This window comes from Acinetobacter sp. WCHAc060006 (genome assembly GCF_004209135.1).
GTDB classification, from domain to species: domain Bacteria; phylum Pseudomonadota; class Gammaproteobacteria; order Pseudomonadales; family Moraxellaceae; genus Acinetobacter; species Acinetobacter cumulans.
The window spans coordinates 1-92379 of the sequence record NZ_SGSS01000013.1 but is presented as its reverse complement, the minus strand read 5'-3'; the positions used below and the strand labels follow the sequence as shown (position 1 = coordinate 92379).

The 92379-nt window shown below is 39.9% G+C and carries 79 protein-coding genes, 2 tRNA genes and 1 pseudogene; 42 read left to right on the top strand and 40 right to left on the bottom strand.

Annotation, left to right across the window (positions count from 1 at the left end):
* The first annotated feature begins 133 nt into the window (after positions 1-133).
* The 9 genes from ruvA (at position 134) to pal (ending at position 8443) form a co-directional block, all read left to right on the top strand.
* Positions 134-736 (top strand): Holliday junction branch migration protein RuvA, encoded by a 603-nt coding sequence (ruvA, locus tag EXE29_RS09645; protein WP_117007496.1) that lies wholly within the window; start codon positions 134-136, stop codon positions 734-736.
* 224 nt (positions 737-960) lie between these two features.
* A complete protein-coding gene (gene ruvB / locus EXE29_RS09640) occupies positions 961-1968 on the top strand; it encodes a Holliday junction branch migration DNA helicase RuvB (protein WP_117007495.1) in 1008 nt (335 codons plus the stop codon).
* Positions 1969-2484: 516 nt separating this feature from the next.
* Complete coding sequence (locus EXE29_RS09635) at positions 2485-2871, top strand: hypothetical protein (protein ID WP_120364527.1); 387 nt, start codon at positions 2485-2487, stop codon at positions 2869-2871.
* Between the two features lie 432 nt (positions 2872-3303).
* Complete coding sequence (gene ybgC, locus EXE29_RS09630; protein ID WP_106985648.1) at positions 3304-3711, top strand: tol-pal system-associated acyl-CoA thioesterase; 408 nt, start codon at positions 3304-3306, stop codon at positions 3709-3711.
* A gap of 25 nt (positions 3712-3736) precedes the next feature.
* Positions 3737-4435: a protein TolQ gene (gene tolQ, locus EXE29_RS09625; protein WP_106985649.1), complete on the top strand. Its 699-nt coding sequence runs from the start codon at positions 3737-3739 to the stop codon at positions 4433-4435.
* Positions 4436-4885, top strand: a complete 450-nt coding sequence (gene tolR, locus EXE29_RS09620) for a protein TolR (RefSeq protein ID WP_106985650.1) — start codon at positions 4436-4438, stop codon at positions 4883-4885.
* A 3-nt stretch (positions 4886-4888) separates the two neighbouring features.
* Positions 4889-6205, top strand: coding sequence for a cell envelope integrity protein TolA (gene tolA, locus EXE29_RS09615; RefSeq protein ID WP_120364526.1), 1317 nt, complete (start codon positions 4889-4891; stop codon positions 6203-6205).
* Positions 6206-6555: 350 nt separating this feature from the next.
* On the top strand, positions 6556-7839 hold the full coding sequence (tolB, locus tag EXE29_RS09610) for a Tol-Pal system beta propeller repeat protein TolB (protein ID WP_165382492.1): 1284 nt from the start codon (positions 6556-6558) through the stop codon (positions 7837-7839).
* A 34-nt stretch (positions 7840-7873) separates the two neighbouring features.
* On the top strand, positions 7874-8443 hold the full coding sequence (gene pal / locus EXE29_RS09605) for a peptidoglycan-associated lipoprotein Pal (RefSeq protein ID WP_106985653.1): 570 nt from the start codon (positions 7874-7876) through the stop codon (positions 8441-8443).
* A gap of 110 nt (positions 8444-8553) precedes the next feature.
* Here pal and EXE29_RS09600 read toward each other — a convergent pair whose 3' ends face one another.
* Positions 8554-8742, bottom strand: coding sequence for an NF038105 family protein (locus EXE29_RS09600; RefSeq protein ID WP_106985654.1), 189 nt, complete (start codon positions 8740-8742; stop codon positions 8554-8556).
* 10 nt (positions 8743-8752) lie between these two features.
* Positions 8753-8896, bottom strand: a complete 144-nt coding sequence (locus EXE29_RS17495; RefSeq protein WP_165382490.1) for a hypothetical protein — start codon at positions 8894-8896, stop codon at positions 8753-8755.
* 31 nt (positions 8897-8927) lie between these two features.
* Here EXE29_RS17495 and EXE29_RS09595 point away from each other — a divergent pair, with 31 nt between their 5' ends.
* The 5 genes from EXE29_RS09595 (at position 8928) to EXE29_RS09575 (ending at position 12222) form a co-directional block, all read left to right on the top strand.
* Entirely contained in the window at positions 8928-9902 is a 975-nt protein-coding gene (locus EXE29_RS09595; protein WP_106985655.1) for a class 1 fructose-bisphosphatase, read from the top strand.
* A gap of 59 nt (positions 9903-9961) precedes the next feature.
* Positions 9962-10738 (top strand): TrmH family RNA methyltransferase, encoded by a 777-nt coding sequence (locus EXE29_RS09590; RefSeq protein WP_106985656.1) that lies wholly within the window; start codon positions 9962-9964, stop codon positions 10736-10738.
* Positions 10739-10896: 158 nt separating this feature from the next.
* Positions 10897-11511 (top strand): RNA polymerase sigma factor, encoded by a 615-nt coding sequence (locus EXE29_RS09585; RefSeq protein WP_106985657.1) that lies wholly within the window; start codon positions 10897-10899, stop codon positions 11509-11511.
* On the top strand, positions 11508-11828 hold the full coding sequence (locus tag EXE29_RS09580; RefSeq protein ID WP_120364525.1) for a hypothetical protein: 321 nt from the start codon (positions 11508-11510) through the stop codon (positions 11826-11828). The genes EXE29_RS09585 and EXE29_RS09580 overlap by 4 nt, the downstream gene beginning before the upstream one ends.
* Complete coding sequence (locus tag EXE29_RS09575; protein WP_106985659.1) at positions 11818-12222, top strand: DUF3106 domain-containing protein; 405 nt, start codon at positions 11818-11820, stop codon at positions 12220-12222. The genes EXE29_RS09580 and EXE29_RS09575 overlap by 11 nt, the downstream gene beginning before the upstream one ends.
* 227 nt (positions 12223-12449) lie before the next feature.
* Here the strand turns inward: EXE29_RS09575 and EXE29_RS09570 are convergent, their stop codons facing one another.
* The 4 genes from EXE29_RS09570 to cxpE form a co-directional block, all read right to left on the bottom strand.
* Positions 12450-14885 carry a CSLREA domain-containing protein gene (locus EXE29_RS09570; RefSeq protein ID WP_120364524.1) on the bottom strand — a complete coding sequence of 812 codons (2436 nt, stop codon included), beginning with the start codon at positions 14883-14885 and terminating at the stop codon, positions 12450-12452.
* Positions 14886-14898: 13 nt separating this feature from the next.
* The gene (rbtA, locus tag EXE29_RS09565) at positions 14899-16698 is read right to left on the bottom strand and encodes a rhombotarget A (protein WP_117007491.1); all 1800 of its coding nucleotides are present in this window, start codon (positions 16696-16698) and stop codon (positions 14899-14901) included.
* Between the two features lie 116 nt (positions 16699-16814).
* Positions 16815-17519, bottom strand: a complete 705-nt coding sequence (gene hda / locus EXE29_RS09560) for a DnaA regulatory inactivator Hda (protein ID WP_106985661.1) — start codon at positions 17517-17519, stop codon at positions 16815-16817.
* 14 nt (positions 17520-17533) lie between these two features.
* Positions 17534-18754 carry a chloramphenicol efflux transporter CxpE gene (cxpE, locus tag EXE29_RS09555; RefSeq protein ID WP_117007490.1) on the bottom strand — a complete coding sequence of 407 codons (1221 nt, stop codon included), beginning with the start codon at positions 18752-18754 and terminating at the stop codon, positions 17534-17536.
* A 134-nt stretch (positions 18755-18888) separates the two neighbouring features.
* On the opposite strand from cxpE, the gene purM reads away from it, so the two are divergent.
* Both purM and purN read left to right on the top strand, forming a co-directional pair.
* Positions 18889-19959: a phosphoribosylformylglycinamidine cyclo-ligase gene (gene purM, locus EXE29_RS09550; RefSeq protein WP_120364523.1), complete on the top strand. Its 1071-nt coding sequence runs from the start codon at positions 18889-18891 to the stop codon at positions 19957-19959.
* A 9-nt stretch (positions 19960-19968) separates the two neighbouring features.
* Positions 19969-20598, top strand: a complete 630-nt coding sequence (gene purN / locus EXE29_RS09545; protein ID WP_120364522.1) for a phosphoribosylglycinamide formyltransferase — start codon at positions 19969-19971, stop codon at positions 20596-20598.
* A gap of 67 nt (positions 20599-20665) precedes the next feature.
* Here the strand turns inward: purN and EXE29_RS09540 are convergent, their stop codons facing one another.
* Together EXE29_RS09540 and sppA are read right to left on the bottom strand one after the other, a co-directional pair.
* Complete coding sequence (locus EXE29_RS09540; protein WP_120364521.1) at positions 20666-21466, bottom strand: alpha/beta hydrolase; 801 nt, start codon at positions 21464-21466, stop codon at positions 20666-20668.
* The gene (gene sppA / locus EXE29_RS09535; RefSeq protein ID WP_120364520.1) at positions 21463-22500 is read right to left on the bottom strand and encodes a signal peptide peptidase SppA; all 1038 of its coding nucleotides are present in this window, start codon (positions 22498-22500) and stop codon (positions 21463-21465) included. The genes EXE29_RS09540 and sppA overlap by 4 nt, the downstream gene beginning before the upstream one ends.
* A gap of 127 nt (positions 22501-22627) precedes the next feature.
* Between sppA and EXE29_RS09530 the strand changes: the two genes are divergently transcribed.
* Positions 22628-23614 carry a lysophospholipid acyltransferase family protein gene (locus EXE29_RS09530; protein ID WP_120364519.1) on the top strand — a complete coding sequence of 329 codons (987 nt, stop codon included), beginning with the start codon at positions 22628-22630 and terminating at the stop codon, positions 23612-23614.
* 20 nt (positions 23615-23634) lie between these two features.
* On the opposite strand, the gene EXE29_RS09525 is transcribed toward EXE29_RS09530, so the two are convergent.
* The 3 genes from EXE29_RS09525 to EXE29_RS09515 form a co-directional block, all read right to left on the bottom strand.
* A complete protein-coding gene (locus EXE29_RS09525) occupies positions 23635-26058 on the bottom strand; it encodes a DNA internalization-related competence protein ComEC/Rec2 (protein ID WP_117007486.1) in 2424 nt (807 codons plus the stop codon).
* Positions 26059-26174: 116 nt separating this feature from the next.
* Positions 26175-26858 (bottom strand): lipoprotein-releasing ABC transporter ATP-binding protein LolD, encoded by a 684-nt coding sequence (gene lolD / locus EXE29_RS09520; protein WP_106985669.1) that lies wholly within the window; start codon positions 26856-26858, stop codon positions 26175-26177.
* Positions 26851-28086 (bottom strand): lipoprotein-releasing ABC transporter permease subunit, encoded by a 1236-nt coding sequence (locus tag EXE29_RS09515; RefSeq protein ID WP_117007485.1) that lies wholly within the window; start codon positions 28084-28086, stop codon positions 26851-26853. Before EXE29_RS09515 ends, lolD begins: the two co-directional genes overlap by 8 nt.
* Positions 28087-28113: 27 nt before the next feature.
* Between EXE29_RS09515 and EXE29_RS09510 the strand changes: the two genes are divergently transcribed.
* A complete protein-coding gene (locus tag EXE29_RS09510) occupies positions 28114-28683 on the top strand; it encodes a PilZ domain-containing protein (protein WP_106985671.1) in 570 nt (189 codons plus the stop codon).
* 5 nt (positions 28684-28688) lie between these two features.
* On the opposite strand, the gene EXE29_RS09505 is transcribed toward EXE29_RS09510, so the two are convergent.
* Positions 28689-29594, bottom strand: coding sequence for a DMT family transporter (locus tag EXE29_RS09505; RefSeq protein ID WP_117007484.1), 906 nt, complete (start codon positions 29592-29594; stop codon positions 28689-28691).
* Between the two features lie 5 nt (positions 29595-29599).
* Complete coding sequence (locus tag EXE29_RS09500) at positions 29600-30070, bottom strand: YaiI/YqxD family protein (protein ID WP_106985673.1); 471 nt, start codon at positions 30068-30070, stop codon at positions 29600-29602.
* A 303-nt stretch (positions 30071-30373) separates the two neighbouring features.
* Here EXE29_RS09500 and EXE29_RS09495 point away from each other — a divergent pair, with 303 nt between their 5' ends.
* On the top strand, positions 30374-31303 hold the full coding sequence (locus tag EXE29_RS09495; RefSeq protein ID WP_106985674.1) for a hypothetical protein: 930 nt from the start codon (positions 30374-30376) through the stop codon (positions 31301-31303).
* 666 nt (positions 31304-31969) lie between these two features.
* Here EXE29_RS09495 and serC read toward each other — a convergent pair.
* Complete coding sequence (serC, locus tag EXE29_RS09490; protein ID WP_106985675.1) at positions 31970-33049, bottom strand: 3-phosphoserine/phosphohydroxythreonine transaminase; 1080 nt, start codon at positions 33047-33049, stop codon at positions 31970-31972.
* A gap of 546 nt (positions 33050-33595) precedes the next feature.
* On the opposite strand from serC, the gene EXE29_RS09485 reads away from it, so the two are divergent.
* The 5 genes from EXE29_RS09485 (at position 33596) to gltP (ending at position 39993) form a co-directional block, all read left to right on the top strand.
* Entirely contained in the window at positions 33596-35014 is a 1419-nt protein-coding gene (locus tag EXE29_RS09485) for a TolC family protein (protein ID WP_228198767.1), read from the top strand.
* Positions 35015-35032: 18 nt separating this feature from the next.
* The gene (locus EXE29_RS09480; RefSeq protein ID WP_120364518.1) at positions 35033-36223 is read left to right on the top strand and encodes an HlyD family secretion protein; all 1191 of its coding nucleotides are present in this window, start codon (positions 35033-35035) and stop codon (positions 36221-36223) included.
* A 2-nt stretch (positions 36224-36225) separates the two neighbouring features.
* Positions 36226-37356 carry an ABC transporter permease gene (locus EXE29_RS09475; RefSeq protein WP_120364517.1) on the top strand — a complete coding sequence of 377 codons (1131 nt, stop codon included), beginning with the start codon at positions 36226-36228 and terminating at the stop codon, positions 37354-37356.
* Positions 37353-38453: an ABC transporter permease gene (locus EXE29_RS09470; RefSeq protein WP_120364516.1), complete on the top strand. Its 1101-nt coding sequence runs from the start codon at positions 37353-37355 to the stop codon at positions 38451-38453. The genes EXE29_RS09475 and EXE29_RS09470 overlap by 4 nt, the downstream gene beginning before the upstream one ends.
* A gap of 244 nt (positions 38454-38697) precedes the next feature.
* Complete coding sequence (gene gltP, locus EXE29_RS09465; protein ID WP_120364515.1) at positions 38698-39993, top strand: glutamate/aspartate:proton symporter GltP; 1296 nt, start codon at positions 38698-38700, stop codon at positions 39991-39993.
* Between the two features lie 381 nt (positions 39994-40374).
* Here gltP and EXE29_RS09460 read toward each other — a convergent pair whose 3' ends face one another.
* From EXE29_RS09460 to EXE29_RS09440, 5 genes are all read right to left on the bottom strand, one after another.
* On the bottom strand, positions 40375-40809 hold the full coding sequence (locus EXE29_RS09460; RefSeq protein WP_120364513.1) for a DUF3887 domain-containing protein: 435 nt from the start codon (positions 40807-40809) through the stop codon (positions 40375-40377).
* Positions 40810-40919: 110 nt separating this feature from the next.
* Positions 40920-43898, bottom strand: coding sequence for a DNA gyrase subunit A (gene gyrA, locus EXE29_RS09455; protein WP_120364512.1), 2979 nt, complete (start codon positions 43896-43898; stop codon positions 40920-40922).
* A gap of 558 nt (positions 43899-44456) precedes the next feature.
* A complete protein-coding gene (locus EXE29_RS09450; protein ID WP_106985684.1) occupies positions 44457-45389 on the bottom strand; it encodes an FAD-binding protein in 933 nt (310 codons plus the stop codon).
* Between the two features lie 17 nt (positions 45390-45406).
* Complete coding sequence (locus tag EXE29_RS09445; RefSeq protein WP_106985685.1) at positions 45407-46159, bottom strand: electron transfer flavoprotein subunit beta/FixA family protein; 753 nt, start codon at positions 46157-46159, stop codon at positions 45407-45409.
* Positions 46160-46708: 549 nt separating this feature from the next.
* Positions 46709-47314, bottom strand: coding sequence for a LysE family translocator (locus EXE29_RS09440; protein ID WP_120364511.1), 606 nt, complete (start codon positions 47312-47314; stop codon positions 46709-46711).
* 112 nt (positions 47315-47426) lie between these two features.
* Here EXE29_RS09440 and EXE29_RS09435 point away from each other — a divergent pair, with 112 nt between their 5' ends.
* Positions 47427-47921, top strand: coding sequence for an Lrp/AsnC family transcriptional regulator (locus EXE29_RS09435; RefSeq protein ID WP_106985687.1), 495 nt, complete (start codon positions 47427-47429; stop codon positions 47919-47921).
* A gap of 110 nt (positions 47922-48031) precedes the next feature.
* Here the strand turns inward: EXE29_RS09435 and EXE29_RS09430 are convergent, their stop codons facing one another.
* On the bottom strand, positions 48032-48412 hold the full coding sequence (locus tag EXE29_RS09430; protein WP_120364510.1) for a hypothetical protein: 381 nt from the start codon (positions 48410-48412) through the stop codon (positions 48032-48034).
* Between the two features lie 480 nt (positions 48413-48892).
* On the opposite strand from EXE29_RS09430, the gene EXE29_RS09425 reads away from it, so the two are divergent.
* Complete coding sequence (locus tag EXE29_RS09425; RefSeq protein ID WP_120364509.1) at positions 48893-50569, top strand: amidase; 1677 nt, start codon at positions 48893-48895, stop codon at positions 50567-50569.
* A gap of 73 nt (positions 50570-50642) precedes the next feature.
* Here EXE29_RS09425 and xerA read toward each other — a convergent pair whose 3' ends face one another.
* The 6 genes from xerA to EXE29_RS09395 all read right to left on the bottom strand — a co-directional run bounded on the left by xerA (position 50643) and on the right by EXE29_RS09395 (position 56428).
* Positions 50643-51569 (bottom strand): site-specific tyrosine recombinase/integron integrase, encoded by a 927-nt coding sequence (gene xerA, locus EXE29_RS09420; protein WP_120364508.1) that lies wholly within the window; start codon positions 51567-51569, stop codon positions 50643-50645.
* 3 nt (positions 51570-51572) lie between these two features.
* A complete protein-coding gene (locus tag EXE29_RS09415) occupies positions 51573-52193 on the bottom strand; it encodes an alpha/beta fold hydrolase (protein WP_120364507.1) in 621 nt (206 codons plus the stop codon).
* Positions 52194-52309: 116 nt separating this feature from the next.
* The gene (dapF, locus tag EXE29_RS09410; RefSeq protein WP_120364506.1) at positions 52310-53155 is read right to left on the bottom strand and encodes a diaminopimelate epimerase; all 846 of its coding nucleotides are present in this window, start codon (positions 53153-53155) and stop codon (positions 52310-52312) included.
* A gap of 13 nt (positions 53156-53168) precedes the next feature.
* Positions 53169-54413, bottom strand: coding sequence for a diaminopimelate decarboxylase (gene lysA, locus EXE29_RS09405; RefSeq protein ID WP_120364505.1), 1245 nt, complete (start codon positions 54411-54413; stop codon positions 53169-53171).
* 65 nt (positions 54414-54478) lie between these two features.
* Positions 54479-54664, bottom strand: a complete 186-nt coding sequence (gene lptM, locus EXE29_RS09400) for an LPS translocon maturation chaperone LptM (protein ID WP_117007538.1) — start codon at positions 54662-54664, stop codon at positions 54479-54481.
* Positions 54665-55024: 360 nt separating this feature from the next.
* Positions 55025-56428: an amino acid permease gene (locus EXE29_RS09395; protein WP_117006518.1), complete on the bottom strand. Its 1404-nt coding sequence runs from the start codon at positions 56426-56428 to the stop codon at positions 55025-55027.
* Positions 56429-56744: 316 nt separating this feature from the next.
* Between EXE29_RS09395 and EXE29_RS09390 the strand changes: the two genes are divergently transcribed.
* On the top strand, positions 56745-58100 hold the full coding sequence (locus EXE29_RS09390; protein WP_106986439.1) for an alanine/glycine:cation symporter family protein: 1356 nt from the start codon (positions 56745-56747) through the stop codon (positions 58098-58100).
* 88 nt (positions 58101-58188) lie between these two features.
* Here the strand turns inward: EXE29_RS09390 and EXE29_RS09385 are convergent, their stop codons facing one another.
* Entirely contained in the window at positions 58189-58623 is a 435-nt protein-coding gene (locus EXE29_RS09385) for a hypothetical protein (RefSeq protein ID WP_106986414.1), read from the bottom strand.
* A 185-nt stretch (positions 58624-58808) separates the two neighbouring features.
* On the opposite strand from EXE29_RS09385, the gene radA reads away from it, so the two are divergent.
* The 3 genes from radA to EXE29_RS09370 all read left to right on the top strand — a co-directional run bounded on the left by radA (position 58809) and on the right by EXE29_RS09370 (position 61965).
* The gene (gene radA, locus EXE29_RS09380) at positions 58809-60200 is read left to right on the top strand and encodes a DNA repair protein RadA (RefSeq protein WP_120364504.1); all 1392 of its coding nucleotides are present in this window, start codon (positions 58809-58811) and stop codon (positions 60198-60200) included.
* Positions 60201-60322: 122 nt separating this feature from the next.
* A complete protein-coding gene (locus tag EXE29_RS09375) occupies positions 60323-61327 on the top strand; it encodes a Tim44 domain-containing protein (RefSeq protein ID WP_120364503.1) in 1005 nt (334 codons plus the stop codon).
* A 107-nt stretch (positions 61328-61434) separates the two neighbouring features.
* The gene (locus EXE29_RS09370) at positions 61435-61965 is read left to right on the top strand and encodes a tetratricopeptide repeat protein (RefSeq protein ID WP_106986417.1); all 531 of its coding nucleotides are present in this window, start codon (positions 61435-61437) and stop codon (positions 61963-61965) included.
* Positions 61966-62011: 46 nt separating this feature from the next.
* Here the strand turns inward: EXE29_RS09370 and EXE29_RS09365 are convergent, their stop codons facing one another.
* The gene (locus EXE29_RS09365) at positions 62012-62518 is read right to left on the bottom strand and encodes a cysteine peptidase family C39 domain-containing protein (protein WP_120364502.1); all 507 of its coding nucleotides are present in this window, start codon (positions 62516-62518) and stop codon (positions 62012-62014) included.
* Positions 62519-62582: 64 nt separating this feature from the next.
* Positions 62583-63530, bottom strand: coding sequence for a DUF4424 family protein (locus EXE29_RS09360; RefSeq protein ID WP_120364501.1), 948 nt, complete (start codon positions 63528-63530; stop codon positions 62583-62585).
* A gap of 271 nt (positions 63531-63801) precedes the next feature.
* Here EXE29_RS09360 and ahcY point away from each other — a divergent pair, with 271 nt between their 5' ends.
* The 7 genes from ahcY (at position 63802) to EXE29_RS17745 (ending at position 74349) form a co-directional block, all read left to right on the top strand.
* Positions 63802-65184 (top strand): adenosylhomocysteinase, encoded by a 1383-nt coding sequence (gene ahcY / locus EXE29_RS09355; RefSeq protein ID WP_120364500.1) that lies wholly within the window; start codon positions 63802-63804, stop codon positions 65182-65184.
* 192 nt (positions 65185-65376) lie between these two features.
* On the top strand, positions 65377-66213 hold the full coding sequence (metF, locus tag EXE29_RS09350) for a methylenetetrahydrofolate reductase [NAD(P)H] (protein ID WP_106986420.1): 837 nt from the start codon (positions 65377-65379) through the stop codon (positions 66211-66213).
* Positions 66214-66319: 106 nt separating this feature from the next.
* Positions 66320-67045, top strand: coding sequence for a 16S rRNA (uracil(1498)-N(3))-methyltransferase (locus tag EXE29_RS09345; protein ID WP_120364499.1), 726 nt, complete (start codon positions 66320-66322; stop codon positions 67043-67045).
* A 158-nt stretch (positions 67046-67203) separates the two neighbouring features.
* Entirely contained in the window at positions 67204-70068 is a 2865-nt protein-coding gene (locus EXE29_RS09340) for a putative bifunctional diguanylate cyclase/phosphodiesterase (protein ID WP_120364498.1), read from the top strand.
* Positions 70069-70211: 143 nt separating this feature from the next.
* Positions 70212-72491, top strand: coding sequence for an NADP-dependent malic enzyme (locus EXE29_RS09335; RefSeq protein WP_106986423.1), 2280 nt, complete (start codon positions 70212-70214; stop codon positions 72489-72491).
* An 81-nt stretch (positions 72492-72572) separates the two neighbouring features.
* Positions 72573-73808, top strand: coding sequence for a multifunctional CCA addition/repair protein (locus EXE29_RS09330; protein ID WP_117006512.1), 1236 nt, complete (start codon positions 72573-72575; stop codon positions 73806-73808).
* Between the two features lie 331 nt (positions 73809-74139).
* Positions 74140-74349: a GNAT family N-acetyltransferase gene (locus EXE29_RS17745; protein WP_228198766.1), complete on the top strand. Its 210-nt coding sequence runs from the start codon at positions 74140-74142 to the stop codon at positions 74347-74349.
* Positions 74350-74387: 38 nt separating this feature from the next.
* Here EXE29_RS17745 and epmA read toward each other — a convergent pair whose 3' ends face one another.
* The 5 genes from epmA to EXE29_RS09300 form a co-directional block, all read right to left on the bottom strand.
* Complete coding sequence (gene epmA, locus EXE29_RS09320) at positions 74388-75365, bottom strand: EF-P lysine aminoacylase EpmA (protein WP_106986426.1); 978 nt, start codon at positions 75363-75365, stop codon at positions 74388-74390.
* Entirely contained in the window at positions 75362-76429 is a 1068-nt protein-coding gene (locus tag EXE29_RS09315; RefSeq protein WP_120364497.1) for a 4-phosphoerythronate dehydrogenase, read from the bottom strand. The genes epmA and EXE29_RS09315 overlap by 4 nt, the downstream gene beginning before the upstream one ends.
* A gap of 185 nt (positions 76430-76614) precedes the next feature.
* A complete protein-coding gene (locus EXE29_RS09310) occupies positions 76615-77367 on the bottom strand; it encodes a class II aldolase/adducin family protein (RefSeq protein WP_120364496.1) in 753 nt (250 codons plus the stop codon).
* Positions 77368-77666: 299 nt separating this feature from the next.
* Positions 77667-77757, bottom strand: a tRNA-Ser gene (locus tag EXE29_RS09305).
* 320 nt (positions 77758-78077) lie between these two features.
* Positions 78078-78168, bottom strand: a tRNA-Ser gene (locus EXE29_RS09300).
* A gap of 271 nt (positions 78169-78439) precedes the next feature.
* On the opposite strand from EXE29_RS09300, the gene greB reads away from it, so the two are divergent.
* Positions 78440-78919, top strand: a complete 480-nt coding sequence (greB, locus tag EXE29_RS09295; RefSeq protein ID WP_117006510.1) for a transcription elongation factor GreB — start codon at positions 78440-78442, stop codon at positions 78917-78919.
* Between the two features lie 68 nt (positions 78920-78987).
* Here greB and EXE29_RS09290 read toward each other — a convergent pair whose 3' ends face one another.
* Positions 78988-79905: a LysR family transcriptional regulator gene (locus EXE29_RS09290; protein ID WP_106986430.1), complete on the bottom strand. Its 918-nt coding sequence runs from the start codon at positions 79903-79905 to the stop codon at positions 78988-78990.
* Positions 79906-81071: 1166 nt separating this feature from the next.
* Here EXE29_RS09290 and EXE29_RS09280 point away from each other — a divergent pair.
* Positions 81072-82184 carry an MltF family protein gene (locus EXE29_RS09280; protein WP_106986431.1) on the top strand — a complete coding sequence of 371 codons (1113 nt, stop codon included), beginning with the start codon at positions 81072-81074 and terminating at the stop codon, positions 82182-82184.
* A 96-nt stretch (positions 82185-82280) separates the two neighbouring features.
* On the opposite strand, the gene EXE29_RS09275 is transcribed toward EXE29_RS09280, so the two are convergent.
* Both EXE29_RS09275 and ttcA read right to left on the bottom strand, forming a co-directional pair.
* On the bottom strand, positions 82281-82664 hold the full coding sequence (locus EXE29_RS09275; protein ID WP_106986432.1) for an SCP2 sterol-binding domain-containing protein: 384 nt from the start codon (positions 82662-82664) through the stop codon (positions 82281-82283).
* 223 nt (positions 82665-82887) lie between these two features.
* Entirely contained in the window at positions 82888-83817 is a 930-nt protein-coding gene (gene ttcA, locus EXE29_RS09270; RefSeq protein WP_106986433.1) for a tRNA 2-thiocytidine(32) synthetase TtcA, read from the bottom strand.
* 501 nt (positions 83818-84318) lie between these two features.
* Here ttcA and EXE29_RS09265 point away from each other — a divergent pair.
* Both EXE29_RS09265 and htpX read left to right on the top strand, forming a co-directional pair.
* Positions 84319-85194: a lytic transglycosylase domain-containing protein gene (locus tag EXE29_RS09265; protein WP_106986434.1), complete on the top strand. Its 876-nt coding sequence runs from the start codon at positions 84319-84321 to the stop codon at positions 85192-85194.
* 134 nt (positions 85195-85328) lie between these two features.
* Positions 85329-86234: a protease HtpX gene (gene htpX / locus EXE29_RS09260; protein ID WP_106986435.1), complete on the top strand. Its 906-nt coding sequence runs from the start codon at positions 85329-85331 to the stop codon at positions 86232-86234.
* A gap of 82 nt (positions 86235-86316) precedes the next feature.
* Here the strand turns inward: htpX and EXE29_RS09255 are convergent, their stop codons facing one another.
* A complete protein-coding gene (locus tag EXE29_RS09255) occupies positions 86317-86913 on the bottom strand; it encodes a DUF4112 domain-containing protein (protein WP_120364495.1) in 597 nt (198 codons plus the stop codon).
* 61 nt (positions 86914-86974) lie between these two features.
* Positions 86975-88315: a magnesium transporter gene (gene mgtE / locus EXE29_RS09250; protein ID WP_228198763.1), complete on the bottom strand. Its 1341-nt coding sequence runs from the start codon at positions 88313-88315 to the stop codon at positions 86975-86977.
* Between the two features lie 547 nt (positions 88316-88862).
* Between mgtE and EXE29_RS09245 the strand changes: the two genes are divergently transcribed.
* The gene (locus EXE29_RS09245) at positions 88863-91964 is read left to right on the top strand and encodes a multidrug efflux RND transporter permease subunit (protein ID WP_120364493.1); all 3102 of its coding nucleotides are present in this window, start codon (positions 88863-88865) and stop codon (positions 91962-91964) included.
* 90 nt (positions 91965-92054) lie between these two features.
* On the opposite strand, the pseudogene EXE29_RS09240 reads toward EXE29_RS09245, so the two are convergent.
* Positions 92055-92379: pseudogene (locus tag EXE29_RS09240) on the bottom strand (hypothetical protein); the annotation flags it as partial.

Here is a 92379-nt window from a genome sequence, read left to right as displayed (position 1 = left end):
GTTCGAATGAACTTAAACAAACATTTAATTTGAGTTTGTTATTTAGGGCCAAACAAATTGTTTATAACAATGAGCAATATTATGCATAATATTGCTCACTCAATTTACACTTTTCGTTTAAGAAGATAACTACATGATCGGATGCCTGATTGGTGAAGTGCTGGCGCTTGAAGCCCCAACTGTACTTTTAAATGTAAATGGCGTTGGCTACGAAGTTGACACCCCGCTTTCAACATTTTGCCAATTGCAAAAAGGACAAAAAGTCACTTTATGGACTCACTTGGCTGTACGCGAAGATGCTCAGCTGCTTTATGGCTTTGCCAATGCGCAAGAAAAAACCATTTTCCGCACACTGATTAAAGTGAATGGTGTCGGCCCTAAAATGGCACTTGGCATACTATCCACCTTAAGTGTCGAAATGCTAATTCATACCGTTGAAAATGGCGATGTGAAAACACTGGTGAAAGTACCAGGTGTAGGCGCCAAAACAGCTGAACGTTTGATGATTGAACTGCGTGACCGTTTTAAAGCCATGTCAGCTGTATCTGTTCCAAATAACTCGACCAGCCCGCAAATTCAATTTACGGGCAACTCCGCTGTGGCTGAGGCAGAAGCTGCTTTACAATCTTTAGGCTATAAACCTGCCGAAGCACAAAAATTAGTGAATGCGGCTAAAGGTGACTTTACTGAAGCCAGCGATATTATTCGAGCGGCATTAAAGTCGATGAATAAATAACTCATTAAAAAACACATCCCGACCTATCATTTGATATGTGCTGGCGACATGGATGTCGCCGTTAAACTGTGCTAAAAGAATGTAGCATCAGTTTAACAAATGGGTTTTGTCACTTTTGCCCAGTCAAAAGTGAAAATCGCCTATACAATAGGTATAAATAGTCCAAAAGTTATTTAAGGCAGTGCTCACATTGACCTTGAGTTTTAGAGATTAATTACATCAATATGCAAGACCGTCTCATCAGTGGCTCCGAAAAACCCGAAGACCACTTCGACCGCGCCATTCGCCCAACATCCCTCGAAGACTACATCGGACAACCCGTCGTACGCGAACAAATGGAAATCTTCATCGGGGCTGCCCGTGGTCGTGCTGAAGCACTCGATCACACCTTAATTTTTGGCCCACCAGGTTTGGGTAAAACCACACTGGCCAATATTATTGCCCGCGAAATGGGTGGTAATCTAAAGTCCACTTCAGGCCCTGTATTGGAGCGTGCAGGCGATTTAGCCGCGATGCTGACCAATCTTGAAGAAGGCGATGTGCTGTTTATTGATGAAATTCACCGTCTTTCACCAGTCATTGAAGAAATTTTGTATCCCGCAATGGAAGACTACCAGCTGGATATTATGATTGGCGAAGGCCCTGCTGCCCGCTCCATCAAACTAGATTTACCTCCATTTACGCTGGTGGCAGCAACCACTCGTGCAGGATTGCTCACCTCGCCACTGCGTGACCGTTTTGGTATTGTGCAACGCTTAGAGTTTTACTCTGTCGAAGACTTAACACATATTGTTAGCCGTTCAGCCAATCTCATGGATGTGCCCATGACCGCTGAAGGCGCTCAAGAAATTGCCCGCCGTTCACGAGGCACACCACGTATTGCCAACCGCCTATTGCGTCGTGTACGTGACTATGCACAGGTCAAAGGCACTGGCGAAGTCACTCAAGATATGGCACAGCGCGCATTAGATATGCTCAAAGTTGATAAAGATGGATTAGATATACTGGACCGTCGCTATTTATCTATGCTTCTAGAGCGTTTTGACGGTGGGCCTGCTGGCGTTGAAGCACTCGCCGCCGCCATGGCTGAAGACTCTGGCACACTTGAAGATGTCATTGAGCCATACTTAATTCAGCAAGGCTATGTGATGCGTACAGCACGCGGTCGCATCGCAACCAATATGGCTTATTTACAATTTGGAATGACTCCACCAGAACCCAAAGATAAATAAGGCCTAGACCACAAGATAAAAAAGCAACTTCGGTTGCTTTTTTATCTTTCAATTGAGTGAATAATGCAGTGAAAACCTAAAAAAACGTCTTCAAATTTGGGTTGAAATCAACATCCTTACAGCTCATAACATGCCATATAAATATGAGCGCTTAGTTAAAAAAGATACTTGGTTTTTTATTTTTAAAATCATAATCATAATTTATACAAATGAATAAAATCGTCTTCCTCAGTCGCAGAAATCACATTCCAACTACATTTTAAACAATAAAACAACAATTCATTCATCAAAAGATCTTGTTTAAAACATAATGCTTAGTTAATTTTATAAATGTGATGCATTTAACACTATTTTTGTAAAATGTAAGTTAAACAATAAAACAGCGGAACATAAAAATAAAATCTAAACCCTTATAGCCAGATCAAAAGAAGTACAAAAGTTTTATTGCTGTTCTATGTCAGCGTACATAGACAGCAATAAAACACTTAAATTACTTAATACTAAAGGGAAACGGTCATGAAAAATTTTATTTTATTTGCGTGCGCATCTTGCATAGCAACAGTTGCTTTAGCAGATTCATCTTGGCAATGTGCCAATTCAATTGCTGAAATATCTTGTGCTAAACAAGGATATTGTCAAATTCCTCAGAACCTAAACAATACATTTAGCATTACCATTAAAAATAACAACCAAATTGCCGTATGTGCGCAAAATAACTGTTGGCGTGGTTCTAGCCAAGCCGTACAAAATGGCAACCAAACCACCTATGCCATTAAGCAATTTAGTTGGACTACCCTTGATCAACCCAATAGTGAATACCTACTCGCTGTAGATCAAAATACACAGCACTTATCAATACAAGGTGCAGGTAAAAAATATAATCTACAATGTGTGAATGCCTAACCCCATACACCTAGAGGAATGAGAAGGAAATTATATGCACCACATCAGGCTGTGAGCGCTAGCACATCGAACAAAAAGAATACCATGTGCTAGCGATCTTCCAGTTGCTCATTTGAGTTTGAATTGAACTACTCAATAATAATTCTAAGCTATTAAAAATTTATGCCTGCTCCTACTGCATGCAATGACTGGTCTTTCTAACTTTTAAAACACCAAATACTCTTATAGAAGTCGAATGCTGATCAAATAAGCTACAGCCTTGCAGAGCAATCTAGATTTGAAATCTTGTGCCATTGGACTAAGCAGTCATAGTGCTAAAATTTTCGCTCACAACGCTTAACCTTTAGCTAAGTAAAAGTCAATTTAAAGACCTTAATCTTAAGCTCAATCACAGCAATCATTTTAAAATAGATCCAAAAACGGAATAAACACATGGCGAATAAATTCGAGTTCAATATTCGTGTCTATATTGAAGATACTGATGCAGGTGGCATCGTCTACCACGCCAATCATATTCGCTTTATGGAACGCACTCGCACCGAATGGCTTCGCGCATCAGGCATTAGTCATTATTGGCATCAAAAAGACTATAATTTTGTCGTACATAAAATTAGTGTGAAATATGCACGCCCTATACTTATGGATGACTTAATTACCGTAACTGCTTCTGTGGTTTCATGTAAAGCTACGTCATTTGTATTGCAACAAAATATTTATCGTGGTGAAATTATGCTTGCATCGGGTGAGGTCGAATTGGCATGTATTAATGCAGATATGCGACCAACCCGACTTCCTGAAGAAATTCGTGATCTAATTCTAAAAGAATTGGAACAAGATTAAAAAAATTACTTGGCTTAATGTAACTATGGCAACACAACTAGAATCTTCTCTGCACGTCACTGATCTAATTTTACAGGCGAGCCCTGTTGTACAGCTGGTGATGCTTCTCCTTCTATTCGCATCACTGTATAGCTGGTATCTGATTGCCAAATTGCATTTAAGCTATAAAAAAGCCCAGACCGATGATGAACATTTCCAAAAAATCTTTTGGTCTGGTGCTGAACTAAATACGCTATATAACAATGCCCAACTCAACTCTAAGCGTGTTGGCCTCGAAGACATTTTCTATCAAGGTTTAGGCGAGTTTTTAAAACTTAAAAAGCGTCAAGCAAGTTTGCCACAAAGCATTGAAAGCACCGAACGTATTTTGCGTGTTGGTTTAAGCCGTGATCAAAGCTATTTAGAACAAGGCCTTGGTGCTTTAGCCAGCATTGGTTCTGTTGCGCCTTATGTGGGTTTATTTGGTACTGTTTGGGGCATTATGAATGCATTCATTGGTCTTGCAGATGTCGACCAAGTGACTTTGGCAACGGTTGCGCCAGGTATTGCAGAAGCCTTAATTGCAACAGCCATCGGTTTATTTGCCGCAATTCCTGCTGTACTTGCATTCAACCATTTTACTGCTAAAGGTGAAGCAATTTATTCAGATCGTGCCTTATTTTCTGAAGAAATGGTGGCTTTATTACAACGCCAATCTTTGGGTTCTGATCAGGAACAAAAATAAATGGCTATTCAACGTTCTGGACGCTTTGAGCGTATTAAAAAGCCCCTAAAAAGTGATATGAATGTGGTTCCCTACATTGATGTCATGTTGGTGCTTTTGGTTATTTTCATGGTCACTGCACCCATGATTACCACCGGTGTAAAAGTCGACTTACCACAGGCCAATAGCAGTCCTATTCAATCTGAAGACCGCCCTGCCATTGTTACTTTAGAAGCTGACGGCACAATTAAACTTGAAGATAAAACCCATAAAAATGATGTACTCAGTTTGGCTGAGCTGACTGTGGCATTAACAGATGCTCAAAGTCAGGCAAAAGCTGAGCAAAAGCAATTGAGCGTACTCATAAATGGTAGCGAATCTCGCCCTTATGGCGAAGTCATTAAACTTATGTCCGCATTACAAGATGCAGGATTATCTCAAGTTGGATTACTGACCGAGCCATTAAAATAATTTATGAAAGATTTTAAGAAGCCTCCGTTTAAGCAAAAAAAAATTGCCATTGGTTTTACGCTCGGCGTACATATAGTGGCAGTTGTTGGTTTGCTTTATCTCGGCATGAGTAAACCACCTGAACCCCCTAAACAAATTAAAACGGTTCTGATCAAACCAGAAGATTTAAAGCCTGTTACACGTGAAGAAACAGCCTTTGATGAAACTGCACATGAAAATATTGCTCCTGAGATCACACAAACTGCTGAGCCGAGTCAAGAGCCTGCACCGGTTGTTCCAACAGCCCCACCACCACAAACAATACCAACGCCTGCAGTAGATACTAAAAAGCTAGATGCTCAAAAAGCTGCGCAGCAAGCTAAGTTAGCCGAAGAAGCTGAACGCAAAGCGGCAGATGATGCGAAACGTGCAGAACAAAAACGTTTAGATCAAGAAGCGAATCAGCAAAAAGCGAAAGCCGAGGCTAAGGCAAAAGCTGAAGCACAAGCACAAGCCGAAGCAGATATTAAACGCAAAGCTGAATTAGAAAAGGCAGCGCAAGATGCCAAACGCCAAGCGGATTTGAATGCTAAACGTCAAGCTGAAAATGCAAAATTAAAAGCAGATGAGGCAAAACGTAAAGCTGAAGCAGACGCGAAGGCTAAAGCTAACGCGAAAGCCAAGGCAGATGCCGACGCCAGAGCGAAAGCAAATGCTGAAGCGAATAAACGTAAAGCTGATGCTGATGCCAAAGCTAAAGCGGATGCAAAAGTAAAAGCAGATGCAGACGCCAAAGCGAAAGCAAATGCGGAAGCCAATAAACGTAAAGCTGACGCGGATGCGAAAGCAAGAGCCGACGCTAAGGCCAAAGCAGATGCAGATGCCAAAGCGAAAGCAAATGCGGAGGCCAACAAGCGTAAAGCAGAAGCTGATGCGAAGGCTAAAGCTAAGGCAGATGCAAAAGCCAAAGCAGATGCAGAAGCGCGTGAACGTGCTGCCGAAGAAGCCAAAGCCTCGTCTGCACGTAAAGCTGCTGAAGAAGCTGCTGAGAAAAAAGCGGAAGCGAAAAAAATTGCATCGTCTGCAAAACGTGATTTTGAAAATAAAATCCGTCGCGTATGGGACACACCTTCTGGTTCAGCAGGTAAAACTGCAACTGCACGAATTAGCTTAACCGAAAGTGGTTCAGTTCGTTCCGTGGTTGTCACAGCCAGCGATCCTGATATGAAAGCGAGTATTGAAGCTGCAGTTCGTGCCGCTGCTCCCTATCCAATGCCATCAGATCCTGATGCAAGACGCGAAGCCATGACTTTAACGTCTACGTTTAGGTCTGCAAATTAAATACAAGCTATTCAACATCTTTAAAATCCCTGCACATCTGTGAGGGATTTTTTGCAAGTGCTTCAAATAAATCACTAGACTAATATGCTCAATAAAATGCAATTAATAACCCTAAAAATTCAAAATAATTCCACATTCCGCAGTTAATTTATATGCATGGAAAATACTTTCATAAAAAATTCACTGCCTAATGAACACTGCAACACAACAAGCTGATAATATTTGGACAGTTTTTCACACTCCAATAACAGATTAATCATAATGTGATGCTTTTAATATTTTTAAAACATGCCATTATGTGACACATTCACAGTAACAAAAATTTATAGATTTAGAGTATTCAGCGAATGATGGAAATGACGCGTAAACATCTGCTTTGCTTAGCCGTTTTGACTGCATTTAGTCCTGTTTTAATCACTCAATCCCATGCACAGTTGCATTTGGAAATTACCAAAGCACCTGAAGAAGCCCCAAAGATTGCCATTATTCCTTTTGCCAATGATCAAAACATTTATCCAATTGTCGAAAATGATTTAAATCGTTCAGGCAAATTTAGCAGTGCATCGAAGAACCTTCCTGCAACAGCGGCACTAAATGCACCCAATGCAGAAGCTTGGCAAGCAGCGGGTATTCCGTATGTTGTGACAGGTAACCTAAAACAAACTGCGGACGGTTCATACGAGATTCAATATCAGCTCTATGATGTTGAAAAAAAACAGTACTTACTCAATGAACTTTTGAATGTGCCTGCTTCTCGTACACGCCAAGCAGCACACATGATTAGTGATGCAATTTACGAAGCACTCACTGGCATTAAAGGTGATTTTACTGGCCGTATTGCTTATGTATTACGTAATCCTGCTACACCAGAACAACGTTATACCCTACAAATAGCAGATACAGATGGCGAACAACCACGTACCGTATTAACCTCGCGTGATCCTATCTTATCGCCTGCTTGGACACCGAATGCAAAAAAAATCGCTTACGTTTCATTTGAAACCAAACGACCTGCAATTTACATTCAAGATTTAGCGACTGGCAGTCGCGAAAAAGTTGCAAGTTTCCGCGGTTTAAATGGAGCACCAAGTTTCTCACCTGATGGTAAAAGCATGTTGTTTACAGCATCTATGCACGGCAACCCAGAAATTTATCAAATGGACTTGGAAACCCGCCAACTACAGCGTATGACCAATGACAGTGCAATTGATACTGAAGCACGCTATGCCCCAGACGGGAAATCTTTTATTTTTACCTCTGACCGCGGTGGCTCACCACAGATTTATCGTTATAGCTTTGCCGATGGCAGCAGTAAACGATTAACTTTCCGTGGTGCATTTAACGCTCGTGGCACCCTGAGTGCTGATGGTAAAAAACTGGCATTGGTACATCGTCCAAGTGGTAGTAACTACAAAGTCGCAGTACAAAATATTGACTCGGGTGTAACCAATATCTTAACGCCGACCAGCTTAGATGAATCACCAAGTTTTTCTCCAAATGGACAAATGGTGGTCTACGCAACACGTGAAGCCAATCGTGGCCTTCTATCAATCATGTCACTTGATGGTCGTTTCCGTATGAACTTACCAAGTGAACAAGGTGAAGTTCGTGAACCCGCATGGGCACCAAAATAATATTTACTTTTAAAAACTTTATGGAGATATAAATATGCAAGCAATTAAACTTTTTGTTTTACCTTTATTGGCTACCGCTGTTGTGATGACTGGCTGTGCAAGTCGAAAACCAGTGAATGTTGCTGAAGCAGGTCAAAATCCATCAACTTCTACAACTGTAAACACTGAAGGTCTTAGCGAAGACGCAGCTTTAAATGCGCAGAACCTTGCTGGTGCATCTTCAAAAGGTGTTACGGCTGCCAACAAAGCATTTTTAGCAAAACGCGTTGTGCACTTTGATTACGATAGCAGCGAATTAAGTAATGATGATATCCAAACATTACAAGCACATGCGCAATTTCTAATGGCCAATGCAAACTCACGTGTTGCTTTAACAGGCCATACAGATGAACGTGGTACGCGTGAATACAATATGGCACTTGGTGAACGTCGTGCAAAAGCAGTCGAAAGCTTCCTTGTAACAACAGGCGTAAATGCCAACCAACTCGAAGCAGTAAGCTACGGTAAGGAAATGCCGATTAATGCGGGCCATGATGAAAATGCATGGAAAGAAAACCGTCGCGTAGAAATCAACTACGAAGCTGTTCCTCCATTACTTAAATAAGTCGCACATTTGCTCAAGTAAATCATTTTACTCAAGCAATAAAAAAAGCCCTCATTCATGGAGGGCTTTTTTTATTGCTTAATGTTTGAAGGAAATGCTACCAGAATATGTTATTCAGCTGATTCAGCAGGCTCTTCTGAACTTTGCATAGACTCAATAAGATCATGCTTATTAAATTTTTTATATTCAGGCTTAGCGTCGTAACCACTCCAAGCTTCCTTAACCTTTTCTGCAGAAATTTCATCCAATGAAATTCCTTCTGTAGGTGATGGAGTCGCATCAAATTTTTGAATCGTCATTGTTGTGCTCCTATGTATTAAAAATCAATCCCCATTCCTTCAACATAGCATGTTCTTCTAGACTTGCAAGCGCAAAATCACGGCAAATAGTCGAGTTTAATTGTTCTTTTAACTCATTCTCATCTAAAATACGCACATATTCAATTCCGATCATTTTGACCGCTTTATTTTGGAGCCATCCAGTTATGTCACGTTTAAGCTTATCCCAATTTTTACAACAACAAAGTGGAAATTTAACGCCTGCTTTAGCTCAAGTTATTGAAACTATTGGTAATACGTGCAAAGACATCGACGTACTCCTTCAAAAAGGTGCTTTAGCTGGTGTATTAGGTAGTGCTCAACACGAAAACGTGCAAGGCGAAGAGCAAAAGAAACTCGACGTTATTTCAAATGACTATCTTATCGATGCTTTAAAAGTTCATCCACATGTTGGCGGCTTAGCTTCTGAAGAACTTGATGAGTTTACACCAGCACAAGAAAATGGTGATTACCTTGTGTTATTTGACCCACTTGATGGTTCAAGCAACATCGATATCAATATGTGTGTAGGTACAATTTTTTCAATTTTGCCAGCTAAAAATGCGGTAACGCAAGCTGAAGACTTTATGCAAGCAGGCCGTGAGCAAGCAGCTGCAGGTTATGTCCTCTATGGTCCATCGACCATGATGGCATTAACAGTCGGCGCTGGTGTTGTATTCTTTACTTTTGATCCAGAAACTAAAGAATTTTTATTAACTGCTGATGCAATTCAAGTAGCCGCAGATACCAAAGAATATGCAATCAATGCATCAAATGCACGTCATTGGGAAGCACCTGTACAACGTTATATCGATGAACTACTTGCAGGTAAAACTGGCCCACGTGAAAAAGACTTCAACATGCGTTGGGTTGCATGCATGGTTGGCGATATTCACCGCATCTTATGCCGTAGCGGTATCTTCATGTACCCATACGACTTAAAAGATCCGAAAAAAGCTGGTCGTTTACGTTTAATGTATGAAGCGAACCCAATGAGCATGCTTATGGAGCAAGCTGGTGGCGCATCAACTACAGGTCGCGTACGTATTCTTGATATTCAACCGACTGAATTACACCAACGTGTTCCTGTCATTATCGGTTCTAAAAACGAAGTTGATTTAGTCACAAGCTACCACAACTAAAACCTTATTTTTCTATAGACCCATAGTACCTTGTACTATGGGTTTTGAGTCTCCCCAATATGTCTATTGTATTTTTAGAATCTAAAGATAATGCCAAAATTAAACACCTCCGTGGTTTAATTGAGCAAAGTAGCTACCGAAAAAAACAAGGTCAAACCGTACTTGAAGGTACACATCTTGGTTTAGCGTGGGTTGAACAAAAACGTCGTATCAACTCGATTTTCACCACAGAAAAGTACCTCGAACATCCAGATATCTGCGATATTTTAGATGAATATGATGGCTCAGTTTTTGTCATTGCCGAAAGCTTGTATCGAGACCTCAGCACTTTAGGTACAACCTTGCCCTTCTTAGCGATTGTTGACCTGCCAAGTTCTAGCCAAGCATTACAATTTGATTTAGACACGCTTATTTTAGAAAACGTACAAGATCCTGGTAATGTTGGCACCTTGTTACGTTCAGCTGCTGCTGCGGGTATTCAGCAAGTTGTATGTACTAAAGGTTCAGCATCACTTTGGTCGCCTCGCGTGCTCCGTGCAGGCATGGGTGCTCATTTTTCAATTAAAACCTTTGAAAACATTCAACTCGAAGATATTTTAGAACGCTTTGAAATTCCAGTTTATGTGACCAGCTCACACCGCTCAACCAGTTTATATGATCAAGACTTAAAACAGCCTAGCGTTTGGGTTTTAGGCAATGAAGGTCAAGGCGTAAGCGAATATGCACTTGCGCATGCAAAAGCTGTAAGCATCCCACAACCAGGTGGTCAAGAATCATTAAATGTTGCAATCGCAGGTTCTGTTTGCTTCTTTGAAATGGTTCGCCAACGTATTTAATCGTTATTTTATTTTAAATCGGCTAGCCGATTTAAAAAAATAGATTACACTAGAAAAATAACAAGTATTTTTGTCAACCAAACCATTATTTTCAACGTTATATGTAGTATGAATTTGGAAATAATGGTGGGTATCCAATGACAGGATTTTCCATCTCTATGGATTTAGCGCCTAAACAGTCAGACAGTACACCAGCTAGTGTTCTTAAGAGCACGGCTGAGTCTCGTCTAAAAAACTTCATGCATGAAGTGACTGGTCGCGCCCTTGTCATGATCGAAAGTGCAACACAAGGTCAACAAGGTATTGCAATGGACTTGGTTCAAGAAGCCTTTATTTCATTACATAAGTCCTATGCAGAAAAATCCACAGAAGAATGGTATCCATTGTTCTACACCATTTTAAATAACAAATTACAGGATTGGCGTCGTAAAGAAGCGCGTCGTGCACAGCCCTTCTCTTTTTTCAGAAAAGTTTCATTAGATGATGACGAATTTGAAGTACAAGATGTGGTTGACGAATCGACCCCAAATCCCTCTGATTTTTTAACTCAAGCAGTGACTGCAGAAGAAATTCAAGAAGCCATTGCTCAATTGCCTGTGCGTCAACAACAAGCATTTATGCTCCGCGCATGGGAAGGCTTTGACACGCATACCACTGCAGAAATTATGAATTGCACCGAAGGCAGTGTTAAAACGCATTATCACCGTGCAATTCAGGGCCTTCGCGCCTCATTAGCACATTTAAATCCCAATTTGGGAGGGTCATCCGAATGAAGCAAGATGATTTTGTAAAAAACGTGAGCCAAAAGCTTGATCGGCTTGCACAGCAACATCAACATAAAGCACAAGTGATGAATAACGTGCTTGACCAAATCCATGAGCGAGAAACATCTCGTTATGGCTTATGGAAAATGTCTAGCTTCGCACTCGCCGCAGCTATTGCTGGTTTTATTGTATTACCTAATTCAGTCACTTTGGATGAAAAACCTGATACTCAAGTTATTTCTACACCTAAACTTTCACCTCAAATGGTTGAAGATTTAGAAATGTTAATGGTTTTGGGTGAGGATAAATCTTCTCATGGTAGCTAAAAAGTTAGCATTGGCATTTTGTGCGTTCAGTTTCCTGCAAACTAGCTTTGCGGGCTTTGAACGTTTTTGGATTTTTTCAAAAGATGCCAATACTCAAGTCAGTGATACCTGGGACTCTTTGTCTGATGCTGAACAACTGGCACTGATTAAACGTTATCAGTCATTGAAAGAAATTCCATCTGAGCAAAGTACCAACTTACAACAACGTATGGATTGGTTTAATCAGCTGCCTGATGCAGATAAGCAACGTATGCGCGAAACTTGGCAAAAAATGAGTACTCAAGAACGTAAAGACTTGGCTCACCGCTTACAACGTGCTGCACCTGATGACCGTGCTAGTATTCGCGAAGAATACATCAATAAATATTTAAAGGTTGAAAATCTTAGCCATTAATGATGCATGACAAGCTTAAAAAGCTCATTAAAATGCCAGCATAATCGCTGGCATTTTTGCATAAATTGCAACATTAAATCCGTAAGTACAAACTACTTTTAAATAATGCGATAAAACTTCAACATAACTACTTTGTCAAATAGGTACAAAAAAGCCAGTACATGAGTACTGGCTTTTTATATAAAGGGCTAGCCATAAAATAATACATAGCTAACCAAGACTACAGATTATGCTTTTGATTTACGACGGAATACTGCTAAGCCCATTAACGCAAATACACCCAACACGCCCATAGAGCCTCCACCACCACTCGATGAAGTATTGGTGTTTTTAGCTGCATTTTTAAGTGTAATGGTAGCTTGATTTGATTCCGTACCTTCAGAATCAAATACTGAATATTTCACAGGATAATCAAACTGACTGAGATTATTTTTCACAGAAAATTCAATATTGCCACCATAGCATGTCTCACGTGCATAAGCTTCAGGACATGGCCCACTAAATTCAGCTTTAAAGTTTAAACCTGCAGGAATCGTGTCAAATTTAATTGCTGTGTTCTGACCTAACGCATTTTGGAACCAGACTTTTTTACCAGCAGGTACTGTATTTTCAGGCCCATCACCGTGATCATGATCATTTTCCAACGGATTTACATTGACTGTTAAATTATTATTACTGCCAATTGCATATTCATCAGATACAGCCACTGGCGCAATGTTGTTAAATGTAGACTTTAAAATGCCTGAAGATGTAACTGTTGGATTTTCTTTATCCGTTAGCGTATATGTGCAATAACCAATTACACCTGGAGCACTCACCGCACCACTACTACGGTATAAAACAATTTGTTTTAAACCAGCATTCCACTCACAAATCAAATCAGAATCAGCACCAGTATTAACAACCGTAGGCACACCATTATTTATCAATAGATCTGTGCCTAAGCCAAGTGTTTTAACACTGACGTTATAATGATCTGCATCCAAGCGTTTAACAATTTGATTCCCTGAAGCATCCGTTGATTTTTCACTTGCCAATGCCAACTTGAATGGATCGAAATAAATCGCGCGATATTTCAAATTCGCTTTTAAGCTATTTAAATATGGCTCCATTTCAGATAAATCATCTTGGTTCGCAATTTTGTATTGTTTAAAGTTTGGATCTTCAATGTCTTTTTTCAGTTGATCAACAATTTTTTCATAGCTATCAACCAAGGTCACCAAAGATGTATTTTTTAAGTCTTGTACATCTGCAGCGGTTAAGTTCATTACTTCAACTGAACCAATTTCACACAGGTTACGTTGATCCGGTGTTAACAATAACGTCGCATCAATAACACGCTGAATACCCCGCTGATCCGCTGAAACGGTACTAAAGGTATTACAGTTAATAGAAGAGACATCAAATAAGTCATAGCCCGTTGAATATCGCTTAGGATAATACAATGGTAAGAAAACGTTATATGCAGATGCTGGCATTAAATTCGACAAAATATTCGACATCGCTGTATTACTGACATCGACATTTTTATAGTCATCTACTGCTTCATCTAATGCAGACTTTGGTAAATCACATTTTGATGCGCTCAGTTCTAAAGCATTGTTAAAAGCAATGAAGCTTAATTCATCATCAGGTTTTGCATTATTTATAAAACGACATGATTTAGAGTTAGCAATATTTTTACCATTATATGCAAAGACATTAAAGCCTAATTGCTTAGTACCATTTTTGTCATAATACAGACCCGTATATGCATCATTTTCTACAATAGTATTATTCGCAAGAACGATATTTGAGTACTGACTTAATAAGTTATTTCCTTCTGATATCGCCTTAATCACGCTACCATTGTTTGGATTTGCAATATTTTGCGCAATGGTATTGGTCGATATCGTAGCAGAGACATTTCCACAAAAGTCTAAAATACTTTGGTTATCCGTCGCGCCATTTTTAATAATACTGCTTTGCAATAAGCTAAGAACAGGCTTGCTATCACTCATATTGCTGACGCAATCCATGGCCAATACGCTACCTTTCGTAGCTTTATTGCCTTGTAATAATGTACTGTTAATCGTTAAAGTTCTTTCACCATTTTGTGCCAAAGCATAGATTGCACCACCAGCCTGTACGGCAGTTGAATCTAGAATTGCACTTCGGTTTAAAGACAAATTACCGCCAGAAAAAATTGCACCCCCCAAATCAGCTTTACCATTTTTCAATGCGACATCGGTCAAGTCTAAATTGGCAAAAGTTTGCGCTGTATTGAAGATACGATGTGTGCCATCTCCAACAATAAAGGTTTTTAAATCCTCATAAGCAGGATAAGCATCTGTAAGCACATTGCGTTGATCGTAGTTATAGCGTGTCGCACCTCGAATATCGACTGCTGACTCTGGCTTTAATTCTCCACGAGTCAACTTGTATGTACCTTCCTTCAACTGAATAACATCAGCTTGTGTAGAATTGGTATCACCTGCGCTACAACCACCAAACGCGGCATTTTTATGCGCCGCAAAAATGGCTTCACGTAAAGAACAGTTATCTAAGTTTTCACCATTCTCATCTTCAAATGTGTTGACTTCAATGGTTTTTTCTTCTGCTGCCATCAATGACATCGCAGAAAGAACCATGAGCGCTAACAATCCTTTTTTATAATTTTTCATGGCAATTCCCTTCTTATTTTTTTAGACGGCGTAAACCAATCAATCCAAACAAGCCCATTAATCCATAAAGGCCAAATGCGCCACCGGAGGTTTTTACAGACTTACTATCAATATCGTTGTCTGGTTCTTGATAAATACGGACTTCCGCAGAAATATACTTATTTGCTGGGTTATAACGTGTTGAAGACGTTACGACTTGAAGCTCAAAAATATCAGCGCCATGCCAAGCACCATTTGGAATATATTCTAAATCGCCATTCAAATTGAGCGTTGTTTTTCCTTTAGATACCGTTTGAGTCTGTTTGATGACTAAGCATCCATCTTGCCAAGCTGCACCTGTTGGGTTTTTACCAACAACAGCATCACATTGTTCTTTTGGAATTAAATCGCTATCCCCCAAGTATTGAAGGATATTAAATTTAGCGGTTTGGCCTGGTTTAATGTCATCACCAATACGTGGAATACTGGTTGGAACAATAATTTCAATTGCACCACGGTCGCACCACAAATTATTTGTTTCACGACTCTTATCACGCTGGTCCGTACTTTCACACGCTACGAATTGCTTATTTCCATTCGCTTCAGTTTGGCCTTTATTCAAGATAGGGCCAGAAAAAATATCGGCAAAGCTCACTAAAATACGTGGACGCAAATAACCCAAAAATGCATTGTTAGGAACGCTATATGGACACAATAATGAAGTTGTATCATCATTTAGATTCTTACAAACACCTTCGTCTTCACCCGCAATTAAATCATTTTTTGCCCATACCGTATTATTATTTTCAACAGCCGCCGTTGGACATTCAGCAGTCAGTAAGTTGTTATAAATAACGCTTTTATCGGTACTTTGATCTACAACTTTACAGTTCATTGAGCCACTGGCAGTACCATTGCCCAACAAGATACTATTTGCAAGATATCCCTGTCCGTCTTGAACATCTAGCAAAACACCACCACCATTTTTAATAATAGTGAGGTTATTTAAACCAATGCCATCTTTAAGATTCAGTGCAAAACCTGAATTTTTAAAAAATGTTGAATTGGTAATTAAATGATCACGTGCTGGAAAAACTAATGAACTTGCATTCGCCAATGGATTTTCGGTATAAATCGTCACATCGCCCGTATTTCCTTTAAATACAGAAGAAGCGATCCAGAAATTTGGCGCAACACTATAAATCGCCGCTCCGTTATTGGCTTGGTTATTTTCGAAGAGCACATTATAAGTTTGAACGACGCTGCCTAAAGAGGCACTTTCACTTGAAAAACCAACATTATAAATAGCACCGCCTTTATCTGCACGGCCACCTTTTAATGCACTACTTTGCAGTGTTAATTTCTCATTATTATAAATAATACCGCCTAAACTTGCACAAGCACTGTTTCCACAACCTTGAAAAGAAACTTCTTGGAAGTTGACTGTAATCAAAGCTTTATTGCCATCATCAATATGGAAAATTTGATCTTGGCCATCCATTTGAATCGTGGCATTGTTTAAGCCAACCGCGACTGATTGATTTTCAGTACTATCATAGGTGGTTTTAAGGGTCAAACCTGCTTTTATATCAATACGGCTTTTTAATTTATATGTTGCTTGTTTTTCAAGCAAAATAATTGAGACGGCACTCTCGCCACCACAGCCGTGATAGCCTTCTTTTGGCATGCCTGCATTAATATATTGAATTGCTTCACGTAGAGAACAAACACTATCATCTACATCATTATCATCAGTCGTTGTTACTGCAATTTCAGCACTATAGGCGTGCCCTGCAAAACACAGTAAACCCATGACTATGCTCCGTTTGAGCATCACATTCTCCTTGATTTTTTTTTATCTTTTTATATTTCGCTGTTCGTTCCTGACAGCTACATACTATTTTTGTGTACTTTGTCACAGCTAGAGCAATTACTCAAGTTTTTTATCGATTAACGGTATTCATCAATCAGTGCATAAATTTGACGTAAATTTGCATGGCTAATTTTCAGCTTTTCACCTTTAAGTAGTTGAATTAACTGCTCAAGCGTTTGTAATAATACCGAGGTTTGATGCGGGCCATGTAAAAGTAAATAATCTATGATTTGCGGGTCAATATGTATTCCTCGACGGTTCAACACTGAAGTGACCAAAGCCTGTCGATCTGCATATAAACTACCATTTGGCACCTTTACACTCACCGCTTGTGTTAAACGCGACTGTAAATCAGGTAATTCTAGTTTGAGCTCAATGGGTGCAAAGCGGGATGAAAACACCAACTGCCCACCGCCTTCATTATTATAATTGATTAAATGAAATACTGCTTTTTGCCAATGTGGTACACCGCTAATCGCTTCAATGTCATCTAGTGCCACCAGATCATAACGATCGAGCGATGTAATCGCTTCTGTCGGGGCATCTAACAGTTCTAACAACGAAACTTGTATCGCGGTTTTACCAATTTCCAGATATGAATCGCAAATCGCCGAGAGTAAATGGCTCTTTCCAGACCCTGCTCCCCCATAAACATAAAAGCGATTCATGAGACCTGCATGTAGCTGTCGAACCGCATCAATGACATGCCCCCAGCTCGGCCCTGAAAAATCACTGATTCGGGCATCAAGTTGGGGTTCTATATCTAATTGCAATTGACGCATTTATTAAGCAGGCCTTATCTATCTTTATTTTCTGGTTTTTCAATCTTACTCGAATTTTCAGCGTCTTGCAGTGTATTTAGCGCGCTGTCTTTCAATTCAATATCAATATTGGCTTGTTCGGTTTCAATGCTAATTGAACCTGCACCATGAGTATTCACATGTGCGTTTGCACCAACATATATTGTACTACGTTCATAAGTCTCATGCGCATGGCGCAATAACACCACAATAACCGCAGCAACAGGTAATGCAATCAACATGCCCAAGAAACCAGCCAACTGTGCACCAGCCAAAACAGCAAAAACTACTGCAACAGGTGATAACCCAATTTTATCGCCTAAAAGGAAAGGTTGTAGAATATAGCCTTCTACAGCCTGACCAATTAAAAATACAACCAGCACCAGTACCAACTGCATCCAATCCATACCAAATTGGAAGAAAGTTGCAATGACAGCAGCAATAATACCTACCGCAAAACCTAAGTAAGGAATAATACTGGCTAGGCCTGCAATCATGCCGATAATTAAACCGACTTCCAAACCAATAACTTGTAGCCCGACTGCATATACCACGCCAAGCAAAAACATCACCAAGAACTGACCTTTTACAAATGCACCTAATACACTGTGACATTCACCTACAATTGTCATGGTGCTAGCTTCATATTGGCGAGGAATTAAACGACGCATACGCTCAAGCATCGGCTCCCAATCCAGTAAAAAATAAAAAGCAATCACTGGAATAAGTACAACCGTACCGCCAATTTGGATAAAGTTCAGACCAGACTGTGCAACCTTCATCAACATCGCTTGAATGCTGTCTGCACTATAATTTGTTTGGATATATTCCATGATTGCCGCCGACATCTGCTCGGTGTCAATTTCCATTGGCACAAGATTAAATGTATGAGACAGCCATGGCAGAAAGGTATAATTAATCCAATGAATATTTGCAGGAATATTTGTTTTTGCATACATTAATTGTTGCCAAATGAGAGGTACCAAGTACCAAATGGCAATCGTTAATGCGACACCAATACCGACAAATACTACGCTGATTGATATCCAGCGAGGTAAGCCAATTCGATGTAGTTTATTCACCAAAGGACTAAACAAATAGGCGATTAAAAAAGCACCTACAAAAGGAATCACCACAGGTTTGAGTAAATAAATAACCCAAAGAATAAGTGCAATGCCAGCCAGAATAAAAATGCGGCGCAAGGTGCGATCGCCCATAAAACTCACCTTTATGTCAGTGTAATCGTTATAAAAGAGAAATATTTTAATAAAGATAGCATTTTAGCGCATAAATAACATAAGAGTTTCGTTTATTCAGGTTATAATCGCCGCGCGAATGCGGAGACTTCATTATGAGCAACTCAACTTCTACCCCAAACACTGGTTTAAGCTACAAAGATGCAGGTGTCGACATTGAAGCGGGCGACGCGTTAGTCGATCGTATCAAATCAGTCGCTAAGCGCACAAAACGTCCTGAAGTAATGGGCGGTCTAGGTGGCTTTGGCGCACTTTGTAAAATTCCTAAAGGTTATGAAGAACCTGTCCTCGTATCCGGCACAGATGGTGTTGGTACTAAATTACGTTTAGCATTGAATTTGAACCGTCATGACACAATTGGTCAAGATTTGGTTGCAATGTGCGTAAACGATCTTTTGGTTTGTGGTGCTGAACCATTATTCTTCCTCGATTACTATGCAACAGGTCACTTAAATGTAGACGTTGCGGCTAATGTCGTAACAGGTATTGGCGCAGGTTGTGAACTTGCAGGCTGTGCGCTTGTAGGTGGCGAAACTGCTGAAATGCCAGGCATGTATGAAGGTGAAGATTATGACCTTGCAGGCTTCTGCGTAGGTGTAGTTGAGCAAAGCAAAATTATTGATGGCTCTAAAGTTAAAGCGGGTGACGTTTTAGTTGGTGTTGCATCAAGTGGCGCGCACTCAAACGGTTATTCACTTCTTCGTAAAATTTTAGATGTGAAAAACGTTGATATGACTCAAATCGTTGATGGTCGTCCACTTGCTGATACAGCGATGGAACCAACACGCATTTATGTCAAACCAATTCTTCAGTTATTAAAAGAAGTTGATGTACACGCAATGGCGCACATCACAGGTGGCGGTTTACCAGGTAACCTACCTCGCGTACTTCCAAATGGTGCTCAAGCTGTAGTCAATGAAGCATCTTGGGAATGGCCAGAATTGTTCAAACTTCTTCAAAAAGAAGGTGGTGTTGAACAATTTGAAATGTACCGCACATTTAACTGTGGCGTAGGTATGGTATTGGTTGTTGATGCTGCAGATGCAGAAAAAACAGTTGAATTGCTCAATAGTCTTGGCGAAAAAGCATTCGCAATGGGTCATATTGCAGACAATGCTGAATCTATTGAAGGCGCTGACGAAAAAATCCGTGTGATTTTTGCATAAGCACTTCCAATGATTAAAATTGCTGTTCTTGTTTCAGGAAGTGGCTCTAACCTTCAAGCCTTAATCGATGCAAATCTATCTGGGCAAATTGTTGGAGTCATTTCAAATAAACCTGAAGCATTTGCACTACAACGTGCAAAAAATGCAAACATTGCAACTGCAGTGATTGAGCATAAACAATTTCCAAATCGTGAAGCCTTTGATGATGTGATGCATCAGCAACTACTCGACTGGGATGTTGATTTAGTCATTCTTGCAGGCTTCATGCGGATTTTAAGTGCCAAATTTGTGCATGCTTGGGAAGGGAAAATGATCAACATTCACCCTTCTCTATTGCCTCATTACAAAGGCATGCATACGCATCAACGTGTACTCAATACAGGTGATGCCCTACATGGTTGTACAGTTCATTACGTGACTGCAGAACTCGATGCTGGCCAAGCGCTTGCACAAGCGGTGCTTAAAGTGAATACGCATGATACTGCTGACAGCTTAGCAAACCGCGTACATGTTTTAGAACACATCATTTACCCACAAGTAGCTGAATGGATTTGCACTGGCACCATTCAACACACTGAAAATGGTGTACTGTTCCGTGGTCATCCAATGACTGAAGCAGTTCAATTCTGCAAATTTTAAGCCGTATATCAGATATAAAAAAACGCATCCTAGGATGCGTTTTTTATTGTGCTGAACCTTAGTTCTGCTAATTTTTTGTTGCAAGCAACTGCTTAAGCAAATTCGCAACTTCGACAGGTTGCTCTAATGGAAACATGTGCCCGCCTTCGGTCATACGTAGTGGTATGTCAAATTTTTTGCTCACCTGTTGCGGGAACTTATGTTGCAAAAACGGACTGCCTTTAGGCACCAGCAACTGTGCAGGAACTTTGGTCTTTGACTGTGGTAGCCAATACCAAGACGGATTCGTGTTGAACATTTTGACTTCATCATATTTGCTAATGGTCAGTTCTACACCACCGCGAATATGGTCTTCAGTCAGAGCATAGTCAATATAGTGTTGAAAACACTCTGGATCGAAATCTTTATAAAAGCCTTTCGTCACTAAAGATGTAAATGCTTGCTCACGAGATTCCCAATGATCACGACGATTTTTTGACAGTCCTGCAGGTGACAACTTATCCAACATTTTAAGCTTCAAAGTTTTCACTACATGTAACATGAATGATGCAGTGCCAGTCACAAATGGCGGATCCATCAAAATAAGTTGTGAAAACAATTCTGGACGTTGCTGCGCTGCTTTAAAAGTTAGTACCGCACCTAAAGAGTGACCAAGACCAATGACTGGGCGCCCTTTGGCTTGTCTTACAATACTATCAATCAGTTGTTGTGTCAGACCCTGCCAATGATTATCAATAGGATAACGGCGATCTGGGCCAATAAGTGGCACATAAATCACGTCAAAGTCATCTTCAAGTGCTTGAAAAAACTTGGTGTACACTTGTGCAGGTACACCATTGGCATGTGCAAAATGAATAATCGGCTTCATTGTAATTTTGCACTACCTTCAGTCTGTACTTGCTGACTTAGAGACGTTGCAAAACCTTGTCCAAATGAAGCCCCCATATGACCTAAAATTGAATCGAATGGGCTATATTCAACAGTATAATTCACAGTTTTATCAGTTTTTAATTCACGTTTTAAACTTTGAATACTGCCAGTTCGGTCTGCAATACCCAATTTGACTGCTTGTTCACCAGTCCAGAATAAACCAGAGAAAATCGCAGGATCTGTAGATTTTAGTTTTTTACCACGACCTTGTTTAACCGCATTAATAAAGTGGTCATGGACATTATCCAATACACCTTGTACATGTGCTTTTTGTGCAGGATCTACAGGTTGAGTCATCGACAGTAAGGCTTTGTTTTCACCCGAAGTCATGGTGCGATCTTCTACACCTAACTTTTGCATCAATTGATTGACGCCATAATTTGGCATAATCACACCAATTGAGCCAACTAAACTTGATGGGTTTACAATAATTTCATCTGCTGCCGAAGCAATATAATATGCACCAGAAGCACCAGTATCACCAATCACAGCATAAAGTTTTTTATCTTTGTGCTGTTGTTTTAAATACTGAATTTCTTGCCAAATTTCGTCAGATTGAACAGGTGAACCACCTGGTGAGTTAATATTTAACACCACAGCTTTGCTCTGTTTATTTTCAAAAGCACGCTTTAATGAACGAATGGTATCTGTGCTATTTACACTTTGTTTATCCGCTGCAATCGTTCCAACAATATCCACAACTGCAATGTGTGAACTTGAAGCTGCTACATCACTTGATGTTGAACTAGCAGTGCTACAGCCCTTACCTAAAGCAACCAATACAAAAAGGATGTAAGCAAAGGTCAAAAATTTAAAGAAAATCCCCCAGCGACGTGTGCGACGTTGCTCTTCAACTGACGCTAAAACCGCTTTTTCTAAGATTTTCCATTCATTGCCAGTTGGCTGATGGACGTTATTTGTTGATGTTGTCTTCTGAATTTCACTTTCAGGCTTTGGTGGCCAATCGGACATAAAAAATCCAATATTCAATTATAATGTTGTCCCATTATATACATGTAAATGGTGAAAACTGTCTATACCACGCAATTTCGCCTATAATTAATTTAATTTTTCTGCTTTTGAAATAATCCAATAAAACATGAATGATCAAAGCCCTCATAACGCCACCCACCGTGCATTGAGTTTTATCAGTCGTATGCCGATTCAGTTCTCGCGTTTTTTTGCTCGTGGATTAGCGGCATTGGTCAATACTTTCAAAATTTCAAAGACTTCTGCCACAATTCGCTTAAATTTAAATATTGCACTGCCAGAACTCGATCAGACAACACGTGAAAAAATTACAGAACAAGCGATTCGTAATGAGTTAAGTTCATATTTTGAATTTTTTAGCATTTGGGGTTCATCTGCTGAGAAAAATTTAGCGCGTATAAATAAAGTATATGGCGAAGAGTTTTTTCACGAAACTTTAGCTGAAAATAAAGGCTTAGTTTTGGTGGTCCCACATTTTGGTACTTGGGAAGTAATGAACGCTTGGTTTGCCCAACACAGCAAAATGACCATCATGTACAAACCCGTCAAAAATGAAACTGCGGACCAGTTTGTGCGTAATGCACGTAGCCGAGAGCAAGCCACACTTGTCCCTACAGATGAATCTGGTGTGCGCCAAATTTTCAAAGCGCTCAAACAAGGCGGTATGACCGTCATATTACCTGATCATACCCCTAATGTTGGCGGTGACATGATTGAGTATTTTGGTTTACCCCTGGCAACCAGCAATCTGAGTGCTAAACTGATTCAAAAAACCAAATGTGGTGCTTTATTTGTCTATGCAATGCGTAATGAAGATGGGCTTTTTGATATACACATCGAAAAATTAGATTCACGTATTTATGAAGGTACGGCAAATGATGGCTCAGGTGTAATTTTCTCAGCTCTAGAAAATCTGATTCGCCGTTATCCAGAACATTATCATTGGAGTTATAAACGCTTTAAGGCCAATCCTGCTTTAGAAGATATTTATAACATAGCACCTGAACAAGCGATTGAAATTGTGCAAACATTGCGTTCAGAGACTGCACACTTAAAACACGTGGATTACACTGCGCAAAATACCGTAAAGGCATAACACTTCAACAAATTTCGAGCTCAATGATTTAACCATTGCCATTGATCTCGAAATGCGATGAGCTGTATTCGACCATCTTTGGCTTTAAATTCTATACTGCCTTTTTCGGCTGTACTCAACAGCGGGATATTTAAAGCCTTCAGTCTTGCCAGAGTTTCTTTACTCGGGTGTCCATAGCGGTTCCACTTTCCAGCCGATGCAATAGCCAATTTAGGCTGATAGTGCTGTAAAAAATCAAATGATGAACTGTGTCGACTGCCATGATGGCCCAAGACCAACACATCGACTTGTAAATTTGGATAAGCTTTTAATAACTCATATTCCGTTTGCCAGCCTGCATCCCCCATCAATAAATAGGATTGATAAGGCATTGCATGGTTCATTCGAATGTACAGCACACATGAGTTTTCATTACGCTCAGCCCCTGCTCTCACCGCTTGTATATTATTGGGTGAAAGGACTTCTATCTGTACATTTTCCCATTGCCAAACTTGTCCCTGTTGACAGTATTCAAATTGTGTTGCATTAGGCACAGCTACATGCTCACTGGCATATAAGCTTTTAATTGCCAGTTGATCTTGTATAGAAAAATAGGCCCCACTATGATCTTGATCTAAATGCGTCAACACCAATTGATCTATGCTTGATAGTCCTTGCCTCGACAGAAAAGGCAAAATAATATTCTTACCAATACTAAATTTCTGCTCATCATAATAACCACCTGTATCGACCATCATGCTGTGCCGACCTTCACGCACCAAAATAGACTGACCTTGCCCTACATCTAATACCGTGAGTTGAAAAGGTTGCGGTGTATAGGACTTCAAGCAAATCGCAACTAAACCTAATAACAACCACGCTTTCGGTACAATGCCATCTGGAAGATAAAAAATAAAAATACATAGGCTCAGAAGTAAAATCGTCGCAGGATTAAAAGTAATATTTAATAATTGTGGATTAAATACATGGTCAATTACATTCAATAGGCTCAAAAGTAGCGTTAGACAAAAATCATTGAATTGAAAAATCACCGATGCAATGCCCGGCGCAAAAAAATTAACGAACGCCGCCAGCACATCTAAAGGTACAACCACCAAACCTAAGCTTGGAATTGCCAATAAATTACTTAAAGGTGCAATCCAAGCCACCTGCTTAAAAAACAGTGCCATCATGGGAAAAAGTGCTATAAAAATTTTCCATTGTGATGTGATCAGCACATGAAGGGATAAGCGCAGTTTGACCCACCAAGCCGTATTGGCTTCAAGCGATTGCTGTTGTAGCCAAAGTGTTTGATAAATTCTGAGTAAAATAAAACATGCGCCATAAGACAACCAAAACGCTGCCGATAAAATACTAAAAGGATCAAATAACAATAAAAGCGTTGCACTATAAACCAATAACTTAAGGGCATAGACTCTTAAGCGTAAAACCAACATGCCACTGGCAACGACCGTCATAATAAAAGTTCGCATTGCAGGAATTTCAAAACCCACAAAAGCACAGTACACAAATACACAGCCCATAAATGGCCAAATTAAAATAAATTGGCGTGGTATTTTTAAATACAACCGCGGTGCAAATTTGCGTATGCAACGCGTGATGATCCAACAGATCAACATGGCAAAAATTAAGACATGGGGCCCAGATATGGCCAACAAATGACTGATGCCAAAACGTTGAAATTGATCTACGGTCGCTTCATCTAATAAGCTTTTATCTCCTGTTAATAAGGCCAGTAACAATCCTTTATGTGCTAAGGGCAAATGAAAGATTTTGACTCTAAACGCCAGCCTTTGTTTTTCAGTCCACAGACGAAACTGAGGGATTAACTTTTGCTGTTGATACAAAATATCGCTATAACCCAATGCTTTAATTTGAGCTTCATTTAGCGCTATGGCACGTTTAACTCTAAAAGTGGCCTGAATATTTTGCTGGAGTAACCATTGTTCTTGATCAAATACACCAGCAGTTGCATAAGTGTGCGCAGGCTTTAACTGGCCTTCGAGTTGATAATAATGACCTAATTCCAACTCTAAATCTGAAGATGAAACCGTCTTGGTTTTAGGCAAATAAAGTAAATACTGCAAAGGTTGCCGAGCGGCATTTAACACCATAACGCGTTGTTGAATACTGTGTTCACTATATTGATTTAAAGCATGCACATAAACCAATATGCTGGTATTTTCAGGCTGATGTACTGTGTAATGTAACCGTTGCTTAAGTTGTTGATTGGCGTACGCAAAGCCCAAATAAGCACCTAAACACAAAATCAATGCCGTACTTAATGTTTTGAATACAATGCCTTTTTGAGCAATAAATTTACTACTGATGATAATGAATACAAAGCTCAGTAAAGCCAATACTGTGCTCATCTGCGCATCAAATCCTGTTGTTCCCATCCACGCTGTGCCAAAAATCCAGCCCAAGCAAAAACAAAGCAACATATTTTTTATTCTAATATTTTATGATTGCTGGCAATAATAAAGCCCACCGAGGTGAGCTTCAATTCATAGCGGAATATTCCAATAATATGCTTATAGACCAAGCACTCAAATGATACTCAGTGATCGACCCAAACACCATCTTGCATGTGCAAAACAGCATCTGCGGATTTTGCCAATTGCTCGTCATGCGTCACAATCAGCATCGCCATATTAAATTCTTGACGTAACTCCGAAAGTAACTCAAAAATTTTCACCGCAGTTTTACGGTCAAGGTTACCCGTTGGCTCATCTGCCATCATCAGTTTGGGTTTAGTCACTAAAGCGCGAGCCAAAGCCACACGCTGACGCTCACCACCTGATAATTCGCCTGGTTTATGGGTTAAACGATGAGACAATCCCACACGTTCAAGCAAATACTCAGCTTGTTGGTTTACTTCTTTAAAATTTGTCCCTTTGCGAAGCATCAATGGCATCGCTACATTTTCTAAAGCGCTAAATTCAGGCAATAAATGATGAAATTGATAAACAAAGCCTAAATGCTCATTACGGATATAACCGCGCTCAGCCTCACCCAAATTGTCAAAACGGCGTCCCTGTACAAATACCTGCCCCGTTGTTGGGCGATCTAGGCCACCCAAAACATGAAGCAATGTACTTTTACCTGAGCCACTCGAACCCACAATCGAAATAAACTCGCCTGTTTTAACCTGAAGCGACAAATTACGAATCACATCAACAGTTGTTTTACCATCGGTAAATGACTTACTGATATTTTGCGCATCTAAAACTACATTACTCATAACGCAATGCCTCCGCAGGTTGAATTTTAGCTGCACGCATTGCAGGGTAAATCGTTGCCAAGAAACTCAACAACAATGACAACACCACGATTAAACACACATCTTGCCATCTTAAATATGATGGTAAATAGTTAATAAAGTAGGCATCAAACATGTGTAAGCCTAATGCTGTATTTAACCAACCAACAAAACCACTAATCCCTGAAGCTGCAATAATTCCCAAAATTGCACCAGACACCGTACCAATCACCCCAATAATGGTGCCTTGAACCATAAAGATTCGTGTAATTGTCCGCGGTGAAGCACCTAAGGTACGTAAAATTGCAATATCTGATTTTTTATCCGTAACAACCATCACCAAAGAAGAAACAATATTAAACGCAGCAACCAAGACTATTAGGAACAAAAGCAGACTGACCATGGCTTTTTCCATTTGAATCGCACTAAACAAATTCCCGTGGGTATACGTCCAATCCGAAGCATAGAAGTTTGCAGGTAACTCACGCACAATTTCTTGTGAAACTTGTGGCGCCATAAAAATGTCGTCCAACTTCATTCGTATGCCTTGCGCACCATCTGGTAAGCGCAATAAAGTAGATGCGTCATTTAAGGCAATATAGCCCATCATAGAATCGACTTCTGCACCAATACTAAAAATCCCCACCACTTTAAAACGCTTAAAGCGAGGTACAACCCCTGCAGGCGACGGCGTTGCTTCAGGCAATACCAAGGTAATACTATCATTTAAGCCCAAACCTAAAGCGTCAGTCATTTGCTTACCCAGCACAATACCAAACTCACCTTGTTTAAGGTTATCTAGGCTACCAGCGATCATGTGATCTTGGATAATTGAGACTTTTTTCTCATACTTTGGTTCAATACCATTGACCATAATACCAGCAACTTGGCCTTGTGCTGTCAGCATTCCCTGCAATTGTGTAAAAGGTGCAACACCTTGAACATGGGAATGATGCTCAATTTTCTTTGCAAGATCGGGCCAATTTGTTAAAATTTGTGTTGATGAAACAGTGGCTTGAGGTATCATTCCCAAAACACGGTTTTTCAACTCACGGTCAAACCCATTCATTACGGAAAGGACCGTAATGAGCACAGCCACACCTAACGTGAGGCCGATCATAGAAACCAAAGCAATAAAAGAAATGAAGTGGTTACTGCGCCGTGCGCGAGTGTACCTCAACCCAATATATAGCGAGATCGGTTTAAACATAACCATCTAGTCCGAGGTAATTTAATTATGGAAAATGTACAGCATCAAAGCGGTTTAACGGAACGTCGCGTAATGTCTCGTATCGATGCTGCCTTGCGCATTAACTATCAGATCATTTCTGATGAGGTTGCGCTAAATGATCCTTACGATCCTAATTTTATCTTGCCGCGCTATTTTCTACTACTTGCAGAGTTAGATCAATTTGATCATGCGCTCAACTACGAATTAGAACAATTAGCTGAAAAAGATCAACAAATTTCTCGAATATTATCCTTATTCAACCAAAAGTTAAACCTGATTACGGGCTCTTTATACGACGCAATTGTACAAAGCATGTTACCAGTACCTGAGCATGTGAATTTTTCAGAAACAGGTTTAAGCTTTTTTAGCGACCGTCCAATCATGGAAGGCACCTATTTACACATGACGCTTAGTCATCCTGAAAATTTCTTTCATATTGCAGCGACAGCGCATGTAGTTTATAGCCGTCAGGAAGAAAATGGAAAATATCGTACGGGTGCATACTTTATTACTTTACACCCGCAAGACCGTGTAAAAATTGCAGAATGTGTAGAACTCACACAAAGTAAAAACTGAGGTCTTTATTTTTTCAGGTTGTGGGCGAGCGTTCGATTCGCCCTAAAATCTTTATAAAAATAAACACATAACCCAAAAAGTAAAACTGCAGTACCGCACAATACCAACAATGTTAATTTTTCATGGTTGAATACTGCCCCCACCACAATCGCTAACATGGGCGTCATCACTGTGGTTAAAGACAATGTCGTCGCTTTAATATTTTGCACCAATTTAAAATAGCAGAACATTGCAATCAGCGACGCCATAATCACAGCATATAACAAGGCCAACACTGACTTAGTGGAAGGCATCTGGGTGGGTAAATCTACCCAAATAAAAGGCACCATACATAATGCAATGAGCGAAGAAATTAAAATAGAGCCCGTTGCTTGGGCTATTGGATTCAGAGGCGCATTGACTTTTTTTACCCAAAATATAGATGCACAATAAATCAGCACACTCATAAGCATGAGTAATATACCTATAGGCTGTACATGCTGACCACTACCACCCATACAGATAATTCCAAGGCCACATACTGCAATACACATACCTAACCATTGCAGACGATGCAAATGCATACGAAAAACAAAATGACCAATCAACCCAGTAATAATGGGAGCTAAACCAAACATTAAGGCAATAATGCCTGAGCTTAAATAACTGGTTGCCATATACGTAAAAATTTGCGAGCCAATAAAACTACATGAACCAGCAATATAACTATGTATGGACTGTGCGTCATAAGGCAATGCTTGGCGCATAAGGAGCAATAACACACCAGCTAAAGGCAAAGCTAAGAAAAAACGTAGTGCTAAAGCCCAATATAGGTTGATATCTTCCACACTCCATACAATCGCCAAGGGCGTTGTGGCCCAAATGATGATCAATAGCACATAGGTGGACATGAGATTGAGTTTTGAAGGCATGGGGCTTATACCGAGGTCTTACGCTTTTGTTTCATAATGGTCTGGTCTAAACTACTTGAAAACTCACGCTTATCTCGCTCTGAAATCGGTGGTGGCCCACCTGTTTGCACCCCTGCACCACGTAAGGTGTCCATAAAATCACGTAGATGAAGGCGGGCTTTCACATTGGCTATTGTGTAAATTTCACCACGTGGATGAATAGCAATCCCACCTTTTTCAATCACTTGCGCTGCCAGTGGAATATCTTGCGTCATCACAATATCGTTTTCTTTCATCCGATCGATAATTTCTTTATCGGCCGCATCCGCACCACTCATGACCTGAATAGAATTAATCCGTACCGATGGTGTAATGCCCACGTTTTGATTGGCAACAAAAGTGACTTCGAGTTGATAACGGTCTGATGCGCGAATAATGACATCTCTAAGAATGCGAGGTAATGCATCGGCATCTACCCAAAGTTTAAATGGCAACAAAAAATGCTTCCAACACAAAATACAAAGGGCTAGTGTAGCAAAGAAGCATGACAACTCGATGCCAAAGCTCTACGATTTACCACATAGAATTCAAATCAATCTACTTATTTACATATATAAAATGAATGAAAGAATCTACAAAATGGCAGTTATTGCCAATCCATTGGGCCATAGTTGAGAGGTTTTTTGGCATATTCTTAAAAAATTGCACTATTTCATTGCGATTTTTTCATGTCTTGACTTGAAAATTGAAAATAACCCTCGATTTAATATATAGATAACAACCCAGCATCAATTGTGTATATGAAAAATCAAAATAGACCAGAAATTATCACCATTGAAGACCAAAACTTCGGTAGTCATATTGAACATTGGTCCCTGCTGACAGATCAACCTGCCTCAGACGTACCAAAATGGTTAGGCCAAGCGCTTGATCAACCCATTATGCCTATGGGGCTTTGTACTGCTGAATGTGATATGGATGCGACGACATGGCTCATTCAAGGGCCAAATAAAGCATCTGTGCAACTCTCCCAAGTGATTGCTGTAGAAAACAATAAACCCAAAGCAGTAAAAACCGCATTTCCATGCTTTGATAGCCCGTATAAAGTTACGGCCAAAGTCGAACGGATTATTCGTTGCACAACCAACACACAAGCGGTCTTACAACTCAATGTTGGTGGCAATAGCGTGGTCTATGCTTTTGATAATTTATATAGCGTAAATTCTGCACACTATGACAAAGCACAAAATTATGCAGTACAGTTAAATGCATGGGCATATCAATTAGAAGCCGTTGCTGAACAAGAGCAATTGGTGGTTGATGATCCTGCTTCAATTAAACATCACCGTGCTTTAAATGACATTTTGGCACAGCATAATGGTGTGGCGCCAGAAAACTTACAAGACTTGCTCGATGCTTGGGAGCCTCAATCTGAAGATGACAAAGCGCCTGTTACTGTTAACTTTTCTAAAATGGTTGCTTACCTATACGGCGAAACACTCGGTCAAGAAGATGAAGCATGGTTCCAAGGCAGTATTGTAGGTAAAACTGAAATGCAATTTATGCAACAAAGCTATACGCTCTATGATGTTACGCTCATTCATGAGGAAAACCAGCCTGCAGTATTGATGCGTATTGCCACCCGTGATGCGAATTTTAAAGATTTTCAAATTGGTCAATTTATTCGTGGTAACGTTTGGCTACAAGCGAATATTTATAGCAAAGCTTAGTCCTCAGTAACGACTTCGCTTCAAAAGTAAAAAACAATCATCCCTGCACATGCAGGGATTTTTATTTAATTAAAATCAATTATTTAAAGATATTCCATTGATTTTATTTCATTAATTTTTAAGCAACATGCTGGTCATAAAACTTTAATTAAATAGAATTACCCACAGTTTTAGATTTATTAATGCTTTTTAAATTCATTTTAAAATACACTTATCCACAATTTTAAATTCAAAAACTATCTTAAATAAATCACAAAAAATATACCGATATAATCATAAAATGCCTGCAAGAAATAGAAATAGCCTTAAAAATACGTTGCTTAATGTAGATGCTCATCCTTGGACTAATAAAATAAAAGCATTGTGTTATTTAATTGAGATTAGTACTTTATTTAATCAATTATTTGTGCTAAAAATGCAATCTTGAAATAGGAATTAACGATAAATAGATCGGAAAATAAATATCTATGAAAATCGTGCAAGAAGAAAATATTCAGAGCGTCGAACACCAACTGAATTCTCGATACCAAGTCGATGGAATGTCATGTCTATTTTTTGCATTAGGCATGTTGATGTGCGCATATATTTTGCATACATTTATTCTTTAATTTCCAAACAAATACAAAAAAAGCCCATCAATTTGATGGGCTTTTTTCGCTACAGAAATTATGCATTACGTTTTGCAAAATCATCCATAAAGTCAACCAAAGCTTGTACGCCTTCAAGCGGTACAGCATTGTAAATGCTCGCACGCATACCACCTACTGAACGGTGACCCGCCAAATTAAGTAAGTGATGTTCTTCAGCTTCTTTCAAGAACTGTTTTTCAAGCTCAGGCTTAGCCAAAGTAAATGGTACATTCATAATTGAACGGTTTTCTTTAGCAATTGGATTTGCATAAAAGTCGCTTGAATCAATATAGCTATAAAGCAGTTCAGCTTTTGCAAGATTGGCTTTATGAATGGCTTCTACACCACCTTGTGCAAGTAACCATTCAAAAACTAAACCTGATAAGTACCATGCATAAGTTGATGGCGTATTCACCATAGAATCATTTTTTGCTTGTGCAGAATATTTCAAAATACTTGGAATTTCAGCTTTTGCTTGATCTAACAAATCATCACGAACAATAACGATTGTTAAGCCAGCTGGGCCAATATTCTTTTGCGCACCAGCGTAAATTAGACCGAACTTGCTGACATCAATTGGTGCAGACAAAATACTTGAAGATAAATCCGCAACCAAAGGTTTATCAGTTTCTGGAATATTCGCGAATTGAATACCACCAATCGTTTCATTGTCTGCATAGTGTACATAAGCAGCATCTGCAGATAAATTCCATTCACTTTGGTCTTTAATTGCAAGCTTACCGTCTACAGTTGTACCCGCTTCAACAACATTAATGTCGCCATAGCGCTGTGCTTCTTTGAGTGCTTTTTCAGACCAAATCCCTGTATGGATATAATCAGCTTTGCTGTTTTTACCCAATAGATTCAGTGGAATTGCAGAAAACTGCAATGATGCACCACCTTGTAAGAACAATACTTTGTAGTTCTCTGGAATATTCATGAGCTTGCGTAAGTCTGCTTCTGCTTTTTCAGCAACAGCAACATAGTCCGCACTACGGTGGCTCATTTCCATGATCGAAAGACCCTTGCCTTGCCAATCGAGCATCTCAGCTTGAGCTTTTTCTAAAACGGCAGTAGGTAATGCAGCAGGACCAGCACAGAAGTTGTACGCGCGCATGATTTTTCCTTTCAAAGTGAAACACAATAAAATGATGGCATTTAACCACAGATAGCCTGTGCTTGCAGTAAATTAAGTTGAAAAAATTTCAATGCTGTCGGACATTTAAAGCTAAAACTTCAATAAGGCGCTGATCTTTTTGTGAGTTTTACTAATAATATTTCCTAACCTACACATACAAGATCATTCAATTTTTTTGCTGGATTGAATTTCATTCGATCTATTACCTAAATGCCTACCCCAATTTAAACCGACTGAGATCACCTTCATGTGTGAGCTATGCCTTTTCAATTGCGCAAAATTTTCCTTAAGCTTCATACTGTTTTGCGTCCAATTTTCAGCTTATACTCAAGCTAAATAAAGTATATATTTCAAACAGAATTAAAAAATTGATATGCATGCGGTGCGAATTAAGCTGTTCTTTGTTTTATACTGCAGTTGAAAATACGGAGAATCGATTGAATGTTAAAATATTTCGTACATTTCAATAGTGCAGATTTATGCCTCAATACAATGATAAAAATGAATAGCGCAACAAAATGTACAATGCTAGTTTGCACGTTGCTGGCAAGTCCATTCTGCACAGCACAAAGTATGAGTTTTCAACAAGCCGAGATTGATTTACTCAACAACTCCTACAGTAATCAAGCCAATTTAGCATTACAACAAGCCTCACAACTAGAAGCTGAAGCCATTAAAGGCATTGGCTTACCCCGCGTGGATCTTAACGTACGTGCATACGCTTTTCATAATGAATTAGACGTGCCTTTAGGGGCCGTTAAAAATAACCTTGAGCAGTCGCTCACGAATGGTTTAAATGCCAAAATTGATGAGTTTAATTTAGGTGCAATTGCAGACCCACTCAAAGAAAGCTTAAAACAACCTATCCATGACGGTGTTGGTTTAATTCCAGATTCGTCACAGGTTGTATTGGATGATCAAGTGATTCGTCCTTCTGTCTCTGTCATGATGCCTCTTTACACAGGTGGCTTAACCCAGAGTGCCAAAGACGTTGCTAAAATCAAAGCACAGCGCAGTGAATTAACCACGCAGCAACAACAAGACACACAGCGTTTTGAGTTAATCCAAGCCTATTTTAATGCTCAACTACAAAAACAATTATTGGCCAGTAGCCAATCCAATCTCAGCGCGATGCAACTCCACTACCAAAATGCACTTAAATTAGAACGCCAAGGCTTTATCAGTAAAGGTCAGCGCATGCAATTTGAAGTGGCTCAAAATAATGCAACACGTTCTGTCAATAATAGCCAAGCACAGTACCAAGCCAGCTTATTTAAGCTGAATAATCTTTTACACCATAGCCAAATTAACGATTTAACCACGCCACTGTTTATTAACACCCAACCGCAACGTGCGCTACAACAGTGGCTAGATAGTTTTGCAAATGAATCCACACTCATACAAAAAATGCAGATGGACACTGCACTAGCCAATGCCAATGTAAAAGTTCAACAGGCAAGCAAAAAGCCGAATGTATTTGCCTTTGGTGAATACAGCCTAGACAGCAATCAAAACTGGATTGTGGGTGTCGGTGCCAAATACAATCTTTTTTCAGGTATCGATAAAAACAAAAATGTGCAAGCTGCCGAATTACAACGTTATGCCTCTGAACTATTAACTGCACGAACCAAGCAAGAAATTGAAAATACAATTTTTAGCGCATTTAGCGAGGCACAAACTGCACAGCAAAGTGATGTGCTGCTACAACAAAATATAAAGGCAGCTCAAGAGAACCTACGCATACAGCAATTATCATTCAAAGAAGATATGGGTACTGCGACCCAAGTGATTGATGCACAAAATACACTGAACGGCTTAAAAGCCGAAACAGCATTGAATGCTTTTAAATATGTCATGTCATTGGCAACATTATTACAAAGCCACGGCTCGATACAGCAGTTTCAAAGCTTTATCAATCAACCCAATACACACTACATTCGTTAAATTCACATGGGGAATCGTATGAATCAGGATCCAAATTCAAAAGAGACCACAGAAGAGCTCCCAAGCCCTGAAACGAATGCTAAAAGTGATGTAACAGCAAACAGCACGCTCGATCATTCAGATTCAACTCAAAATCGTCATTCCGTAGCTCAATCTGCACCCACGTCAGCTGAAAATCAGAAACAAGAGCAGACAGAACCTACAAATATGCAAAAAAAACCCGTTTCGAGCATCGTGAAGCTGATTGCAATTGTGCTACTGATTTGTGTATTAGGACTGATTGCTTTTGGACTCTGGAAAAGTTATCAACCCAAAGAGGTAGAACTACAAGGTCGAGTTGAGGCAGAAACCATTCATATCGCGACTAAAGTGCCGAGCCGAATTGAAGAAATTTATGTGCATGAAGGGCAAAAAGTACATAAAAACCAAGAATTGGTACGACTATATAGCCCAGAAGTTGATGCTAAAAAACAACAAGCACTTGCCAGCTTACAATCTGCTTTAGCTTTACAGTCCACCACAGATCGCGGCTCACAAGACGAAAATATTGCCAGCTTATACGCCAATTGGCAGTCGTTAAAAGCTCAACAAGAATTAGCACAAACCACCTATACCCGCGGTGCTCATTTGTTTCAAGAAGGTGTTATCTCTCGTCAACGTCGTGATGAAATGCAGGCAGCCGCGCGCTCTTCTGCACAAATGACTGAGGCCGCTTATCAGCAATATGCCCGTGCACAACGTGGCAGTACGCCCCAACAGAAATCTACTGCCGACGCACAAGTCGACATTGCCAATGCTGCAGTTGCTGAAGCCAATGCGCTTGAAGCTGAAACTAAATTGCTCTCACCAGTAAATGGAACCATTTCCAAAACCTATGCCAAACCGTCTGAGTTAGTGGCAATCGGTGTGCCTGTGGCCAGTATTATTTTAGATGATGACATTTCAATTAGTTTAAATGTTCGTGAAGATCAATACCGTTCGGTCTATCAGGCTCAAACCATGCAAGGCTATGTTCCTGCCTTAGATAAAACAGCAAACTTTAAAGTAAAAAATATTGATGCCGAAGGTGAATTCGCCACCATCAAAACGACGCGTCAAACAGGCGGTTATGATATTCGAAGCTTTAAAGTGCATTTAGTGCCTGAGCAGGCAATGCCCGAGTTAAAAGTGGGGATGAGTGTCTTATTTAAAGTTAAAGAGGCACCATAAGTATGTGGGCAGGGATCAGCCGTGAATGTCGCTACTTATTAAAACACAAATGGGATTTGTGTTTGGTCAGCCTTGCCCCCCTGTTTGTGATTGTTCTATTTAGCTGTATGTTTGCCCAAGGTAAACCGTCTCATTTACCCATTGCAATATTAGACCAAGACCACGGTGCCTTAAGTCAAAACATTGAACGCTATTTGGCACTCAATGAAACACTACACATTCAAACAGTCAGTCAAAACCAAGCTGAAATAGAACGTCTATTAAACCAAAATAATATTTGGGGCTATGTGTTGATCCCTTCGGGTGCAGAACAGCGCTTTGTACAAGCCAAAGATGCTGAAATTAGCATTATGTATAACCAAAGCTATTTTAGCGTAGGCAATACTATTTCTTCTGCCATGCTGGTAAGTACCTTACAAGCACTCGCTAACTTTGCAGGACAAAATTATTTAGAACAAAAAATTCCTTATTTGGAAGCTCCTACACCAAATGTCAAAATATCTGCACTTTACAATCCAGGCTTAAATTATGAGTTCTATTTAGAACCTTATATGATTCCGGCAATATTGCATTTGTTGCTCTGTTGCTGTGTGGCCTTTGCTGTTGGGCAAGAGTTTAAGTTTAATCGCGCTCAAGATTGGTTAAAACCGCAAGGTTTGTTTTACGCCCTCCTCTCTAAGAATTTAACCTATGTCGCAATTTTTAGTGTGTGGACTTGGCTCTGGATGTTTTGGCTGATTGATGTACGAGGTTGGTTTATTGCTGGCCATTTGTGGTTGATTCTGCTGGCTCAAATTGTATTTTATAGTGCCTATGCCTTTTTAAGCAGTGCCTTGGTCTTAGCCACAGGTAATTTAAGTAAAACCTTCGGCGTGATTGCCGTTTATGGTGGCTCATCCTTAAGCTTTGCGGGCGTGACTTTACCTTTAAATAATGCCCCTCTATTTACCAAGTTTTGGGCACATATTATTCCCTACACCCCTTATGCCAAATTACAAACTGAACAATGGGTGATTGGTAGCCCTTTAAGCTCCTCAGTACAGCCCTTATTGGTATTGTTGGTCTATGCGCTCGTATATGGTGCGCTGGCCTATCTATTTTTAAAGAAACAAGCACGAGGGCTTAAACCATGAATAGCCTGCTGTATTATTTCTGCAAAACCTTTAAGGATATTTTTGCCAATTCATCTATTTTAACTACACTGATTTTATCAGTCGTGCTATATAGCTTTTTCTATCCAACAGCCTATCAGGCACAGCAAGCGCAATCCATTCCAATTGTGATTGTAGATGAAGAGCAAAGTGCCATGACGTCAGCGATTATTGGTCAAGTTGCTCAAAGTCCAAATGTTGAAATTAAAGCCGTGACTGCAAATTTTTTAGATGCCGAGAACATGGTTCGGCATCAGCAGGCTGATGGTATTTTATTATTGCCCGAAAACCTCAGCCAAAGTATACGACGCGGCGAAGAAGGTGGGATTGGACTATATTTAAGTGCGGTTAATTTTTTAAAAACCAAACAAATTGGCCTAGGTTTGGCCAGTTCAATTGAAAACTCATTGAAGGAATACACAGAAAAATTTGGCAATATTTCGCATTTCTCCCCCGCTCTTTCTGTTCATCAAGTGCCATTGTTTAATACCTTATCTGGTTACGGTAGCTATATCTTCCCAGCAGTTGCGCCTTTAATTATTCATCAAACGATATTACTGGGTCTGTGCATGCTCATTGCAGGCTACCGTGAACAAGGCTGGACTGCCCAGCCTAAAGAACTCGTTGCCATTTTCCTTGCAATATTATTCATTGGCTGTTTGGGATGTTTTTATTTATTTGGTTTTACCTTCTGGCTTTATGACTACCCACGCGGGGGAAACTTTTGGGGTATGTTACTTGCTGTACCTATCTATGTAGGATGCATTATTTCTTTAAGCATGCTCTTAGCTTCATTTTTAGATATGCCTGAACGCGCTGGACACCTCATTGTATTTACATCTATTCCGCTCTTTCTATTAACAGGTACAGCTTGGCCATTGGCCGCGATGCCTGAATGGATGCAATCTTTCTCAATGCTTCTACCTTCTACCCAAGGGATACAAATGTTCATCCAACTCAACCAAATGGGTGTAGAAACTAGTCTTGTCGTACCTAAATTAATTTATTTAAGCTGTTTTATGGCCATTTGCTTCACCATTGCTTATTTCAGACTAACCGCTAGAGCTAAATTGCATTGATTCTTCGTTTTCATCTACTTTATAAATAAAATATAACTTAAAAATCGATTTCATAACTAAAACTGTCCCAAATATAACCAAATAGAATAGCAATGATTAAATTTTGTTGGCCGATTCACCACAATCGATTCACAATAAAGTTCTCCCAATCCGCTTTTTCTCGCCATGAATACTCTGTTTTTTAATACGGGTATGAGGACCTTTTGCGGATTTTATTTCTAGATAACTTTTTTCAGAGCTGAGTATGAAAAAAATTAAGATGAGCCTTGCGTGGCAAATCGTTATTGCGCTGATTTTAGGTATACTTGTAGGCTCATTCCTTCACTATTCTCCTGAATATCGTGATGCCCTAGTGAACAATGTGTTAACACCATTGGGCTCTATTTTCATTACCCTAATTAAAATGATTGTGATTCCACTTGTGGTTTCAATGTTAATTTTGGGTATTGCAAACACGAGCCAAGGGGCTAGCCTTGGTAAGCTTGGCTTCAGAACGATTCTGTATTTTGAAATTATTACCACAATTGCAATTTTGGTTGGTTTAGTTGCAGCTAATATTTTCCAACCTGGTGCAGGCATCGATATGTCTAGCCTCACCCAAGTGGATATTTCTAAATACCAAGAAACGACCCATGCAGTTAGTGAGCAATCACATGGTATCGTGCAAACTGTATTATCGCTGATTCCACCAAACTTCTTCGCAGCTCTCACTAGCGGTCAAATGCTACCGATTATTTTCTTCTCGGTGATGTTTGGTATTGGTTTAGGTGCTTTAGATCAAGAAACAAAACAACCTTTACTTAATGTATTGAATGCCGTTTCTGAAACCATGTTCAAAGTAACGCACATGATTATGAAGTTTGCACCGCTGGGTGTATTCGGTCTGATCGCTGCAACTGTTGCGAACTTTGGTTTTAGTTCTTTATTGCCTTTAGTAAAATTGGCATTATTGGTTTATGGTGCAATTTTATTCTTTGCTTTTGTAGTTTTAGGGTTGGTTGCCAAAATTTGTGGTTTCAGCATCTGGACCATTATTAAAATCTTGAAAGACGAGCTCATTCTTGCATATTCAACAGCAAGTTCTGAAACTGTATTACCTCGTATCATGGAAAAAATGGAAGCTTACGGTGCGCCAAAACCGATTACTAGCTTCGTGATTCCAATTGGTTATTCATTCAACCTTGATGGTTCAACACTATATCAAAGTATTGCCGCAATCTTTATTGCGCAGCTGTACGGTATCGATCTTTCAATTGGCCAACAAATTATTCTAGTACTTACACTCATGATCACCTCTAAAGGCATCGCAGGTGTTCCTGGCGTATCTTTCGTGGTACTTCTTGCAACATTGGGTAGTGTAGGTATTCCTTTGGAAGGCTTAGCATTTATTGCTGGTATTGACCGTATTTTAGATATGGCACGCACTGCATTAAACGTAATTGGTAACGCACTTGCGGTACTGGTTATTAGTCGCTGGGAAGGCCAATTTGACACTGAAAAACAAAAAAATTATCACGAGACGATGAGTCAGCGCGGATAATACTTTTTTCAGATCAAATCAAAATGGACGTCTCGGCGTCCATTTTTTATGGCTTCAATTTTATATTTATGCTCGCTGTGGCTGATGCTGATACCCTGCTGATTAAGCGCTTAAACAAACATTACACAGACCAAGCTATCTATAAGCTATATAGCCTAGATCGGCACATAGGCTCTTCCTACCCTGTTTTAAGCTATTGGAATAGTTTCTTCCCTAAGCAGAATAAATACGGGTTAATATTAATTCTACGTAGGTCATACGCTGAACTTTTGACTCGCTTTATATTTTTGCTAAAGAACGCATTTATGTAAAAAATTAATGATAAAAAAGGACGCTTAAGCATCCCTTTTTTTAAATTAAATTCAGTAATAGCCAGTCAAATTATTTCGTCGATTCACCAAAAACTGACAGATTCAAATTACGAATTTTGCTACTTCCAGCGGGTTTATCGAAACTCACATCGTACTGTACTAGGTTTTTATTGCTGTAACCATATTCATAGGTCACCGTGTATAAAGATGGCTTATCTGTTGATGTTTCAATGTGCTTAGAAACAATATTTTTACGTGTGTACTCTTGCTTTGGAATCGTGCGCGTAAACTTACGTAGCTCTTTTTCATTTTGCATAAACTTGGCTTTCAGTTCAGGCTCGAAATATGGATATAGTTTTTCAAGGTTACCTTCACGTAATTGATCGTATACGGCTTGCGCAACTTGAGCTTGTTCCGCACTTGGATCAGCTATGGCATTTTGTCCAATTTGACCACAACCCGACATCACTATTGCACAACCGAGTAAAACTATTTTTGCCTTCATATCCACGCTTTTCCACATTTCAGGTCTGTAGTATATACATCATTATGACCATATTATTTAAGTTTAGAAATAAAAAAGGACGCCGTAGCGCCCTCTTTTAAGATCATGACTTAGTCTTCTTCAGGCTCATTTAAATCGTCTGATTCAGTTTCAGTTTGATCCATAATAGTTGAGTCATCTACCAATTGTTCTGCATCAATCGCTGAAACTTCTTCTAAAATTTCATCTTCTTCTACAGCTTCAATAGCTTCAACACCCACCAATGTTTCGTTGTCACCCAAACGGATTAAGCGAACACCTTGTGCGTTACGACCTGTTTGTGCAACTTCAGAGGCACGTGTACGAACCAATGTGCCACCATCAGAAATCAACATCAATTCTTTCGATGCATCAATCGCAACAGCACCCACTAACTCACCATTACGGTCAGAAGTTTTAATGGCAATAACACCCTTACCACCACGTTTCTTGGTTGGGAAGTCATCTACAGGAGTACGTTTACCATAACCATTTGCAGAGGCACAAAGCACTTCGCCAGTTTCTGGTACAACCACAAGCGATACAATACGGCTCAAGAAGTTAGCATCTGAATCTTCATCATCAGAATCTACATCTACTTCTTCTGCTTCTTCAGATTGCGCAGCGCCAATCGTTACACGCATACCGCGTACACCTTTGGCTGAACGGCCCATGGCACGAACATCAGTTTCAGCAAAACGAATCGCCTTACCTTCATTCGAGAACAACATAATTTGCTGTTCGCCATCCGTAATCGCTACACCAATTAAGGTATCACCTTCGACCAACTCAAGCGCACGTAAACCATTTGAACGTACATTTGAGAACTGGTCTAATTCAACGCGTTTAATCGTACCAAATTCAGTTGCCATAAATACGTAGAAGTTTTTACGCAAGTTTTCAGCAAGTTCTGCAAATTCAGCAACAATTTCATCGTCCAAATCAGTTGTAGAAAGCTCTACACCTAATTCTTTCAATTGAACACGCAATGCATCCGTTAGGTCATCACCATCTGCAATCTCTGCAAAAGCAGCTTCTAGTGCATCGTAGTGATTCGCAATAATTTCATTTTGCTGCAATTGTGCTTTATTTGCTTTCACAAACGTGCGGAAATCAGCTAAACGCTCTTTGAATTTCTTCGGCGCATCAATCACAGGAAGAATCGCTGTAATTGTCTCATTGTCATCCAGTGGCAATAAATTCACCATTGGACGGCCTTTGGCACCGCGAGATGCTTGAGGCACTTCAAACACACGTAAACGGTAAACCTTACCTACGTTCGTGAAGCAAAGCACTGTTGCATGGCTTGATGTCACAATCAGATGCTGAATGTAGTCATCTTCTTTCATTGAAGTTGCAGACTTACCACGACCACCACGACGCTGTGCAGCATAATCAGATAATGGCTGTGTTTTTGCATAACCTGATTGAGAAACAGTCAGTACCATTTGCTCTTCAGGAATTAAATCTTCACGAGAGAAGTCAATACGTGACTCTACAATCTCAGTACGACGCGCATCGCCATACTGTTGCAAAATCAGCGCAAGCTCTTCTTTAATCACATTCATCAATAAATTGAAATCATTTAAAATTGCAGTGTATTCAGCAATTTGAGAAAGAATTTCAGAATATTCAGCTTGTAATTTATCTTGCTCTAGACCAGTTAAACGATGTAAACGAAGCTCTAGAATCGCACCCACTTGCGTTGGAGATAAGCGATAAATATCGCCAGTCAACCCAAATGGACGGCTTGGATCTTCACCTTCAATTTCGTCTGGACGTACAGATACTGCACCTGCTTTTTCAAGCAATGCAACAACACCGCCACCTGCCCATTCACCCGCTTGCAAGCGCTCACGTGCTTCAGCAGGGTTCGCAGAGGTTTTAATGGTTTCAATAATTGCGTCAATGTTAGCAAGCGCAACAGTTAAACCTTCTAAGATATGACCACGTTCACGCGCTTTGCGTAGTTCGTACATGGTACGACGTGTAACCACTTCTTGGCGGTGACGAATAAAGGCTGCAATAATATCTTTTAGATTCATCAACTTTGGCTGGCCATTGTCTAAGCAAACCATGTTGATGCTAAATGAGTTCTCAAGCTGTGTGTTTTGGAATAGGTTATTCACCACAACTTCAGCGTTTTCACCACGCTTTAAGTCAATGGCAATACGCATACCGTCTTTGTCTGACTCATCACGAAGTTCAGAAATACCTTCCAGTTTTTTCTCTTTAACCAACTCAGCAATACGTTCAATCGTTTTCGCTTTGTTGACCTGATAAGGAATTTCTGTAAATACGATGGTATTACGACTCGTTTTTGCATCTTCTTCAATGTGGTATTTACCACGAATATGCAAACGGCCTTTACCTGTACGGTAAGCATCAACAATACCTGATTTACCGTAGATGATGCCACCCGTAGGGAAATCTGGACCAGAGATATGCTCCATCAAACCTTCAATTGAGATTTGCGGGTCGTTGGCATAAGCCAAACATGCATTAATCACTTCCGTCATATTGTGTGGCGCCATATTGGTCGCCATACCTACTGCAATACCCGCTACACCATTAATGAGTAGATTAGGTACACGAGTAGGCATTACTTGAGGAATACGTTCAGAACCGTCGTAGTTATCTTCCCATTCAACGGTATCTTTTTCTAAGTCAGCCAAAAGCTCATGCGTTAATTTACGCATACGAACTTCGGTATAACGCATTGCAGCGGCACTGTCACCATCGACAGAACCAAAGTTACCTTGGCCATCGACCAATTGGTAGCGCAAACTAAAGTCTTGTGCCATACGAACAATTGTTTCGTATACAGCAAAATCACCATGCGGGTGATATTTACCGATCACGTCACCAACAACACGGGCAGACTTTTTGTATGCTTTGTTGTAATCATTGCCCAATTCGTGCATTGCGAACAGCACACGACGATGAACTGGTTTTAGACCATCACGTACATCAGGCAATGCACGAGATACAATCACGCTCATCGCATAATCGAGATATGAACTTTTCAGCTCATCCTCAATGGCAATCGGTCTAATTTCCGATACGCTCATGCATACTCCTTGTTATACAAGCAGAATTCTGCCCGCATTTATATATCGTAAAATCAGCTAAAAATTGGTTCAAAAAAACCGAACCAATATTAAAAATTCAGTCGGCCATTATAGCACAAATAGCATCGTTTTTGCGTCAAAGATTACGATCTATAACTATGATTTTTTGTGTGTATTTTCAGCATTTTCACAAATATTTAACAGCTGTATTTTAATCACTTCATACACCTTTAATTATTCTGTAATCGCCTCTTCAACGGCTTATTCTTTTTAAATCTTCTACATGCATTTAGCGTGAACTAGATCACCTTAAGGCTAGCATACGCCGAAGTAACATCATTAAGCTATGCGCTCTATTTGGACGCTATACCAGATTACTTTTACTAGGCATGACAAAGGGGTAATTAAATACCCTCAGCATGCGTATTTTCTCATCTATGCACCATTTAAAGCTTTCGCCTTATTTCTACATTATAGAAAATTTACACAAATCTAAGCTCAATAAAAAACGCCCTTATGCATGATGCATAAGAGCGTTTTTTGAACTAAGTTCAGAAATTAGATTTTAGATACTAATTCTGGAACTACAGTGTTCAAATCACCTACTAACCAGTAGTCAGCTACTGCGTTAATTGGCGCTTCTTCATCTTTGTTGATCGCAACGATCACTTTAGATTCTTTCATACCTGCCAAGTGCTGAATCGCACCAGAGATACCTACAGCGATATACAATTCAGGCGCAACGATTTTACCTGTTTGACCTACTTGCATGTCGTTTGGAACGAAACCAGCGTCAACCGCAGCACGTGAAGCACCTTGAGCAGCGCCTAGCTTGTCAGCTAATGGGTCAAGTACAGCGTGATAGTTTTCACCTGAACCAACACCGCGACCACCAGATACAACAATACGAGCAGCTGTTAATTCTGGACGTTCTGATTTCACGATTTCTTCAGAAACGAACTTAGAAATGCCAGCATCGCCAGTTGAAGCAGCAGCTTCAACTGCAGCAGAACCGCCTTCAGCAGCAACAGCATCAAATGCAGTACCACGAACAGTTGCAACTACAACTGATTCACCAGATTCTACAGTTGCAATCGCGTTGCCTGCATAGATAGGACGTTTGAAAGTTTTAGGACCTTCAACAGCAATGATGTCAGTGATCATGCTTACGTCAAGAAGCGCAGCCGCACGTGGAAGTACGTTTTTGCCCGTTGTCGTAGAAGCAGCAAGGATGTGAGAATAACCCGCACCGATTGAAGCAACTAATTTAGCAACGTTTTCAGCCAATTGATTAGCATAAGCTGCGTCATCAGCAAGTAATACTTTGCTTACACCCGCAACTTTAGCTGCTTGGTCTGCAACTGCTTGCGCGCCAGAACCAGCTACCAATACAGTGATATCACCACCGATTTTTTGCGCTGCAGCAACAACGTTTAAAGTTGCACCGTTAAGTGCTTTGTTGTCGTGCTCAGCGATAACTAAAATACTCATGATTTTATCCTTCTGTATTAGATCACTTTCGCTTCGTTTTTCAATTTTTCTACAAGCTCATCTACAGATTTCACTTGTACGCCAGCTTTACGTTCAGCAGGAGCTTCAACTTTAACAGTTTTAAGCTTAGTTGCTGGAGAAACGCCATAATCAGCTGGTGACTTAGTATCAAGCGGTTTTTTACGCGCTTTCATGATGTTTGGAAGAGCCGCATAACGTGGTTCATTCAAACGTAAGTCAGTTGTGATGATTGCTGGAAGAGAAAGCTCAACAGTTTGTAAACCACCGTCGATTTCACGAGTCACTTGTACTTTGTCGCCTTCAACTTTAACTTCTGAAGCAAAAGTACCTTGACCTGCGCCAAGTAAAGCACCCAACATTTGACCAACTTGGTTAGAGTCGTCATCAATTGCTTGTTTACCAAGAAGAATCAATTGAGGTTGTTCAGCGTCTACTACGCCTTTAAGAATTTTTGCAACTTCAAGCGCACCTAGTTGGCTATCATCAGCTTCAACTAGAATACCGCGGTCAGCACCAAGAGCCATAGAAGAACGAATTTGTTCTTGAGCTTCTTTAGGACCAATAGAAACAACAACGATTTCTGAAACAGTTCCTTTTTCTTTTAAACGAACCGCTTCTTCCACTGCGATTTCACAGAATGGGTTGATAGACATTTTAACGTTAGTAAGGTCAACCCCACTATTGTCCGGTTTAACGCGAACTTTAACGTTGGCATCAACCACACGTTTTACAGCAACAAGAGCCTTCATGTAATCCTCGGCTGTTTTAGCAAATGTAAATGTTATGAAAAGTTATAATAACTCTTCACTTAAAATTTTTTAGGTGCCCTATCTTGCAATGTGTATGGCATTTCGGTCAAGTCACAATTATCGAAAGACCTGTAAAAATGCGTAAATTTCCTTGAACTAATGGTTCACATTTTTATATCGCACTTGAATTGGACTGTTTTTCATAAAGTTTTTGTTATTTTTTAACCATTGATTTATATTATGTTTTTACCTGATTTACATCATCAAAAGTTTTGATCGATCTGTTTTTAGATGTTTATCCACTCAATATGGCTCGCTTAAATGCGCAGATTGCTTGTAATCGGGATTATGTCATTTAAGACAGAATAGTTTTTCATCTTATTTTTTATACAATCTAACAATAAATCAGATGTCCTATTTTTTAGCTTCCATTCTTGTGGCTGTGACTCAAAACCCAAAATACATCATGATTCAAATCATAAAAAAAAGCCCGTTTAGATAAAACGAGCTTCTTTAAAGTACTTAACTGGTTCTAGTGCTTATGTATTTTTAATTTGAAATTAGCCAAATTGCTGCCAATCCCAATAGACCGCCAGATGTACCATCAATCCATTTTTGTTTGCGTTCATCAATATGGGTTTTTGCGCTAATTTTTGCAAAAACCAAACTCAAGGCGCAGTACACGATAAAGATCAACCCAATAAATACCAATGAAAGTAATAGGCCTTGAGCAACTGTATTGCCTGCTTTATCTATAAACTGAGGCAGAATTGCAAAATAAATCAACATGCCTTTGGGATTAAGCAATGCCGTAAAAAAGCCCTTCTTAATCGGTGAACTAGTGCTTTTATTTTCAATATGGATCGCATTTTTACTAAAGACCGACTTTAACAAGGTCACAGCCAGATAAATTAAGTAAGCAATCCCCAGCCAACGAATAGTTTCAAACAAAATTGGGAACGATACAATAATAGCTGCTAAGCCTAATGCGACCAAAATGGAATGCACCAAATAGCCCGAGCAAATCCCTAGAGTTGCCATCATGCCTGCTTTTGCATCCTTACCCATCACTTGAGACAGAACAAATAGCATATCTGGCCCTGGTGTAAAAATTAGCGGTGTAACCGTTAAAGCAAAGAGTACTAATACAGACATTTTCCTTTTCCTATCGCTGTACTGATGGAAAAAATAGTATCTTCGAATTGCGCTAAAATATGATTTCAAATATTCTAATAAATTACTTATTTTTAGAATTATATTCTATTTTATGAAAATTTCTTCCAAGTCTATTCTAGTAAAGCTGGATCGTATTGATAAAAATATCATTCACTCGCTTCAAAGTAATGGTCGCATGCAAAACAATGAATTGGCCAAAGCCATTGGGCTTTCACCTTCATCTTGCTTAAGACGTGTAAAGTTATTAGAAGAAGCTGGCGTAATTCAAAGCTATACCACAGTGGTAGACCCACAGCGGATTGGTTTTCAATTGTTATTATTTTCTCGAATTTGGTTGGTTGGCCAAGATGCCGAAACAATCGATTTATTTATCGAAGCAATGAAAGAGCTACCCCAAGTCATGGAGTGCTATATTATTTTAGGTGAGTGCGATGCCATGCTAAAAGTCGTGGTGCCAGACTTAGAAAGTTACCGTAAGTTTCAATCAACGCATTTGACCAAAAAAAATGGCATTACCAGCGTAAAAACGGATGTTCCAAGTCAAATCGTGAAACAGAGCTACCAATTACCTTTAGAAGATTTATAAGTCTTAAAAGATTTATCCGTCTGCCCATGTCTTATTTACGTGAGTCATCATTCAACATAAAAGAGATCAACAATCAGGATGAATTGATGATCTCTCTTTCGCTTGTCTCATTACTCTTTATCTGCAGACTGATTGTCTAAAAAGTCTCGATGAATATGGCTTAAATTAATAAGCTCGTGGTCTTTTAAATTAAAAATCTGCCAAACAGCAATTGCATCTTCTTTTAGGTCTACAGCAACAGTCGGTTTGGTATAAATTTGCCATTGTAGATCTGAAATCCAAACATAATATTGTTGGCTTGCCTCATGATAAGCCAAAACTTTACCTTCAGCATTAATGCCTTGTACCTTCGCACCTTCGGGCAATGCCGCTTCTATTTTAGGCAAGCTAATTTCAACAAAATGTTTAATTTGTCGTAAACCATAGCCGATAAAGATATCTTTCTGCGCTGGGCTAAGCTGGTTATATTTTTCTTGAAGATTGGAAATCATTGTTTCTGCCTAGTTTTTAAATCAAATTCTTTATATTGCATGGGTGCTTAAGAAATGCATTTTCTATATGATTTTCATTGAGTTCGCCATACGATTGCGACGATGTTTTATCCATCTCTATTCATCTAGCAGTTATACGCTATTTTTATACTTGAAAAAGTGACTATTTATTATTCTACATTAGTACAAAAGATCAATTTAAGTCATTTTAAAGTAGAAAACAAACATAACAAATTGAATTTAAATACATAAATAATTATATACAGCGCTTAAAAATTTAATATAGAAACGAAAAATTCAAAAATTGCTGTGAATCTTCTATTTTTATGTCACTTTTAAAGCATTAAATTCTCGATAAATGCTGATACTTTTTATTCTAAAATTTTAAATCAAACACTAAAAACAAGAATAATCAAAACCATACATGGCACAAGCATTGCATTAGAAAGTCTACAAACATACATTTCTGGGGTAGGCTTCATGTTGGGTTTTAAAAAAACAATTTTACTAATCTCTCTTTCAGGTTTTCTAACCGCATGTAATGACTCAAAAGATAGCAATTCAGCTTCTGAAACAATCCAGCCAGTACCCTTTAATCCTGTTGAAGCCAGTATTGCTGATGTGCATCAATCGATTCAAACCAAAGGTGCAACGTGCGTTCAAATCGTGCAAAGCTATTTGGATCGTATTCAGGCCTATGACAAACAAGGACCAACATTAAACAGCATCATTTCTGTTAATCCTACAGCACTGAAAGATGCCAAAGACTTAGATGATTACTATGCCAGTACAGGTAAACTGAAAGGTGCTTTACACTGTGTGACAGTATTGCCTAAAGACAACATTGATGCCATCAACATGGCCAATACAGCTGGTTCTAAAGCACTGATTGATAATTTCCCACAAGACGATGCATACATTATTAAAAATATTAAAGATCATGGTGGCATTATTTTAGGTAAAGCCAATTTAGATGAGTTTGCCTTTGGGTTTGGTGGTAGCTCTAGCCATAAAAATGGTGGACAGACCAAAAATGCTTACGATCTGAGCAAAGGCCCAGGGGGTTCATCCGCAGGTACAGGTGCTGCCATTAATGCAAGCTTAGCCCTGATTGGTATTGGAACAGATACAGGTGGCTCAATTCGTATTCCATCATCATTACAAGGCCTTGTTGGTTTGCGTCCTTCACTACGTCTAGTTAGTCAAGATGGCATCATTCCTCTTGCACCAACACAAGATACGGCTGGCCCGATGTGTCGTAAAGCCGTCGACTGTGCCATTTTAATGGATAGCATGACGGGTTTTGATCATTCAGCATCTTCAAATCAACGCAATGATTTTGACCGTTTAGCACCATTATTAAGCACTGAAAGCGAATATAAAACCTTGTTTTCAGTACCAACAAGCTACGTGCCTACAGCAGATAATAACTTACAAGGAAAACGTATTGGCTTAGTCCGTGCACTATATGCTCAGCCGAATAATGCGGGCGTATTCACTGAGGACGGCCAATTAATTAATCAAGCAATGGATCAAGCAGTTGCCAAATTAACCGCAGCGGGTGCCATTGTTGAGGAAGTAACAATAGATGATTTATCTACGATTCTTAGCACTTATTCAAGTTTGTCTTCTTATGAGTTTAAAATTTCACTTACTGACTATTTAAAAACCACACGAAGTATTTTTCAGTCTTATACCGATTTGCAAAACAGTGGCTTAATGATTTCAAGTTTTAATAACTATGACCGTGACAGTACGGCGCAATCATTTATTGAGGGTTATCACCTGAACACCGTCGTACGTGCGCCACATGTCCGTAGTAGTTTAAATAAAGCCTTAGATCATACCGATGCAACTGGACAACTTACAGGGACCAGCTATGATGCGCTTGCTTATCCAACCATGCATGCTTTGGCGCCAAATTTAGGCCGTAGCCCATCGGCGGGGACCAATAATCGCCTGAGCCCATTTAGTGGCTTCCCTGCACTTTCAATGCCTGCAGCACAAGTGGTTGCGAGTACCAGCCAATATCCAATGAACGTCAATATTGAATTTATTGCACGTGAATTTGATGAGCCTACACTATTTAAAATAGCAACAGCATTTGAACAAATTAACCCAGTACGCCAAACACCCGTACATACGCCTGCTTTATAAATATTGGGCGGACTCATCTGCCTTATAACAAGCACAAAATAAAAAGAAGGCCATGCCTTCTTTTTATTTTGTCTTACTTTTTCAATTGTGCTCTGGGGTGCGCCTGATCATAAACTTGTGCCAAATGATCAAAATCCACATGGGTATAAATTTGAGTTGTGGTTAAATTACTATGCCCCAACATTTCTTGTACGGCGCGTAAATCTCGACTATTCGACAGCATATGACTGGCAAAACAATGTCTTAACAAATGCGGATGGAGATCAATATTCACCCCTGCACGTTGCGCTTGTAGCTTCACGCGATTTTCAATTTGACGCGCACCAAGTGGGTTTCCCTTTTGGGTAATAAAAACATTTGCTTCTGGGACAAAGTCCCCATGCCACAGCGGATAAATTTGTAGCCACTGCATGACGGCATCTTTGGCTTTCACTCCAAAAGGAACTACACGCGTTTTATTTCCCTTACCTGTAATGCGCAGTAACTGTCGATTAAAATCAACATCCTTAATTCTTAAAGACTGTACTTCTGCTAAGCGTAATCCACTGGAATACAAAAGCTCTAAAATTGCTTTATCTCTGAGCCACATCTGCTGTTGTGCTTCTGAAGCTGGTGCAGGCTGATCTAAAATTTGATTGACCGTTTCTATGTCGATTAAACCGGGCAATGGACGAGACTGTCGTTTGAGCTGAAAATCATCTGCTGGGTTAAAGGCCATATATTCCCCCTGCTCAGCCCACTTCATAAACTGGCGTACAGCCGATAATATGCGTTGTAAACTACTCGAACTCAGTTGTTGATGTTCAACTTTAGAACCTAAAAACTCACGTAAATCTGCACTTTCAATATCATTTAAGTTGAGGTTTCGCGTCGCACAAAATGCCAAAAAATCACTGACATCGCGTTCATAAGCTTGCAAAGTATGTTCCGATTGATTTTGGATTTTTCGTTCCTTTAACCACATAGATAGCAATACTTGTGGCTCAAATCCTTCTAACATACTTCAGCACTCCCACTGAGCTAAATAATGAGCAATAAACGTCGCGGTTTGATCTGGATATTTTTCTGCAAATAGATGATCACCACCTTCTACAATGTGAAGTTCCGCTTTGGCAAAGGCGGACTGTAAATAAGTGCCCACCGCGATAGGGCTCACGGGGTCCTGATCTCCCCACAACAATAAGACAGGCTGTAAAATAGTCTGTAATTGTGGGCTGTAATCAATACTTGCTGTACAGAACCAATCAGGATAGTTTAAATATTGTTGTTGATAGGCACTACGCCTATCTTGCGCCTGAAAAGGCGCTAAGTTCACTGCACCGGAGGTTGCCAGTAAAACTAAGCCTTTCACCAAGTGCGGTTTTTGCAATGCTGCTTGCACTGCAAAAATCCCCCCCATTGACTGCGCAATAACAATGCATTCCTGCTCAATTTGTTCTAATACGTATTGAGTCAAACTTGCAAAATCATAGACATCTGCATGCGAAGGTTGCATGCCGAATGAAGGGTATGCAATCACTCTTTGAGATGTAAAATTACCAAATGTGCGCTTAGCCAGCCTTTGCTGGACAGGTTGCCAAAAAGCTGTGCTACCCGATGCGCCTGGTAAAAAGATCAGTTGCATAGTTTTAATTGATGAAAAATATCTGATTAGAAACAGCATAGCTGATTTTTACCCATAAAAAAGCACCTTCATTTGAAAGTGCTTTTTTCGTTTTCCATATTTAGCCTTGTTTTGGCTTAAGCTTGGAAATAACGCAAATCTAAACGGCCTTCGTAAACGGTCGCAGTCGGACCTGTCATCCAAACTACATCGCCTTCTTTCCATTCAATTTGTAGCTTACCGCCAGCCAATTCAATTTCGACTTTGCTTGAAAGTAAACCACGGCGCATACCCGATACAGCAGCTGCACATGCACCTGTACCACAAGCTAAAGTTTCACCTACACCACGTTCAAACACACGCAAACGCGCATGCTTTTCATCAATGATTTGCATAAAACCAGCATTTACACGTTGCGGAAAACGCTCATGAGATTCAACTTGTGGGCCAATACGTGGCACATCAGCTGTAATCACATCAGAAACTATGGTCACCGCATGCGGATTACCCATATTCACCACATCAATTGTCAACTTTTCATCGTTGGCTAATGCAATGTCATACAGATTTTCAGGCTCTTCTGCCAAAAATGGAATTTCTTGTGGCAAGAATTTTGGATAGCCCATATTAACGCGAACCCAACCATTTTCACCCAATTCAGGTTCAACAATACCTGCTTTGGTTTGTACCTTAATTTTGGTTTTTGTGGTCAATTGGCGCTCGTGTACAAAACGCGCAAAACAACGTACCCCATTACCACATTGCTCTACTTCAGAACCATCTGCGTTAAAGATACGGTATTTAAAATCTGCATTTGGTACATCTGGTGGTTCTACAATCAACAATTGATCAAAACCAATACCAAAGTGACGATCCGCTAAACGCTGAATCGTTAAGGCATCTAGATAAACACGTTGGCTAATTAAATCTAAAACCAGAAAGTCATTGCCCAAGCCATGCATTTTGGTAAATTCTACTAACATCTCGAATCACTCCTTAAGGCAAAAGACGTTCACGTTCCCATAACGATTCTATTGTTTCGCGTTCACGAACTAAGTGTGATTGCGCACCATCGACCATCACTTCAGCTGCACGACCACGGCTATTGTAGTTCGAACTCATCACAAAACCGTATGCGCCTGCGCCCAATACTGCGAGCACATCATTTTCTTGAATGGCTAATTCGCGCTCTTTACCTAAGAAATCGCCAGTTTCACAAATTGCACCCACCACATCCCAAGTTTTTGTTTCAGCTTGAGGATTTGGTGTAACTGCTTGAATGTCCATCCATGCTTCATAAAGCGCAGGACGGATTAAGTCATTCATTGCAGCGTCAATAATGGCAAAATTGCGGTGATTGGTTGGTTTAAGCAAATCAACTTTGGTTAATAATGTACCTGCATTGGCAGAAATACTACGACCCGGTTCCATATAGACTTTCATACCAAGCTTTTCTAAAGCAGGTTTCATGGCATTGGCATATTCTTCTACAGAAGGTGGCGTTTCATCTTTATACGTCACGCCCAAGCCACCGCCAATATCGATATGCTGAAGATGAATACCTAAAGTTTTTAAATGATCAATCATGATCATGATGCGGTCTAAAGCATCAACAAATGGCTGCGTTTCAGTTAACTGCGAACCAATATGACAATCAATACCCACAACATCTAAATTCGGTAATGAAGCAGCATATTGATAAGTTTCATATACGCTGTCTGATGGAATACCAAATTTATTTTCTTTTAAGCCCGTCGAGATATATGGATGTGTTTTAGCATCAACATCTGGATTCACGCGTAATGAAATCGGCGCTTTTTTGCCAAGTTTCGCTGCGACATTTTGAATACGATCCAACTCTGCATAAGATTCAACATTAAAACATGCAATGCCAACTTCAAGTGCTTTTTGAATATCTGCTTCAGTTTTACCTAAACCAGAAAATACAATTTTAGATGCATCGCCACCCGCTTTGAGTACACGAGCCAATTCGCCACCGGTCACAATATCAAAACCTGCACCAAGCTTGGCCAATACATTCAAAACCGCAATGTTGGAGTTAGACTTCACCGCAAAACAAATTTGATGGTCGATAAAGCTAAATGCACGATCCATATCTAAATAATGCTTTTCAAAAGCCGCTTTAGAATAGACATATAGTGGTGTGCCGTATTGCACTGCGAGCGCTTGTAATGAACATTGCTCAGCATGCAAAACCCCATTGATGCGGGTGAAACTCATGAAAGTATCCTTGCTTAAATCAAATCAGATGTAGTTTTTGAAGCTCTGGCTTCGGTCTCTGCAGACTACTGAGCTGGTGCCTGTTGCTCATGCACGTCCTCAGCTTTTTTTTCTGTATTCTGATCTGAATACAGTAAATATTTTGCACGTTTGTCAGCGTTCGCATCGCCTGGCAAATGTAATGCGCCCGACTGGCCACAAGCAGTCAAAAGTAAACTGCCCAAGAAAAGCATCACCACCTTGCAACTCATAACACGGTTCATACGCGTACCTAAAAATATTTTTTCCGAGTATAACGTGATCAACACACGGATAAAAGAAAAGCCCACGATTTCTCAATAAGCTGATCCTGACTCTGATTCAAAATTAGGCAACTTTGATTTGCTTTGGCACAAGTTCCTCTTTAATTTTACTGTGCATTGTAAGCAATAGCACTGCAATTAAAATAGAGCTTAACGCGTAGCGTCTTTAAATCTTAAAAATAATCATCAGACTCGCCTCACAATTCGATCTTTTATTCTTCAGTCTTTTTCAGGTTCGATACGTATGACTTTGTCAATTATAGTCATAAAAAAACTGCCCAATGTGGACAGTTTTTTTAACACAGATACTTATTTTTGCTTTTTCTTATAAAAACCAAAATAACCAATGACCAAAATGACAAACCAGATTGGGCTCACCATCAAGGCTTTCATGGTGTCTGCTTCCATTGACAATACATAAATCATGCCGATAAAGAAGGCAATAACCAACCAACACGTATACAAACCGCCTGGCAGTTTAAATGTTGATTTGGCATGAAGCTCTGGACGTGTTTTGTAGTACACAATATAACTCCAGATGATCATCAGCCATACACAAATAAACAAGACTGTTGAAAGTGTAGTTGCCAATGTAAAGGCTTCAACCGTATTCGGAACAAAGTACTGAAGTGCAGCACCCAATAACAAACAAACTGCAGAGAAATACAATGCATTTGCAGGTACAGCGCGTTTATTCAATTTACCAAAAGCTTTTGGCCCTTGCTCTTCACGAGACAAACCAAACAACATACGCGAAGTTGAAAATACGCCACTGTTCATCGATGACATCACCGATGACAAGACCACCAAGTTCATAATAATGGCAGCTGCAGCAATACCCGCTTGGCTAAATAAATTTACGAAAGGCGAAATGCTTGGATCAATCTTGTTCCAAGGTGTTACAGACATCACGATCACCAAAGCCAATACATAAAAAATAATAATACGGATTGGAATCGAGTTAACCGCTTTAGGTAAATTATGCTCAGGATCTTTGGTTTCAGCAGCAGTCGTACCCACCAATTCAACCCCCACAAATGCAAAAATAGCAATTTGGAAGCCTGCTAAGAACCCTGTGACCCCTGTTGGGAATAATCCACCATGTGACCATAAGTGCGTAAATGAAGCAATTTCACCAGCTGTTGAAGTAAATCCGGTAAAAATCATCCACAAACCGACGCCAATCAGCACCACAATGGCTAAAATTTTGATGAGTGCAAACCAAAACTCTAACTCACCAAATAGCTTAACGGTGACTAAGTTTAGTCCCATAATAAACACAATGGCGGCAATACTAATGAGCACCCCTTCTTCAGGCGAAAATGGGTTACCTCCATTAAAAAACTGCAAATAGTAAATAATTGCAGAAAGATCGGCGATACCTATCGTAATCCAACACAGCCAGTAGGTCCAACCGACAAAATAACCCGCCCACGGGCCAATCAAATCCGTTGCAAAGTCAATAAATGACTTGTACTGCAAGTTAGATAACAAAAGTTCACCTAATGCTCGCATGACCAAAAAGACCATGAAACCAATGATCATATAGATCACCAGTATAGATGGACCTGCCAAACTAATTGTTTTACCAGAGCCCATGAATAAGCCCGTACCAATCGCGCCACCAATTGCAATTAATTGGAGATGTCGGTTAGACAGACTACGTTGCAGATCGCCATTTTCAGCTGGCGAACTATTATTTTGGTGATTCATTCTTGATTCAATTTTGCTGTCCAATCGGCACAAATTAACTTAATTGATTAAAAAAATACAAAATTATTTTCGCTTGATCTGTATTTTCGGATTAATTGCTGTATTTAATTTATTTTTCTTATATACAAAGTATAAATATTACACTAAATATAAGTAGTGACATCAACGCATACATCAATATAAAAACTTGAAAACATGAGTAATAAAAAAACTTCCTTGCCTCAAAAAGGAATTAAACACTGGAAGTTTCGACTAACTGGCATAGCACTTGCTTAATGCAAGCTTAAATAACCTAGATGGGATGGATAAGAAAAATATGCAAAACTTACAAAATTTTATGGAGACCCTAAGCGGATTAGTCTGGGGTCCTTACATGCTCGTACTGATTGTCGGTACAGGTGTGTTCCTCACATTCCGCTTATTATTTTGGCAATTCCGTATGTTGCCATTGGCTTTCAAACAAGTCTTTGGTAAACATCCCAAAAAACATGAAGGTGATATTAGTCAATTTGCCTCGCTCATGACGGCCCTTTCAGCCACGATTGGTACGGGTAATATTGCAGGTGTTGCTACAGCCTGCGTACTTGGTGGCCCTGGTGCTGTATTTTGGATGTGGATGACCGCGCTATTTGGTATGGCCACTAAATACGGCGAAGGCGTATTGGCAGTTAAATTTCGTATAAAAAATGAAAAAGGTGAAATGTCTGGTGGCCCGATGTATTACATCGAGCGTGGACTAGGCGCTAAATGGAAATGGCTGGCAGTACTTTTTGCGCTGTTTGGTACCTTGGCATCCTTTGGTATTGGCAGTTCCGTGCAATCTAACACTGTGGCATTAGCGGTTGAAAAGAGCTTAGGCATTAGTACACTTACCACAGCGATTATCATTACTGCTTTCTCTGCCTTGGTCATTTTAGGTGGTATTAAATCAATTTCAAAAGCGTCTTCGGTGATTGTTCCTGTCATGGCGATAGGCTATGTGTTAGGCGGTCTCATCATTATTGTGAACAACCTAGAGCTGGTTGTCCCTGCACTAAAATTGATCTTTACTTATGCATTTACAGGTGAAGCGGCCGCAGGTGGCGCAATCGGTGCTGCAATTCGCTATGGTGTTGCACGCGGTGTATTCTCAAATGAAGCAGGTATGGGTTCTGCGCCCATTGCGGCAGCAGCAGCACAAACTGATCATCCTGCACGCCAAGGTCTTGTATCTATGACAGGTACATTCCTCGATACAATTGTTGTGTGCTCAATCACTGGTATTGTTTTAGTCATGGGCTTTATTATGGCTGGCAATTCGTTTGGCGATCAAACCGGTGCTGTCCTCACGATTAGTGTATTTGACAAACTCCTACCAGGTTTTGGTGGCTGGGTGGTGACCTTTGGTATTATTTTCTTCGCCTATTCAACGATTTTAGGTTGGAGCTACTATGGCGAAAAATGCTGTACTTATTTATTGGGTGATAAATCCATCTTAATTTATCGTCTTATTTATATCGCATCTGTCTTTGTAGGCTGTGTCGTGACCCTTGATTTGGTTTGGTTATTTGCAGATACCTTTAATGGACTTATGGCTGCACCAAACTGTCTCGCACTGTTACTCCTTTCGGGCATTATTGTGAAAGAATCCAAAGACTTTATTGAACGTCGTAAAAACGGTGAACTGTACTAAAACAAAGTCTACCGCTCAAAAAGCCACACATTTGTGTGGCTTTTTTAATGTGTCTATGAGCATCCAAATAAATACTCAATGGTAAACCTTAACTTAAACGACCACGTGCCGTAGAATCTTGGTCTTCATCTTCAAACTGATTTTCTAAGTCAGCTGACTCTTGACGATCAGCTTCAATTTCTAAAGCCACTTCCAGCGATAATACAAAAAAGAAGACATCTTCAATTTTCATATTACCCTCTTCATCTTCAAGATGCTGTTGCACCAATTGATATTGTGGATCTTGCTCATCAAATGGAAGCTCTAAATAAACATCTCCTAAATAGCCATCAATGAGACTTTCATCCTCAATGCCCATACATGGTGTATATGCAATTCCATGTTCATCTAACCATGCCAAAACAACATTACGCGCATTGTCTTCTAAATCTTTATCTTCAATGTAATTTTCAAAATGTAAAAAAAGCACATCACGTTTTTTTTCACGCGCAATCGCATCGATATGTTGTATTAGCATTGGCATTGCAGTGATCCATTTTGAGTAATTTAAGCATCTATTATAGAGCCTGAAATGCAATTCATGCTAATGAGCAAGCACTTATGCGACACAGATTGACTGGAAACAGCCAATTTTCATTCGAATCCATAGCGTTCCAACTTATTCATGGTTATGCTCTTGCACAATGACAACAGCTTTCGACTTGGGTTATGGCAAAAGCAAAAAGTGTTTATCGTTGCGAACAATGTGGTGCAGACCATCCTAAATGGTCAGGCCAATGTAGCGATTGTGGGGAATGGAATTGTTTAAATGAAGTCAGCATTGCACCTGCTGTCAGCCATCGCGCACAGCCGAAAATGGGCGGTGGTTATGCAGGCCAAGCTGCCAGTATTACCACACTCAATAAGATTTCAGTGTCCAATGAAACACGTCTGGCAACTGGCATAGGCGAATTTGACCGTGTATTGGGTGGCGGTTTAGTCACAGGTTCAGTGGTACTGATTGGTGGTGACCCTGGTATTGGTAAATCTACCATTTTATTACAAACCGCCACGCACATGGCATCTGCCAATAGCCCAGCACTCTATGTCACAGGTGAGGAATCACTTTCTCAAGTTGCGCTACGTGCTAATCGACTCGATTTGCCCACGGATCAATTAAAGGTTATGGCCGAAACCTGTGTTGAGCGTATTTGCGAAGTACTGGCACATGAACGTCCTGCTGTAGCCATTTTAGACTCAATTCAAACGCTGTATACCGAAACCTTACAATCTGCACCTGGCGGTGTTTCACAAATTCGTGAGTCGGCAGCTTTACTCACACGCTTTGCCAAAAATAGTGGCACGGCGTTGTTTATTGTGGGTCACGTGACCAAAGAAGGCTCATTAGCAGGCCCTCGCGTATTAGAACACATGGTCGATTGTGTATTGTATTTTGAAGGACAAGCAGACTCTCGCTTTCGTATGATTCGTGCGGTTAAAAACCGTTTTGGAGCGGTCAATGAACTGGGCGTGTTTGGCATGACCGATAAAGGCCTACGCGAAGTATCTAACCCTTCTGCTATTTTTTTAAGTCGTTATGACGAAGCCATTCCAGGCTCGATTGTGATGATTAGCCGTGAAGGTACACGCCCACTATTAGTGGAGGTTCAGGCCTTAGTGGATGATGCGCATGGGCAACCACGTCGCGTGGCTTTGGGCTTAGAACAAAACCGCTTAAATATGCTCCTTGCTGTTATGCACCGACATGGTGGCGTACAAACCTCAGGCCAAGATGTCTATGTAAACATCGTGGGTGGCTTAAAAATTACCGAAACAGGTTCTGATTTAGCAGTCCTACTTGCCTGTGCATCCAGTATTCGCGGTAAGGCCTTACCACAACAGCTAGCTGTTTTTGGTGAAGTCGGGTTATCTGGTGAAATTCGCCCTGTGCCCAATGGTCAAGAGCGCTTAAAAGAAGCGATTAAACATGGATTTAAATACATTATTGTGCCTCGGGGCAATGCGCCACAAAAACCGATTGCAGGCGCACAAATCATTTCTGTCGCCCGTTTACACGAAGCTTTAACAGAGGCAATGAACTTAAGTGAAGAGCTCAGCTAATCCAAGTAATGTTTGCTTGTATATTTTTTAATTAAAAATACGATTTAGATATTGAAATTCAGCGCAAATGACTGCATAAATAAGAAGAATCTATTTCTTTTTATTTTTTATAGGAAAACTCAATGGAAGTTCGACAGCGTGGTTTGATTGCGGGTTTATTAACGGCTGCTTTATTAGTAGCGCCTTTAACAGCTGAAGCGAAACGTGCTGGTGGTGGTAAAAGCCATGGTATGTCTCGTCAAGCGACACCAACTCAGTCTTACCAACAGCCTCGTCAAGCTACTCCAGCTCAACAGCCAGTTGCTCCTGCAACCGCGCCTGCTAAATCTGGTCCAGGCGTTGGCGGTATGGTTGCTGCTGGTGTAGCTGGTGCTGCAATTGGTGCGGTAGCAGCCAATGCATTAGCAGATGACAAGAACACTCATGCAACTTCGGAAGCTCAGCAGCAAGCTGCTGCACCAGCTGAAGAAGAAAAAGGTGGTCTTCCAAGCTGGATTTGGATCTTACTAGCTGCTGCTGTTGCCTTCTTCATTTTCCGTAAGATGGGCGCAAAAAAAAAACTAGCTACTAACAACCCATATGCACCTAACAATGGTGGTGCTGGTAATACAGCACCATTTGGTCAAGCACCTAATGCGCCTCGTGGCGGTGATAACACCAACATTTTTGGTCAATCAGTGGGCGGTTCAACACCATCTGTACCTGTAAATAACGCACCTTTTGCAGGTGGCGCATACACGAATTCTGGTAGTCAGTTGCCTGATGGTACTGAGCCTGCAGCATTCTTACGTATTGCACGCCAACGCTTTAACCATATTCAGTCTATGAATACGGCGAGCAATATTTCAGAAATTCAGCGTTATTTAACTCCTGATCTTTACCAGTCAATGTATCAAGACATTATGGCTAACCAAGATCAAGACGTTGCTGAGTTTTCTAACTTAAATGCAATGGTGACTGATTCTGCAACTGAAAATGGCCAATACGTTGTAAGCGTACGCTTTACAGGTACTGTGAGCGAAGACTTAAACAGCCTCCCACAACCATTTGCAGAAATTTGGCATTTTGTTAAACCTGCTGGTTCTACACAAGATTGGTTGGTTGCTGGCATTCAACAAGAAAGCTAAGCATCACTTCTCAAAAAGCGATCTTCGGATCGCTTTTTTTATGGCTAAAATTCGCTTTTCTGAGCCAATCACTTTAATCTAGGCAGGTTTATTTTTGAGGTTGCCTTATGTCGCAGCGTATTACTCCCCCTATTGCTTTAATTAATCGTGCATCTGCTGGTAATGCTGAAGCTCAATTTGAGCTAGCCGAAGCCTATATGCACAGCGAACATGAAGACGATATTGATCTGGCTGAAGAATGGGCACTCAGAGCAGCACAATTGGGCTTAACTGAAGCAATGTATTGGCTGGGTGAAGGCTATACAGTTTATGCTAAAGAATTACGCGAAGAAGACCCAGAAGAGTCTAAAAAATACTTTGAATATGGTTTTAATTGGTTAACTCAGGCCAGCAAAGATAAACATGCTGCCGCTATTTTTGAGTTAGCAGGCTATTACCGCCGTGGTGATGCCACTGAAAAAGACGTGAGCAAGTCTATTGAACTGGTTGAACAAGCAGCCAAATTAGGCGATGTACAAGCCATGCGCGATTTATCTTTTATCTATGCAAATGGCTTAGGTATTGATGCCAATGAAGAACAAGCTGATTTTTGGGATCAACAAGCACAGCTTGCTGAAAGCAAAAATACTGAGCAATAAGCAATACAGCCCATCATAATGGGCTGTAATTTTTTGCACTCTTACATTAAGCATCAACAACAATGGCTTGTCTAAAAATACCTTCCACTGCACGTTGTTGTTCAAATAACGCTGCTGGCATTGCTTCAAAACTGTCAAAAAAACTAATCTCATTGGCATCAACTGCATACACCAACGAGTGATTGCCCTCACCTTCTAAAGTGTCGTAATACACAATCACATATTGCTTTTGCTCAAAAGCTTGCTGGATTTCTGCATAGCTAAGTGCAGGTAAAATTGGCAATTGAATTTGTTGTGCTGTGTTCAATTCCTTTAGATCTTCTTCACTTGGCTCTAAGTCTTCATCAGTATGAAATTGAATCTGATAGCCAAACTTTTTTAAGCCAATGGCAAGACCCAATGAACTTGTTCCATACTCTGCACCATAGCCGCACACATTGACCAGCTGATCTATTTCAGCATCTAAACCTAAGTGCTGCAACAGCATCCACACGGCATAAATACCGCCATTGGCTTCTAAATTGGCAAGTGATTCTGGGATTTCCAAAGACATAATAGGAACTCAAAATTGACTATAGAAGATGATAAACAAATCAAAATGATTTTGCCCGCAAGTTTTAATCATGGCCAGATTTCACATGCACAAAAATAATGTCCAAATCATGTTTAGGCACAAAATTCTTTTCAACCATTTGAAACTGCTTTGCACTGATTTTCTTTACTTTACCTGCCCAGCAAAAAGAGACCAATTCTCCTACATCACGCTCAATAGTCAATTTAAAATCTTGAATAAGCTTTGCCCAATTAGCGCCTGTTTTTAAGATATAGCCCAACGCTTGAAATGGTGCATGCTGTGATTTGACCTTTCTCAGTCCTGCCTTAAAGTTTTGATCCATACAATAACTTTGATTATATTCATCAGAATATAAAGCCACAGACCCACCCACCAGCGGTGCATATTGATGCTGTACCCGGGTCAACGCATTGGCTTTAAAAGTTTGCGTCCAACTGTAAATCACCTGAGATGACCATAAAATGGTTTCATTGGGATCTTTGGGCAATACTTTTTGCAGTGCCACATTTTTACAGTGTCTGAGTTTTGCTTCGAAAGTTTCATATACATCATTTTGCCTGCTCCACGGATTCAACATGTCTTTTTCCGTAAACCCGCATTGCTTAAAGCTCTCTGTCATATCAATCGGGGCTGTTTTTTCATCTTTTTGAATAAAAGTACGCACGTGCATTTCAGGCTGTAGCGTATTTCCATCCACCTGAACTTTAAAACTTTTGAGCAGCTTTTCTGTATTGGCAAAATCAGATTCAAAGTAGTTTTCAACTTTTGGCAACGGAAACAAGACCGTTTCAGTCACATCTTTATTGCTTAAATTTTTGAATTGGTAGTCGACCTTAATGATTTTTTTACTGATAAATAAGTTTTCACTGAACATTTGAATGTCTTTATTTTTCAGGTATTGCACCCCACCTGTTGCCACGTAGCCCGTGGAGTCATTGGACATGGCAAGAACTGGCCAAAACATCAATAAAGCAATTAAGGGTTTAGTCATTCTTCTTATACTCCCAAGGGATGGATTAAATTTAAATATTCATAGCGTAATTTTACAGATCAAAAAACCTATAACTCAGATATTAAGCATTTTCGGATTGGAACTCACTCTATTTCCAAGTACAATACTTCGCTAGTCGAGGGATGCTGCGACTTTCTTATAGGCACTAAATATAAGATCGCTAGGCTCGACGATTCGGTTGAACATTCGTTTCAATCAACAACGGCATCCGCGAACATAATGATCAATTGTTTTTATTAAGGAGATCGTGATGAACGCGGTTAATGCTTCATTTACAGATTACAAAGTTGCCGACATTTCACTAGCTGACTACGGCCGTAAAGAAATCAAACTTGCTGAAGCAGAAATGCCAGCGCTAATGGGTCTTCGTAAACGCTATGCTGCAGCTAAACCGCTTGCAGGCGCGAAAATCCTTGGCTGTATCCACATGACAATTCAAACTGCAGTTTTAATTGAAACTCTAGTTGAATTAGGTGCAGAAGTTCGTTGGACATCTTGCAACATCTTCTCTACGCAAGACCACGCTGCTGCTGCAATCGCGGCTGCTGGTATTCCAGTTTTTGCTTGGAAAGGCGAAACTGAAGAAGAATACGTTTGGTGCTTAGAACAGCAAATCAACGTAAACGGCACACCTTGGGATGCCAACATGATTCTGGACGATGGCGGTGACTTAACTGCACTTGTTCACGAAAAATATCCTGAAGTGATTGCTAAAATCCACGGTATTACTGAAGAAACGACTACAGGTGTTCAACGTCTTTACGAAATGCACCGCGACGGTACTTTAAAAGTTCCTGCAATCAACGTAAACGACTCTGTAACTAAGTCTAAAAACGACAACAAATACGGCTGCCGTCACTCTCTAAATGATGCAATCAAACGCGGTACAGATATGCTTTTATCTGGCCGTCGTGCGCTTGTAATCGGTTATGGCGACGTAGGTAAAGGTTCTGCTCAATCACTTCGTCAAGAAGGCATGATTGTACGTGTAACTGAAGTTGACCCAATCTGCGCAATGCAAGCATGCATGGACGGTTACGAAGTTGTTGCTCCGTACAAAAACGGCGTTCAAACTGGCAAAAAAGAAGATATCAACCTTGATCTTCTTCAAAACACTGACTTGATCGTAACGACTACTGGTAACTACCACGTATGTGACGCAGCAATGCTTGATTCATTAAAAGCTGGTGCTGTTGTTTGTAACATCGGTCACTTTGACACTGAAATCGACACAAACTACCTACGCGGTTACAAGTGGGTTGAAGTTAAGCCACAAGTTCACCAAGTGTATCGTACAGAAAACGAAAACGATTACTTAATCCTTCTTTCTGAAGGACGTTTGGTGAACCTTGGTAACGCAACTGGTCACCCATCACGTATTATGGATGGTTCTTTTGCTAACCAAGTATTGGGTCAAATGCACCTATTCGCTGAAAAATTTGCTGATCTTCCAGAAGATCAAAAACAAGCTACAATCCGTGTAGAACTTATTCCTAAGAAATTAGACGAAGAAGTTGCTGCGGCAATGGTTGCTGGTTTCGGTGGCGTATTGACAACTTTGACTCAAGAACAAGCGGATTACCTAGGTGTTCAAGTTGAAGGCCCGTTCAAAGCTGAGGCTTATAAATATTAATTGACCCTCACCCCATCCCTCTCCCAAAGGGAGAGGGTGACAGCTTCGCTAAATTGAATTCAGGACTAAAATCCTATCAATTTAATAAGCTGGGTGTTTAACCCTGCAAAATTCAGTAATGAATACTCCTCTCCCTTTGGGAGAGGTCAGGGAGAGAGTAAACAAACAGTATTTATAAAAAAGGATTTGAACATGTCAAAACAGATTCCTATTTCCTTTGAGTTCTTCCCGACCAAAACTGATGCTGGTGCGGAAAAACTTAAAGTTGTTCACCAAGAACTTCAATTATTAAATCCTGAGTTTTTCTCTGTAACCTATGGTGCAGGCGGTTCTACGCGTGAACGTACACTGTCTACCCTTGCCGATTTTAATGGCAAAGGTACACCTGTTGCTCCTCACCTTTCTTGTATTGGTGACAGCAAAGAACGTATTGCAGAACTTCTAGATTTGTACAAATCACAAGGCATTGACCGTATTGTTGCACTTCGTGGTGACTTACCTTCAGGCCAAGTTGGCTTAGGCGAATTGCCTTATGCAACTGATCTTGTACGTTTCATTCGTGAACATTCAGGTGATCATTTCAAAATTGAAGTGGCAGCGTACCCAGAAATGCACCCGCAGGCAGACAGCTTTGATTTAGACATCAAACGTTTCTGTGATAAAGCCAATGCAGGCGCAAATGCAGCATTGACACAGTTCTTCTTTAATCCAGATGCATACTTCTACTTCGTAGAACGCATTCAAAAAGAAGGCGTGAACATTCCTGTAGCACCAGGCATTATGCCTATTACCAATGCAAGCAACCTCATTCGCTTCGCTGATGGTACAGGTGCTGAAATTCCTCGCTGGATTCGTAAGCAATTGGCAACTTATGGCGACGATACTGATTCAATCAAAGCCTTTGGTCATGAAGTGATTGTAAAACTTTGCGAACGCCTAATTGTAGGTGGTGCACCAAGCCTGCACTTCTACACCATGAACACCACTGATCCAACTCGCCAGCTTGTGCAAGACTTAGGTCTGGCTTAAGTATTTTAGACTTCTGAGCCTTACAAAATTTCCTATTTCTTTACTGAGATAGTTATAAGCCGTAATTCAGAAGTCTTTTTATTTCACCTTTTGAGAGTAAAGCCAAATGCCTCGTTTTTTTATTGAAGCAGACCTAAATGTTGATACCACTGTCGAACTGACTGAAACAGTATTTCATCACTGGGTTAAAGTGCTACGCGCGCAAACAGGTGAAACTGCCACATTCTTTAATGGCCAAGGTGGCGAATACGAAGTGACATTAACGGACGTTGCTAAAAAATCAGCATCTGTTGCTGTAACAGCTTTTAATCCTGCCAACCGTACCCCTGCTTTTACAGCCTTACTTGGCCAAGTCATGAGTAAAGGCGATCGCATGGATTATGCGATTCAAAAAGCGGTTGAACTCGGTGTTTCTGAAATTCAATTGCTCACTTCTGAACGCTGTGAAATGCGTTTGAAGTATGACCGCGACCAAAAAAAATTAGATCATTGGCAAGGTATTGCGATTGCAGCCTGTGAACAATGCGGTTTGAATGTGGTTCCAAAAATCCTTGCACCCATTAGTTTAGACAAATGGCTTGCTTCTAAATTACCAGACACTAAACTCGTACTTGCTCCAAACAAGGACCAGACAGACGTCTTAGCCAATGCAACGCCAAATATCGCACTGCTCATTGGCCCAGAGGGTGGTTTAAGTGAAGCAGAAATTGAAAGTGCTAACCAAGCTGGCTTTATCAATTGGTGCATAGGTGAACGCGTTTTACGTACAGAAACCGCCCCAGTTGTTGCACTTTCTATACTTAATTATCGAATAATCAATAATTTCATCTGATTTTTTATATTTATGTATACATATTGATTGATTTTTGTTCTTCTGACAATTACCCTTATTTAGATAAAATGTATGGCCTTGAAAGGATTTCGAGCTGTTTACAGCTAGGCCAATAAAAATTGACTTAATTATTACATTGAAATAAGGCATTGATATTCATGATAGAAGATCAATATGAATATATTCGGGAGCATAATCATGCCGCCCAAATTGCAAATACAATTCGCTTAAGTCGTTATTTTCTAACCAGTATTCTCGTTGTTTGTCTCTATATTTTCTGTATTTACAAATTTTTTAGTTCAACGCCTGCACCTTATTTTTATACATGGTTTTTTACAACAGAAATTATCGTTTGCCTGTTTTGGCTTGTAAGTACAGCGCATTTTAAACCTGGGCTTTATAATTTAAATCACGCCCATCGCTGGCTACAAATTCAGTGTTTTACCGTAGGTTGCTTGGTAGCTATAGGAATTTATATCCTTTACAACTACCTCCCAACCATCAATCCAGATTTTGAAGAAATTCATGCGCTAACACTTTCAGCATTATTATTGATCGTGACTCAAAGCTTCAGCCTGACCTACTTAACCCAAAAGTTAAATTATTTTTGTCTCACTTTTTTACCTTCGATCATTCCATTTTTATTTTCACAATATTTTATTCAACACGACACCAATCCCCTTTTTAGTCTGGCTCTGAATTTTGCACTTATTGTTATTTTATTATGCGCAACAACGTCATATCGAATTAACCTGCGCCTGAGCACCACGTATGCACGCAATCAACTCTTAATGAAAGATGCAGCACAACAAGTCACGTGGACAGATGATTTATGCAAACAGCTTCAAGATGAAATAAACCACTCTAAAGATATTGAACTACAGCTACAACTGAACAACCAATTGCTTGAGCAAAAGGTACGTGAACGTACTTATGATATTGAGCAAATGAACAAAGACCTAGAAAATCAACAAGAAAACCTAGTATTAGCACACGAAATTGCAGGCCTTCGACCTTGGGATTGGAATATTAGAGATCGTAAAATCAGACTCACCAATCACCTGTATGAAAAACAAATCCGCGATTCAAAACAGCACCTTGAACTATTACAGCAACAAATTCATCCAGATGATGCAGAACAATTAAAACGCACCTTAAAAATGCATTTACGCGGTGAAAGTGAGCGTTACGAGGCCAACTACCGTATTCAAAACTCAGAGGGTAAATGGAATTGGGTACATGATATTGGCCGTGTGGTTGAGCGTGATCCAAATACCCATAAAGCCATCCGTATGGTCGGCATTCGTCGTGATATTCAAAAAGAAAAAATGTCACAAGAGCGAATTAAATTAGCCACCAGTGTATTACAACAAGCTGCTGAAGGCATTTTTATACTCGACGAAGAGCTCTGTTATATCGACGTCAATCCTTATTATGAAAAGTTAACAGGCTTTAGTAGCAACCAAATTTTAGGTAAACACCTATTTGACATAACAGCGAATTACAAGTCACAACAACGTAGTGCCCACTACAGTGTGATTAAACAACTCATGAATATGAATGAGTTTGATGGCGAATTAAATGAAAAATTCCTCTCTGGCAAAGAACTTACCTTGTGGATGCACATTAATGCCATCACTGATGAAGACCATAAAGTCACGCACTATATTGGTATTGTGTCTGACTTAACTGAACGTAAACTCCAAGAGCAACGTTTATCTTATTTAGAAAATTATGACACGCTAACAGATTTACCTAATCGTTTTTACTACAACTATCAATTACATAAACTTTTGGTAACACAGCGTGACTCACAATTTGCCATTATTCGCCTCAATATCGATCGCTTCCGCCCACTCAACGAATATTTAAATCATAACGGTGGTGATGAATTACTACGCCAAGTTGCTCAGCGTTTGCGTTTGACCAACCCAGAAGCACTATTCATGGCGCATTTAAATGGTGATGACTTTGCCATTGTGTATGAAGTGTCCCACTTATGCCCTTCGGTACACGATCAATGTGCACGTATTAACAAAGCATTTGGCTTGCCATTTAATATTGCCAAACAAGATCATTTAATTACCATCTCTATGGGCGTTGCTTTCTACCCAGAGCATGGACGCCAATTGGATTATTTAAACAATTGTGCCGAGCAAGCCCTCACCGAAGCTAAAACACTAGGTGGCAACACGATTCGTTATTATTCGAAAGAAAATACAGCCCTTTTAGAGCAAGGTATATTCCTCGAACGTGACTTACGCAAAGCCATTCAAAACAACGAATTAATGGTTTATTACCAGCCTAAAATCAACTTTAGAGATAAAAATGTATGTGGTTTTGAAGCACTAGTACGCTGGAATCATGCTGAAAAGGGAATTATTCCACCTAATCTTTTTATTCCACTTGCAGAGCAAACTAGCCTAATATCAGACATTGGTCGTATCGTAATACAACAAACTGCCAAACAAATCCGCCAATGGAAAGACATGGGCTTTAATAATATTTGCGTCTCAGTGAATATTGTTGCACAGCAACTCAGACGCGGACAATTGCTCGAAGTTTTAGACGATGCAATGAGCCTCAACCAAATTGAAGGCCAAGATTTAGAACTTGAAATTACCGAATCTTCACTGTTAGAAAATTCCGAGGATGTTAAAAATCAACTGAACGAAATTAAGCTACGTAATATTAATATTTCACTCGATGATTTTGGAACTGGTTATTCTTCACTCTCCTATCTTGCTGATTTTCCAATTGATATATTAAAAATTGACCGCAGTTTCGTATCTAAAATTGGGCAAAACAAACAAGCCGCCATTGTGAGTGCCATGATTGCAATGGGCAAAGCCATGGGAATGACCGTCGTTGCTGAAGGGATTGAAACCGAACAGCAACTTCAATACTTACAAGACCTCGATTGTGATATTGCACAAGGTTACCTATTTTCTAAGCCGCTACCAGAACAAGAAGCAACCGAATATTTAGAACAAAATACCTGTGCCTCACTTATAGCTACTTAATATAAGACAAAAAAATGTGACAGTTCAGGATTCAAAAAATGACACGCTGAGTCTGTCCCAACTGTCTAACAAGTGATATATTCAGTTGATTAATAGCTATTAAACTCCCGTTTTCTGGGCAACTTAAAACAATCGAGATACAGATGGACGATCAATCTTTAAAACAGCAGGCATTGTATTATCATGAGTTTCCAACGCCAGGTAAAATTAGCGTAACACCAAGCAAACAGCTTGTTAACCAACATGATTTAGCGCTTGCTTACTCTCCAGGTGTCGCTGCACCATGTTTAGAAATTGAAAAAGACCCATCTAAAGCTGCACTGTATACTGCACGTGGTAACTTGGTTGCCGTAGTAACGAATGGTACTGCCGTTCTTGGCTTAGGTAATATTGGTCCTTTAGCTTCTAAACCTGTGATGGAAGGTAAAGGCGTATTATTCAAAAAATTCGCTGGTGTTGACGTATTTGACATCGAAATTGCTGAAAATGATCCAGACAAAATTGTTGATATTGTTGCAGCATTAGAACCAACTTTTGGTGGTATTAACCTTGAAGACATCAAGGCACCAGAATGTTTCTATATTGAGCAAAAACTCCGTGAACGCATGAATATTCCTGTATTCCATGACGATCAACACGGTACATCAATTATTGTTGGTTCAGCGCTGTTAAATGCCCTACAACTGAATGGCAAAAAAATTGAAGAACTCAAAATTGTCGCTTCAGGTGCAGGTGCTGCTGCTCTATCTTGTCTTAACTTGCTTTGTGCCTTAGGTGCAAAAAAAGAAAACATCATTGTGGCTGACTCACGTGGTTTATTAACTACGCAACGTCAAGGCCTTGATGATTCTAAAAAAGCATACGTACAAGATATTGAAGGTACACAACTTGCCGATGTTATGGCGGGTGCAGATATGTTCCTTGGCCTTTCTGCTGCTGGTATCTTGACTCAAGATATGGTTAAAGAGATGGCGGACAACCCGATCATCTTCGCTTTGGCTAACCCAGATCCAGAAATTTTACCTGAACATGCCCACGCTGCACGTCCAGATGTGATTATGGCTACAGGCCGCTCGGACTATCCAAACCAAGTAAACAACGCCCTTTGCTTCCCATATATTTTCCGTGGTGCATTGGATGTTGGCGCAACCACCATTAACGAAGAAATGAAAATTGCATGTGTACACGCGATTGCGCGTATGGCACATGTAGAAGCAGATGCTGCATCTTATGGTGAAAAATCTGCATCATTTGGTCGTGATTACCTTATTCCACGCCCATTAGATCAACGTTTGATTTTGGAAATTGCACCAGCAATTGCACAAGCTGCAATGGACTCAGGTGTTGCAACTCGCCCAATTCAAGACTTTGCTCACTACCGTCAACGTTTGTCTGAGTTTGTTTATAACTCAGCATTCATGATGAAACCTATTTTTGCGCAAGCAAAAACAGATCCGAAGCGCATTGCATACGCTGAAGGTGAAGACCTTCGTGTACTTCGTGCAGTTCAAATTGCAGTTGATGAAGGTATGGCTAAACCAATCTTGGTGGGTCGCCCTGCTGTGATTGAAGCAAATATTAAAAAGCTTGGTTTACGCCTTGAAAATGGTTTCAACATTGAAATCGTAGATCAAGAGAAAAACCCGCACTATGAACAATTTGCTGATGACTATTATGAGCTTATGGCACGTAAAGGCGTAACACCTGAATACGCGCAACGTGAGTCTCGTCGTCGTTCTACGCTCATTGCAGCAATGCTGGTTCGTCATGGTTTAGCAGACGGTATGCTTTGTGGTACCTATTCAAGCTATGACATTCACCTTGACTTCGTAAAAAATGTGATTGGTTTAAAAGAAGGTCGTAGCACATTCTTCACCCTCAATGCATTGATGCTTGAAGATCGCAATTTATTTATTGCCGACACCTACGTAAATACTAATCCAACGGCTGAACAGCTGGCTGAGATGACCATTTTAGCTGCTGAAGAAGTACGTCGTTTTGGTATCACACCACGTGTTGCTTTACTTTCGCACTCAAGCTTTGGTTCAGATCAAAATGATCCAAGTGCACAAAAAATGCGTAAAGTATTCGAAATTTTAACTGAAATTGCACCTGAACTAGAAGTTGAAGGCGAAATGCATGCCGATGCGGCATTAGACGAAAATATTCGTCATTTTGCATTCCCGAATTCACGCTTCAAAGGTTCTGCAAATTTATTGATTATGCCGAACTTAGATGCAGCCAACATTTCGTTTAACTTGTTGAAATCAACATCAGGTAACAATGTCACCATTGGCCCGATCTTGCTTGGTGCAGCGAAGCCTGTTCATATTTTAACACCAACAGCGACAACACGTCGTTTAGTGAATATGACAGCACTTACAGTTGCTGAAATTCAAGAAAACGAAAAAAATGCACTGTGATTTAGTTCACTGAATCCACAGTTCTGACTTGAGAAAACCTCTATTCTGTAGCATGATGACTGCAAGAATAGAGGTTTTTTCATGCAAGTTTATTTAGTGGGCGGTGCAGTTCGAGATCAATTGCTTGGACACCCCTATCACGAAAAAGATTATGTAGTGGTCGGCGCGACGCCGGAACACATGCTTGCCCAAGGCTATCAACCTGTGGGTAAAGATTTCCCCGTTTTCCTTCATCCAGAGACCAAAGATGAGTACGCCTTAGCGCGTACAGAACGTAAATCCGGACATGGCTATCATGGCTTCGAGTTTTATACCGATGTCAGCGTAACATTGGAGCAGGATTTAATTCGTCGTGACCTGACGATCAATGCAATTGCAAAAGATCAGGATGGAAATATCTACGACCCATACGGCGGTCAACGTGATTTACAATTGCGCCTATTGCGCCATGTATCCGATGCATTTGCGGAAGATCCGCTACGTGTATTACGTATTGCGCGTTTTGCAGCCCGTTATAAAGCACTCGGTTTTCGTGTAGCAGATGAAACACTTGAGTTAATGCGTCAATTGGTCACTTCTGGTGAGTTAAATGCGTTAACGTCTGAACGTGTGTGGAAGGAAACGTCTCGTGCACTAATGGAAAATCATGCCGATGAATACTTTGAAGTACTCAGAAGTTGCGGTGCATTAAAAGTCTTATTCCCTGAATTGGATGCACTCTACGGTATTCCTCAGCGCCCCGAGTACCACCCTGAAATTGACTGTGGCATTCATACCATGATGTCATTATATCAAGCTTGCCGTGCTGGCTATTCCCTTGATGTACGATTTGCAGTATTGGTTCATGACCTTGGTAAAGCACTCACACCTGCAGAAGAATGGCCACGCCATATTATGCATGAGGAACGTGGTGTTAAACCTGTATCTGATGTTTGTGATCGTTTAAAAGTTCCAACAAATACCAAGCAGTTAGCAATTGCTGTATGTAAGGAGCATTTAAAGTGCCACCAAGCACTTACCCTAAAACCGGGTACTTTATGGCGCCTATTACAACGTTTAGATGTATTACGTCGCCCAGAACGTGTTGAAGCCTTTGTACAAGCTTGTGAATGTGATTCTAGAGGCCGTTTAGGCTTAGAAGACCGTGACTACCCTCAATCACGCTATGTTTTGGATGCTATGCAAGTGGTGCGTAATATTAAAGCACAGGATTTGCCACCTGAAATTCAAGGGCCAGATATTGGAGAAATGCTGATTGAGCGCCGAATTGCAGCACTTGGCGTTTTAAAAGCTAAATACACTGCTCTTGCTGATTAAGCACATTCTGAAATAAAAAAGCTTCTTTGGGAGCTTTTTTATTTTTGGCGAAACAGTAATAAAGATGTAAAAATAATAATAACAGCGTTAATGTTCATCTTTTTTGCAACAATCTTTACCATCAATCTACCAATAAAACATTTATGCTCTAACTAAACAATGGAGCAGTTGCTACATGCATGCCTATATTCGCCCACTTCAATTAGATACTGATCTCAAAGATATTCATCGTCTTACCTACCAACTCGGTTATCGAATCTAATGCACAAGTCATTAGCTATGCAGGATTGATCAAACAATACAGCTGGGAATTTGAGGAGGTTTTTTTCGAATTCAAGCTTTTGTCATTGATGAGCAGTATATAAGTCTTGGCTTAGGTAGAACACTCATGCAGGCTATTGAGAAAATAGCGATCAAACAAGGTTTAAAACGTATTTTACTTAATAGTGGCAATCGTCCCGAACGGTATCCAGCCCATGTTTTTTATAAAAGCTTAGGATTTGAAGCCTATAGTTTGGGCTTTACGAAATACTTAAAATGATCGGCTGATTTAATCATCAGCCTATCATTGAATAGATCTTATGAAATATCAGCGGTGAAAGTAATGACTTTTTCCAATTTCATTTGATTTTGCACCACCATTAGCAAGCGATCAATGCCTAAAGCGATCCCTGAACATTCGGGCATATTGGGTAAGGCAGCTAGCAAATACTCATCAATCGGCATGATATGCAAACCAAGCTTTTCACGTTCCGCATTATCCGCCTCAAAACGACTACGAAGCACATCTGCATCAATCAGTTCATCATAGGCATTGGCCAATTCTAAACCTTCGATATACAGTTCAAAGCGTGCCGCCACCAACTCACCGTCTTCATCAATACGCGTTTTTGCTAGTGATGCCATTTCAGGTGGAAAGTCCGTTAAAAATACGGGGGTATCAAACCCTAAACTCGGTTCTACCATGTGTGAAAACAATAAATCGATATAGGCTAAACGGTCGTCGCCTAAATCTAAATTTAAGCCCACACGGCGACAAGCATCTTTCAGCTCTTGTAGCGTTGCCTTAAGTGGGTTCAAATCCAAACGATCCATAAATGCGTGTTTATAACTATAAATGGTGGGTCTAACTTCACCAAAGCGATGTGCTAAAACAACATTTAATAAGTCGGTAACCTCTAACATTAAATCTTTCAGTGAAAATGCAGGTCGATACCATTCCAACATGGTAAATTCACTATTATGTTTACGACCATGCTCATCATCACGGAATACTTTGCAAATTTGATAAATGGGTCCGCTACCATGCGCCAATAAACGCTTCATAGCAAACTCAGGCGAAGTTTGTAAATAATGCGTGGCCTTTTTACCTAAAACATGACGCTGGGCTTGTACTGAAGCCAAATGCACATCCGTTACCCCTGCTTGAGATAAGACTGGCGTTTCCACTTCCAATACATCACGTGATGCAAAAAACTGACGTAACTGTGCATACATTTTTGCACGCGCACGCATCGCTTCTAAATCACAAGTCGGTTGATAATGTACATGACTCATGCTTTAGGCCCTCCATGCGCAGCCCATTCACGACGAAGCGGATAGGTTTTACGTAAATAGTCAAAAGCTTTTTGATCTACCTTACCATCCGCCAGACAGGCACGCAGATTTGCATCATCACGAGCAATATCATAAATTTCTGTCAGATGATTTTTTAGCGCTTCTTTTAGTGTCTGATTAACGAATAGTGCTTCGCAAGTGGGTAATTGCGTTTCAAATTGTTTGCTTGCAACATAATGAAAGGTTTTGCAAAAAGCCTCATAGATCATTTGTGTGCCACGTGCTTTGCCTTCTAAGCTATAACCCGCAATATGAGGTGTAACCAAAGTGATTAAGTTAAGCAATTCTTCTGAAATTTCTGGCTCATGTTCAAATACATCAAGCACGACTTGACGCTGATTTTTTTGAATATCTGTAATTAAATCCGCTTCTGCAACCACTGGCCCACGTGCAGAGTTAATCAAAATTGCATCTTTTTTCATTTGCGACAATGCAGATGCATCGATTAAGTGATAAGTCGAATACTGAACATTTTTGGTCAACGGCACATGTGTTGAAATCGCATCGGCAGTTTTTAATAGTTCTGCAAATTCTACTTGCTTGACATGATCGCGTTGCACAAAAGGATCGTAGCCAATCACATTCCAACCCAATAGCTGTGCCATTGTCGCCAAACGTGAACCGACATTACCCAAACCAACAACACCCAAAGTAAAAGCATCGCCAGCATCTAATAATTCAGGTTTTAATTTTAATAAAGCAGTAATGACATATTCTGCAACAGCTTGCGCATTACAACCTGCCGCATTTGACCATGTCATGCCTTGTTGCTCAATTGCAGCGATATCTAAATGATCTGTTCCAATCGTTGCACTACCCACAAATTTTAATGATGATCCAGCAATAAGCGTTGTATTTACTTTCGTTACAGAACGAACCAAAAGTGCATCCGCATCTTGCACATCAGTTGCCGTTAAAGTGCGACCTGCTTTTTGTTGTATTTCACCAAATTCTGCAAAGAAATATTCGGTATATGCCAGATTTTCATCTGCAACGATTTTCATAATACATTCCACTACTGTAATGGGACTATGATAACGCTTTGGCTAGACGCTGACTATTCTCTCTTCCCTCACGCCCAGACCTACTAAGATAAAATAAGCCACATCTTATTCAATTCGTACTCTGCCTTAGCTTTATATAAAGCTAAAACCATGTCGATTTTTTGATTGGGCAATGCTTCGTCAAACTATTGGCAATAATCCGCTTTTTGATCTTCAATTAATGACAATGCGGCATTCCAGGCCGCCATAATAATAGGCTCTGCCTGTGGACTTTCAAATTGTTTGAGTGTGTGTTCACGCACTTCTGGACTAGGATAATGCAATGATGAACTGCTCAAGGCTTTAATCTGAATTTGGCATGCACGTTCTAAAAAGTAAATTTCATGAAAGGCTCGTGCAACCGTATCACCTGTTGCCAGCAACCCGTGATTACGTAAAATCATGCACCGATAATGGGCCATGTCTTTCACCAAACGTACCCGCTCTTCAGTCGAAAAAGCAATCCCTTCATATTCATGATAAGCAATATTTTGATAAAACTTCAGCGCATGTTGTGATAAAGGTAATAGGCCTTGTGTCTGTGCTGAAACCGCAATACCATCCGCAGTATGGGTATGTATTACACAGTTTATATCTGCCCGCGCATGATGTAAGGCGGAATGAATTACAAAACCTGCAACATTAACCATTTTACCTTCATCATAATGTGCGACGATGTTCCCTTCATGATCAATTTTGACCAAATCTGAAGCGCGCATACGATCAAAGGTAACGCCATATTTATTAATTAAAAAATATTCAGGCTGATGTGCTAAACGTAAACTAATGTGCGTATCAATTAAGTCAGTCATTTTATAATAAGCAATCAAACGATATAAGGCCGCCAGCTGACAACGTGCTTGCCATTCCTGTTCATCAATTTCTAGTGGTTTATCCATTTCTCACTCCTTATTATTTGATAACTCAGCGACTTTTTATTTGATTATTCGTATGAATTATTCTTAGCAATTTTATCATAGTGCTACCACGAATCTCTTGTTTCAGACTACAGTCTATTTCATACAGATTTATGATTACTATGCTTTTATCGCATTTAATGTTGGACTTAAGCAAAGTACTTCAATAGTAGAATGTTTATTTGTATCAAGTCTATCTATTCTTTCGGCTCATGAATGGATATTGGCCTAAATGAGACACAAAAAAAAAGCCCTTGTTTTCACAAGGGCTTTTTTGAATTTGGCGGAAGCGGTGAGATTCGAACTCACGGAGGGGTATAAGCCCTCGTCGGTTTTCAAGACCGGTGCATTAAACCGCTCTGCCACGCTTCCATGGGCGCTATCATATAAATATTCTTTCAGAATGGCAAATATTTTTCAGATATTTCATAGTAATTTAGCACTGTTTAATTATTTTTTATTCAATTCAACGAGAGCGACATGTTTTTTAGGCATTCATGTACATTTAAATGTCTTACTCAGCATTGTGTTCTAGATCGTTAGCGTCTTTATAAAACAAAATACAAGCGTGGATTTTGCCTTAGAAATAGACGTCATCTTAGCGTGAGCATTTTAAGACGACTTTGCTATCAACAACAAAATAAAATTCCAAGTATAAAAAAACCCAATCTTTCGATTGGGTTTTTTGAATTTGGCGGAAGCGGTGAGATTCGAACTCACGGAGGGGTATAAGCCCTCGTCGGTTTTCAAGACCGGTGCATTAAACCGCTCTGCCACGCTTCCATGTTGCGCATCATATAAATAAAATGAGTGCTTGGCAATTATTTTTCAACAATTTCGGTTTGAGTGCTCAAAATAAAAACAAAATACTCATTCCACAACTTTACATATCGCTTGTGAGGAAACGATCAGCAAAAACTCCGTGCTGAATCGAATAAGATCTTTCAAATCAAAGCGCTTGATATTCAGCTTCAGCGCCCTATGATAGTAGCAAGCTGATAACAGCTCATTCTTACTACGGCATCGTTTATCACACAAATTGGAGACGAATCTTTTGAATCGAAAACTACTCACAGCTGAAGGTTATCAACGACTACAAGATGAGTTAAACGATTTGGTTCGTAAGGAACGTCCTGAAATCACCAAAATTGTGTCTTGGGCTGCCAGTCTTGGCGATCGCTCAGAAAATGCTGACTACCACTACAACAAAAGAAAGCTACGTGAAATTGACCGTCGTATTCGCTTTTTAACCAAGCTGTTTGAAGTGGCACATAAAGTCGAATACAGCCCAGAACAAGATGGTAAAGCATATTTTGGGGCGTGGGTCGAACTCGAAAATGATGATGCTGAACGCATTAAATTTCGTATTGTCGGTGATGAAGAAATATATGGGCGTAAAGATTATATCTCTTTGCAATCTCCTGTAGCCAAAGCCTGCTTAGGCAAATCCATCGATGATGAAATACAAGTACAAACACCCAATGGTAAAAAAAGCTGGTATATCATTCAAATTCAATATGATGCACCAGCCTAATCTCAATTCAAGATTACCATTAAACCCCAAACACTGTGTATGTATTTGTAGGTAAAGCTAAGCTGACTTTATACATAGTAAATGGTGCGCTTCTTAGAAAATTTATCCAGCTGTTTTAAAAAGCCTTCAAAATAATCTTTTTCTTTCTCTTCAGTTCGATAGCCAGCATATAAGGTGCGACGCAAACCCGTTGCTGACACACAATCTAAACGGCGTGAAGTCACCCAGCCTTTTTGTTCATATTCATTTACCACCCAATCAGGTAAAGCAGCAATACCTCTACCACTTGCGACCAATTGAATTAACATTTGCGTTAAATCTGTGGTACGGATTTGCTTCGGCAAAATATTTGCAGGTATAAACAAGCGCGACATAATATCCAAACGATGCTTATCGACGGGGTAAGTTACCAATGTTTCATCTGCAAGCTCTTGTACCGTAATATCTTTCGCTCTAACTAAGGGATGCGTATTCGACAGAACTAAACGTGATTCATATTCAAAGATAGGAAAATATTCAATGCCTTTTAGTGCAATAGGATCCGCAGTAATTAATAAGTCAAACTCCCCTGTTTGTAACAGTTCATGTGGATTCGCTTCAAAACCTGAGGCAAAGTCTAAATCGACATCTGGATACTGCTGGCGATATTGATTGAGCAATGGCATGAGCCAATCAAAACAACTATGACATTCTGAAGAAAAAGTAATTCGACCCGTTTGCCCATGCACAATACGCGTAATATCCGATTGGGCAATTTGCACTTGAGGTAAAATTTCATCGGCTAACTTTAATAAACGTTGCCCTACATTGGAAAAACTTACCGGGCGACTGCGACGGTTAACTACCTCAACACCAAACCAATGGTCAAGCTCTTTAAGTTGATGCGAAATCGCAGAAGGTGTGAGACACAAATCATTGGCTGCTGATACCAAAGAACCATGCTCTCTTAAAGCGATCAGCGTTTTTAAATGACGAAGTTCAATCATGGGAGATCTAGATGTAATAATCAATGCAAACACTATAAGTGAATATTTTTCATCTTTCAATTTTAATCATTAGATTCCTTCACAAACAAAGTTTTCTTCCTTTCAAATACAGTCCTCCTATATGTGGAATTCCGTCCAAATCCAGATTCTCAACGACAGACTTGCTCTGCAAATCAAATAGCATCAAGAATGCTTTAAATGGCTAGCCTTAATACAGCGACATTTATGGATCAGGGATCTATCAAATATAGGCATCAAATTTTTAATAGCTAAAATCGTAAATATGACTAAAAAGTGTCAATGAAAAATGGGACATGACTGGCTGTTATTTCCTGCAAAAGCACAGCAATTTTTACTTATCAAGCTGAACACTAAAATTTGCATAAATTTCATACATTAGATCAACTCTTTTCTTCATATATACATCCTGAATTTTATTTAAAAATCTCAGTTTTTAAAGCTCTCATGATGGCCTAATCTTATCGGTAGTTATCGCTTAAGCTCGTTGTACTGTTAATGGCTTATTTACAACTATCGTTTTCACCTATAAAACAAGTTAATTTTGTCTATTTTACAATCAAGCATACAACAATATCTCGTTGTTATTTATTGCATATTTAGTGCATTTTTTTTAAAAGTAGCCCAATACTCCAAAGTTTAAATTGAACCATCAAATACACTGTAATATACGTAAAATCTGAGTTTATTTAACGCATAAAATAAGTCCATTTAAGATACAAAACAGCCTCGTTTCAGGTCATTTTTTGAAGAATGACATTTTCAATTTAATAAGATTTTTTGACATATTTACTTTCATTTTCAAGTATCAAAATTTACACAATTCGCTCACTTTTAACACAACACTTGTACCACCATATTTTGCAATTTTTTTTATTTATTTATTTCAATAACTTATATTGTTAATTTTTAAATATTTTCGTACAAAATTTGACAAGCATTTTTTTGCTCTTTATTATGCGCACATCTTTTAAGCGAATTTGTTTTTTCATCAGTGTAGAAATTCTACATATTTCCCATTTTTTCCTAGTCATTCTGAATGACGTTCATGACTGCCCAACCCTTATTGAATTTATCAAACTTGAGAAAGTATGAGGCATTTTTTGTCTTCACTTTTTAGGGCATAAATTACTTGTAGCGGAGACAACATGCACAGTAGTTCAACTTCTGGGTCGAGGCTTTGCCTTAACTCTTTAAACTCTCTCCCTTTAAAAGCATTTGTATTTAGTACTGTCTTAATTCCGTTTCACAGTATTAATGCAAGTAAGACAACCCATCAATATGATTCGGTTGTAAATAGCAACAAACTAATTGTCGTATCAGTTGCAGATGTAAGCACTGCCTTTAAAGATGGCCAGCACTTACATGGCTTTGGTTATGACCTTGCGCGCAACTATGCAGAAAGCATCAATGTAAAACTTGATTTTAAAATTGTTCCAGACAATGCAACCGCTTTAAAAATGGTATCTAAAGGTCAAGCCAACTTCGCCATGACCACCAGTAGCATTCAATCGATTGAAGCTAAGCATTTAACTTCATTTTCTGCGAGCTGTGGCGATACCGTTTCACTGCAAAAAAATGGCTTAAATAGCAACCTGAATTGGGTTTTTAAAGACGCCAGTGATCCACTTAGCCAAACTGCAAGTGGTTTTATTTGCCGTGCAAAGCAAAATGGTTCCATTGGGCAATTAGCATCTTTTTATAATCGTAATGTTTTAAAGCAAGATGCGCTCAACACGATCCAACGGGATCTGAGCAAACGTATGCCTATATATAAGGCAAGCTTTAAGAAAACTGCACAGCAATATAATCTTGACTGGCATTTATTGGCAGCTATTGGTTATCAAGAGTCATATTTAAAACCGGACTCTGTATCACCTACTGGCGTACGCGGGCTGATGATGCTGACCAACAGCACAGCGAAAGCAATGGGTGTAAGTAATCGCACAGATCCAGCGCAAAGCATCCAAGGCGGTGCGAAGTACTATGATCAAATGCTGGCACGATATGCACATATCCCAATGCCTGACCGTAACTGGTATGCATTGGTTGCATATAACATGGGGCCAGGTGCAGTTTCGCAATTGCAAAGCAAAATTAAAGCTCAGGGTAAAAATCCAAACAAATGGGTGAACCTCTACACTTATTTAGACCGTAACAAAGCCAGCAATGGTCGTTATCGTCAAGCTGTACAATATGTCACACGTATCCGTGCCTATTTAGAGCATATTAAGACCACACCGCAATTGGTGAATATCTAAAGCTAGTTTTATACGCCTCGCTCAAAGATCGAAAAAAAAAGCTTACCCAAGGGTAAGCTTTTTTGATTTGAAGTGATTCACTTCATCTCATGAGTCTTAAGCCGTTTGCTCAAGTACTTTTTTGAATAAGTCTTTTTGTTCTTGGCTAGGCTTTGCAGTTTGCAGTGCCATCAATTGTGACATGTCACCTTGAACTTTTATTTTGCCTGTCATGAATGCTTGCATAGCTGCAGCCATATCAAACTCAAGGAATACTTTACGTAAAGTTTCAGCATCCATGTTTAGCGTTGTTTTTGCGTTTGCAGATAAGCCTTTTTTAATTGCGCCACCGTCTAAAGACAATTCAGTATTGCCAGAAGCGTCTGCAACAACCAAATTAATCGCAAGATTTGCCAGAGCTGGTGGTAAGTTTAAGTCACCTGCTTGAGCAGTTAGAGTTTCTACAGTCGAAAACCAATCGTCAGTTAAAAAAGCTGGCATGTTCTATCCTCAATCTCTTTGTTCGTGTGTGCAGCCTATCCAGACAGCATTTTAAAAGAAGCATTTTTTGCTTGTCGCTTGTTATAGCATGATCACCTGCAAAATAGCTAAAGAATTTTGCACGCACCGTTCAATTTTAATCAAAACCATACAACAATGAATAAAATCAAATACATAAAAAAAGCACCTGAGTTTCAGATGCTTTTTTGAATGCCTTTAGAACTTAGTCCGCAACAAAACCTAAATTCACCATGTTAATGCGTTTGCTTTCGCCTTCTGGTGCTTCTTCAGTTGAGCATGCACCCTCTTTGAAGTCAAACTCACGTTCACTATCTAGCGCTTCGAAATCAAATAATTCTCGGTCAGCCAATTGTGATGGTGATACATTTTGCAATGCACCAAAAATGCTGTGCAAACGTTTTGGATATTCTTTATCCCAGCTACGAAGCATATCGTTCAATATGGCACGCTGTAAGTTTTCTTGCGAGCCACATAAGTTACATGGAATGATTGGAAACTTGCGCATTTCAGCATATTTGATAATGTCTTTTTCTTCCACATAAGCCAGTGGACGAATCAAGATATTCTTTTTATCCGAAGATAAAAGTTTTGGTGGCATCGCTTTTAAGCTACCGCCATGGAACAAGTTCAAAAAGAAAGTCGCCAAGATATCATCACGATGATGACCTAAAGCCACTTTAGTTGCACCAATTTCTTGCGCAAAACCATACAAAGAACCACGACGTAAACGAGAACACACAGCACAATAAGTTTTACCTTCAGGGGTAAGTTTTTTTGTGATGCTATAAGTGTCTTTTTCCAAGATATAGTACGGAATGTTATTTTCTTCTAAATAACGTGGCAGTACTTCTTCAGGGAAACCTGGCTGTTTTTGGTCAAGGTTAACTGCAACCACATCAAAGTTGATTGGCGCAATGCGTTTAAACTGAAGCAAGATATCCAGCAAGGTATAACTGTCTTTACCACCAGAAATACACACCATAACCTTGTCACCATCTTCGATCATTTTAAAATCGCGGATCGCATGACCGACTTGGCGACGGAGCTTTTTCAGCAAACGATAGTAAGCTGAGCTGGTAGGCAGTTCAGGCTTGAAATTAAATCCTTGTTCGGACTCAACTGGCGAGTACATAGACGAGATTAACCCATAAATAAAATAACCGCGCAATTTTAGCTGATTCGCTCTCTCACCGCATTAAAAGAATGTAAATTCCATAAATTGTCAAAATACAGTCATAATCAAGTAATCGAAGCGCGGTAAATTTGAACGCTTGCGTCTGTTTTTTAGCCAAGATGCTTATCTTTTGGACTTTTCCACAGTTTTCCACAAAAGCTGTGGATAACTTTGTGGATTCTAAAAGGCTTGACAGCTTGATCCACCCTTATTTTAAGGCTTTCATTTAGATTGATCATTTTTTGATCAATTTAATATTCCTTAAATATCAATACCTTAAATGTGTCAAGTTATGCTCATTAAAAAAAAATAAATATTTTTTTTGATTATTGAATCAGCAAAATGACTTGCTTTTTACAAACTAGCCGATAAATAAACAGATCAAAGCTTTTCATCGCTTTTATTTTTGCTACACTCTATTTGTACTGTTTGGGGACAGAAGTTTTTTCGACGACGACAATGAAAAATAAATCAAAAAATTTTGCATTTTGCATTTTGGGATCAGTACTGTCTTTCGGCATGGTTGAAATAAGCCATGCAGGAAAAATTTATATTTATAAAGATAAACAAGGCAGCACCCTACTCACCAACCGTCAAAGTGCAGATAAATCACTCACAAAAGTGAAAGTGACCTATTATCCAGACAGTAATATCCACACTTATAATAACTGGGGATCAAACGAATCTTCAGTTTTGCCCAGCTATAGCCGTAACAAAAATGCCTTCGACCACATTATTAAACAGGCCGCTCAACAACACGGTGTTTCTGAAGGTTTAATTAAAGCCGTCATGCATACTGAATCTGGCTTTAATGTGAATGCCCGTTCCCCAGTCGGTGCCCAAGGTCTAATGCAACTGATGCCAGCAACAGCTCGACGCTTTAATGTGTCAAATGCTTATGATCCATTTCAAAACATTATGGCAGGTGCACGTTACTTGGCATGGTTAACCAAGCGCTTTAATGGCAACACGTCTTTAGTTTTAGCTGGTTATAATGCAGGAGAAGGCAATGTGCAAAAGTACGGCGGTGTGCCACCTTTTCGTGAAACACAAGACTATGTACGCCGTGTGACCAGTCGCTATAACAACTTATATGCAAACGGCGCAAGTACAATCAGCGATTACAATACCAGTACGGCATCAAATTCAGGTGCAGGCAAAATCATTGCTAGCTCAGCCAATTATGAGCAAAATGAAACATCGACTGAACTTAAAGCCAGTAATAAATATCAGCGTCATGTAATTCAAAATGCGAGCAATAGCTTTACTGATGCACCAGGCTCCTATACCACGGCCAATGCGACTGCCTCTGCACATATCTATTTTAAAGATTAAAAAGACAGCATTTTTCTTTTTTCTGAGAGATTTACTAATTATTTCTTGAAATTATTAGACTTTCACCTCATATTGAACTTAATGATTATGATTTGTAGATCAGATTATTTTTCCATAATACGAGGATTTTCTCAATGATGCGGATTGGTTTGTTCTTGCTAACCAACCTCGCGGTACTGATTGTAGCTGGCATTATTTTGTCACTCTTCGGTGTCGGCAGTTACCACGGCGCAGGCGGCTTACAGCTTGGCAACCTAATGGTAATCTGTTTTGTGTTTGGTATGGTTGGTTCTTTAATTTCTCTATTCATGTCTAAATGGATGGCGAAAAAAACCACTGGTACTGAAATTATCGACCCGAACGCACCGCGTAGCCAAGCTGAAGCGTGGCTTTTACAAGAAGTTGCTCAACTTGCGCAGCGTGCTGGCATTAAAATGCCTGAAGTTGGTATTTTCCCCTCTTATCAATCTAACGCTTTCGCAACAGGTTGGAACAAAAACGACGCACTTGTCGCTGTTTCAACGGGTTTGCTAGAACGTATGAACAAAGACGAACTTCGCGCTGTATTGGCACATGAAATTGGCCACGTAGCCAATGGCGACATGGTGACCTTGGCTTTGGTTCAAGGTGTAGTCAACGCCTTTGTGATGTTCTTTGCACGTGTTGCAGGCGATTTTATTGACCGTAATGTCTTTGGTCGCGAAGAAGGTGAAGCACCTGGTATCGCTTATTTTGTGATTACGATTGTGCTGGATATCGTGTTTGGTATTCTTGCTTCATCTATCGTGATGTGGTTCTCGCGTTATCGCGAATACCGCGCAGACGAAGCGGGTGCTCGCCTAGCAGGCAAACAAGCCATGATTTCTGCATTGTTACGTTTACAAGCAGAATCTGAAATGCCAGATGCAATGCCTAAAGAAATGAAAGCTTTTGCGATTTCTGCAGGACGTGAAGAAGGTTTTAGTTTAGCTGCTTTGTTCCAAACTCACCCAACAATCGAACAACGTGTTGCCGCATTACAGCAATTAGATTGCCCATAATGTTAGCTTAAGTATTCGATGAAAAAAGCCTCCTTCGCGGAGGCTTTTTTAATGTCTGTATTGTTGTTTAAATACATCACATTTAAAAATGCTGTATCCATTGCCACAACCAAACACCACCCATCCACATCGCAAATAAAAATAATACAATGAACAACAGCCCCAACAAGTCTGGAATATGAATCCAGATCCACGCCACAATTGGATTACGCCAAAAAGCTGAATGTTGCTGCTTCTGTTCTAATTGTTCGTGCAAAAAAGGATGCACCACGTGTGTATCACTACGAATTTGATATTCTTCACGAATATGCGTATGTACCACATCTAAGGCCTTACGACTTGGACGAATAAAAACATCAAATACCGTTCCTACAATAGGAATAAAGCCCACAACAGCATCTAACATTGCCATTTTCATCACAGGGTTTAATTTTTGCTGTGGTACACCAATTTGTTTGGCTTTCATAATGGCATAACAGGTCAAAATAAAACCTGCGATGTCCCCTGCAATAGGAATGGTACTTAAAGCTGCATCCGCACCTACGCCTTGCTTAGTAAATGGAATCCTTATGACAGAGTCCATCATGTTGGCAAATTTAGCCAAGTCACGTTCTAAGCGAATCACCTCTTGCTCTGACAATTTTTTTTCAAGATTTTTAATCTGTTTATTTTCGGTCATTGTATTGTCCAAATGCGATTAAATCAGGCAAAACATAAGTTATAAATCCATAGTAACTTACTTAAAGTAATAGCTGAGAGGCAATAAATAAATACACCAATACTCCAGAGGCGTCACAAATAGAAGTCACTAAGGGTGCAGATGCACTGGCTGGGTCTAGCCCCATGCGGTTTAATATAAATGGCAGACTCATACCAATCAAACAACCCAACATCACAATTGCCATCATACTGAGTGCCAACACCAAAGCGACCATTTCATCACCACGGTAATAGCCCAATGCAGAGACGGCAATTGCCATCGTGGCGCCAAGACATAATGCCACCAAACTTTCACGGCCAATCAGATAAAACCAGTCTTTAAAATGCACATCCCCTGTTGCCAAGGCACGCACCATTAAAGTTGCAGATTGTGATCCTGCATTTCCGCCACTGCCAACCAATAAAGGTAAGAAGAACACCAATACTAAATTTGTGGCAATAATATCTTCAAAGTGTGCAATTCCAAATCCCGATAGCAAACTGCCAAATACTAAAAACACCAGCCAAAATACCCGCTTTTGATAGAGCTGAAAGATTGGCGCTGTTTTTAAACTCAGTTTGCTATTGGCATTGACCGCACCCGCTTTTAAAAAATCTTCAGTGGCTTCTTCACTGACCACATCCAAAGCATCGTCATAGGTCACAATACCCAGTAATTGCATTTGATCATTCACAATTGGCAAAGCAATAAAATCATAATAACTAAGCTTTTTAGCAACGCTTTCTTGGTCATCATCCACATGTGCATAAATTACTTCTTTATGCATTACATCGGCAATGATGTCCTCAGGATTGGCTAAAATCATTTCTCGTAATGAAATCACGCCTTGCAGTTGTTTGTGTTCATTCACGATATAAATTTGGTACAAGGTATCTGGATTAGACGTATCTTGTCTGAGTTGTTCTATCGCCTGCTGAATAGTAATTTCCGCAGGCAAAGTCGCGACATCCAAACTCATAATCGCGCCAGCGGATTCTTCCTGATATGCTGCTAAGGAACGAATTTGTAGTCGCTTATTTAAACTGAGTCGGGTATATAATTGCTTTTGTACGATGGACGATAATGCCTTGACCAAATCTGCACTATCGTCTGAATGCATTTGCTCAATTATTTCAACCAAATCTGCAATATTCAGTTGCTCAGCTAATTTAACGCGCTCGGCTGGGCTATAAAATGAAAATACATCAGCCTTATTTCCCAATAAATGCAATAACTGCACCTGAGTGCTTGGCTTAAATTGCTGTAGTACCAGTGCAATATCGGCTGCATTTAAATATTGTAATAAATGATTAGCCTGTTCATATTGTTGGGACTGGATTGCGATTTTTATTTGCTCAACTAAGTTTTCTCTTTCAACCATCATCGCCTCCACTTATTTATGCATTCATGTCATCTTCATTTTTTATAAATTTTTACTACATTCTTTATACTCATTATGCCCTCAAGTCGGCTTATAAAAGCCCAAAAGTACAATAAATAAATATTCTCAATGGGTTTAAAACGCTTGTACTGATTGGAGATAGAACCTCAAACTGCAGAGCACTCTACACACGCAAAAACCATAAGACCCAGCCAAAGTAAAAATATTTTTAAATTATGCGCAATTTAATCACTAAGCATAATGAAGTGCTTTATTTAGAGATAATCTATATTTTCCTTAAATCCAATCATGGCTTCAGTTTACATTTGTAACATATAGGCACGCTTGCAAAGGCATGCAGTCAATCAAGTTGTATTTATTTTTTAGACTTGTTGCATGAGCTACATTTTTTATTCATGTTTTTAGTATATAAGTACAAAGTAATTTCTGTGTTTATGCTCAGTCTATTTTGGCTGATTTAAAGCGTTGGCGCTCGTAGCTTAACCTATAAATGGAACTTTTCAGCGCAATGGAAAGTAATTAAATTATGCTCTCTAAATATTTTATCCAGCGCCCTATTTTTGCTTTTGTACTGGCCATTTTTGTGATGGTTGCTGGTGTATTTGCATTATTAAATTTACCTGTAGAGCGTTATCCAGATATCGCGCCACCGCGTATTTCCATTAGCGCAACCTATTCAGGTGCAGATGCGCAAACTGTAGAAGAAAGCGTCACCCAAATATTAGAGCAGCAAATTACAGGGCTGGATCATTTACTGTATTTTAGCTCCAGCAGTGATGCCAATGGCCGTAGCCGCATTAATATTAGTTTTGAAAATGGTACTGATCCAGATACAGCGCAAGTTCAAGTACAAAACTCTATTAATAGTGTATTAAGTCGCTTACCAGATGATGTCCAACGCCAAGGGGTTAGAGTCCTCAAGTCTTTAGGTGATACCTATATGGTGATTGGCCTATATGATGAGCAACATAAAAGCAGCAATATTGAACTGTCTGATTATTTATTGACGCATTTAGAGAGCGAATTAGGACGCGTTGAAGGCGTTGGTGAAGTTGACGTATTTGGTTCAAAGTTTGCCATGCGGATATGGTTAAATCCAAATCAACTCAAAAAATACAACCTCATCCCAAGTGATATTCAAAAAGCAGTTGAAGCACAGAATACGCAAGTGGCTGCTGGTGGTATTGGTGAACTTCCTAGCGCACAAGAACAATATTTAAATGCCAAAGTCAGTTCGGGCTCTCGTTTAAAAACGCCTGAAGAATTTCAAAATATTATTTTAAAAGCCAATGTTGATGGTAGTTTTGTCTATTTAAAAGATGTTGCACGAGTAGAGTTAGGTGCAGAAAATTACCAATCTTACAACAGCATTAATGGTTATCCTTCTGCAGGTATGGCTATTTCTTTAGCCTCTGGTGCTAATGCCATTCAAACTGCAAAACGTATTCAAGACACCGTCGACCGTTTGTCTAAGTCTTTACCAAATGGCTATAAACTGGTTTATCCAAGCGACAACACACCATTTGTCCGTGAATCCATTAAAGAAGTGGTCAAAACATTATTTGAAGCCATTCTTTTGGTTATTGTCGTGATGTTCCTGTTTTTGCAAAGCTGGCGTGCAACTTTAATTCCTGCCATTACTGTTCCTGTCGTACTTTTAGGCACAATGGGTGTACTCCTGCTTTTAGGTTTGAGTATTAATACCCTCACCTTATTTGCACTTGTACTGGCCATTGGCCTACTGGTGGACGATGCCATTGTGGTAGTTGAAAATGTTGAACGGCTGATGCACGAACAACATTTAGATGCCAAACAAGCGTCTTTAGCTTCTATGCATGAAATTAGTGGCGCTCTGGTTGGTATCACCTTGGTGCTCACTGCTGTATTTATTCCAATGGCATTTTTTGGTGGTTCTACTGGGGTCATTTATCGTCAGTTTGCACTGACCTTAATTACTGCCATGTCGATCTCACTTGCAGTCGCGTTAGTACTTACACCTGCATTGTGTGCACTTATTTTAAAACCAACGACACAACCATTTACTTGGGCGACGCGATTTAACCGCTTGCTTGAAGCTATAAAACATCAATATGTAAAACTTAGCCATACCATTATTGATTTTAAATGGGTGAGCTTTGTAATCATTGCTGCACTTATTCTTGTGTTTGCACTGTTTTATCGTGCCTTACCATCCAGCTTCTTACCCAATGAAGACCAAGGTCGTTTAAGTGTACAAATTACCTTACAAGACAATGCACCAATGTCACAGACCATGAAAGTGGGTGAATCGGTTCGTGATTATTTCTTAGAACATGAAAAAAATAATGTTGATCTGGTTATGCTCCGCTATGGCAGCAACCGTACGGGTACAGGTCAACACATGGCCCAAGGCTTTATTAAGCTCAAGCCGTGGGATGAACGTAGTGGGCAAAAAAATAATGCCAATGCCATACGTGAGCGTGCGAATGCTTATTTCCGTAGTCATGCCAATGCCAAAATTAACATTACTGCACCACCAGTTGTGATTGGCTTAGGAGATACCGACAGCCTAAGTTTTTGGATTCGTGATATTAATGGCCAAGGTCGTCAATTTTTAAATCAGCAATTCACGCAATTAAAGCAAGATTCTGCGCAATACTCAGGTTTTGAAAATCTTGATAAAAAAGCTGCGCCAGACAAAGCCAAATTAGAGGTTAATATCGACCCTAAAGCGGCCATGTCTTCTGGCCTCGCGATGGCTGACATCAACAGTACATTATCAGCTGCATTGGGTGGTAAATATATCAATGACTTTATTGATAGAGGCCGAATTAAACGCGTCATGATACAAAGTGATGCGCCCTTCCGAGCTACACCAGAAGATTTGCAATACTGGTCTGTACGCAACAATCAAAATGAAATGGTACCCTTTGCGAGCTTCTCTACCATTAATTGGTCTGGTGGTCCAGAATTGGTCAACCGCTTTAATGGTTATAGTGCACTTGAAGTTAATGCAGACAAAACTGCAGCAGTTAGCTCAGGCCAAGCAATGCAACAAGTCGCAAGCTTGGTAGATCAAGCCAAAGATATTGATTTGGCTTGGAGCGGACTGTCTTTTGAGGAACAAAAAACCAGTAATCAAGCACTGTTTTTATATGCTGTTTCTATCGGATTTATTTTTCTATGTTTAGCGGCTTTATATGAAAGTTGGTCCATTCCTGCTGCGGTCATGATTGCGATTCCTTTAGGGATTGGAGGCTGTGTGATCTTTTCATTCTTGGGTGGTTTCCCAAATGATATTTATTTCCAAATCGCACTGCTCACAACCATTGGCTTATCGTGTAAAAATGCCATCTTAATTATTGAGTTTGCTGCAATGGCACAGCGCGAAGGCAAACATGTGATTGATGCAGCTATAGAAGCAGCTTCATTACGTTTTCGGCCAATCCTAATGACATCATTGGCCTTTGGTGCAGGTGTTATTCCACTGATATTTGCACAAGGTGCTGGCGCAGTCAGCCGTCAAGAAATCGGCCTCAGTGTATTTGGTGGGGTGATTTTTGGTACGGTCTTGGTTCTCATTTTTATTCCTTTTGCCTTCGTGATGATCCGCACATGGTTTAAACCCAAAGCCAGCCCAACAAAATAAAGTTTCTAACATAAAAAAAGACGCAAAATGCGTCTTTTTTTATGTGCTACCGATCAACCTAAAATTTAGACAATATGATCTTCAATTACATCATTTGGGCTGTACTGTAGATGTCGTATTCTGCGCTACTTCAACAACCTGCTCAATAACAGGCTTTACCGTTGTTCCTATCTCTGCAGTCACTACATCCGCTGATGGATTTTCAACATACGCCTCATCCAAACGACGCTCAAGTTGATGTTCAGCATTTGCTTCTTGTACTTTTGCTGTAGGAGTTACCAGCGCACCTTGTTCAGGTTCCTGTGTATTAACGGCTGATGTTTCTACCACTGTCTGTACAGTCGGTTGCATAGATGTTGTTGCAGGTGTTGCAGGTGTTGCAGGTGTTGCAGGTGTTGCAGGTGTTGCAGGTGTT

Excerpts from the sequence above, each read along its gene's own strand:
- EXE29_RS09525 (WP_117007486.1), bottom strand. The coding sequence starts at position 26,058 with ATGTTGCTTTGTTTTTGCTTGGGCTGGATTTTTGGCACAGCGTGGATG.
- EXE29_RS09310 (WP_120364496.1), bottom strand. The coding sequence starts at position 77,367 with ATGGATAAACCACTAGAAATTGATGAACAGGAATGGCAAGCACGTTGT.
- EXE29_RS09335 (WP_106986423.1), top strand. The coding sequence starts at position 70,212 with ATGGACGATCAATCTTTAAAACAGCAGGCATTGTATTATCATGAGTTT.
- tolR (WP_106985650.1), top strand. The coding sequence starts at position 4,436 with ATGGCTATTCAACGTTCTGGACGCTTTGAGCGTATTAAAAAGCCCCTA.
- EXE29_RS09315 (WP_120364497.1), bottom strand. The coding sequence starts at position 76,429 with ATGAAAATCGTTGCAGATGAAAATCTGGCATATACCGAATATTTCTTT.
- EXE29_RS09595 (WP_106985655.1), top strand. The coding sequence starts at position 8,928 with ATGTCACGTTTAAGCTTATCCCAATTTTTACAACAACAAAGTGGAAAT.
- EXE29_RS09510 (WP_106985671.1), top strand. The coding sequence starts at position 28,114 with ATGGAAAATGTACAGCATCAAAGCGGTTTAACGGAACGTCGCGTAATG.
- EXE29_RS09385 (WP_106986414.1), bottom strand. The coding sequence starts at position 58,623 with ATGCCAATGCTAATACAACATATCGATGCGATTGCGCGTGAAAAAAAA.
- ybgC (WP_106985648.1), top strand. The coding sequence starts at position 3,304 with ATGGCGAATAAATTCGAGTTCAATATTCGTGTCTATATTGAAGATACT.
- EXE29_RS09395 (WP_117006518.1), bottom strand. The coding sequence starts at position 56,428 with ATGAATCACCAAAATAATAGTTCGCCAGCTGAAAATGGCGATCTGCAA.
- htpX (WP_106986435.1), top strand. The coding sequence starts at position 85,329 with ATGATGCGGATTGGTTTGTTCTTGCTAACCAACCTCGCGGTACTGATT.
- EXE29_RS09590 (WP_106985656.1), top strand. The coding sequence starts at position 9,962 with ATGTCTATTGTATTTTTAGAATCTAAAGATAATGCCAAAATTAAACAC.
- mgtE (WP_228198763.1), bottom strand. The coding sequence starts at position 88,315 with ATGGTTGAAAGAGAAAACTTAGTTGAGCAAATAAAAATCGCAATCCAG.
- EXE29_RS09480 (WP_120364518.1), top strand. The coding sequence starts at position 35,033 with ATGAATCAGGATCCAAATTCAAAAGAGACCACAGAAGAGCTCCCAAGC.
- gltP (WP_120364515.1), top strand. The coding sequence starts at position 38,698 with ATGAAAAAAATTAAGATGAGCCTTGCGTGGCAAATCGTTATTGCGCTG.
- EXE29_RS09445 (WP_106985685.1), bottom strand. The coding sequence starts at position 46,159 with ATGAAGGCTCTTGTTGCTGTAAAACGTGTGGTTGATGCCAACGTTAAA.
- EXE29_RS09275 (WP_106986432.1), bottom strand. The coding sequence starts at position 82,664 with ATGCCAGCTTTTTTAACTGACGATTGGTTTTCGACTGTAGAAACTCTA.
- radA (WP_120364504.1), top strand. The coding sequence starts at position 58,809 with ATGGCAAAAGCAAAAAGTGTTTATCGTTGCGAACAATGTGGTGCAGAC.
- serC (WP_106985675.1), bottom strand. The coding sequence starts at position 33,049 with ATGCGCGCGTACAACTTCTGTGCTGGTCCTGCTGCATTACCTACTGCC.
- ruvA (WP_117007496.1), top strand. The coding sequence starts at position 134 with ATGATCGGATGCCTGATTGGTGAAGTGCTGGCGCTTGAAGCCCCAACT.
- EXE29_RS09505 (WP_117007484.1), bottom strand. The coding sequence starts at position 29,594 with ATGCCTTCAAAACTCAATCTCATGTCCACCTATGTGCTATTGATCATC.
- purM (WP_120364523.1), top strand. The coding sequence starts at position 18,889 with ATGAGCAACTCAACTTCTACCCCAAACACTGGTTTAAGCTACAAAGAT.
- EXE29_RS09255 (WP_120364495.1), bottom strand. The coding sequence starts at position 86,913 with ATGACCGAAAATAAACAGATTAAAAATCTTGAAAAAAAATTGTCAGAG.
- EXE29_RS09600 (WP_106985654.1), bottom strand. The coding sequence starts at position 8,742 with ATGACGATTCAAAAATTTGATGCGACTCCATCACCTACAGAAGGAATT.
- EXE29_RS09330 (WP_117006512.1), top strand. The coding sequence starts at position 72,573 with ATGCAAGTTTATTTAGTGGGCGGTGCAGTTCGAGATCAATTGCTTGGA.
- EXE29_RS09375 (WP_120364503.1), top strand. The coding sequence starts at position 60,323 with ATGGAAGTTCGACAGCGTGGTTTGATTGCGGGTTTATTAACGGCTGCT.
- EXE29_RS09440 (WP_120364511.1), bottom strand. The coding sequence starts at position 47,314 with ATGTCTGTATTAGTACTCTTTGCTTTAACGGTTACACCGCTAATTTTT.
- EXE29_RS09585 (WP_106985657.1), top strand. The coding sequence starts at position 10,897 with ATGGATTTAGCGCCTAAACAGTCAGACAGTACACCAGCTAGTGTTCTT.
- EXE29_RS09430 (WP_120364510.1), bottom strand. The coding sequence starts at position 48,412 with ATGATTTCCAATCTTCAAGAAAAATATAACCAGCTTAGCCCAGCGCAG.
- metF (WP_106986420.1), top strand. The coding sequence starts at position 65,377 with ATGTCAAAACAGATTCCTATTTCCTTTGAGTTCTTCCCGACCAAAACT.
- hda (WP_106985661.1), bottom strand. The coding sequence starts at position 17,519 with ATGCGTCAATTGCAATTAGATATAGAACCCCAACTTGATGCCCGAATC.
- pal (WP_106985653.1), top strand. The coding sequence starts at position 7,874 with ATGCAAGCAATTAAACTTTTTGTTTTACCTTTATTGGCTACCGCTGTT.
- EXE29_RS09470 (WP_120364516.1), top strand. The coding sequence starts at position 37,353 with ATGAATAGCCTGCTGTATTATTTCTGCAAAACCTTTAAGGATATTTTT.
- EXE29_RS09435 (WP_106985687.1), top strand. The coding sequence starts at position 47,427 with ATGAAAATTTCTTCCAAGTCTATTCTAGTAAAGCTGGATCGTATTGAT.
- sppA (WP_120364520.1), bottom strand. The coding sequence starts at position 22,500 with ATGTCCGATTGGCCACCAAAGCCTGAAAGTGAAATTCAGAAGACAACA.
- EXE29_RS09575 (WP_106985659.1), top strand. The coding sequence starts at position 11,818 with ATGGTAGCTAAAAAGTTAGCATTGGCATTTTGTGCGTTCAGTTTCCTG.
- EXE29_RS09450 (WP_106985684.1), bottom strand. The coding sequence starts at position 45,389 with ATGAGTATTTTAGTTATCGCTGAGCACGACAACAAAGCACTTAACGGT.
- EXE29_RS09540 (WP_120364521.1), bottom strand. The coding sequence starts at position 21,466 with ATGAAGCCGATTATTCATTTTGCACATGCCAATGGTGTACCTGCACAA.
- lysA (WP_120364505.1), bottom strand. The coding sequence starts at position 54,413 with ATGAGTTTCACCCGCATCAATGGGGTTTTGCATGCTGAGCAATGTTCA.
- EXE29_RS09485 (WP_228198767.1), top strand. The coding sequence starts at position 33,596 with ATGCTAGTTTGCACGTTGCTGGCAAGTCCATTCTGCACAGCACAAAGT.
- EXE29_RS09245 (WP_120364493.1), top strand. The coding sequence starts at position 88,863 with ATGCTCTCTAAATATTTTATCCAGCGCCCTATTTTTGCTTTTGTACTG.
- tolA (WP_120364526.1), top strand. The coding sequence starts at position 4,889 with ATGAAAGATTTTAAGAAGCCTCCGTTTAAGCAAAAAAAAATTGCCATT.
- EXE29_RS09515 (WP_117007485.1), bottom strand. The coding sequence starts at position 28,086 with ATGTTTAAACCGATCTCGCTATATATTGGGTTGAGGTACACTCGCGCA.
- EXE29_RS09290 (WP_106986430.1), bottom strand. The coding sequence starts at position 79,905 with ATGATTGAACTTCGTCATTTAAAAACGCTGATCGCTTTAAGAGAGCAT.
- EXE29_RS09360 (WP_120364501.1), bottom strand. The coding sequence starts at position 63,530 with ATGACTAAACCCTTAATTGCTTTATTGATGTTTTGGCCAGTTCTTGCC.
- EXE29_RS09265 (WP_106986434.1), top strand. The coding sequence starts at position 84,319 with ATGAAAAATAAATCAAAAAATTTTGCATTTTGCATTTTGGGATCAGTA.
- EXE29_RS09415 (WP_120364507.1), bottom strand. The coding sequence starts at position 52,193 with ATGCAACTGATCTTTTTACCAGGCGCATCGGGTAGCACAGCTTTTTGG.
- EXE29_RS09475 (WP_120364517.1), top strand. The coding sequence starts at position 36,226 with ATGTGGGCAGGGATCAGCCGTGAATGTCGCTACTTATTAAAACACAAA.
- purN (WP_120364522.1), top strand. The coding sequence starts at position 19,969 with ATGATTAAAATTGCTGTTCTTGTTTCAGGAAGTGGCTCTAACCTTCAA.
- xerA (WP_120364508.1), bottom strand. The coding sequence starts at position 51,569 with ATGTTAGAAGGATTTGAGCCACAAGTATTGCTATCTATGTGGTTAAAG.
- EXE29_RS09580 (WP_120364525.1), top strand. The coding sequence starts at position 11,508 with ATGAAGCAAGATGATTTTGTAAAAAACGTGAGCCAAAAGCTTGATCGG.
- EXE29_RS09340 (WP_120364498.1), top strand. The coding sequence starts at position 67,204 with ATGATAGAAGATCAATATGAATATATTCGGGAGCATAATCATGCCGCC.
- dapF (WP_120364506.1), bottom strand. The coding sequence starts at position 53,155 with ATGTTAGTAGAATTTACCAAAATGCATGGCTTGGGCAATGACTTTCTG.
- cxpE (WP_117007490.1), bottom strand. The coding sequence starts at position 18,754 with ATGGGCGATCGCACCTTGCGCCGCATTTTTATTCTGGCTGGCATTGCA.
- tolB (WP_165382492.1), top strand. The coding sequence starts at position 6,556 with ATGGAAATGACGCGTAAACATCTGCTTTGCTTAGCCGTTTTGACTGCA.
- ahcY (WP_120364500.1), top strand. The coding sequence starts at position 63,802 with ATGAACGCGGTTAATGCTTCATTTACAGATTACAAAGTTGCCGACATT.
- EXE29_RS09495 (WP_106985674.1), top strand. The coding sequence starts at position 30,374 with ATGAAAAATCAAAATAGACCAGAAATTATCACCATTGAAGACCAAAAC.
- gyrA (WP_120364512.1), bottom strand. The coding sequence starts at position 43,898 with ATGAGCGTATCGGAAATTAGACCGATTGCCATTGAGGATGAGCTGAAA.
- lolD (WP_106985669.1), bottom strand. The coding sequence starts at position 26,858 with ATGAGTAATGTAGTTTTAGATGCGCAAAATATCAGTAAGTCATTTACC.
- EXE29_RS17495 (WP_165382490.1), bottom strand. The coding sequence starts at position 8,896 with ATGATCGGAATTGAATATGTGCGTATTTTAGATGAGAATGAGTTAAAA.
- EXE29_RS09425 (WP_120364509.1), top strand. The coding sequence starts at position 48,893 with ATGTTGGGTTTTAAAAAAACAATTTTACTAATCTCTCTTTCAGGTTTT.
- rbtA (WP_117007491.1), bottom strand. The coding sequence starts at position 16,698 with ATGCTCAAACGGAGCATAGTCATGGGTTTACTGTGTTTTGCAGGGCAC.
- EXE29_RS09345 (WP_120364499.1), top strand. The coding sequence starts at position 66,320 with ATGCCTCGTTTTTTTATTGAAGCAGACCTAAATGTTGATACCACTGTC.
- ttcA (WP_106986433.1), bottom strand. The coding sequence starts at position 83,817 with ATGTACTCGCCAGTTGAGTCCGAACAAGGATTTAATTTCAAGCCTGAA.
- EXE29_RS09460 (WP_120364513.1), bottom strand. The coding sequence starts at position 40,809 with ATGAAGGCAAAAATAGTTTTACTCGGTTGTGCAATAGTGATGTCGGGT.
- epmA (WP_106986426.1), bottom strand. The coding sequence starts at position 75,365 with ATGAGTCATGTACATTATCAACCGACTTGTGATTTAGAAGCGATGCGT.
- EXE29_RS09570 (WP_120364524.1), bottom strand. The coding sequence starts at position 14,885 with ATGAAAAATTATAAAAAAGGATTGTTAGCGCTCATGGTTCTTTCTGCG.
- EXE29_RS09530 (WP_120364519.1), top strand. The coding sequence starts at position 22,628 with ATGAATGATCAAAGCCCTCATAACGCCACCCACCGTGCATTGAGTTTT.
- lptM (WP_117007538.1), bottom strand. The coding sequence starts at position 54,664 with ATGAGTTGCAAGGTGGTGATGCTTTTCTTGGGCAGTTTACTTTTGACT.
- EXE29_RS09390 (WP_106986439.1), top strand. The coding sequence starts at position 56,745 with ATGCAAAACTTACAAAATTTTATGGAGACCCTAAGCGGATTAGTCTGG.
- tolQ (WP_106985649.1), top strand. The coding sequence starts at position 3,737 with ATGGCAACACAACTAGAATCTTCTCTGCACGTCACTGATCTAATTTTA.
- EXE29_RS09370 (WP_106986417.1), top strand. The coding sequence starts at position 61,435 with ATGTCGCAGCGTATTACTCCCCCTATTGCTTTAATTAATCGTGCATCT.
- EXE29_RS09365 (WP_120364502.1), bottom strand. The coding sequence starts at position 62,518 with ATGTCTTTGGAAATCCCAGAATCACTTGCCAATTTAGAAGCCAATGGC.
- EXE29_RS09635 (WP_120364527.1), top strand. The coding sequence starts at position 2,485 with ATGAAAAATTTTATTTTATTTGCGTGCGCATCTTGCATAGCAACAGTT.
- EXE29_RS09280 (WP_106986431.1), top strand. The coding sequence starts at position 81,072 with ATGCACAGTAGTTCAACTTCTGGGTCGAGGCTTTGCCTTAACTCTTTA.
- ruvB (WP_117007495.1), top strand. The coding sequence starts at position 961 with ATGCAAGACCGTCTCATCAGTGGCTCCGAAAAACCCGAAGACCACTTC.